Genomic DNA, 115343 nt, shown 5'->3' on the forward strand with positions numbered 1-115343 from the left:
CATCAAGCTCCTCCGTCATCCCATCGGCCGTAGTGCTTCTCATTGCTAAAAGGTTATGGTTGGCATCCCATAGAGTGACCGGAACATCCGACACCGGCCTGCCTTCCATATCCAAGACCTTGACCCTGACCTGGGCAGGCAGCGAGACAGGGAGTGAAATGGAGCTGATTCTCCCAGGCAGGATGCGAACTCCGTTTAGATTACCCATCTCATAGCGGTAATCCGGCGTAAATAGTGTAATTTCGTACTCATCGTTTGGCCACAAGCCCATAATGGTTTCGAGTTTGGTATTCTCAAGAATAATGGATTGCTCCCCACTCTCCGGATTATAGATTCTCAAAACCGAGCCTTTAAGCTCCTCCCAAGTCGATCCGTTAAAGTCTATTCCAAGCCCCCCTCCTACAGGGACAGGTAAATCTTCAGCCGCAACCACCTCCACTTCACCCTCACCCGAAAGTGTTAGCTTTAAAGCCGTCAACTCGGTAGCATTTTGCGCAAGAGTAAAGTTGCCCGTATAAAAGCCCGGGATAGCCGCAGATTCCGTTAGAATCAGGGAGGATGAATCGGACGTTTGGCTATCCCCAGTCCATTTCTTAAAGGACCATTCCACCTTAGCCTCTCGGTGTGCCGCCCCCTGGACATAAATGGTGATTTGGCTGCCTTGTACAAGGGGGCCGTAGTTATTCCCCCGCTCACCCAGCCACATGATGTCCGCAGGAGATCCTGTCGGTGGCGGATTTTCCCCATCATCGCTCTTCCAGGTATAAGTGGGGCCATTCATACTTCTGTGGTAACGGCTGTCTATAGCCTCGACTTTGAACAAATAGTCCGTATCGGGTTCCCTCTTTTGATCCGTCAGCGTATAGGTTGTAGCTTGGGTTGCAGGTATGTAAGCAACTGGATTCCCGTTCTTGTAAAGAGTATATCCCGTAACGCCATCCTGATCCGTTGCTTGCGGCCAACTTAATGTGATCTTCTCCGATCCTATATTGGATGCCGTTAACATACTCCCTGCCGGCCAGACCGGGGCTGTTCCGTTCGTCGCAACAAAATAATCAAAGAACTTGAACTCGGTACCACCAATTTTTTCCAAGTAGTTGGAGAAGAAAGTTACCGTATTGCCTGTATCTCCAACTGTAGGTTTTTTACTTGGAGACAACAATCTTGTGGAAGTACTTGAAACTGCAATTTTTGATGACGTTAGGCCTTGGTTATTCGTCACGTAGATGTCGGTTTCATCCCGAGTGTCATTCGTTTTAACCTCGTATGCAACATAAGCACCGTTCCTGCTTATGAAAGGATTACCACTATCTCCCGTATGCTCCAATCCGTCCGCACGATAGGAGACTCTTTTAAAAGTATTCTCCTTGTTGTCGTAGACATAAATATCGTCCTTGTTGTTGTTATCCCCGGGTACGAGATCATTTCTATCCGTGGTAAAAGCTATATATCGTCCATCTCCGCTCATCGAAGGGAAGTTTCCTTCTGTGATTCTTTTAACCCTTTGCCCTCCAGTTGCATTGCGATCATACAAATACAAGCTATCCGTACCGATGTAATCCTCAAGATCTGTCAGCTTGGCTTTGGAGACAAAGGCTATTTTAGTTCCATCAGCGCTGATCGTGGGAGCCCAGCTGTCATTATTCCAGGTTTGTTCCTTGGGGATACTGATTCGTTGCAGCTTATTGCCTGTCCCTAATCGATCGAATAGATACACATCACGTTCCTTGTTAGTATCATCTGGGACAAGCCCATCGGCTTCAGTATCAAAAACGATATAACGAGCATCCGCGCTAATAGAAACATAATCTCCTTCCTCAAGCCTGAACTCATTCGTTCCGCTAATCCCGTTAACCGTCTCCAAAGAATTAGATATTCTATCATACAAATATACTTTGCTTTTGGCACTTATTACGTTATCCGCATAGCTAAAGGCGAAGTAACGAGCATCTGGAGTCATGTCAAAATGGATGACCGATCCACTATTATCCGGGGTTCGAACACGAAGGTATTCTCCTGTATGGCGGTCCTGGATATACAACAGTTTCCGTCCTGCAGCTTGTTCATCGTCCAGCGGAAGCGTCATAAAGGCCATATACCTTTCATCCGAGCTGAGCTTACTGACCGGAGTGTCGTAGGGAGCAAGCATTATCGTACTAAAACCATTGTTCAATTTGGTTAGCAAGTTCCATGACAAGGGCGTACCTGCGAGCGAGGCTTTGACAGGAATCTCTTTCCCATCGGTACCGTATACTGCCCCGTATACTGCCTTTGATATAGAAGCTGGTGGACTGACAGCATTTTTATCAACTGCCCCCATCTCAGATGGCACCACGTTAGCCGCTAACAGGAATACAGCTAAGCTTGCTGCCAGCTTACTCTTCATTTTTTTAATAAGTCCGGTTTCCATATGAATTAACCCTCCGTCGATTGATACAAATTGTATCATCATAACTTTAATAAATTGCCGGCACCTGTTCTTGGTTCTTTAATAATTAGGCCGCTAAGGAATATTAGTAAATTGTTGCATTGATAATGTTATCAATTCCATACTGTTTAAACTAGCTACTTCAGACATGCAGACGGTAATGACAAGTAATAACTTTGATTATGACATTTAATAATATTGTGATGTTTCGCGGCTTGGAGATGGTTTGTACAATAATTCAAAAAAAATAAAAAAGCTTGATTTCTCAAGCTTTTCTGATATTCCCTCATACAGCATCTTCATGATTAAAGACCCAACAAATTTCCTTTTTCTAAACGCAGGATCTGCTTTTCGCCAGCGTCGGCTAATGTCCGGAACTGATCGATCGTTTCACGCATCTTTGGTAGAGCTTCTTGCTTATACATGCTTATCGAATCGAAAGCCGACAATACATCCGTAAATGCTTGCTTCAAAGTATCCACCGATACGCTCGATTGCATGGCCTGTTTTTGAATGGCGACCCCTTGCTCCTTCAACATCCTTGATGTACCTGCGATAATATCGTTCGTCGTTTGGTTCAAAAGGTCGATCTTTTTCAGAACGATTCCTTGGTTGTAGAGTGCGCTTGCCACAGTTACAGCGATTCTCAGCGCAGAAATAGTGACCGTATTCGCCCTGTCTACTCCACGAATAAGCTCTTTATTGTTGCGAATGATAACCTCGAATGCCATAATGCCCTGTTGATTCACAGCCAACATTTGTTGCATATCCATCAAACGCTGACGCAAAGGAAATAACACTTCTTCCGTGATAAAGCGGATTTTGTCAGGGTCCTCATTACGCAATTTTGCTGCTTCTATTTGCGCTTCAATGGACTCATCCATTAACATCCCCAACTGAATTTCTTTTCTAAGCTTTTTAGTCAATTCCCTGACTTCCTGTTGTTCGATTTCAAGCGTAGTATTATCATTTTTGAGGGTCGACTTCCCCTTTTCCAAAGAAACGACAATATCCGCAATCACAACATCCGCTTTTTCATATCTAAGAAAGTACGCACGCAATGGGTTGAACAATTTCCCCAGAATGCCTCTCTTTGCAAAGTCCACCACGCTAGGGTCCAAATCTTTCAGCTGAGTATGCAATTCAGCAAGACCCTTGGCTACTGGTCCCCCCTCGTCACCTAATTTCGAAAGGTTTCCTACTGTAACCTGGAGCATTGTATTTTTTTTCGAGGACACTCTCATTGTATTTAAGCCGTAGGTATCGATGGATTTCAATATTTCTTTCTTCTTATCAAGTGAATCAAGATCCAATTCCATAATGATGGCAACATTCGCATCCGCTGCCTCTTTCAGCTTCGCTATCTCCTCAGGTACAGGCTTCACCTCTTGCTCTATCGCTTCCTTAATGACTTCCTGACTTACCACTTCCATTGAAAATGACATGTAAATCCTCCTTTGACTTCATTACATTTGGACATTAAACAAATTACCCAACTTGTAGACCACATCATCTGTATCAGCATTAATACTTGCCGCCTCATTGATGCTTGAAATACTTTGAAGTGCCTTGATGTTCGCGTTATAGCCGACCGTGTAAATAGGAATCTTGAACGTCTCGATCAACCCTTTAATGTCATTTAATGAATGGCCCGCATTTGTTTCACCGTCACTCAGGACGAAGATGATAGGTTTAACACCGGGATTGACAGCCGCTTCATCTTGAAGCATCTTCAACGCTACAATAATCGCATCAAAGGTAGCCGTTCCACCGCCAGCCTGGAGACTATTCACAGCTCCAACAAACATGGATTGCTGAGATGTATCGTATTTCCCTATAGGGAGCTTTATGGTCACCCCACTTGAATAAGAGACAAGACCGATGCTATTGCTTTTGCCTAAATATTTTTGGCCTTTTATCAAAGACTCCTTCAATCGATTAATAGGCGCACCTGCCATACTGCCCGAAACATCGGTTACAAAAACCGCCGCAATGGGCTTGCTGCCGTCTTTCTTCTCTTTCCACACCTTTTGCGCGGAAGACAGAAGGCTTCCATCGACTGCCGCGAGCTCGGATTTGTAATCTTCAAGACCGTTAAAGCCTTTTTGCTGTGCTGTCTTCTGATATTTATCCTGCGTCACGAATTCCGAAAACTTCGCAAGAATTTCCGTTTTATTTTGTGGAAGATCGCCCAATGCATATAAAGGACTGTCATGCCTTACACCGAAGGGGGTAAAAACAAAGCCCGTTTTCAAGTCGGCCGTATTGACATAGGTTTGGTACTCCAGAACAAAACCGTCAAGAGCTCCGGATTTAGCCGCGTCACGCATTTGTATGGTTGTAGATGCAATAAACGGTACATTGGATTGAAATTTTTCAAAACCCTGAACTGCCTTGTCACTCAATATATTCGAGCTATCGAACGTGCCTAGCGCTGTCACAAGAAAATTCAGCCCTGTAGAACTGGCAAATGGATCGGTATAACCCATGGCAAATTCGTTATTGGCAATAGCATCCGTGATGGTTTTCACGTTCACCGAACCATATTTCCCCACTATAGCATCATATTTCGGCTTTGCTATAACAATTCCAGGGACGTTACCGGCAAGACGTTTGGAAACGAGCTGCGTCTTTACGCCGCTTGCCTTGACCATTTCTCCCCACAATTCATTTGAAGGGGTAAAGGCGTCTGGAACATATTTAGCGAATTTAATGTAATCAGCTGCAGTTCCGGAGGCAATATTACGAATTTTAACGGAAGCGGGTTTTCCATTTACGATGATATTGGCTTTGTTAAATTCAGTAGCTGTCTCAGCTAACCAACCGTCAACACCGGTCCCCGATTTCTCTGTAGAGGAGAAAATTTCCACGAAGTTTTCCGTCGTATTGTTCACGGTTACAGGAAACTTGGAGATATCAGGCAAGGAGGCGGCAACATCAATTGGATTAAGGTCTATTTGCCCCTTTACCGGTGTTTCAGTAGCAACGGAGATATCGGAGTAAAACTTTTTCAGTTGTTTCGCTGCATCTTCGGAAGTAATCTGTGTTTTGGATTTTCCGAAATTTGAAGTTAAACTTACCCCTGCATAAACCATGACGAATACGAATATCACAATGATACCTGAAAGCAGGAAAAACTTACTTTTTTTTGGCATTCCTAGCACCTCTTACTGTTTGTAATATTTGGTTTGCTTAATTAAGGAGTCGATCTCCTGAATGCAAGGCATTCCTTCAATGTCTCCAGGCTCCAAGCTATCCAAGCGGGATATTTCCAATATTAACTTGTCTAGCTTTAACAAGATTTCTTCGTTCGTCGCAAGGGAATATTGGATGAAAGCCATAAACTCGTTGTAAACCATAGTTCTCTCTTGAAGAATCTTCGGTGATAATTGGGTTGGCTTTTGACTGATGACGCTTTCGTACTCTGATTCATCAAAAACAAGGAGCCTGTTCAGAATGCTTTTTAAATTGAGATAAAATAGCTTTTCTACCTCTTGGGTCACGGAAATAAACTTTATGTAGCTTAGTTCAGTGGACTCAAATCGCTGATTCAGGATCTCTAGTAAGGTTTCTTTCTTTTTTTCAATTCGTTCCAGCTGCTTTAAAGCAAGAGCAATGTCCTTCTCCAACACTTTTACTTTCCTGTACTGAGACAAAGCCTCCGTATAATCCTCTTGTGTTTTGATCTGTTTCAGGGGCAGCGCGACAGGGGGTCTAAATAACCATACGTAGCTTCCATAGAGCAAAGAAAGCACACTTACGAATAATACAGTTACTCCAATTGCAGTATGGAGAGGGCTTCCGCCTAGCTCTACTCCAAGAAATCCAGGTGAGAGGACTATGATATTAATAACGATCACACTGATAATTAGTCCCAGTAGTTTTATGTACTTAATGATTACACCCCCTATGTATACTACGTAACTAACAACTTCCAGTGCTTCTCGAATGGTTAAGACCCGTGACCCAGTCCCTTCTTGATTTCACTTCCTTTTCTATTTTACCAAAAAAAGTTAGTGAGTTGTTGTTTTTATTGTCGAGTTGGGACAGAAAAAGGAAATTTAACCAAAATGAGTGCGTCATCAATACAGTATTCATAGTTATGAATACCCTGGCCATATTCCGGAGATCTCTCCCCATCACATGCTTCGCGTATTAACGGAAGCGCTACTTCTTCCCATAATGAATGAATCATGCATTAGTGGAAGTATTCGTTCCCCTATGGCATGGAAAGCACGACAAACAGAGAAATAACGGAAGACCTCGCTCCGTTCTCTCTCTGTTTGTCGCATAGTGTTCATCATTCGGCTCAGATAGCGGAATCCCGACTTCCGCTATTGTCTTACATTGAAGCCTGCAGATTAAATAACGGAATTTTCAGTTCCGCCTCGTCTTCTTATACTTTTCAGCGATTTTCATCATGTTTTTTTCTCCTAAACATTATTAGGCCAACGATAAGTACAACGGGAATCCCTAAAAATAATATGATGTTATTCCAATGAATAAACAATTATTGTACCTCCTTAAAGTTATTCAACTAAGATCAGAGGATCAATCAAAACAATGAATGAAATTATTTCAACTTCTTATTTAACATAACTTCATCATCTACTATATAGTTGCTTCGTACATATGTATTAATTGCAGCCTCGTTATCACTGCCTGTTAATACCTTGATTGTTTTGACACCACGCAAAGAAAGCTGCTCTTCAAGAAAGGAAAGCAAGGATGTAGCAACGCCCTTCCTTCGTGCAGCTTCCTCAACATACATTTCAGTTATTTCACCATAAGCATCCTTGTAGCAAAAAGATTTGAAGCTTTGAGCACAGGCAAAACCAATTACTTCGTCCGATAGGGTAGCCACGGCAACCAACTCATTGCAACTTTTCAAGCTCTCAACTATCTCCGTCACAGGACGTTTGTCTCCCCCATTAAACTTAAAATTTAAGCTGGAGAGCACATCCGCATCGTTTATAGTTGCCAATCTTACATGAATAATCATTAATTTCACCCATTTCTGAAAATAAGACGCTCCATTTCAATTTTATACTTCGCCTAACTTGGGAAGTTATCCTCTATTTATCCGTAAACCTGCCATTAAAATTAATTCTATGTACCTCGCCACCACAACATCCTTTACTGTACTGGAACCTAGAAGTACTCTTTTTGGGAGTGAAAAATGGTCTAGCAAAAAATCGGAATATTGGTACTTTTATATTGCCAATATTCTTTGTATCCTAAATTACTAGTTACATGTATAAGGATAACAAAAAGGAGACAACGCCCATGAAAGTTGAACCCGTAATTTTGCAAGGAGAAAGGGTAATTCTTGTTCCAATGGAATCTGCCCATACTAACCCGCTTTATGAAGCGCTGAAGGATCCGGAAATATGGACGTATTCCCCTCCCGGTATGCGAAGTATAGACGATATGAAAAATTATGTGGATACTGCTTTAGAGGAACGAGCTAGAGGGGATGCCCTGCCTTTTGTCATTCGCGACCTGGAAACTGATCGTCTGGTAGGGACGACTAGATTTGCTGACATTTCCGCCCAGCATCGACATCTGGAAATCGGTTGGACAGCACTTGCCCGAGAAGTTTGGAGAACACGAGTGAATACCGAGTGCAAATATTTACTGCTGCAGCACTGTTTTGAGACATTGGGTACGGTCCGAGTGCAGCTTAAAGCCGATTCACGCAATACCCGCTCATTAAGAGCAATTGAGCGTATTGGCGCTATTTCGGAAGGAATACACCGAAGTCATCGAATTTTGAATGATGGCTACATCAGAGACACAGTCTACTATAGCTTTATAGTATCAGACTGGCCCGAAGCGAAAATGAGGCTAGAAAAGATGCTGGTAGATTAGACTACCAGCGGCAACGAATTCTCCTAGAGACCCTCTAATATTGAGGGTCACCTTTGATTTCAATTCGATTTCCCTCAGGATCAATAATAACTCCTATAGTCCCCCATTTGAAACTTTTTACCTCAACATTTACTCCACGTGCTTCGATCTCTGAAACGGCTAAGTCAAAATTATTAACGTTGAATCGGACTACAATCGGATTTTGTGATCTTGTTTTTTCTTTATCAGAAGCCACACCCTTGTCTTCAAGCATGAGATAACTGCCGCCGAAATCCAATATGGCTAAGTCCTCACCACGTTGACGGATTTTCATACCAAGTTGAACAGAATAAAAGCTTAATGCGGTTTCGTAATCCTCACAGAACAGAATAATACCCGTTTCTCTAATGTCCATTAGATATCACCTCAATTGGTTTGTTTACTCATCATAATGGATTTGCTTAAGGAAAACGTCAGTACAATGCAGTATCAGCATCTACGACTTAAGTCTCACAATGACCTTTTTTAAAAGACCGCAACTATTATTCAATTGCCTTGTTCAAGCTTCTTTGAAGCCGCTTCTCTAGATTCGTACGCAATTCAGGCCATTCTTCGGCGAGAATGGAGTAATAGGCTGTATCCCGGATAGATCCATCACTAGCAGGAACATGTGCCCTGCGGACACCTTCAAAAGTTGCCCCAAGACGTTGTATGGCAGACCGAGAACGTGCGTTGCGAGCATCAGTCTTTAGCGTAACTCTAATCGTATGCAGGATTCGAACGCATGGGTAAGCATCAGGAGCTTTAATTGGATTTAATATACCATACAGTCAAGATCAGTCGAAGTATTTTAAAGCATCCACTCCAAATTATAAATGAGTCAATCCGAGTAATAGTGAGACTTATCCGGTTCCTAGAAAAAAATCACAAAAAATTGTATTGACACCTTCAACTCTTAGTGGTAGCATTCTAAATCTGTCACTTCAAAATAGAAATGGAGGTATATGTTAGTGATAACAGTAAATGGAATCAAAAAATCGTACCTGGTAGCCAAGCGCCCATCGGGTCTAAGGCATGTTATGAAATCGTTATTCCACCGAGAATACACAGTTGTGGAAGCGCTTCAAGACATTTCATTTTCCATCGCTCCCGGTGAAATTGTCGGTTACATCGGACCTAACGGCGCCGGTAAATCGACCACCATTAAGATCATGAGCGGCATTCTCGTCCCTGATCAGGGCACTTGCACGATCATGGGCTACACCCCTTGGCTTGATCGCGTCCCTTATGTAAAGAACATCGGAGTCGTGTTTGGACAGCGTACTCAGCTATGGTGGGATGTGCCGGTCATGGATTCATTCGAGCTGCTGCGGGATATCTATAACATTCCACATAAGGAATACAAAGATAATCTCACCCTGCTTATTGAAACTTTAGATCTGAACAGCATCATCCATACGCCGGTTCGGCAGCTGAGCCTCGGCCAACGGATGCGCTGCGAAATCGCGGCCTCTCTCCTTCATAGTCCCAGCATACTGTTTCTGGATGAACCTACTATTGGCCTCGATGCCGTTTCCAAGATCGCTGTTCGCCATTTTATTAAGACGATCAATAAGGAAAAGCACGTCACAGTCATCCTCACCACCCACGATATGAACGATATCGAAGCGCTCGCCGACCGGATTTTGTTAATCGGAAAAGGAAACCTGCTTTATGATGGTAGTGTTCAGGGCTTGCGCAGCCGATTTGGAACACGAAGGACGATAACGGCTGACTATCGCGAGAATAGCATACCTATAAATATTCCAGGAGCATCCTTGCTGTCCTGGACACCCGACCGGGCGATTCTAAGTGTAGATACAGATCAGGTCATGATGTCGGAGGCGCTCACTAAGCTGTCCTCGCAGGTCGAGCTGCTGGATGTCACTATCGATACACAGCCGATAGAAGATATCATTGTTCAAATGTATAAGGAGTACCAGCTATGATGAAAGCGTACATATCCGTTTTCAAGCTGCGTATCAGCAACGGGCTGCAATACCGTGCCGCAGCATTAGCAGGCATCGGCACTCAATTTTTCTTTGGCTTCATGTTTATAATGATCTTTGAAGCGTTCTACGCTCATGCTATTCAAGAGCCGCCTATGACGCTTTCACAAGTCATAACCTATACGTGGCTCAAGCAAGCATTCCTTGTTTTTATCGTCTTGTGGCTTAGGGATAATGAGTTGTTCCAGCTTATAACCAGCGGCAATATAGCCTATGAATTGTGCAGACCCAATGACATCTACGGTTTCTGGTATGCCAAGCTTCTTGCCCAGCGATTATCAAGCGCCCTGCTTCGCTGTTTTCCGATCCTGATCGTTGTGTTTTTCCTGCCAGCCCCCTACGGACTTCAATTACCTCCTGATTTCATCTCGTTCCTGCTTTTTCTCGCTGTGCTTATCGTCGGATTATTAATGATCATAGCCATCTCGATGCTGATTTACATCTCTGTATTTGTAACGATGTCTCCTTCCGGCTCATTATTGCTGTTTAGTGTGTTCGGGGAATTTCTCGCCGGACTCATTATTCCCGTTCCTCTTATGCCAGGATGGATGCAGCAAATCGTATATTTGCTCCCGTTTCATTGGACTGCTGATTTTCCATTTCGCGTGTTTACAGGCAATCTTTCCAAATCCGAAGCTGTGACTGGGCTGGGCATTCAGATCGTATGGTTGGCCGCACTAATTACCTTCGGTAAATTCGCTATGAGCAAAGCGCTTAAACGTGTTGTTGTACAGGGAGGGTAATCCGAATGAAACTTTATTTTCAGTACATGCTGCTCCTGTTCAAATCGCAATTGCAGTATCGAGCTTCATTCCTGCTGCTAACACTCGGGCAGTGCCTGACACCTTTTACAGTGTTTGCCGGTCTGTACTTTATGTTTGAAAGATTCGGACAGATCGAAGGATGGACGTTCTATGAGGTGGCTTTATGCTTCGCAGTAACGCATATGGCTTTTTCAATTACGGAATGCTTTGCGCGGGGGTTCGACGTTTTCTCCAGTCTTGTCATAAGCGGTGACTTTGATCGACTGCTCGTTCGGCCCAGGAGCACCGTCGTTCAGGTATTCGGTTCCCGCTTCGAATTTGCTAGAGTAGGACGTTTGTTTCTGAGTTTCATTGTTTTAATCTGGGCTACCTTCAATATCCAGATCGATTGGACGCTGCTTAAACTTATAGCACTTCTATTGATGATTGCGGGGGGAGTCGCTATATTTACCGGTATTTTCATTCTAGCTGCCTCTATCTGCTTCTGGACGGTACAGGGGCTGGAAATAGCTAACATATTCACCGACGGCGGACGCGAGATGACGCAATATCCATTGAACATTTACCACAAATGGGTAAGCCGTTTTTTCACCTTTGTCATTCCATTCGGTTGCGTAAACTACTTACCGCTGTTATACATTCTCGGCCGTGATGGTGAAAGACATGCGCTGTATGCTTTTATCCCGTTGGCTGGAGTTATCTTCCTTGTGCCCTGCCTGTATGTGTGGAAAATCGGGGTGGCTCATTACCGCTCGACAGGCTCTTGATGGATGAAGACTCCCAGCTTAATAATCGGCTATTCTCTGTAATATAAGTAAGCGTCAAATGTCCTTGGCGAGCGACTTTGACGCTTATATTTCTCCATCATTTTAATTGGTTAAACTATGTCCTTTGAGTTTGGAACACAAATACAGGCCCATTCCACCTACTATTTTGTATCATTTCCTCTTGGAATGTACCGTCACTCTTGTATTCTTTAATCACATTCCTCCAGAACTCATAAGCATTTTTATTAGACAAAGTTTGCCTGATCTCCCAAGTACCATGAAACTGTTCAAATAACAAAAGGGCAACTTCTTTGCCCACTCCCTTCCGTCTGTATTTCCGCATAATAAAGAAGTCGGATATTACGTTTGTCACCTCTGCCGAACTGAGTTTCATGTATTCTGTAGGAACATCGAGACTCACCAAAGCAAATCCCGCAATCTCCCCATCCACTTTGACTATAAAGGGGCGCCGATATTCATCTGTCCATTGATGGTCAAAGTATTTGTATAAGTAGAATCCATGATTGTTTAAAGCATGTCCATCAAATTCACTGCTGTCATAACGGTACAACTGAATAAGATTATACAGAATGGTTTTATCTTCATATGGAAGTAAAGATAATTCTATTTTCATGTATGAGCACTCCCTCCTATAATTAGCGATAGTTTACCATATCCGATGTAGTAGAGTACGTTTATAACTAAAAAATACAAAAACATCGTATCTTTTTCGATGCGATGTTTTTGTTTATGAAAATATTCCTTCACTACGTACTATTTTCTGACCTTTAACATCCGGACGATAGCCGAGGCAGCTTCAGCGCGGGTGGATAGCACCTGAGGAGCAAATTTCTTGTCAGTAATTCCCCCCACAATGATGATCCCGGTCTCCTCGGCTGTGGATACCGCGATTTTCGCCCAATCCGGAATATCCGCTTCGTCGGCATAGTTGGTCTTACTCGCTTTGCCAGCAGGGAGACCGGAGGAACGGATGACCATAGCAATCATTTCAGCGTGAGTAATGTTCGCATTCGGCCGAAATGTGCCATCCTCATAACCGCTTATTATTCGGAGCTGTACAGCCTGTGCCACCGGTTGGACGGCCCAAACTCCGATTTCGTCCTTATCCTCGAAAGCAAGCGTAGTACCCTCCACCACCGGTTTCAATCCTCTTATGAGCATGGCCGTAAACTCGGCGCGTGTTACACTCGCATTCGGCCTGAAGGTGCCGTCCGCGTAACCGTTAACGAATCCGAGATCCACTGCTTTCGCGATCTCCACGCTCGCCCAATGTCCCGAGATATCGGAAAAGTTTGACGTAACGCTAGTATCCCGAGCTGGAAGCTTGCTACCTGGAATTCCACTTACGGTTACGGTACAATCTGCGATGAATCCCCCATCCTCCGCCTTCACGGTTATTTTTGCCGTACCCGCTGCGATCCCTGTAACTTTTCCCGTACTATCCACCGCAGCCACTGCACTATCGCTGCTGCTCCATTTCACCTGTTTGTTCGTTGCTTTCTCAGGGACAATCGATGCCGTCAATGCTTCGCTGTCTCCCGCTTGCAGGTTCAATGTTTTCTTATTCAAGCTGACGCTGCTTGCGGCGACAGTGCCAAGCGCGTACAATATTTTCCTTCCTGCCACATAGACCGTACCATCGCTTCCGGCAGCAGGGATTTTATCTCCAATTCCATCGGCGACATATCCCCATTTTACTTTCCCAATTGTGTCAATCGCATAGAGTACATTGTTATCTGATGCCGCATAGATCATATTTTCATCTGCTGTCACCGGAGTTTTAATTAGCTTAACATTATTGCCAATGTCCAAAAACCATTTCCTTGTACCAATCGGATTCTCGGCAACCAGTTTCTTATCAAACGCGATATAATAAGTCCCGTCAGCTCCGGCACCCGGCGCGGATAAGGATCGAAAATCATTCGTCGTCCATTTATTCGTGCCATCCGGATTAATAGCATAAAATGCAGCTCCCTTATTGATTGTATAGGATCCGGCATAAATGCTACCCTCACTTCCAATCAGAGGAGAAGCAACTATCGGCTGCGTACTAAATGTCCATTTCTTGACTCCATTCGGTTTGATCGCATAAAGGTTGCCGCCGGTTGCTCCGACATAAATCGTTCCATCCGATCCAACGGCGGGAGAAAATACGGTGGCGCCTTCTGTAATATAATCCCATTTGGGCTTCCCGTCCGGATTAATGGCATACAGTCTTCGGTTGTCGGATCCTCCTGCGAAGATCGTACCATCTCCCCCAATGGCCGGTGAAGAAAACACTTCAAGGGCCTTGATACTATTCCCACCCCTTATGAACTCCCATTTCACTTTTCTCCCGATCGGATCAATGGCATACAATTTATGAGTACTGGTAGAATTATCCATAACATTTACGTAGATCGTACCATCTGAGCCAATAACCGGTGTGCCATAGGGTGCAGCCCCCAATAAAGTCTCCCACTTTTTCGTTCCGTCCGGGTTAATCGCATACAGCTTTTTATTGTCCGCACCCACATAGATCGTTCCATCTGAAACAATCACAGGGGAAGTGGATATGTTAGCCTCAATGTTATTGAACTCCCAACGTACTACTGCTGTCGGATATCCCTTAGGATCAAGTTTTGGATCGAGCCCTTCAATCGCTGCGGCAGAGCTGGGGAGCAGTCCTGAAACCGACACAACAGCCGATAAGGCAAATACCCCTATTTTCCATCTAAGGTTTAAAATGCGGATCAACTCCTTTTCCAGCTCATTCGATTTCACAGCAATGCCCTACATGACGCCGTCAATAGCTGTTTTCACGTTTTAAGTCTTTGATCAATAACAAGCTTCTCCTTATTTGGTTTTTGTCTCATTCAAGCTATCCTTAGCGGTTGGATCCCCATTATCAAAAAAAGAAGTGTCCAAAAGCCTCGCATAAATATACGGGTTTAAATTAGGGCTTTGTACATGAATTTTGACTTTTTCAAGACCTTCTACATTATAAATCAGCCGCTTTACATTGTCCTCCGGACTAACGGTTTGCTTATCGAGGACAGTGAGGGCTGCGTTTCCTGCAGAATCACTCGCGTTATAGAGCGCAAAGTCCACCTCATGTTCTCCGGGACTTATGACGGCAGCATCCAGGACAAGGCGCTTATATTTTCGGTCAATTGTAAAAATAACATCTCCGTACTGGTCAATCTTTAAAACTTCCTGAAACTTTTTATTTTTCACCAACGTTTCTTTCGGGTCTTTGGACAGAATGGCATAGATGTTGTCAATCTCCATCGGCATGGCAAAGATCGGCGTTTTTTCTCCCGGCTTGCCTCCAATGTAAATTTTTTGGCTCGCAGCATCATAATCAATTTGTATTTTTAACGCTTCAGCCAAGGCACGGACAGGCAAATAATTGCTTCCTTCATAATGAATCGCCGTTAGCGGGTTCCCGGATTCGTCTTTGGGCTGCCATAAATCTCCTTTTAGCACAAATGACACACCGCGGTTAAAAAATGCGTTGATCGGCTCCAAATTGACCGCCGCATAAGCAGATCCAAAAGAGCTGGAAATAACAGCGGTAATAAATACTAGAATCATAACCATTTTCTTATTCAATTACTTTCACCCTTTCGTCTTATATTCAGATTCATTCTAAAGCAGGGAGCGCTTCAAAAGCGCTTCAAAATGGGGAATTTATGTTCACTTCTTAGCTTTCAGCAGATTCATTATGGCGGTTATCGACTCGCCGCGGGTAGCAGTAACATAGAAAAGAGACCAGCATAAAGCGTTTTCCTTTTAAACATGGCAAAACCCCTTTCAATAATTGAGCCGCGGGGCAAGAGAATCCCCCTTCAAATACATATTAAAGAAGGGAACGCTTCTAAATCGTTTCAAATCAGCAGCATCATCTAACCATCTATTCCATTTGCATAAGAACGGAACCAAGATAAACAGTTATAGTTAGCTACTTGTCTTATAGCTTTATCCTCTGCGCGATACATATTGTATCAATCAAGACGTGACCCTACCGTTTCTCCCACAGAAGCAGTAGTGTATGATCACCGGAATTATCGAGAAAGTAGATCCTCATTCAAATAATGATCAATTTCGTCCAAAACTTTACGGGAAATATTTTTGGATTGAGCGACCTCGGCTGCAAGCTGCGGCATCTGACGTGCAGTGACAGCTCGGCACAACCCGTTAAGCTCGTGGCAATGGTCAAAATATTGTTGTTTGCCCGACTTTCGGTAAAGCTCTTCATTCAACAAGTGCGCAGCGGTCTGATGTTCAAGCGATTCAGGATTCAGCTTCCACATTGCGTAGCGAATAGATGCCTGTTCTTTTAGACCGGAATTTTGCTCGAATATTCGCTCCAGTCTGTTTGTTGCTTCGTCGAGACTTATCCAGCCTAAACCTGTCTTCAATTGCCACAGCAGCACAAGGAGGCTGATCCGCATATCTTTTCGCCTAAGCATATTTGCGATATGCAGAGCTTCTTCCGCTGCCTCCACAGCACTTTCATATTGATTCTGGCGCTGCCTCAGCAAGCTCATGAAATAGAGAGTTTCGCATTTGAAATACGGGGTGTGCAGTTGTTTGAACAGCCGTATCGAGCATCCGAGCAAAAGATCGGCCTCCTCCAGCCGATGCTGAGCCAAAAGGTTGCGACCTTCAAAACTGAGCATGATGGCCACGACTCGCCAATCCTTGATCGCAACGGCTTCTTCAAGACAAAAGACGATACATGGTGACGCCTGCGCATGTTGTCCGAGATACCAATAGTACTTCCCTAACATTCCAAAAGCATTAGCGAAGCCCATACGGTCTCCTATCGAATTGCTGATTTCCATCTTATCCACTATGAGGTCAAAAGCCCGATCCATTTCATCCATATCCATATACACCAAGGCCAAGATGCCCATGGCTTGCTGGATGGAATACTTATCCCGGTTCTTAGTTGCTAGCCGGATCTGTTTCTTGATCCAAATAATCGCTTGGTCGTATTTGCATTGGTCATAAAACAGATGTCCTATTATTCCAAAGAATCGGCAATCCTCGTGGGATTGATTTTCGACATGAGACAACCCCATTCTTTTCCTCAGATAAAAGAATACCTTGTCATAATTACCCCTATAGTAATGAAGAATGCCTAGCGTCACATAAACGGAAATCAGTCCGGAATGATCCTCCAACAGCTCAAAGCTGCGCATCGCTCGTTCCATATGAACTCTCGCTTCTTCATATTTACCTTGCAACCGCAAACAATTCCCGAGCGCTACGTCGCATACGGATCGTTCTCTGAGCGATGCGGAATTTCCTGACCGCTCAAGCCATTGTTTGTATGTCTTTTCCGCTTCGATCCAATCCCCCATCATGATACAAGCTTCGCCTAATTTCATCAGAATGGGTAAAATTTGTTCCGATGGCAGCAGCTTGCAAAGCTTTCGGTAATATTGGATTCTCGTTTCATTGGCATAGATCTTCTCCTCAGCGGATGCAGCCATTTCATAATAAGGAACCGCCTCACTACCCATTCCTGCGAGTTCGTAATGAAAGGCGATTTCCGCGGCAAGAGGCTCAGGCAGTCTGTGATGAAAAACAATCAGGCCATTGGCAATCTGCTGATGATAATAGCGGAGTATACTGTCGTTCTTCAATGTGTACGCGACTCCCCTTAGGAGTTCATGCGTAAAATCGTACTGACCGTCCCCCAATTCATGCATAACTTTCAGCTTCACCAACTGCACCATAATTTCAAGTACAGTTTTCTCTTTCGACTCTAAAACAAGTGCCATAAATTCCGGAAACACCGGCCTTCCGACAGCCGCTACAGCTGAAATAAGCTGTATGCATTCCTCTGAAAGCCTGTTTAAGCGGTTTTCTATAGCGGATTTCACCAAAGGCGAAAGCCGCAATTCACTCTTGTTGCTGCTTGTTTGCCATTCCCTCATCGTCTCGACAATGAATAGCGGATTTCCGCCCGTTTCCGTGTATAAACTGGATGAGTTAAGGTCCGCTAACGAATTGCCCACAATAGCGGCCATCAGTCGTTTCGTATCCTCCTCGCTGAAAGGGGCAAGCTCGATTTCCGTTAGGTTCCGTTCAAGCCGAAGTCCTGTGAAAAAACGCCCTATTGCATCGTCTGCCAACTCATCTGTTCTCATCGTCGCGATCACGAAGAGTTTGGCTTTCGAGCCGCCGCGAAGGAGATAGGAAATAAGCTGGAGCGTTTCCTTGTCGCTCCATTGAATATCATCAAGGATGAGCAGCAGCGGTTGTTGATCAAGCAGCATCCGTTCTATCGCTTCATACCACTTATTCAGCTGCCAATTTTCCTGAATCGGGTTCGGCATCGGCAAGTCCGGATAGCGTTCATACAATTCCGGCAGCAATCGAGCTAGCTCCGACAGCCATACCGGGCTCATCTGTGGCAACGGAATGCTTCTGAGCCAATTTGTTACCGGAGTGTAGGATAGCGACCTTACCGTTGGATAGCATCCGGCAAAAGCCGTTTGTATCCCTTGGCTTTCTAGCCAACCCTTAAATTCCATCGCCATTCTGGTTTTTCCAATTCCCGACTCTCCTTTCAGCACAAGCAAGGAGGTTCTGCCCGCCTTAGCCTGCTGCCAAACACTCAGCATACTTCCCCATTCATCGATTCTGCCGATAAACGGAGTTTGTCTGTATGCGATAGTCGAATTATCGCCTCCGCTCTGCGCGAGTCTTTGAAACAACTGCTGAGTCTCCCCCGCAGGAGCAATGCCAAGCTCGGCTTCAAAAACGCAGCACAATTGCTCATAAATTTGCACAACACCGGCCATATCTTTGTTCAAGGCTTTTAGCCGCATCAACGTACGATAAGTTTCCTCCCTTAATTTATTTTGGGCCAGCAGTTTATTCGCGAAAATTAAGGCCGAGGAGTATTCCCGCTGACTTTCCATCATAGAAATGAGTTTGTCGAGCACGTCTAAATACGTTTGCGCCAACAATTCCCGCTTTGCATTAAGCCATTCCTCATAAAATCCGGGGAGTAGCTCGCCTCGGTACAGTTCTTCCGCTTGACGCAGCTCATAGAGAGTTTTTCCTTGAGCCGCCTGTTCAAACTCGTGCACATCCGAATAGCAGGGCAGTTCATTATTCCAATGCATGTAAGACGAAGTAATTTGGAGATGGCGGTTTATTTGTGGGAAGCATTTTCGAAGATCATGAATGAGTTTACGCAGATTGGAAAGAGCTTGTTTCTCGGTGGAATCCGGCCAAAAGTCAAAGGCAATCTGTCTCCTGCTTTGGGGTATGTCAAAAGCCAGAATCAAGTACGCCAACAGCAGCCCGACCTTTTTGCCGGGAATTGTTGGTATGGTCTCGTCATCGAAGGTGATTTTCAAACTGCCTAATAATTGAAAACGGCAACCTGTCAAAATGACAACCCCCAATCCTGCATGTTCTACTTTCTTTTATCTAAACCATATCTCAGACAGTCAGTCAATAGTCGACTAGTACTAATGTTATGGAATTAGGTATGGTTGATGGACTATCAAGGCTGGAAGCTCCGTTGCTACCTTCCGTCAACTACGATTTCCCGGTATAGGAGACACATTAACTAAAAAGCACTCCTATATTGGCTGGTCATGAAATACAACATTTCATGACCAGCCGCTAGGAGTGCCTTTGTTGTTAAATGAATGGATCGTAATTTAGGGATCGCACTTACTTGTTATTGTCCATCCATTGGAAATGGAAGCTTCCTTCTTTATCAAGACGTTGGAACGTATGAGCCCCGAAATAATCCCTTTGTGCTTGCAGTAAATTAGCTGGCAGCCTCTCCGATCGATAGCTGTCATAATAAGCTAAAGCAGAAGCAAAAGCAGGAACCGGAATTCCTCTGGTTACGGCAATCGTTATGACTTTTCTCCAAGCATCCTGATAGTTTTCAACGATACCGTTGAAGTATTCGTCCAAGAACAGGTTGCTTAAAGCGGGGTTTCGGTCATAGGCATCCTTAATATTTTGCAGGAATCTTGCACGGATAATACATCCACCGCGGAATATCATCGCAATGCTGCCATAGTTCAGATCCCAGTTGTATGCGTCAGAAGCAGCTCTCATTTGTGCAAAGCCCTGAGCATAGGAAGCTATTTTACTAGTATACAAAGCTTTGCGAACTGCTTCGATAAATTCATTAGGGTCCCCTTCATAACCGGATACCGCAGGACCACTCAACAGCTTGCTAGCGGCTACGCGTTCTTCTTTCATTGCGGAGATAAACCGCGCGAACACGGATTCAGTTATGATGGACAATGGAACGCCCAGATCCAATGCACTTTGGCTAGTCCATTTACCTGTTCCTTTTTGCCCTGCCGAATCAAGAATTACATCCACCATCGGTTTGCCTGTATCGGGATCTGCCTTCTTGAAAATATCGGCTGTAATTTCGATCAAGTAGCTATCCAGCTCGCCATTGTTCCATTCTGTGAAAATGTCATGCAGTTGGCTTGTACTCAAGTTCAGTACATCCTTGAGTAGATGATAGGCTTCGCCAATAAGCTGCATATCGCCGTATTCGATGCCGTTGTGTACCATTTTGACATAATGGCCTGCGCCATCTGCTCCAATATAAGTCGAGCAAGGATCGCCATTCACTTTGGCAGAAATGGCTGTCAGGATCGGCTCAACCAGCTCATACGCATCTTTTTGCCCACCAGGCATAATTGCTGGGCCTTTCAATGCGCCTTCTTCTCCTCCAGAAACGCCTGCGCCGATGAAGCGGAAGCCTTGAGCCTGAAGATCCTTGTTTCTGCGCTGTGTATCAGGGAAATATGCGTTTCCGCCGTCGATCAGAATATCTCCTTGATCCAGGTATGGCACCAGCTGATTAATAGTATCGTCAGTAGGTTGGCCCGCTTTGACCATAATGAGGATTTTACGCGGTTTCTCCAGCGACTGGACGAATTCTTCTACGTTGTAGGTGCCAACGAAATCTTTTCCTTGCGCTTCTGCCAATAGTTCATTTGTTTTCTCGGCTGAACGGTTATACACCGCAACCGAGAAACCCTTGCTTTCGATATTCAAGGCGAGGTTTTTACCCATGACGGCCAAACCGACCACGCCAATTTGTTGTTTTTTCACAAGTAGCTACCTCCCTGTCATTACTGTCCGGCTGTAGATAAGCGTTTTAAGAGCTCAGCTTTTTGCTCCTCAAAACCAGGCTTGCCAAGCAGTGCAAACATATTGATTTTGTACGCCTCTACGCCAGGTTGATCGAACGGGTTAACCCCAAGCAGCAAGCCGCTGATGCCGCAGGCTTTCTCGAAGAAATAAACCATTTCGCCGTACGTATACTCATTGAGCTCATCCAATTCAACAATCAGATTAGGTACGCCGCCATCGACATGTGCAAGCCGCGTGCCCTCTGCTGCCTTCTTGTTCACTTCATCCATTGTCATTCCTGCAACAAAATTCAATCCGTCCAGATTACCGGAGTCCTCTTGGATAGTAAATTCGACTTTCGCTTTCTTCACCGAAAGCACTGTCTCGATGAGATCGCGTCGACCTTCTTGAACATATTGGCCCATGGAATGCAAATCGGTCGTGAAATCGACGGATGCCGGATATAGCCCTTTTTGGTCCTTCCCTTCGCTTTCACCAAACAGCTGCTTCCACCATTCGGAAACAAAATGCAGAGAGGGCTCAAAGTTAGCAAGCAGCTCAATTGTTTTACCTTTACGGTAAAGAGCGTTACGAACAGCCGCATACTGATAGCTCTCATTTGAAGCTAGATCGGGATTATTGTATTTCTTAGCAGCAGCCGCTGCTCCTTCCATCATTTGATCGATGTTGAGTCCGGCAGTTGCAATCGGCAGAAGCCCTACCGCTGTAAGCACGGAATAACGTCCGCCTACATCATCGGGAATGACGAAGGTTTCATAGCCTTCTTCATCGGCAAGTTTTTTGAGTGCGCCTTTCGATTGGTCGGTTGTCGCGAAGATGCGTTTGCGTGCTTCCTCTTTACCATATTTCTTTTCCATATAATCACGCAAAATACGGAATGCAATGGCCGGTTCCGTCGTCGTGCCCGACTTGGAAATAACATTTAGGGAAATATCTTTGCCCTCAAGCAGCTCCAATAAATGAGTGATATACGTTGAGCTGATATTTTGACCGGCAAAATACACCTCCGTATTGCCCTTCATTTGGTTATGGAAAGTATGGGATAGCGCTTCAATCGCCGATCTTGCTCCCAAATAGGAACCACCGATACCAATTACGATGAGAGCTTGAGAATTGCTGCGAATGCGTTGCGCGGCGTCTTTAATTCTCGCAAATTCTTCTTTATCATAATCAAGCGGCAGATTAACCCAGCCCAAATAATCGGATCCAGGGCCCTGCTTCTCATGCAGCATATTGTGAGCTACCTTCACGAACTCACTGAAATTATCCACCTCGTGCTGCTGGATAAACGATAGCGCATTGAAGTAATCGAATGAAATTGTCATTTGAATTGTTCTCCTTTAAACCCTTTTATAATAAAGTGCAGCTTAAAGTTGCGTTGTTTTTTTCCAATCGGCAGCAAATTTCTCCATGCCTTGATCCGTTAGAGGATGTTTGGACATTTGTTCGATGACTGAGAAAGGAATTGTTGCGATATGGGCACCAGCCATGGCTACGCGTGTTACGTGGTCCGGATGACGGACAGATGCCGCGATGATTTGTGCATCCAGGTTATGTGTACGGAACAATTCAGCGATTTTCGAGACGAGTAGAACGCCATCTTCCGAAATATCATCCAAACGGCCCAGGAACGGGGATACATAAGTTGCGCCAGCGCGAGCTGCCAAGAGTGCTTGGTTCACAGTGAAGATCAATGTTACGTTTGTCTTAACACCTTTCTTCGTCAGGTAACGGCATGCCTCCAAGCCTGCCAACGTCATCGGGAGCTTAATGGTAATGTTTTTGTCATTGTTGTTGATTTTGATCAGTTCATTCGCTTGTGCGATCATGTCCTCAGCTGTTTCTGCATCAGGTGTTACTTCGGCCGAAACGGATTCAACCTCAGGTACTTCGCGCAAAATCTCAGCGATGCGATCTTCGAATTTCACGCCTTCTTTGGCAATCAAAGATGGGTTTGTCGTAACACCGGACAAAAGACCTGTTTTATAAGCTTTTTTGATATCTACCAGATTAGCCGTGTCGATAAAAAATTTCATAGTTATTACCTCCGTTTTTTATGGGTATAATTTAACATTCAAACTATAGTTTAACTGTTTTTTTTGTTTTCTTCCACTTCCTACAGTAATTCTTTCGTCAAACGAACTACATTATCCACGGAGAAGCCAAAGTATTCCAACACCTCAGGACCTGATCCCGAAGCTCCGAATGTATCGATTGACAATACACTGCCGCTTGCTCCTGTGTATCGTTCCCAACCAAGCGAAATGCCAGCTTCGATAGCTAAACGCTTTGTCACAGAATCAGGAAGCACCGATTGCTTATAAGCTTCAGATTGACGGTTGAACAGCTCTCGGCTTGGCATGGCAACTACGCGTACAGAAATATTATCCTTCTCAAGCTCAGCCTTCGCGTTCACGGCCAAGGAAACTTCAGAACCGGTGGCAATCAGGATGACATCCGGCTGATTATTCGTTTCCGTCAGCACATATGCTCCTTTGGTTACTCCGTCTATATTGCCTTTGGTCGCCTCATAGATAGGCAGGTTCTGTCTGCTCAGCACCAGGGCTACCGGACCTTCATTTTGCTGCAAGGCGTAGGCCCATGCACTTGCCGTTTCATTGGCATCGGTTGGACGTATCACCGTAAGCCCTGGAATGGTACGCAAAGCTGCCAGGTGCTCAACGGGCTCATGTGTGGGTCCATCCTCTCCGACAGCCACTGAATCATGGGTAAATACGTAAATAACAGGCAGTTTCTGCAGAGCAGCCAGTCGAATCGACGGGCGCAAATAGTCGCTAAACACGAAGAACGTGCTTACGAATGGTTTCACGCCGCCGTGCAGCGCCATACCGTTGCCAGCTGCACCCATTGCATGCTCGCGAACGCCGAAGTAGATATTACGTCCCGAATAAGATTCAATGGCAAATACTTGCTCACCGCTAATATCGGTCATAGTGGAATGGGACAAGTCCGCGCTGCCACCGAAAATCGAAGGAACCGATTTAACGAAATGATTGATCGCTTGACCGCTTGCTACACGTGTTGAAATCGACTTGGAAGAATCAAAGGTAAGAATGTCTGCTGCATCGATTACGACAGCACCACCAATGACTTGTTCAAGCTCCGTGCCAAGTGCAGGATGCTGTACTTTATAGGAGCTGATCAATTGATTCCACGCTGCTTCTTTGGCCTCGCCATTTTGTTTGAGCTGCGCAAAATGGGCTTTCACTTCTGCCGGAACCGTGAATTCTTCCTCATACTTCCAACCGTAAGCTTCCTTGGTAGCTTTCCCTTCTTCTTTGCCGAGCGGAGCACCATGCGCTTTATTTGTTCCCGCTACTTTGCTTCCGTATCCGATAATCGTCCTGATTTCGATAATCGTCGGCTGGGAATCATTTTGCTTGGCTGCTTCAATAGCTTTAGCAATTTGCTCGATGTCATTGCCGTCTTCAACTCTCAAATACTGCCAATTTGCGGATTCTGCTCTTTTTTGCATGTTCTCCCCAAAGGAAAGATTGAGATCGCCGTCCAGGGAAATGTCGTTGGAATCGTACAATACAACCAATTTGCCCAGTTTCATATGTCCTGCCATGGACATGGCCTCGTAAGAGATCCCTTCCATCAAGCAGCCATCTCCGACAAGCGCATAGGTGAAGTGGTCGACAACCGGGAACCCGCTTTGGTTAAATTTCGAAGCCAGGTGCGCTTCTGCCATCGCCATTCCTACAGCCATCGCAATACCTTGTCCTAGAGGACCGGTTGTTGCATCTACGCCATCTGTGTGGCCAAATTCAGGATGTCCCGGTGTCTTACTGTTCAGCTTGCGGAACTGCTTCACATCTTCTATAGAAACATTGTAGCCAGACAAATGCAGAAGGCTGTAAAGCAAAGCAGAGCCGTGACCCGCGGATAATACAAAGCGATCCCGATTGAACCATTTTGCATGGGCCGGATTGTGATTGAGATGCTTGCTCCAAAGTGTATACGCCATAGGCGCAGCTCCCATTGGCAACCCCGGATGTCCAGAATTGGCAGCGTTAATGGCATCAATAGATAACGTACGAATTGTATCGATAGCCAGTTGATCAATCGTTTGTGTGATAGGCATATTGTCCTCCTTTTATGGACTCGATTTCTTGTACCGATTTGTCATCGAACCACCAATGATAACCGTCTTGTGCCAACAGCTCATCGGACTCGACAGGTCCGTAAGTACCAGCTGTGTAGAGATGGAGCGGCACCAGGTTCTCTTCGTATGCATCTAAGATAGGTTGAACCCATTGCCATGATAATTCAACTTCATCCCAATGCGCGAAAAACGTAGAATCTCCGTGCAAAGCGTCGCAAATCAAGTTCTCATAAGCCTCGGGCACATTGTCCCTACTCTCATGAAAGTCGATATGAATCGGCTTGAACTCGCCTTTGTTCAGTGGATCTATTGTATTTAATTGGAGCAAAATGCCTTCGTTAGGACTGATTTCAAATATGAGAAGGTTAGGCATTTTAGTATCTGCTGCTGTCCCTGACTGCTTTAACGGTTCTTTGAACTCGATCACGATTCGTGTCGATTTGTCCTTCATTCTTTTGCCGGTACGGATGTAAAAAGGAACGCCCCGCCAAAAATAATCATCGATTTGCAGCTTTGCTGCGATAAAGGTGTCATTTCTTGAGGTTGCCGCAATGTTGGGTTCAGATATATAACCGACCACCGGTTTCCCCTGGATCGTTCCTTCTCCGTACTGCCCGCGGATAACGTTGGAGCTGACATCCTCTTTTTGCAGCAGTTTCAGGGAATCCATCACCAGTTTCTTTTTGAAGCGGACATTCTCTGAAGTACTGTTGTTCGGGAGGTGGATCGTCAGCATCATGAGCAATTGCAGCATATGGTTTTGGAACATGTCTCTCACAGCACCAACATGATCGTAATAGCCGGCACGTTCTTCAACACCTACGGTTTCGTTGGCCGTTATTTGAACGTTAGCAATGTATCGGTTTCCCCATAATGCTTGAAGGACCGGATTGCTCTGCTGTAGAACATCAAGCTTCTGTACCATCGGCTTGCCGAGATAATGATCGATTCGAAAAATCTCATTTTCTGTAAAAGCTTTGCTCAGATTTTTATTCAAATCCCGAGCGGACTGCAAATCATGACCGAAAGGCTTCTCGATCACAAGACGCTTCCAGCCTTTCGCAGAACCAAGCCCGCTTTCATGGATGTTGGCTGTGATGGTTTCAAAAAATTCAGGTCCTACGGACAAATAAAACATGCGATTCGGCTCCATGCGAAGCTCTTCTTCCTGTTGTTCAATCAGCTGCAGCAGCTTCTGGTAATCTTCTTTACGGTTTACGTCAAGAACGTTATAACGGAATTTACGTAAGAAGTTTTCCATTAATACAGGATCGTTCGCTTCACGCCTGGAAAACGTGAGGAGAGATTGCTCGACATTTGCTTGAAAAGCTTTATCAGATAGCTCTCTTCTTCCAAGGCCGATTACGGAGAAGGACAGTGGTAATTTCTGATCGATGAACAAATTATACAGAGCAGGGTAAATTTTTCTTTTGGCTAAATCCCCTGTAGCTCCAAACAAGACAAACGTGGTAGCCTCCATTTTCTTCTCCTTCCAGCAGTGCTTCTTGGTTAGCTCTGGTTTCTATTTCTCTTATCCACTATAATACGAATATCACCTATACAGGTAATTAATATATTTTAAGGGAGATATAGACCACGTCTATGATCAATTACGAACTATACAAGGTTTTTTACTGGGCTGCGAAGACGGGAAGCCTGTCTAAGGCTGCCAAATCATTGTTCCTCACCCAGCCTAGCGTCACCCACGCTATCAAGCAGCTGGAAGAGAGCTTCGGCATCACCTTGTTTTACCGGAATTCCAAAGGCGTTGCCTTAACGCCAGAGGGCATCATCCTGTATTCTTATATTGAGAAGTCTCAGATCCTCATTTCCTTGGCCGAAGAAAAAATGGCCGCGCTTAAAAATCTGGACAGCGGCGAGCTAAGGATCGGCGGCAGTGATTCTTTATTTAAGCATTATTTACTTCCTTACCTGGAAACCTATCATGAGAAGTATCCCGGTATCAAATTGCATCTAAATCATGGGACCACGCCAGAAACCATCTCATTTTTGAAAGAAGGCAAAATCGATTTGGGGGTCGTTCGTATGCCTATCGTCGATTCTCAGCTTGAAGTGATGAAGGGAATACAGCTGCAGGATTGCTTTGTAGCGGGGGCTCGTTATGACGAGCTTAAGGATAGGGTGCTCTCACTGGAGCTGCTGCTTCAGTACCCAATCATCCTATTCTCGCGGAATAGCCGGGTACGAATGGCCATCACGGAATTATTTCAAAGCTATGGATATCAAATCAAACCTGAAATTGAGGTGGGAAGCGTCGATCTTCTCATCGAGTTTGCGCGGAAAGGTCTCGGAATCTCTTACATAACGAAAGAATTCATTTCCAAGGAACTGGAAGAAGGCTCCCTCTTTGAGATTCAATTAGATATCCAGATGCCACCTTCCCAAGTGGGCTTCATGATTATGCGCAACATGCCGCTTTCCAATGCGGCAAGCAAGTTTATTGAACTTGTGAAATAGTTACATGAATCAAGCAGCTTACAGGCTGATCGATACTGCCCTAATTAGAAACAAGGATGAACTTGAAATGTGAATCGGTGAAAATGAATCTTGTTAGCTTCAATTGGACCATATAAAATCCTGCGAAAATACAGTTATTATCTGCTGAAATTTGCGGGTGGGAGGAATAAACTGCAAAAATACAGCAATTTTCATATAATGCGGTCTAGTATTAGCTAAGAATGGAAAAAAGATGCACATTTGCATGAATTCAAGAAGAATTCTACGATAAACTCGCTAAAAGGATGTATAATTGCAGGCTTGAGGTAGGCAACAGCTTCGAATCGAATAATATCTTGTGCTTGCTGCCATTGTCGTTCTTAGAGTCATATCTAGAGCCGGGCTAAACACCGAGTCGAAATTGAATGACTTTGTCAAGCGCTGATTTCGGTTTTTACTCAGTTTTAGTTACCTGTTTTCACCATTCGCAACTTCGGTATTTTACTTTTGCTTTGATATCCTGCCATATAAGCTTGTTGGATGGCTTCGGCAAGTCCGTTTGTGTAATTCGCGATTGTTACTTTGCCATTCAACAGAGCTGGCTTTTTGTAATTTTCTGAGAAATACAGAGTATCATCCTTATTGTTCGCCAGATAATATTGACGCTCCGACTCTACTTGACGGCTCTTAACTTTTGTATTCAAAATCAATTTGGATCTTCCCAGCCTGGTACCTTCATGAATCCCAATTCCCCAAACTTCTTGACTGCTGTTATCCAGGAGCTCATATCCCACAACAACTTCACCTTTTACACTATCTGATAAAATCAATAATTTAAGAAAAGTACAGTCCGTTAGCGGTTTATATGTCCCCTTGTCCTGCTTGGTTACTATTTTACCCGTTCCATTTACTTTTTTTCTAACAGTAACCTCTTTTTTCTTTTTCTTAACAGAATCATTTTTATTGTTTTTTAATATAGGTTTTGGCTTGGTCAGCTTCTCCAAAAGCTCTTGTTTCACTTGCAGCTTCATCTTTTGCATGTCCTCAGACATTTTTTTAGTTAATTTCTGCTCTAGCTTCTCCTGGAGTTCCTGTGTACTTTCAGTATTGTCTTTCAATTGTTTAGGAGTCGCAGCCTTTCGACGGGTTACTTTTTTGGTGCTGCGTTTGGGTTTAGTAAGCAAATGAATCGTCTCTCTGATTTCCTGCAATATGGACTTTTTCTTCTTACTCTGCCGTGCCATATCCTCCCTCCTTCAGTGAATGGATGTGGGACTCTGTCCCCTAACCCGGGAACAAACTATTGTTATTACTATACCATTTTTTAACTCCATTCAAGAAAAAATATAAGGATAATGATCCTCTCACAAATTAAAAAAAAGCCGCAAGCTATGCGGCTTTTAATATTTACAAATTTTGGACTCCCGTTAACTCCATGCTGTCGCTGATCAGCCGCTTATTTCACCTGCTTGGCCTTCCAAGCGTCCAACTGCTTCTGCACTTCGGCCATCACTTTAGGCTGGCCCGCCTTCTTGTATTTGTCGATAAATTCGTTATATTTTTGCGCAGGGTCGACGGTGCCCGTACTTAATGACGGCAAATATTCATCCTCCACCGCTTTCATATTGGCTATTTCGGTCTTGACCGGATCAAGATTAAACACGAAGCCTGTCAGGACGGAAGGAACAGCCGATTCGTTAAGCTTTTGCGTTTCTTCCCATGTTCCCGAAGGCTGCCCTTCTTGCAAATACGAGTTAAAGACATTGCCGAACACCCAAGACTGATTCGGGGCGTAGCCGCCGTTCGCAATACTTTTTACGTGATCCGCATCCACTTTGCTGTAATGCTTGCCTTCGATCCCGTAGCTGATCAAGTTAAACAGCTCTTTATCCGAGTTCAACAGCTCCAGGAACATCATAGCACGGTCTGGATTTTTCGAGTTGCGGCTGATCCCCATCGCGGAGGACAGGTTAATTGCAGGCAGCGTGACGCCCGAAGTATACAAAGCAATGACATCGTTACCACCCATCGTCACCCTTTCCTCACCTTCCCGTCCCGGCTTAAGCACGTTATGGAAGATCGCTGCGACTTTGCCCGTGATTTGCAGCTCGGTAATCGACTTCAGGGTCGCTGCGTCCTGGTTGATATAACCCTTTTTAAACCAGTCGTGCAGCTTTGGCAGCAGGTCCTTATATTCTGGCGTTTCGTAGGTCGGTACCAGCTTCAGCGATTTGTCTCCTCTGTATATCGATACTCCTGACGTAACGCCTTCCAAAATTGGGTTCAGCATCCCGCCCGTTGCACCAAGCCGACTGATACCGTAAGGGATAACATCCTTTTCGCCCGCCTTAAGCTTGGCAAAAAACGACTCCATATCGAAAGGATTTTTAATATCCGCAGGATTCAAACCGTATTTATCCGCATACCGCTTTTGCACCAAAAAGCCCGAACGCTCCGTGACCGTCTGATAGCTGAGAACGGCATACGTTTTTCCATCGATTTTGGAGAAGTTCCATACCGATTCCGGACGGCTTTTCTTCAGCTTCGGAGCATATTTGTCAATCAATTCATCCAGCTGGAGAAAGGCACCTTTAGCTACATTCTGGTCCATTTTAAAGTTCCAGTGCGATGTCCAGATGATGTCCATCGGTTCATTGGCTGCAACCATCGTATTCATCTTTTGCTCGTAGCTGCCTATATCGATCGGCCCCATCTTGACCGTCGCGTTCAGCTTCGCTTTAGTAATTTTGTTAACTTCTTCTTCGATTGTCTTTTGATCCTGTTGCATTTTGTTCATGGGGTAATACCAGATCAGCTCTACCGGTTTCAAATTTGAATTGCCGGTTTCCCCCGCTTTTCCCGGCTGATCTCCTGGCTTGGCCGTCCCGCCTCCCCCGCCGCCGCTACATGCGCTCAACATTGCAACGCAGAGCAGGCTAGCCATTGTAACCCGCAATTGCTTCCCTTTTGATAGCGCTCTCATCTTTATCGAAACCTCCGCCCTCATTATAGAATCAACCCTTTAAAGAGCCTACCGTCAATCCCCTGACAAAATATTTTTGGAAAAAAGGGAAAATAAACAGCATCGGCCCTGCTCCTAATATGGCCATCGCCATGCGTGCTGACAAATTCGGGAACTGCGACATATCGATAGTCATAGTGGACATAAATTCGGTATTCGACCGCAAAAATTCGATTGAGTTCATGACTCTGTATAACAACAATTGCAAAGGCACCAGCTTCTCCGCATCGATAAATAGGAGCCCCAACCACCAATCATTCCAGTAAGTGAATGAAATAAACAGCCCAACTGTCGCCAAAGCCGGCGTGGACAGCGGCAAAATGAGTGTAAAAAATATCCGAAACTCACTCGCTCCGTCCATTTTGGCTGATTCGATAATTTCCAGTGGAATTTTTTCGAGAAAGCCTTTCATCACCATCACTAGAAACGGGCTGATCAAATAAGGCAGAATAAGCGCACCGAGCGTGTCTTTAAGATGCAAATATTGCGTTATCAAAATGTAGAACGGTACGAGTCCTCCGTTAAACAGCATCGTGAAAAATACGAAAAGCGTTGTTATCCGTCTATAGCGGTAATCGGGCCGCGAGATCGTATAGGCCAGCATAGAAGTCAGCAGCAGTCCGCAAGCGGTGCCAAGAACAGTAACGAGAATCGTGACCCCGTAAGCATTAAGCAGAATGCCCGGCGCTTCGAATAAAGTCTTGTAGGCAGCTAAGCTGAATTGGCTTGGTATAAACCGGTAGCCTTCGGTGCTGAGGGTCAGCTCATTAGTAAACGATACCGAGATGATAAGGATTAGCGGAAGCAGCATAACCAGGGTAAGCGCGGCAAAATAAACATGAATCAGCCACTGCAACGGCGAAATTTTGAAAAGCACGTCAGCGTTGCCCCCTTCCTACCACAAGGCATTTTCGTGGTTGATTTTTTTAATGATAGCGTTGGTACAAAGCACCAGTATGAATCCGATCACCGATTGATAAAGACCAACCGCCGTTGACATGCCGAGGTCTCCCACAACTTTCAATGAACGGAACACGTACGTATCGATGACATCTGTGGAGGAGTAAATCATGCCCGAGTTGTTAGGAATAAAGTAAAACAGTCCGAAATCAGCGCGGAATATTTTGCCGATATCAAGTATAAATAAAATCAAGATAAGTGGTGTAAGCAGAGGAATTGTAATTCGGGTAATCATCTGCCATCGTCCTGCGCCGTCAATTTTTGCGGCCTCATAATAGCTGGAGTCAAGTCCGATAATGCCGGCGTAATAGATAAGCGTGGCAAAACCAATGTTTTTCCATAAATGCACGAGGTTTAAAATGACCGGCCAATACTGTGCCTCCTGATACCATTTGACCGGATCCACGCCGAACTGTATCAACCATTGGTTAATAAATCCTTTCTCATGATCGAGAAAAGCGAGCGCGATGTACCCGACAACTACCCACGAGAGAAAATGGGGCAAAAACAAAGCTGTCTGGTAAACTTTCATAAACCGTTTCGTTACCTCGTTCAAAGCGATAGCAAGCGCCAGGGCGATGATAGTTGTCAGCAAAATAAAGCCCACATTGTACAAAATGGTATTTCTCGTAATCCGGAAAGCATCCTCCGAGGTGAAAAAAAACTCGAAGTTTTTAAAGCCAATCCAGTTGCTTCCAAGAATACCTTTGTCATAGCGAAAATCTTTAAATGCCAAAATCAAACCTATCAACGGCAAATATGAAAAAATAAGCTTGAACAAAACTCCCGGAAGCGATAGAGCCAGTAGCTCCCGGTTTTTTTTGAATGCCCCGCGCTTACCCGGCGCTTTGCCCGTATAATGTGCCGCAGCCGCAGCGCTTGACTGACTGGTGGATAGAGCCGTGTTCTCCGGGTTCAACCGATTCACCTCTTTCCCATAAATTGGATTGTATCAAGCCTGGAGTACTTCCCCGCTTCTTCAACATAATACAGCCGAACGTCTGGGGGCTACTGTCAGTTGTATAGATTCATGCAGTAGCCGATACCATTTTTAAACTTTACTGCCTGATGGATACTTGATTGCGCGTCGCGGTGCCGATATGTGAACTTTCAGTTGAAATCCAGCAGCTGTTTGACCCGGTATTCCTTAGGCGTGACGCCGAACTTCTTCTTAAACTGCCGGAAATACGAGCTTTGATTGCTGAAACCAACCCGATCCATAATGTCGGTGATGTTGTATTGCTCTTTGCCTAACATCTCCAGCGTAATGTTCAACCGAACCCCGTTGATATAGTCCGCCACTGACATGCCAACGCAGTTTCTAAACATGCGCCCCAAGTAAACCGGCGACATCTTGACCATCGAGGCAATCTGCTGGAGGTTTAAATTTTTGTCGGCATAATGTTCTTCAATAATTTCCTTGATGGCATCGATCAAAATCGTATGTTTATTTTCGTCTCCCTGCTTCATCTGATCAAGTAGCCGCTCTATAAGCGAATCGAAAGCTTCTCTGATCTCGTCCAGCTGTTCCATTTCCATGATCGTTCTGTTAAATTCCTGCAAATCCAGGTCAATAGGGATAAGCCGATGCTGATTCATTTCACGCATCGTGTTTGAGATAATCAAGGAAAGCCGCAGCATATTGAACAGCACATGATCCGCATGCAGCCTGGAGACACAACCGAAAATCCGGTCCAGTACTGCGGCGATTTGCTGCCGGTTGCCTGCCTTGAGCTCTTCGATAAATTTCTCCTCGACCTTCTCCGGCAGGTGAAGCTCCCGGTTATTCATATTGCGCTTCACCCGATCCGTCGTAATAATCTGCCTTGTTCCACAAACCATCCGGTACCGGACAAGGCTTAATGCTGAGCCATAGTGCCGTGTAATGTCCTCATAGCTGAGGATAGGATCACTTATTGTTGCGGTGTAGGAAATCCGATAAAACGCGAGAATCGTATCCTGAATTTCCTGCAGTCGAATGGCTGCCGTCTTCAGTATGGAATCCCAGTCAGAGCTGTCGACCGAGATTAGCACTGCCAAATGGTCGCCGCGCATATCCACTGTCTCGTTACAGAATGATTTGTCCATAATTTCTTTAGTAATATTTCTTATAGCAAACTTGTAAAGCCTGAGGTCGGCCAGCTTGGCCTTATGAGACAGTGCCGAATAATGTTCAATGTGAAGAACAGCCAGCAGGTACGGGCCGTCTGACTTTAATTGAAGATGGTTCTGATCGATGTATTCCTTCATTTCCGATGATGTAATCGAGGTGCTGTCCATAATAAGCTTACGCACGTAATAATGCTTCACTAATGACATTTTGGCTTGTGAGTCGCGCTCAATCCCCCGCATTTTCTCCAGAACCTGCGTATAGACCGAAGACATGTACAGCAGTTCGTCCTTTTCACTGAACGAAACTTTGTCGTCACGTCTTGTATTTTTGCGGAATTGCTCCATCATCGTTTCGATTGGACGGTACAGCTTATGCGAAATGAACAGCGAAAGGAGCGCTGTAAGCGGAAGAAATAATAGGGTTACGATAATCGAGGTATTGCGCATACGATCCAGCTTGCCGACTATATGCTCATAAGGCTGAACGATGACCAGCTTCCATTGATAGGTGTCGAAATTCAGATGGGTGACGATTGTTTTTTTACCATTAAACGTACCGATGAAGGTGGAGGACATATTGCTAGACAAACGGTTTGCGGCCCCTTTTTCATCTAAAACCGCTGACAGTGCATTGCTGTAGCTCTTCGGTTCACGGTTAGGAGTAAGGATGTTTCCATTGTTATCCATAATAAAAATATGGTTCCCCGGCTCATTGCCAATCCCGTTTACTGTCTTCATATTATCGAACAGCCATTCCGTTTTTACATTGAATATAAGTGCATTCTCGATTCCACCTTGACCGGAATTTTGAACAGTCTTCTCGTCGTAAATAAAAAAAGAAAAAGCATTGATTTCATCAGGATCGTCTGCTCCCCGGCTCATGCGCATAGGAATTAGTTTCAGCTTGGGGACTACTGTTGTCGAACCGATATAATCTTTTAGTAACAGGACATCGGGATCGGTACTTGCTGCCAAACCGGATGCCGTAGAATAATAACAGCCGCATATGCCATTATAGATGACGATCGATTTCAGGAAGGTTGTAGAATCAACAATCTTTTCCAGCCTGCGTAGTTTGTTCACCAGCTCGAACGTCTCGATTTCCTTATGGGTCATTAAAGGCAGGATCTGGTTATCGGAGAAGGTCGACGTTGCCAAATTTTTAACCAGTTCGTTCATATACTGAATGTTGAAATTCATTTGAGTCAGTACTTTTTTGTTGGCTTCTTCCTGCATGTCAAGTACGACGGATTCCGAATTATAGTAAAACGCAGACGAAAAAAAAGCCATGAACATAATCATCAATAAGGTGATGGAAAGCAGCATTCGTTGAAAATATTTTCGCGACTTGTACATTTGAAAAAATTTCATTTGCCCACCCCACATTCAAAGCATCCTTTGATGCTTGAAAGGGCTGCCTCAAGCAGTTTAACTTACCGCTTATGACAACCCCCAACTTTTAATCGATGTTCAAGCATATTGCATGTCTGACATTCATGAATCAGCTTTTCAAAAGATCTTATTCGCCCTTCTTTGTTAAGGCTGCAGCGGATACATAAACGAAGCGTTCAAATCTGGCCAGTACATGGAACTTTTGCTCCGGATAACGCTCATATAAGTAATCAACGAAATAGCCGGGCTTCTCACTGTTTCCGGCAAACATATCGTAATGCAGCGGAATCACAGTCTCCATTTCGGCTGCAACCGCCAGCTCAGCGGCCTCCCGATAGTTCATATTGCCAATCAGGCCTCTTGCCCACCGAAAAGCATCACGACCGTTAATCGGCAGCATACCAATATCAATGTGCTCGGCTTTGAGGCTCTCAATCAAACCGGGATAAATTACGGTATCCCCAGCATGATACAGGGTGACACCGTTAAGTTCCAATAAGTATCCAACAAACCGGTGATCTCGTACCGGGTCATAGTCCAACTCCTCATGGGCGGCTGGCACCGGCTTGATCCTAACGCCTTCGCCCTCCCACCATTGCCCGGTTGCCGCATCCAACAGCCGTTCAGGTCGTACTCCCAACTCCAGCATTTGTCCACGGCAAAAGCCTGGAGCTACAAACATCGTGTCGCTGCCGGTTTTTGCCAGCACGGAGAGGGTTGAAGGATCCAGATGGTCGCTATGCTCATGTGTAATTAAACAATAAGCTGCGTTAGTTACGTCCTCTGGTCGAAATGGCGCTTGGAAAACCCTGGACTTCTGCGCTGCCAAATAAGGGTCAATATAAATGATGGTATGCCCACCCTTGATGACGACGCTCTCCTGGCCGAGAAACCAAATGGCTAGCATGCCGTAAGGCACATAGGTTTCGTCCATTTCACGGATCATTGCCGCACCGGTGCGTCTTTCATCGGTTTGGTTGGTCATGTATCTAACTCCTCCTTCCAAATGTAACAGCTCTTCACTTATTCGACGATTGATATATAGACTCCTTCCAACAAAAACGGATATAACCAATTAATTCCAGCAAACGATAGTTTCACCAGTCAATATTTCAGATTGAGGCCCACAAAGGAACAATATGATTTTTGACATGTCCTCCGGTTGTGCAATCTGCTGTAGCCTAGACCGTCCTTCTTGGCTCGCAACGGTTCTCGTCGCCAAAAAGCGGGCTGTATAGGTTGGAGCTGGAGAAATACAGTTGACATTGACGTCAAATGGCCTGAGCTGTTCAGCCAGACAGCGCGTATAATGGGTAATTCCAGATTTCGCCGCTGCGTAAATAATTCCTCCGCGAACAGGCATATGAGCGGCAGTCGACCCGACATTGACGATTTTGCCGGAGCGGCGTTCACGCATGTGCAGCCCTGCAAATTTGCACGCGAACATGGTGGACAGCAAGTTGCGATCCACCACAGCTCGAATATCTTCAACGGAAATGTCCAGTGCATCGTTAGGCTCCGGGCGTGGCGTATGAAGTCCGATATCCCCGCCGGCATTATTGATCAATATATCGATCGATCCAAGAGTATCGATTGATTGGCGGATTAGCGCTTCCACCTGATCGGGATCGCCCATATCGGCTGCAATAAATTTGGTTTGGATGCCGTACGTGGAAGCGATGTCTTCCGCTACAGCACTACCCGATGCCGCTTCGTTGAATCGCGCCGCTGCTTCTTCATTTATATCATGAATAATTACATTGGCCCCCGCACTAGCCAGCACATGAGCGTATTGTCTTCCGAGCCCCCGGCTGGAACCGGTTACAATTGCATTTTTACCTTTTAGATCCATCGCTGTCATATTCATCACCTCATCGGATTATTGGTATAACTTGCGAATGTGCTTGTGTATACGGCTTTATCAGATTGAATAGATAAGCGAGCCCAGCATCCAATTCCCTGATCTCGTAATCGGCGATTTCCTCCGGTGAAGCGCCTTTCTCGAAGGGTGTTCTCCAATCTCCCTTATTCCTGGCAGTGTCTTCGATAAAGCGGAGCAGGCGGGTCAACTGGCGGGCGGAACGCTCTGGATATTCCGTCCAGAAGTCCTCCTCCAGAACCCTTACATGTCTGGCCTCCAATGCGCCGTGTTCGACCGACATAGTGATCTGTGGGTTAACAACGTTAAAGATGCGCAGCAATTCTGGAAAATTAATTACTCCCTGCCCAAGCGGCTTGCGAACCAGCCGATATCCTTCCTCCGACCAATAAACGGCATATTCTTTCAAATGTACGTTTTTTACATAAGGAGCAATTCGGCGGAAGAAGTCGACCGGCTCTTCAGCCGTAGCCAAGGGGTTGCCCGTATCGAGGGTGATTCCGAAGCGGTCTGAGCCGATCGTTTCGCAAAGCCAGATCAGCTCTTCCGATGCCAAATCCTGATGGTTTTCCACGCTAAGAGACGGACCCGACGGGTCGACCGAATCCATCACTTCTTGGAATGAGCTCAATATGGTTTGAAGAAACGGCTGCCAAGTCCCTGCCATATGTCGGCGGTCTCCGCCGAGCTTGGCTCCGCCAACAACTGTTCTCACCGTCAGTGCCCCAATACGCTTCGCAAGCTTCATGGCTTCAATCAAGCTCGTCGGATCGTAGCCTCCCGCTCCTATGTTGATGAACATTCCTTTCTGCTGAGCATAATCGGCGATTTCATCGGCATCACTGCTTTGTACCATCCCAAACGGTATCTCAGCTCCCTGAAGCCCATACGACTCAGCCGTATGCAAAAGCTCCAACGCTGTAATTCGCTCCCGGTTCGCATTCTTATGAAGACCCATGGCATAAACAGTTCCGTTAACCGTAAGACCGAATCTCATCACAACCGCCTCCTCCTGATTCATTATCTTCGGTTGTTCAGCTAGCCATCATAACCCGAGTCCACCGTTGATGTGAAGCTCAGTACCTGTTATTTGACTCGCTTCGTCAGATAGCAGGAAGACCGTTCCATGAGCTATATCCTCCGGTGTCTGCATACGGCCGCTTGGAATGTATGACTCAGCCCTTTTTCGCAATTCATCGGGACTTAAACCTCTGCTTTGATGCAGTTCGATCTCCCCCTCAGAGGCAACCCAGCCTACTGTGATCCAATTCGAACGGATACGGTCTCTTCCATAATGACCGGCGATATGACGGTTTAAGGTCAGCATTGCTCCCTTCGAGCATGAATAAGCAGCAAGCTCCTTCCCGCCCTTGTAGCCGTTCGTGGAACCCATTTGAACAATTGAGCCTCCACCTGTCTTCATCATGGACTGAATCGCATACATCGAGCAGAAAAAAGCGCCTTTAATATTGACTGCAAAAATGGAGTCGAACATCTCCTCCGGCGTATCGGTCATAGTTCCACGCGGAAATATGCCGGCATTGTTGACAAGACCGTCAACCCTTCCAAATCGAGCCTCCGTTTCATCAATCAGCTGTTTGCAAACCGGCTCCCTGCTGATATCTCCCTTTATAAATAAAGCTTCCGCTCCAAATTTCTCCCGGATATCATGAACAACTCGCTCCCCGTCCTGCTCATTTCTTCCGTTAATGACGACGCGCGCCCCTTCGCTAGCCGCCATCAGCGCTACGCCTGCTCCGATTCCCTTCGTTCCTCCTGTCACGATTACAACCTTTCCCGCTAACCGGTTAGCCATCGATTTTATGCCCCTTTCCTGATTAAATAGTGTGAGTTCAAAAAGTCGACATTTCAGCACCGAGAAGTTTGCCTGAACCTGAAGAAGGAGGAGCGGAGTTTAGGCAAACCTAAATGAGCACCGGACTTCGAAGGTGAATGCAAGATTCGATGTCGAGTAATCTTCCTATGCTGCTTCGTGATCAAATGGTGACTTTTTGAACAACCTCTTACAAACGGTACGTATTGAAAATCGAATCCAAACCTGACTTGGCAACCTCAAGGGCACTCTTCTCACCGTAACTCTCGATAAACAATTCCAGTGACAAATATCCGTTGTAGCCGATATCGTGCAAAGAGGCTGCAAACTGCCGCGATGGGGCGCTGCCGTCGCCTGGAAATACGCGGTCCCGATCAGCGATTGCCTCTCTTGCCGGCTCCGCAGGGTAATCATTCACGTGCACAATACCGATTCTATCCCCGTTCAAATAGGTAAGCCCGTTAATGCTACTTCTTCCGGTATACATATGAAACGGATCGATCAACAGCCTGGCATCGGGAACATTACTTTCCATAGCCACATACACAGCTTCACTAAGTGTAGAAAGCTTCTTCGCCCTCCCCCAAAATTCCAAGTAGGGCTCGACGCCAATCCGCTTCGCCATATCAGATAGCTCCGCATAATGGGCAGCCATCCGCTCCAATGAAACAGGCCCCACGTTTCCAAACGGCGGCGCTGCAACAGCTTGGCAGCCCAGCTCGGCCAGCATGATCATCTCCCGTTCTGCCTGCTTCAGACCTTGCGCTCTTATAGCATCATCCGTATCGGCCCATTTAAAAAAAGCAATTGCATTAACAACCGGGATACCCGTGTCCGCAATATACCGTTTCAGTTCCTGAATCATGCCTCCACTGGACAAATAGGCTTCAACGTCCCGGATCCAAATTTCAATGCCTTCATAGCCGGCCTCGGCGGCAATCCGAACTTGCTCCCTGATATCCAGCTTGAAAGGGATTAAGGTGGAGGCATTTAATGCTGTTTTAAATGGAAACATCGGCCTAGTCCTTTCTATCTTTGAAATTCATGATTTTATAGCTCAACCTGTATCGTCTTTTGTTCACGGCTGCTTTGCAGAGCCAGCTCTATCAGTCGAATGGCCGTTCGTGCTTGTTCCGGCTTTACTTCGAGCTCAGCATGTCCCCTGATATGATCCGCGACATTTTGGAAATATGATGCATAAGCGCCGTTAAGTGTCTCAATTCGGCCTTCTATATGAAGGCCTCCTATGGATGTATTCAGCTTGCCCCAAAGCTCCGCAGCCTCCATCCCCCAGCCGGGAGACGCTGGCGTCAACCCACGCTTCAACGCCTCCTCCTGCGGATCGATACCGTATTTGACGAAAGAACCTTTCGTTCCGTGCAAAATGTAGCGTGGACCTGGCTCCCGAACAAGCTGAGAAGAATTCAGATTCACCTTCAGTCCGCTTTCGTAGCCAAGTGTCACGTCGAAATAATCATCTGCTAAGGAGCCTTCCCGCTGAATCCGAATGTCAGCACGTATTGTCTGCGGGATCCCAAATAAGCAAAGCGCTTGATCAAGAAAATGTACGCCGAGATCGTAAAATACACCTGCACCGAGTGCATCGCTGTTACGCCATCTGCCTGTCGCAGCAATCGGATTGTAGCGGTCCCAGTGAAACTCACATTCAGTCAAGCTGCCAATCAACTCCTGTTTGAGCAGCTCCCGGATGGTCAAGAAATCACCGTCCCAGCGGCGGTTATGGAAAACGCTTAATACTTTGCCTTGTTCCTTCGCCAGATCGATCAGTTCGTCGGCTTCCGCAGAATTCGTTGTAAACGGCTTTTCTACAATAACGTGCTTTCCCGCTAAAAGAGCGTCCTTCACAAACCGATAATGATCGGTGCTTGGCGTCGTGACGACGACCAAGTCAATAGTGTCATCCTCATATAATTGCTGTACGTCGGGAACTACATTGACCCAAGGGTACCTCTCTTTAGAGGCCTCTGTTCGTCGTTCAACCACTACGGACAGCTTTAAATCGGGAACGCAGATAATGACTGGAGCATGGAAGGTCCGGCCGGCGAAGCCGTATCCGATCAACCCGACTCGAATACGCTCGTTCATTCTACAAACCCCATTTTTTTCAAATTACTGAAGCTTATAGCCAGACTTTCAAAAGCTGACCGACGGGAGCCGTCCTGCTCGACCACCAGCCATTGCGTGCCGATTTCTTCCGCAGCTTTTACAATGTCCGTAAAGTCAAGAATACCTTCTCCGATTTCCGCAAAAAACTGTTCCTCACCTGGCTCCATATCCTTGATGTGGAGGAGCGGGCATCGATTCGGCAGCCTGCGCAAGTATTCTGCCGGATCTTCCCCGCCTCTTTTCACCCAGTATGTATCCAGTTCCATCTTAACCAGCTCGGGATCGGTTTCGCGAAGTAATATATCGTATGCATATTCACCATCATATCTTGTAAATTCCCAGTTATGGTTGTGATACAAAAATTGGATGCCCCGCTGCCGGCAATTTTCGCCGATTCGATTAAAAATCGCCGCCGACTCGATAACCGCTTGCTTGGAATCAAACCTCGAGGAATGCGCGATCCAGCCCCCGCCCACTTCCTGCAAATAATCGATTAAAGCGTCAAGACCGTCGGTCAGCACATCGATTCTTGCGTGTGCACTGATAACCTGAAGCCCCAGTCTTTCCAGATGTGCTTTCTGTTGGCCGATCGTCATGCCTTCCGGGGGAGGACCCGATTCAATGCCGCGATAACCGATCTCCGCCACCTTTTCCAACGAACCCAAGTAATCCTGCTTCATTTCTTCCCGTATCGTATACGGCTGTACCGCAACCGGAAATTTCATGATCGCGCACATCCTTTCATTATTATGGTTTATTAAATTCAGCTATCTTGGTCTATGCATCCAGAAGATTGTATTTCAAACCGAGCGGCAGTGGTGCCGGGCGATCGCAAGAAGCCTTCACGGCAACATGCCTTCCTGTTTCCGCGGATTCATGGATGCCGATCATCACGTCGAGCACATGCCGTGCCAAAGTGCCGCTAGCGCGGTGGGCCCGTCCCGAGCGGATAGCATAAGCCATATCGGCAACACCGATTCCTCTGCTGTTTTCAGTGAATCCATGCGAGTATGGAAATTCCTTGACTTCGCCGTTCTGCTGCTTAATCATAAGCGGACCGCTGAAATTATTCGGGTCGGGGACATAAAGAATGCCTTCCGTTCCGTAAATCTCCATACGCGGCGTGTATTTGAAACCTTCCTTCGCTGCTTGAAGTCCGGCAATAACTCCATTGTCAAATTGCAGTGAGGCAGCTATGTTCGTCGGTGCTTCTACAGGCACTGTTATGCCATAGTGCGGGGATAACGGATTGTCGACTGTAATTTGCTGCTTCAATTGAGCTGCAAACCCGCTGACACTGCCGATAGGACCGAGCAAAAATACCATGGCCGTAAGATAGTACGGTCCCATATCGAACAAGGGGTCACCGCCCAATCGAAGGAAGTTTTGAAAGTTCGGATGCAGGCCGCCAGATCCTCCCCCCATAAAAATCGATCCATTTGCGGCATACGGAGTACCTATCCAACCATCATCAATCAGCTTCCTGCATGTCTGTAAACCTCCACCGAGAAAAGTATCCGGTGCACACCCGACACGAAGACCCTTGGCTTCGGCAAGGGCAAGCACTTGATCCGCTTCTTCCCGATTCAAGGCAAACGGCTTCTCTGTATATACATGCTTGCCGGCTTCAAGCGCTTTCATATTGATCAGCGCATGAACCTTGGGAGCAGTCAAGTTCATAACGATTTCAATTTCGGGATCGGCCAGCAGCTCCTCTACCGAGCAAGCTCTCGGGACCCCAAATTCGTCAGCCTGTTGTCGGGCTAGCTCAGGGACCAAATCCGCACACGCGGTTACCTCCAAAATGTCAAACGTTTGTGTGCAGTTTTTCAAATAAATGCCACTGATCTGGCCGCAGCCGATCAAGCCAATCTTCACTTTTTTCATTCCCATGATCGCTTCCTTTCTGACATTAGTCCTTTTGAATGAATGCATTGTTATGAAAAGAACATTTGCTGCAGTCAGATGACTGCCGACTCCTCCAGCATAATACGGCCATCATCCCCATGACTACTGCCAGTTGTATAGTTTGACGCAATTGCAAGTATCATTTTTAAACATTACTGTCTGTTCTCATAGTTCATCCTCATTCCAGCATCCTTTTAACTTATCTCCAGTTAATTTGGCGAAGCTCAAGTAAACCAGGCAGTTTGATACAAACGATAACCTTTCGGTGGAAAGGCATGCACTGGAGCCGTCCTCATGTAACGTCGCTGGCGTTGTTTTTACTGTAATTTCAGACTACAAAAAGATCTGCAGCATTGAGAAGCAGATCTCACTATAATATCTATTCGATCGATCCATAGATGACGGCACGTAATCTCGGGTGAATATATGGCTCAAGACTTGGCAGCATCTGCTGCATATAAACAACGGATAGCTGCTCCTGCGGATCGATCAATACCCACGATCCTGCGAGGCCTGCCCAGCCAAATTCGCCTGGCGATCCGTTGATACCACCATCTGCGGGGTTCATCATGACACGAACTCCCAACCCATAGCCATAGCCTTTCTGCTGCGGCCAATTGTAATCATTTAGCTGCTGTGGCCCCAAATGATTAGTGGCCATCAATTGCACCGTCTTCCGGCTTAGAATCCGGACGCCATCCAGATCGCCGCCTTTCGCAAGCGCCTGCGCAAATCGACTGTAATCACTGATCGTTGACAAGAGGCCCGATCCGCCGCTCTCATGGTTACATCCCGGCTGATAAGGGGCGTCCATAGAAACATTAGGGATCAGTACACCGTCCTCTGAACGGTTATACATCTTACAAAGCCTATCACGTTTATCCTCGGATATACGGAATGAGGTATCATTCATACCCAACGGTTCAAATATCTGCTTCTTCAAAAAGTCTCCGAATGATTCACCAGATAGCACCTCAATTAAAGCGGCAAGTACATCATGACTCGTACCATACTTCCAGTGTGTACCTGGATCGAATGCAAGTGGAATGGTAGCAAGAGCTTTAGATAGAGCTCGAATATCCTTCGTAAAAGCATCCTCCATCATGATTCGGGTCAATCGCTCGGTTTCTAAATTGTCCCCACCGTATGTAAGCCCTGAAGTCATGGTGAACAAATCTTTGATCCGAATGGAAGCTGATGCGGGAGATGTAGATCTTACACCGAAATCGTTAAATCGGTAAACCTGCGGATTTTTAAACTCAGGCAAATACTCCTCGAGGGGATCATTTAGAAGAAACAGTCCCTTTTCATACAGCATTAGCGCTGCAGCGCATGTAACCACTTTAGTCATAGAATAAATTCGATAAATGGTGTCAGGTTCGAGCTTTGTTTTCTTTTCCAAATCTGCATACCCAAAGCTTTCCTGATACATTAATTGTCCATTTCTGACAACAATGCAAGCACATCCAGCAGGTCCTTTTTCCACCCATCCCTTAAGCAGCGGAGTTAAGCGTTCTTGTAAGAGTTTCAATAGTCTATCCATCTCCTTTCATCATCTAATATCTGAGTCCTTCGCTCGTTGTGTGCAGTTCCCTTCTTGCTGGCGAGCATAATTACTTCCATATTATACCACATCCCCTCCACGTTCTTCACGCAAAGATTGTCCTGTTTTATTGCTTATTCTGACGTATATTCCACCATCTCCACACTCTTTATCTCGACTTTGGAGATATTAGCCAAATCAAAGAATCCATTAGCTTTAACTCGAAACGATTTTAGCTCGTCTTTTCCAATGTCTATTGCAAAAGCATGTACGGTTGGCACTGAGGTCTCATTGTCTAAGGTTATATCGATAGTAAAACCTATAATATTTCTGTTATATAATGCCTCGTTCAGCTGAACCTGCCCGGTTATGTATGTTTCTCTTGGAGTTTGATTAGCGGATGTTAGGGCAACACTTATGTTCTTATCCTCGTCTGAGTAGGGAAATTCCTTATCTCTATTTTCTTTATAATCAATCGTAATCTGGTTTGGTTTATAATCGGGACTTGCAATGATTCCAACTGTTGCTCCCATGCTTTCTGTAACAAATCGGAGAGGTACATACACTTGACCGTTATAATTAAAAACTTGATATTCACTTGGTACGCTCTTCGTTTTTCCATTGAAAATGAATTCTGAAGGAAACAATGTAACGTTGAATTCGTTGGCGGCCACTGCTACCGAAGATAGGGAGATAACAATGCCGCTTACAAATGCAATAATGAGCTTTTTCATTAATCAAACACCTCGTTCAACTTGAGTCTTTTTATTAATATTTTATGTACTCACAAAAGCAAAGTGATAATCGTCTGTGCTTTCCACTCTTCCCCTCTTCCTAATTATTTCATTATGAAGTTTGTCGTAATAAGCGGCTGATTGGACCATACCTTCACAATCTCAAACTCAGCATCACCTGCCTTATATAAAAAAGAATCCTTGTTGGGCAAGAAGCATTAGCTGCTCCTCCACCTTATCAGGATTCTTCTTTATTGGATACATGTTTTAAAGTGCTAAATTAATTATAGTTTGATGTTCTTCGCTACGCTACGGATCCGTCGGAAAATTGGCTGTTATACAACTCGGCATAAAAACCACCGCGCGCCAATAGCTCTTCATGGTTACCTTGCTCAATGACGCTGCCGTTATTCATAACTAGAATCAGATCAGCATCGCGGATAGTGGATAAACGGTGGGCTATAACGAAGTTCGTTCGACCCTGCATAAGCTGACGCATCGCCTTCTGAATATAAATTTCCGTCCGGGTATCAACGCTGCTGGTCGCCTCGTCTAGAATAAGAATTGTCGGATCAGCCAAAATAGCTCTCGCAATCGTTAGCAGCTGCTTTTGGCCTTGTGAGATATTGGATGCTTCCTCATTCAACACGGTATCATACCCGTCGGGTAACGTTCGGATGAAATGATCGGCTTGCGCCGCTTGTGCCGCTTCGATAATTTCCGCGTCAGTCGCATCCATCCGTCCGTAGCCGATATTGTCACGAATCGTACCGTTAAATAGCCACGTATCCTGCAGCACCATGCCGAACAGACGACGCAGTTGTCCCCGCTTCATTCCAGTAATATTCGTGCCGTCTATCGTGATCGCACCCTCATTTATTTCGTAGAAGCGCATCAATAAATTGACTAGCGTCGTTTTCCCCGCACCTGTCGGACCAACTATAGCTATCGTTTGTCCTTGTTTCACGTCGATGTTCATATTTTGAATCAAAACCGCGTCTTCCTTATAGCCGAAGCTGACGTTCTCGAAGCGAACATTGCCCTGCTGCCCACTCATAGCAATTCCTTCCACAGCTTCCGGTATCTCCTCCTGCTCGTCTAGAATCTCAAATACGCGCTCCGAAGAAGCCAGCGTAGATTGAATAATATTGGCGATGTTCGCAGTCTGGACAATCGGCATTGAAAACTGGCGCGCATATTGAATGAACGCTTGAATATCGCCAATTTCTATCATTCTTTTTGTCATCAACACACCGCCAACGACACAGATGAACACATAGCCGATGTTGTTGATTACCGTCATAAGCGGCATCATTATACCGCTGACAAACTGCGCTCGCCATCCTGACTCGTATAGTCGGTCATTAATGGAGTCGAACTTATGAACAGACTTCTTTTCAAACCCGAATGCTTTGACGATTTTATGCCCGGTATACATCTCTTCCACATGACCGTTCAGCTCGCCGAGCGCCTTCTGCTGGCCCATAAAATAAGTCTGCGACCGAGAAGCAATCGCTCTGATAACAAGAAAGCTCAATGGGAGTGTCAGGACGAGAATTAAGGTCAACAGCGGGCTGATAGTCAACATCATCACAATAATCCCAATAAGGGTAATTACGGATGTAATCACTTGAGTCAAGCTTTGCTGTAGTGTACCGCTGATGTTATCCATATCATTTACGGCACGACTCAATATTTCTCCATGGGTTTGTGAATCAAAATATTTGAGCGGAAGACGGGACAGCTTCCCATTAACTTCTTTCCGCAGATTGTACACCGTTTTTTGAGCGACGCCTGCCATCAAGTATTGTTGGATGTAGGCGAACAATGAGCTGAATATATATAATCCGATCAAAGTTAGTACAATATTCAGGATGTAAGGAAAATCAATCGCCGCTCCCGCAACACCATTATGCTTTGCCATCAAGCCTTCAAACAGCTTAGTTGTAATCTTCCCCATGATCTTCGGACTAACGATACTGAAGATGGTGCTCAGTACTGCCGTAAACAATACGGCCAGCAGCTGCACTCTGAACGGCTTCAAATAACCTAGAAGCCGCCGGAATGTTCGTTTGGCATCCTTGGCCTTCTGTCCAGGCATACCCATCGGCATTCCGAAGCCGCCACCCATTGGGCCCCGCCCGGGTCCGCCCATGGGACCTCTGCCCGAGCCTCCCCTATTTCCTTGAGATTTGTTGGACTCACTCATGCAATTTCCCCCTCTGCCAGCTGTGAGGATACGATTTCTCGGTATACATTGGATGTCTCCATAAGTTGACGATGTGTACCGATTCCAGCAACTTCTCCTTCATCCAATACGATAATACGATCCGCATCCATGATCGTGCTGACCCTCTGTGCAACTATGATAACCGAGGAATCCGTTGTTTCCTGCTTAAGCGCTGCCCGCAGATTGGCATCGGTCTTGTAATCCAAAGCCGAAAAGCTGTCGTCGAACACGTAGATTTCCGGTCTTCTAACGAGTGCCCTTGCGATAGATAACCGCTGTCTCTGACCACCCGATAAGTTAGCACCTCCCTGTGAGATGATCGCTTCATACCCTTCTTGTTTCTCGGCTATGAATGAAGTTGCTTGTGCTATTTCAGCTGCATGGCGGATTTCTTCGTCGGACGCGTCCTCCTTCCCGTACCCGATGTTATCCCGCACCGTACCTGTAAAAAGCACGGCTTTCTGTTGGACGAATCCGATTTTGGAACGCAAGCTCTCTTGAGTTATGTCACGCACATCAATTCCGTCCACCTTTAGGCTGCCGCTGTCAATATCATAAAACCTTGCAATAAGACTGAGCAGCGTAGACTTCCCTGAACCGGTGCCGCCGATAATCGCCGTTATTTCACCAGGCTTCACCTCGAAGGAAATGTTGGATACGGCCGGCTTCTCGGCACCCGGGTAGCTGAACGTCACGTTATCGAATACAACGTGACCGCCTCTTTTGGCTGCAACCTTTGCTGCGGGACGATCCAGAATTTCAGGTACAGTGTCCAGTACCTGATTAATCCTTACTGCCGAGGCGGAAGCTCGCGGCACCATAACAAACATCATAGACACCATGATGAGCGAGAACATGATCTGCATGGCGTATTGCAGAAAAGCCATAAGATCGCCGACTTGCATGTGTCCAGTGCTAATCCGTCCTCCACCGAACCAAATAATTGCAATGGACGTGAAGTTCATGATCAGCATCATCATGGGCATCATTGCAGCCATAATTTTGTTCGCTCTCACGGCCGTGTCAGTCAAATCGAGATTCGCTTCATCAAAACGCTTCTTTTCATGCTCTATACGGTTAAATGCCCGAATGACGCGAACCCCCGTCAAGTTCTCACGCAAGACCAGGTTTAATTTGTCGATCTTAGTTTGCATTGATTTAAACAACGGAATAGCTTTCCTAGCGATCAAATAAATAGTTAGAGCCAATACGGGCATGACACAAACGATGACCAACGCCAGCGCAGGGTCCTTGGAAAAAGCCATGATTATCCCGCCGATACACATCATCGGCGCTGATACCATCATGCGCATCATCATTAAAAGAACCTGCTGTACTTGCGTAATGTCATTGGTTGTGCGGGTAATGAGCGATGCCGTACCGAGCTTGTCGAATTCCTGCAGTGAGAAGCTCTCGACATGCGCGAATGTTTTGCCGCGCATGATTCTGCCGAATCCGGCAGATATTTTAGAAGAATGATAACTGGCAAATATAGAAAATAACCCACTTGCAGCAGTCACCAGCAGCATTAGCCCGCCGATGCGCCATATATAGCCGTTATCTCCTGTAACGATTCCTTTATCAACGATGTCTGCCATCAAGGTTGGCAAATACAGCTCGGACAGTGATTGTAAAAAGATGAGCACCAGCACCAATCCGATCGTCCACCGATATGGCTGCAAGTTCTTAAATAATTTTATCAAGATCCTTCACCTCCATTTGAATGGTTGGGTAATGGCGGAGCAATAAGAGACATACAACAAGCAACACCATCCTCCATATCTTGTTGGAGTGCTTGCGCAATATCTTTTTGATCCATACCCTGTTCCTGAAGCTCCTGGTGAGATTGCCGTAAATGCATCAAACCATGCGACATCGCTCCCCAAAATTGTGCCGTCAGCATCGGTGGCGACATTTGTCTGAGCTCGCCGTTCTCCATACCTATTTTCACCATGCTGCCGATCACGTTCATATTATCGAGATGCCAGCTCCAGTGTTTCAACTCTTCCGGTGTGAACAATTCGCGCAAGTCATGGCGCATCCGTATGAAAAATAAAACACTATCCGACTGTATCAACATGGTTTTGTACATGGAACGGACGAAATTCTCCAGCATCTTGCTTATAGAGCCACTTCCGGAAAAATGCGATTGTACATGCTTTCTCGATTGATCGAACATAAAATTACACAGTTCCTTAAATAACGTCTGCTTATCTTTGAAATAATAATAAACTAGTCCTCTTGCAACTCCTGCTCGTTCTGCCACATCACCGATTTCAGCAGCGGTGTACCCTTTTTCCACATACACCTTTAAGGCGCCCTTTATAATCGATTCTTGACGCTGTTTACGGATCTCTTCGTTCTGTTCCTTATTGCGCGGCAACCGTTCATCACCCATCTTTCATTGACTTTCATGTCAACCAAAATATATCGCAGTGACAAAACGTTTGTCAAGTATTGCTCACCTACCCAGTTAATTTTAACTTGCGCGTTTACCGTGACTTTTAATCTATCTTTGAAAAATAAGTTTTAGGAGTATTCAATTCTAATAAACAAAAAAACAGTCGTGACATTGAAAAAAGACCACCGAAGTGGTCTCGTGTAATGGGAATCCAATTTATAACACTACGCATGTGCTAATATAGGTGCACAAAATGTTGAATTTTTATCTAACATAAAGTTAGCTTTAATAAAAAGCGTATCTGCATTTTCATTTATCGGGGTATATTCTGCTTTCTCAGTGAGTTGATCTGGTGTGAAATGAAATTGTATAATTTCTGTTTTCTCATTAGCAATACGAGAAAGTAAACGATCTAAATTAACATCCCCTTGACTCACTACATCATATAGGTTCAGAGTATGACCTTCATGCTGAAAGACGATAATAGCTTCGTCCTCTTGCGAGTAAAATATGGATTCTGAAAATACGTTTAAAGCATAAAACATGAAGAGTCCCTGGTTATTGCTAACACCAAATTGTTGTGATACAGGTCTTCGCGATAAAACCAATCGTTTGATAAATTCCAAGTCTTCTAATATAGAACAATTCAGCTTGCGTAATGTGGTATGAGCTTCAGGGCTGGGATGAAATTTAAGTTTAAATTGTGACTCGCGAAAGGATTCAAATCCAAACTTTGGATAAAAATCAATGACAGAGCTATTGGCGAATAAGAAAAATATATCGCAGTCTTGCTCATAAATATTTAGAACCTGCCTCATCAATACGCCTGAAAGCCCTTTCCCTCTAAAATCAGGATGAGTCATAACCGTTCCAATTTGAATCGCCTTCTTCTTTAACCCATTTATCACCAAGTCCATTTTACTAACAGAAACATTGGCAATAACTTCATTATCCTTCATGAATGAATAGCAGATATAACGATCATCCCAAAATCCATTCAGATACCAAGCTTCAAAATCTATATGAAAAACTAATGTCGCAAGTTGGTTAAAACTTTTTCTGTAGGCTTTATTATCTTTATAATCGTAAACCAGGTCTATTCCAACCTCTATATTTTCATTAGAAATCACAATAATCCTCCCTATTATCTGTATGTCCTCAACTTTACCATAAAATCTTAACTTCGCATGGTTTGGATATTTTCTGTCATGTTTTTTCTGTCTGTTTGATTCCAATGAGGCAACCTTTCACAATTTGGCACGTCTAAAAAGTAAAGGTAAATATGAAGGCAAGGATGTGTTCTTTATGATTTGGAAAAAAGGTCTTATCTGCTTTTCCCTGGTTTGTCTGTTGTTCACTTGCTTACCTATGATAGCAGCTGAGGCCGCAGCAAGCTCTCAAAAGAATGTGACATTGCCCTCTTTTTCCATTCAAATCAACGGGCAGCTTGTCGATAATACGCATATGAGGTACCCTTTTTTCGTATATAAAGACATCACTTACATGCCTCTAACCTGGGAGCTGACTCAATCTTTGGGCTTGAACCTCGTTGCCAATGAAGGAGGGTTAACCATTCTTAAGGGAGGAGGTCAGCGGAGCGGCGGTTGGATCGGCTGGAAGAAGGAACGTTTCCCGCTGGACCTGTCCGGCTCGAATAATTCCAAGCGAAGCTACATAGCAACGATGCCAAGCTTCGGACTGGCGATCAACGACAGCTACATTGATAACGGGAATGAGCCGTATCCTTTTCTCGTATGGAACGATGTTACTTACATGCCACTCACATGGAAATATGCGCATGACTTTTTGGAGCTAGCACTGCTGTGGAAGAAGGAGCAAGTTCTTGATATTATCGGTGGTCAGCAGCAGGTTCTTGAACGAATCTATTATGATGATGCAGAGTACTTGTATATATACCCCACGATCATTACTGAGAAAGGGCAGGGCAGCTTGAAGGTGAAAAAATCGCTGGACGAACCGCCTGTATGGATGACTGTTGAAGAAACGGATACGCTGAGTAAGCGTCTGCAGCAGGAGCAAAGCCGGCTTGCGGGTGAAACAGTGACCTTAACACAAAAGAACGACGGTCTCTACTATGGAAACATGAACCTACTACCGCAGGAGGAGATTTCGGTCGACTCCAACGCTCCCGGCAATCCCCACATCAGCCAGCTATGGGGAGTTTTATTCCCATTAGGCTCGGAGCGCGCGTTCTTGTCCGTAACCAAGGTAACTGCCTTTAACTACGGCAATACTATTAGCACTTCTTATTCGTTTCTCATAGAAAACGGACGAGCGAAGAATGTAACCGAATTTCCTCAACGACCGGACCGGATCATCCCGAATTCGGATGGAAGCTACTGGCTGGCTTCGAACGGCACGAGTATGATGCGCGGCAGAATTATTCCCGGCAGCCGCAAGCTGGCGCTCGTGACTCTTCAAGGAGAAACCCGATTAGTCAATGCTACGTTGGGCGATTATGATATCCTTGTGCCTGGAACCACTAATCCAGGGTTTACAAATGTATTGGACCCTGATGGGAAGCTCTTGATTTACATCCATCAGATCAGTTATGATCCCATGTCCCCGCCAAAAAGGGGCTACTACTTAATCGATATGAGCTTCCAAATGAAAAAGGTAGATGCGTTGGACCCGCTCGCTGCAGAGACATCATTCCTGCCAACCTCTTTTTCCGAATGGCCGGTATATAGGGGGATCGACGGAAAGCTATATCTGATTCGTAAGAACAATGATCTCGCCAACTATACGGACAACACATCCATCATGTGGTACGACGACCAACTGCTTGTCAGCCAATAAATAACTCTTCCCGGAAAAATACAAATCACAGCATGAAGCCTTCATAGGCTTCCATGCTGTGATTTTTTGCTTTTATATTTTGGAGTTGCTGCGAATACCACGCGAATCTTTCCAATCACAACCGACGAATAAATTATATGCTTCTATTTAACGAACATAATCTCCGGCACCGTTGCTACGGTTTGTATAATATATCCAGATCCCCGGGTTTACTCGGATTGCCTGTAACTCCCCCGTTGCCTCCATCACCTCCGCTCGCACCACCACCACCTCCTCCTTCTCCTCCTCCTAAAATCGTTCCATTTCCGGAATATCCATCCGATCCATTGCCTCCGTATGCAGTAAGAGTCCCATCAATCTGCGTAATGTCAGCTCTAGTCAAAATATAAAAAGGAACTTGCCACATCGTACTACTGTGGCAAGTTCCTTTTCAGTTTTTACAAATAACAACCCACTAATGGACGGTTCCTAAAAATGACACAAATAACTCTTTTCTTTTGTGATATTCATAAGAATCAGTAGGTAGTAAGCCACACGCAAACTCTATTTCAACTTTTCTACCGAATAGAACTTTCTGGGATGTTTTAAACCCACAATCTTTGCAGTTGAAACCACATCCATCCTGCGTATTCTTCCATTCCCTTTCAAAAACATACAAAGCTCTGGATTTGGCGAAACTTTCAGTTACCCAAGGTGAAAACGGTGAGAAAATCAAAACCAAAGAAAAAATAATAATTAATATACCTAATGATCTTTTCAAATATTCACCCCCAGATGAGGCTGTCCCTGAATCCTCTCTATTGGACAAGATCAAGTAAACGAGCCTTTAACTTATCTGCGTTCGATGAATGTCGATAACTTCGTTTACGTCAAACTTATTCCCGTCCAGGTCGTAGAATATGAAGTTAATGCCGCAGCTGCCGCGATCCTTAAGTTGTTCAACCTTTACGCTATTTGATTGCAAATGGTCATAGAGTACCTCTATTTGCCTTACTTCAAAGGTGAACCTGAACATTTCATAACCCGCTTTGTTGGTGAATTGGTTATCGAAGTGCCCATCCGTTTCTACCAAATGCAGCCACTGACCATCTGAAAGCTTCAATATCACTTGAGCTTCCGCAGCATTAAACGGTACCGCATACTCCAATCCAAAATTTCGTTGCCACCATTGTGCCGAGTTAATCGGGTTTCTAACCGGTACATAAATCGAGCAAACAGCACTCAAAGTATTGCCCTGAAATTCACGCGAAATATCTGTCATCTAGATCATCCCTTCAACTGTTTTTATCTCTCACAATCGAATAAACGGATTTGCAGAACAAAACTTGTGTGCGAAAAGCAATGCTCGGCACTACAAAATCAATAGCAAAACCTCTATCCATATAGCTGTATTGATATAAGATAGATATTCAAATCATCTTTATTAATTCTATGATGATTTCTCATTTTCCTTTTTTAAACAATTTTTCATTAAAACTCGATCTTTGAATAGCTTCAGCCCCGACCAAACGGGATATTTGACGTATTTCTCGTTAAATGCAGCTCTCCCTTTTCATAAAAATTAGTAGGGTCAGTATCGTTATCCTTCTGCATGACTGTTCATCATTTCACTCAGAGTTTCTACTGCGTTTTGTGAAAAAAATATTTCCATGCTTGATTTTGTAACTGCTGCCATTTCTCCAGCATATTCAAACATTTTTACTTCATATTCTTTGATGGCTTCGTCAAGGTCAGAGTTGTTCATCATCGAAAGTCCAAGTTCCGCAGCGTCCAACATAGCAAGGTTAGCGCCTGCACCGGCAAATGGCGACATCAAATGAGCGGCATCCCCAATAAGCGTAACCCCGTGCTTGCTTTCCCACTTATGTTGTACAGGCAGCATGTAAATCCTTCTAGGATAGATCTCTCCAGTAGCATTTAATATATATTTCTCCTTTTATATTTACAAATTCTTCTCCCGATTTATCGGTTACTTTCAGCGCTTGCCCTTCTAAACGAGATATCGCGAAAAATTCATCCAATAAGCCCGCAACTTGAAGGGCTTTCTGGCCCGAGACCTTATCCAAATCAAGAGTACCTCCTTGTTCACGATATGTCGGGGAGGTTTCGCGCTCATAAATTACAGGATCAAACCCAGCTTGCTGCAGGATTCTTGCCAGCGTTAATCCGCCCGGTCCTGCTCCAATAATGGCAATCTGTTTTTCTTTGAGGTTCATAGCAGTCACTCCTGTAGTATTATTTATACAATTGAATCAATCTTAATCGTATCCAACAATCGATGAAATCAATCCTAATCGCCTTATGTAAACACTATATAAACGGAGCCATTTGCAATCCTAAACGAATCCTATAGATATTCTTTCCTTATGAAACCAACCTTCATTCCCTCTTTTGTCAGGAGACTAGAGCATACTACTATAGTGAAAACTTCTTAAATTCGGCAGAAAAGCAATAAATGAAACAGCAGCAGTCTTGGACGGGGGAAATAAGTCCAAAACTGCTGCTGTTTTTATCGCTATCGCCCCTATATTTTGCTGGGGTTTTTCTATATTAAGTAGAATTAAATCCCTCTATTAATTTCGATCAAATTTCCGGCAGGGTCTCTAAAGTAAGCTACACGGTGCCCCCACTCAGGCGTGTCATGTGGTTCCTTAACAAATACAACATCTCTAGTCTTCAATTGATTGTAAGTTGCGTCAACGTCATCCACTCTAAAAATGATAGCAACCTGATCATTGGCACTGAATTCATTCGGCTTACGCAGGGCTTCAATAGGTTCGCGTACTATCGGAGGCTCTAATGCTATATTGATGTCTCCCGTTTGAAACTCAGCATAAGGAGTCTCTTCATTTCCATGGAGAACTTTAAGTCCCAGGATGTCTCTGTAAAACAAAAAACATTCCCGAACATTGGGCACAATTAATCGCACATGAGAAATTCTCAAGTTAATCCCTCCGCTTAACCTATTATTTGTGAATCCAAGCTTGTTCCAGCTCACTCTTCTGACGAAGGTGATGGTGGAAATGCATGCCGACAAGCTCGAACCACTCCCGAGCGTTCAGCCAGCCAAAGCCATCATGCTTAGCTTTGTAGTTTGGGTTTATGGTATCTACTTTCCCTTCCCATTCTCTCATTTTAAGCAATACTTGATCGAGTCCACGTAGTAGATCTTCTTTACTTTCCGAGTTGCTAGGTGCATTTTGGGGGCCGTCCGGCAGCTTAATTTTTATTGGAGGAAATCCGCCGATTTTGAACAAATGTTTGCCCGCTTCCGTCAACCCGAGCTTTTGCTCTTCAACCGACGCCGCACAAATATCCACTTGGTCAATGTAGTCAAGAGCAGCGAGGATCAAATGGTTGTACATTTGGCCAAGTGACCAAACGCCATTCTCGGTTATATGCCTTAGTTGCTCCATAGAATAACTTGGCAAACAACTTTTGTAAGCTTCAATCAATCTCTGATCACTCATCGAAACACTCCTTTAACGGTAAATCTCCAACGTGGATCAATGACTTTCCTTTTATTCTATCACTTAGCTCAATCTATGAGTTCTTATCGATTGCTATTTATCGAACCTCCAATAGATTTTTTCGGTTCGTTCTTCAGGAAATAATCCGTATCTTAGTTTTTTTCTTTAAATAACAATGCCTTTATAGCAAAGCGAGGTAAAATCAATTGTCTTCTCCATCTGGAAGGTTGATTTATTAATCGAAACAACCATTCCATATTTAATTTTTGCCAATTGGCCGGCGCTCTTTTTACTTTTCCAGCAATGATATCAAGACTTCCGCCAACTCCGATAGCAACTCTGGCATTGAGTTTATTTTTATATTTATAAATCAAGCGTTCCGCTGCTGGAGCTCCAAGGGCAACTACCAATACATCCGGGCTCAAAGCCTGGATTTCTTCTATTATCTGTGCCTCTTCCACCTTGTTAAAGAAACCGTGATGCCTACCCAGTACCGATACGTTCGGGTAAGACCTGGTGATAACTTCTGAAGCTTTTATACTAGTAGGTTCATCTGCGCCCAGAAGATAAAAAGACCATTTGTTTTGATTTGCAGTCTCAAGCATTTTTATAAGAAGGTCGCAACCGGTTACACGCTCGGGAAGTGGATTTCCTTTTAAGCGGTATACCATGACGATTCCGATTCCATCAGCGGTAAGGAGACCTGCCTCGTCAATAATCGAACGTAGCTGTTGGTCATGTTGGCAAGACATCGTAATTTCCGGGTTGAGTGTAACGACATGGAACAGTTCAGATTTTCTCTCAGTTACTACTTTGCTAATGACTTCAATTGTATCCGTCATAGTTATTTTTGGAACCGGTATCCCCATGATTTTCGAGCAGTTCTCCATTTGAGTACATCCACCTTTAATTAATTTATCCACATTTTAACATAAAGGTTAGTATTAGACTATTATGCTCGCTGTCCTTCGTTTTTGGCTAATTCTCATCATTATGATTATCGGAATCACTGAATAGCTCCTGCAAGACCGACTTTCTGTTTTCAAGAAAACGTCTCGTTATGATGTAATGCAACGTGTCCTCATACCGTATTTCCCCTACTGGATGAACATCGAAGTTTATTATCTGTGCATCTGGAAATCCGAGAAGTATCGGAGAATGTGTGGCAATGATGAACTGAGCTTCATTTTCTAAATCCTTAATTACCCGCAATAAGGCCAACTGCCTTGCAGGGGATAACGCCGCTTCGGGTTCATCGAGCAAGTAAATCGCCTTTTTCCCAAAACGATGATTAAAAAGAGAAAGAAATGCTTCACCATGTGATTGCTCATGTAAAGAACGACCACCGTAATACTTCAGACTTTCGGGCATAGTATCCAAATGTGATGCAAAGTGATAAAACGTCTCAGCTCTTAAGAAAAAGCCATTTGTGATTTTGGGCATCCATGAAAGACGAATGTGTTCACCTAAAATTGAATGAGAAGCATCCACATCGTAATTGTTGTTCCTGCCTCCTCCGGCCGTATTAAACCCACTTTGAAAGGCAATTGCCTCTAGGAGAGTTGATTTCCCCGAACCATTCTCCCCAACAAGAAAGGTGACATTCGTTCGAAAAGAAATCGATGTTAAAGTTTTCACAGCAGGTATGGTAAATGGATATAATTTCGTATCCGTATGTTCATTTCTCAGAATCTCAAGGCTTCGCAAGTACATTAATTTTCAACTCCGATTTCATCAACGTAAATACCTATTGTTATTTTAACATAGCCTTTGCCCGTTAATGGAGACAATGGGGTTATTTCTTTGGTTGCATTTCAGCCTGTTTTCGCATGTTTGATGATCAACAAAGACCTTTAACGGTCATTATTGAACGTGTATTTCTATTCGTGTATAGTATTAAGCAATAATAAGTAGGAGGCGTATTTATGAAGTGCACAATGATGACTAGGGCCCAAATTCGGGAAAATAGCGCATATTAAGCCCTGTAAACTGCGTGATTTCCCTTAAATATGGAGGGTTATCATTTTAATGGAGAAAGATTTTAATGAATTAAATAGTGCTCAAACAGCCGATGAAGAAGTTAAAGAATCGATTATTACACATGGTAATTTAAAGAGTGCATTTGCATGGCTTAGTTTTCTTGCTTTTTTCAGCGTACTGAACGAAACGGTCTTTAATGTATCATTACCGGATATCGCCAATCAGTTTAAGATCCCACCTTCGACGGCTAATTGGGTTAATACAGGTTTCATCATTTTTTTCGCAATCGGGACGCTTATATTTAGTAAAATATCCGATACGTATGGTGTTAAAAGGTTGCTTGTGACTGGCCTGTTGATCTACAGCGGAGGATCGTTCTTCGGCTTTCTTGCACAATTCTCTTTCCCATCAGTAATAGTCGCTCGGATTATTCAGGGGATCGGAGCATCGGCAGTTCCCGGACTTATTATGGTCATCGTGGCAAAATACATCGGATCAAAAGATCGAGGTAAAGCATTCGGTTTGATCGGGTCGATGGTCGCTCTAGGCGAGGGCATTGGTCCAGTAATTGGAGGGATAATTGCAGATTATATCCATTGGTCCTTCCTATTCTTACTTCCCATGATGACACTTGTGTCTATCCCGTTCTTTCTTAAAGTATTGCCTAATGAGATTACGCCTAAAGGGAAATTGGATGTTGTAGGGGTAAAATCGCAATTGTCAACTGGAATAATGACATTCACCTTGCCGTCCTTATTTTTGAACCGAAAGTTTATGGCCGGTGTCCTGGCGGGATGCGTATTATTAGGCACTGTAGCTGGTTTTGTCTCAATGATACCTTACTTGATGCGAGATGTTCATCAACTAACTGCAAGCATGATTGGAGGCGGGATTATATTTCCCGGCACCATCAGCGTCGTTCTCTTCGGTATTGTTGGCGGCACCTTGGTCGATAAAAGAGGAATAAATCTTGTATGGTATCTTGGAATAATTCTAATCGTCACGAGTTTTTTAGTTATAGCGTTATTTTTAGATACAACACCTTGGTTGATGTCTGCTGCACTAATTCTGACTTTTGGCGGTCTTTCATTTGTTAAAACGGTGATATCAACCACAGTTGCAGAGGCTCTGGAATCCAATGAAGCTGGGGCCGGAATGGGAATGCTCAACTTCGCTTGTTTTATGGCAGAAGGAGTAGGTATAGCAATGGTTGGAGGTTTGCTCTCCCAACGCTTGCTGGACTTCCCATTACTTCCAACAGTAACCCTTTCCACGGCATTTCTATTTAGTAATATGATACTGCTTCTTATCGTCTTCATCATAATTGGTGGAGTCATATACACTATGGCATACAGAAGAAGTTAGCGCTGGTTTATCCTTGTTATTGGTAATATGCGAAAAAAACAGCCGTGGTACATGTACCGCGGTTGTTTTTTTCGCATATTTTTGTTGAAATGTTGGCTGGTTCCCCACGCTTCGAGTCATCAGATATCAGCCTGTGAGGGTCAAATGGCTGTCATAAAACTGCCACTTTTGTTATTGAAATCAGTAACTTTTGCAGCTTCTTGAACAAATGATGGCGTCCTTGAAACAACTATGTGACAGAATTCACATAAATTTGTGACATCCTTCAAACTCGATTGTTTTATTGGTTATGCGCAACTATGCTGAAAGTATCGATCCCAGGAAAGGAGCTCATCAATGAAATTCAAATGGACTTTACTGGCAGTACTTTTTACCATCGTCACAAGTTTAACTGGTTGCGGGAAATTAGCGGTGTTGGATCCTAAAGGACCGCAAGCTCAAAGACAAGCTGATGACATTATGCTATCTATCGGGCTAATGTCGGCTATTGTCATTATTGTGTTCATAATTTTAGTATTTATGTTAGTTAAATACCGTGCGTCCAAACAAGCCGATGATTATGAACCTCCTCATATTGAAGGAAGCAAGGTTGTAGAATCGATTGTTGTAGGAATTCCCATTCTCATCATCATTTTCCTTTCGGTGGTCTCTGTTCGGAGTAATTATATCGTTGAGGCGACACCTCAAGGGTATGAAGGTCAGAAACCATTAGTTGTCTACGCCTCATCATCTAATTGGAAGTGGCATTTTAGTTATCCCGAAGAAAATATAGAAACCGTAAACTACTTGTATATTCCAACTAATCGCCCTCTTGAATTTAAGCTGTATTCTTACGGGCCGATCACCAGCTTCTGGATTCCACAGCTAGGTGGGCAAAAGTATGCGATGGCTGACATGGTTAACACACTGCATTTGGCAGCCGACGTTCCAGGTGAATACATGGGCCGTAATGCAAACTTCAGTGGTAAAGGCTTCGCTGAAAATACATTTAATGTAAAAGCCATACCTGAAGCCAAGTTTAAGGAATGGATTGATGAGGTTAAGCAAACTGCCAAACCTCTTACAAAAGCAAAATTCGATGAGCTGTTGAAGCCAGCCCATCTTGGGCAGTTAACGTTCACAGGGACTCATTTAGACTTTTTGCCGCCGCCAGAACACGGACATCATGGATCAGCTGGTATAGAGACTGATACTAATACGGCTACTGATACTATCACTAATACTGATAAGGGTTCAGAACATGCACATGAAGGGAGACATTAAAGCATGGACTTCTTTGAACGATTTGCTGTGCCTCATCCAAGTCCAGCTATTTATGCATCAATGGTCGCCATTGCACTTACAACCATTGCGATCATCGCTGGCTTAACTTATTTCAAAAAATGGGGTTATCTTTGGAGAGAATGGCTAACAACTGTTGACCATAAACGAATTGGTATCATGTATTTGATATCTGCTCTTATTATGCTTTTTCGTGGCGGTGTAGATGCATTAATGATGCGTGCACAAACGGCCGTACCGGATAATGCATTGTTAGATGCCCAACACTATAACGAAGTTTTCTCGACGCATGGGATTGTTATGATTATCTTTATGGCTATGCCTTTCATCTATGCCTTAATGAATTTCGTTGTTCCCCTGCAAATTGGAGCACGTGACGTAGCGTTTCCACGCTTGAATGCACTAAGCTTCTGGCTATTCTTCATGGGGGCCATGTTGCTTAACATTTCATTCGTCATAGGCGGTTCCCCTGATTCAGGCTGGACAGCTTACTTCCCGCTATCAGGCAATGAGTTCAGTGAATCTGTAGGAACAAACTATTATGCGCTTGCTCTTCAAATATCCGGTATTGGTACTTTAATATCAGGTATCAACTTCATTGTGACTATTCTTAAAATGAGAGCGCCTGGTTTGAAATTAATGAAAATGCCAATGTTCACATGGTCTGCCTTAACCGCAAACGTAATCGTTGTATTTGCTTTCCCTGTATTAACTGTTGCGCTAATTATGATGACCATGGATCGATTATTCGGAACACACTTCTTTTCAACGACAAATGGCGGTATGGATATGCTATGGGCGAACCTGTTCTGGGTTTGGGGTCATCCTGAGGTTTATATCTTAATTTTACCTGCATTCGGTGTTTATAGTGAGATTATCTCTACCTTTGCACGCCGTAACCTATATGGTTATAAGTCAATGGTAGCATCAATGGTGATCATCTCTTTCCTGTCCTTCTTAGTATGGACACATCATTTCTTTACAATGGGTCAAGGAGCACTTACGAATAGTATCTTCTCCATCACAACCATGGCCATTGCTGTTCCAACCGGAATTAAAATATTTAACTGGTTGTTTACACTTTGGAAAGGGAAAATCGTATTTACCGTACCCATGCTTTATGCGATAGGCTTCATTCCAATTTTCACAATTGGTGGAGTTACCGGGGTCATGCTCGCTATGTCAGCGGCTGATTATCAGTACCATAATACGATGTTTCTCGTAGCTCATTTCCATTACACTATTATCCCTGGAGTTGTATTCGCCATGATAGCAGGACTCACCTATTGGTGGCCCAAAATGTTCGGCTTCATGCTTAATGAACGAATCGGCAAATGGGCATTCTGGTTTATTGCAATCAGCTTTAATGTCACCTTCTTCCCTATGTTCTTTACGGGGTTAGACGGTCAAGCTCGTCGTATGTACACCTATTCCGAATCAACTGGATTTGGGCCGCTCAATATGCTTTCATTTGTCGGAGCGATTGGTCTGGCCATAGGCTTTGGATTAATAGTATACAACATCTACTACAGCATTCGTTACGCTTCAAGAGATATTGGTTCAGATCCATGGGATGCGCGGTCTCTTGAATGGGCTACTCATAGTCCTGTTCCATCTTATAACTTTGCAATTACTCCCAAAACTCAATCCATTGAAGCATTTTGGGATTTCAAGAAAAAAGGTCACGATTTATTTCCAGGCGAATATACCAAAATTCATATGCCTAATAACACCGGCGCTCCATTTATCATGAGCTGCATCTTCTTCGTATGGGGATTTTCATTTGTATTCGGTATTTGGATTGCTGTCATTCTCTCTACGGTTGCTATTTTTGCATGTCTGACTTATCGATCGTTTCAGAAGGATCACGGCCATTATATTTCCGTAAAAGAAATTGAAGAAACAGAAAACAAACTGCGAGGTGCTAGTCTATGAAAATCGATCACTCGCTGCCGCTTGAATACAGCACAGAACAAAATCAAATCAATATTTTAGGATTCTGGATTTTTCTCGGAGCCGAGATTATGTTGTTTGGCACGCTTTTCTCTTCCTATTTCACATTAGCTGATCGTACAGCACTCGGTCCTACAGGGAAAGAGATGTTCGAAATCACACCCGTACTTATAGAAACCATTCTGCTATTAACAAGTAGTTTTATCATTGGTCTTGGCATTCATGCAATGCGGCTTGGCAATAAGAAGGCCATGATGATATTTTTCGGGATCACCCTCCTTCTTGGAGCAGGTTTCTTGGGTGTAGAAATATATGAATTCACTCACTATGTTCACATTGGAGCAGGGCTTCAAACTAGTGCATTTACAGCCATCCTGTTAACCACATTGGGAACACACGGAGCACACGTTACATTTGGTCTTTTCTGGGGATTATTTATTATTTTACAAGTAAAGAGAGACGGTCTGACGCCTGAAACAGCTAATAAGTCCTTCATCTTCTCTCTTTACTGGCATTTCCTGGACGTAGTCTGGATATTCATATTCAGCTTTGTCTACTTGAAAGGAATGATGTAGCATGAAAGAGTTATTCCCGCGCAAACAAGTCATGGGTTTTGTATTCTCGATGATCCTTACTGCAGCTGCTCTTTCCGTTTACTTCCTGGACATGTCATTTGCCTTCGGCATGACTGTGCTTCTTGTAACAGCATTTATACAAGCGGGCCTTCAACTTGTGGTATTTATGCATGCCGGTGAAACGGGGGATAAAGGGGCCATCTACACAAACATCTATTATGCGTTAGCCATTGCATTAGTTACCGTCTTTGGTACATTACTATGTATGGTCTGGGGTTTTGTCTGATTCTCAGGGGCTGTCTCACAAGGATAAACCCTATTGTCCTATAAAATAGGTAAAAGAACCTTCAAGTTAACTTGAGGGTTCTTTTTCGAGCTATTCAAATTATTAACCTCTCCCGGTCTTCGCTAGCATCTCTTCCGTTGCTACAAAGAACACGCCCATTATGAAAATAAGAACAGCTCCCGCAATTGTGCCCATACCAATCGGAATCATACTGCTATAATTATTATCGAAAATACCTAATATCAAGATAATAAATCCTATTGCAATTAGCGAAATACCTACAACCTTCACCGCATTCAGTATTGGCGTATTATTTTTCAAGTCAGCTCACTCCTTATACGCTATATTATTCACTTTGTTCACAGAAACGTCAATCTTTTTTATTAAAATGTTCACAAAAAATCCGATTAAATTTCTCACTCGGATCATTCGCCAATTCAAGAGAACACTTAATAACCGACTAATTGTACAAATTACGCAGAAAAGCTGCCGATCCATTTGCAATCGACAGCCTTGCTGAAAGTTTTTTGAGAGTCAGCACTTCTCATTTCCCATACTTATCTGCTTGTATTTTGCTATATTGCTTATTCGCTTTGAATGCAAATATTAAATATAGAACAATCATAATAGGAATAAGTAACCAGAGAAACCCTCTGAATAAGGCAAATGGCGTTTCAAAGAGAAAGGCTTTCCAAAAGGCCGCTCCAGTTTCTTCCCACAACCCGGGTGTATAATACAATAATTTGGGATTCAGAAAAGCTGCCTTATCAATAGAGTCGGTGGAGATTAGTACTACAAAAATTGGGATGAAGGTAGTAGCCAAGGTGCTCCACATTTCAGATATTCTTTTATATCTTCCGGCTTTGGAATCAGCATCTGAAAAAATATCATCGTCTCCATTTTCGTGTATCTTCCTAAAATATTGATAACCCGAACTTTTGCTCCCCGTGATATGTTTCCAACCACAGTCTTCAAAAAGGGCACAGTAATCTTCAAAATCCTCCTGCTTTTTAAATGTTCGGTAATCCATTTTTATAACTGCATTGTCGGGTTTGCCGGGTTGAAATTCATAACCAGTCGTTTTTTTTGTGAATCTGTAGCCTTGCTGGGCCATCTCATTCAGCCATTGCTCTTCTTTCTCAAAATTAATAAAGAACTTATATTTTTTCACTACTATTCCCCCATTTCTTATCTGAAGGTATCTTTCGTAACTTCAATCATATGTTTCATTCTTTCAAAGTCGAGACGCAAAATCTCCAGTCCTTTTTCAGTAATGGCATAAACCTTACGCCTGCTATCCTCACTTTTGACAGGCTGTATAAATTTTAGCTTCACCAAATTCTCAACAGCTCCATACAGCGTCCCAGCAGCCATTCTTACCTGACCGCCGCTTAGCTCCTCAACCTTTTGCATAATCAAATATCCATGTGCCGGTTCCATCAAGGCCAATAGAATATAATAAACGGTTTCCGTAAGCGGCAAATTTTTATCTCTGCTCATGTTTCCCCTCCTTGTATCAACGGCACATATATCGTCAGACTATATATAGTCATACTGTATAGTTACACTATACACAATGAGACTGTATATAGCAACAGTAAAAAAGCCGTTTAGCAAATTTTTCTGCTACACGGCCCAGCCTGCGAATGCAATCATCAATCTCCGCAATATGTAATTAAAAAATTCCAGCCTATTAGGGATCGTTTATTTCAGATACAAGGTGTCCTCTGTGCTAGATCATTTTACGTCTATTTCGCGCAGTTCTGCCGCTAAGAGGTTTATAGTAAAAACTCTTTCTTCACCATCTTGTTTGTCGAATAGGAGTTGCTCCATAAATTCCCAGATATCTTCCAGCTTGCGCCTGCCCTTATAAAACTGCAAGACATCAAGATTCATTACAAAATCCTTATGAAGATTCTGGTAGATGCTTAAAAATTCATCAAAGTACGGCTTGTCAACCAAGAACATCATATCCGCTTCAACGGGGGCCAATTTCAACCCTTCCCAGTCAATTAACATCAGATGTTGTTCGGATTGCATCAGATTCCAATTGTGGAGATCTGTGTGGCACAGAGCCATTCTTACATTATCGGTCTTCAACCGCACAGACAATTGTTCAACGGTATCAATAAGACCCCTAATTTGTTCAATGTGAGGGTTCATCACTTCTCTTAAATCAACAGGAATAAGGTTATTCTCTTCATCCAACGAGTTTCTAAGCTCCGGCAAAAACGGAACATGAAAATTTTCTTTGATCGCATCCGTTTGAATAGGTATTTCTTCTCCATAGGTATGAAGCTCTGTCACTATTTCCGATAGATGGTAAATTTGCTCCTTGTTCAAATCTTTATCACCAATTGTTTCTCCATCTATATATTCATAAAGCAAATAAACTCCAGCAGCATCCTCACATTTATAGTCACCTTTTTTTGTTAAAATGGGTACTGGAATTTTACCTTTCAAGCTGCTATTATGCATGAGCCACACCAGAATAGGAACATATTGATCTATATGTGCCGTCCATTTGGCGGTGGATGCTCTGCTCTTTTCATAAAATTTCAAAAAGTAGGCAGCCTTGTTGTCATAAACTTTATATGCAAGTGCCGCCCAACCACCCTTCTGCGGTAAAACGTTTATGATATCTAGATCATAGTGATCTTTCAAGATGTTCCTGATCTTGATCATTAAGGTCCTCCTATGTAACTAGGCCATTGCACCAAATTTGAGATATACAATCTGGCTTCCGACATAAGCAACAGCCACTCCATTAATATTGCTCTTTCGCAGCAACCAGTTGCAAATAGTACCTTCTTCAGTCGAAAAGATTACCCCTCCGACACATCCGCCCCTAATTCACCTGCAACCTCAATTATCTTGGGAATGACTGCTTCATTGGTACCGGATACGTAGATATCACCCTGATAATGACGGAATGGGATCTTTGTATCGCCGTAGCTCCACATGAAGAAGTCTCCTTCTATGGACATGCTGGTAGAGCCTGTCACCGTAAACACTGACTTATAAGTAAAATCAGGTTTGGATGCAAAATATTGTTTGCACTCTTCCAAAGAAATGGTTAGGTTTGAACTGTCATTTTCCTGAAATGATCTTGTAATTCGATAGCGCTGACTCATTGAAATGCCTCCTAGTGTAAAATGGATATAAGAAAATATATCACAACTTAGTGCAAAAGAGATATATCAGAGATATCCAAACTCGTCATAACAAGCTGACACCCACTGATATATCAATTGGGACACGAATATATTGTAAGGGTGGTTTTTAGTAAAATATGCCGAATCTGCACAGCATAAGTGCTAGTACGGGGGACATCTATTCTCGGGGTGAATATTCGAATGCTTTGAGCTGCGAATAAGGGAAAACCTCTTCCCTAACCCGTCAACTAACCTCGGAGGCTATTAGGAGGAAAATAGTTTGAAGCTTTCTGGCAAATCGTTTGTGTTTTTTAGTGCATTTCTTTCTTGCGCATTCTTTTCTACGGTCAGTGCTCATGCCTCAACCCCGAATGAAGGAGTCAAAATTCAAGTCAATGATGCGCTCCTCAATTTTCCCGAAGTACAACCTGTCGTGGATACCAATTCTCAGCTCCAAGTACCGTTTCGTCCTCTGATGGAAGCGCTCGGTTACCAGATCAGCTGGTCAAAGGAAGGTAGAGAGGTTAAAGTCTCTATGAAAAAAGGTGACCAAACCTTAACCTTGAAAACTGGAGATACGTTCGTACAAGTCAACGGAAAACAAGTCGAAGTGAAATCCATGATCGGTATGGACAAAGGAAGCGTATATTTACCTCTCCGGTTCGTATCCGAAACTCTCGGAAACAAAGTTCAATGGGATGACGAGAATCAGCTCGCCATCGTGGATGCGGATGGGAAATACCATGCCCCAGCGTGGTATAAAACAAAGAAGCAGGATACTATCCTCCAATTCGCCAAAGAGTATCTTGGCGTACCTTATAAGTGGGGTGGCAGTACACCTAACGGATTCGATTGTTCAGGGTTTGTACGGTATGTATTTACTCATAATCGGGGAATTGATTTACCTCGAACATCTACTGAAATGTACGATAATGTGGGAACCGCAGTAGCTTATCCTACTCAGGGGGATTTGGTCTTTTTTTCCAAAAGCGGCGTATCTCACGTAGGAATCTATATGGGTAACGGGCAATTCATCTCAGCTACGTCATCACACGGGGTTCAAATCGATTCATTATTCAGCCCTTATTGGGGCTCCAGATACATAGGTGCTAAAAACATATAAATTGATTTAGTCTGCCTGAATCACTTCTCCGAATGCCTCGGGCAGACTAGAATATTTTATTCAATCACATACGTATTTACATGCTGCTCTCTCATATATACGTTCTTTTCAAATAAAGCGGCATCTTGGATTCTTTGAATAGTAAAATTAGACATTGGTTTGGGCAAATCATGCAAATCAAAATAGGCATATTCATCAATTTCTATACCGTCAGGCGTAGGGATTCCGCTGAATGAATTCGCTCGAAAAATAAAAACATAGGCATTTCGATGAGATAAAAAGTAAAGTCCACTTAGTGACATATCTGTAACTTCTATCTGAATTTCCTCTCTGCATTCCCTAACCGCAGCTTCCCATGAAGACTCTCCGTTCTCCACAACACCGCCCGGCAATGCCCACTTTTTTTTGCCGTAAACTTGATGAACGAGTAAAATCCTCCCTGACTTATCAAAAATTGTGCACCCGGCGGCATCAGCTGTTCTCTCCATGCTCCCAACCTCCTATTCTTGATCTCATCTTAACCATCCTGATAAATAATATATTCCTTTATATTTCCAGTTACCAATGATAAATGACTAATAATTAACTAATCGTCAAGCAAGTATGGCAGCAGATGCAGATTTCTTTGGCAGCTGATTTATTTCTGAATGAGGATTAAGATAATTTTGTTTGATAGTTATTCCCCCCCCCTGCAAACTAAAAGGGACCCATTAATAGGTCCCTTTCTTTAAACATATATCCGTAATTTAGTTACTCCAAAGCTTCTATATCAGGTACCGCAATAGGTTCGGTAAGGACGACTTGACAGCGCGGGCAAAGTAGAGTACTCAGCTTGTTCGGGGGAGTGCGCATAAGGGCTCGAAAGAGCAGCGAGAAGCCGTTCCATTACGCTGTAATCTCCTTGTTTCACCGCTGCTTCCAGCGCTTCCTCTACCCGATGATTACGTGGGATTAGCGCTGGATTGCTGTCCCGCATTAACTGATGCGAGGAGGATTTGGGTTCCTGCTGCCTTCCCAGTCTCGCCTGCCACAGCTCATACCACTGAGTAAATCCAGAGGTGCCAAACAGAATCGTATCTTCCGGCTTCTCAAAAGTTAATGCGCGGAATGTATTCGTGAAGTCCGCATGATTTTTATGCATCATACTAAGTAGGTCTTCGATAAGCGATTCATCCTGCAGCTCTTCGTTAAATATTCCCAGTTTTGCCCTCATTCCCGCGAGCCAATTACGCCGGAATAAATCAGAAAAACCTGAAATTGCAGCCTCGGCCAATTTGATTGCCTGAATCTCATCGTCATGCAGCAGCGGCAATAGAGTTTCAGCAAATCTCGCCAGATTCCACGCAGCAATATGCGGCTGATTGGCATAGGCATAACGGCCTTGAGCGTCAATGGAACTGAACACCGTTGCCGGATCATAACCATCCATGAAGGCGCACGGACCATAATCAATCGTTTCCCCGCTAAGTGCCATGTTGTCGGTGTTCATCACCCCATGAATAAAACCGACGAGCTGCCATTTGGCAATCAGCTCAGCTTGACGCTTGATCACTTCCTGAAGCAGTAATAGATAGCGATTCTCATCGGTGTTAACTTCCGGAAAATGTCTTCGCAAGGTGTAATCCGCCATGGCCCGGAGCTCCTCATCAGTGCCCCATTTTGCAACGTATTGAAAGGTGCCCACGCGCAAATGACTGGCAGCTACACGGGTCAGAATTGCGCCAGGCTGCTCGGTTTCGCGGTATATTGACTCACCGGTTGTCACCACCGCAAGACTGCGGGTCGTAGCAATACCAAGCGCATGCATGGCTTCGCTAATTATGTATTCACGCAGCATCGGTCCTAACGCCGCTCGACCATCTCCTCCGCGGGAATATGGCGTTCTACCTGAACCCTTAAGCTGAATATCAACCCGTTCACCCAAGGGAGTGATCTGTTCGCCTAGGAGCAGTGCCCGGCCATCCCCTAACATAGTGAAATGTCCGAATTGATGCCCTGCATAAGCTTGAGCAAGGGGCAAGGCCCCTTCGGGAATCCGGTTGCCAGCAAGCACTTCTACGCCCTCCCTGCTTTGCAGCGCATCGGCGTTCAACCCCAGTGATGCCGCCAAAGGACCATTTAGAATGATCAACTCTGGCGAGCTTACAGGAGGTGGGGTTAGAGGGGTAAAAACTGATTTCGGCAAACGAGCATAACTGTTGTCGAAGTTCCATCCAGTTTCGATGAATGCTTTTTTCTCTGTCATTGTATCACCTGTTTTCTTTTAGCTTGTTTTTAGTTCTCTACTATTTTATTATCACAAAACAACCCTTTATATTGTTTACTCAGCGAACTTATTATACCCTTTCCACTTCTAGATGACCAAGTCAAGGGAAATTTTCGAATTAGAGATACAGTGGGGAAAGTTGTATATCCATTTTATCGGCAATCAGGGTGTAAAACTCTGGAAACCTCGGATCTGCAGGACTGGGTATTTCTTCAAAAGACCTAATAACTAATCCTATCTCACCAATTGCGCTTATAATATCACCGATTGTCCAGCTTCGAACTAAAACCTTACCCAATTCAGAGCGTTCTTCCTCAGGAAGCAGCTTGGCAAAAGCTACTTCACCTTCCTTAATGCTATCATCAAAGTAATCACCTGTTGGGTGTTTCAGGTTGTTGGTGTTCATCCATGCGCGAGCAAACGGATGAAAGTCAGTCAATATAAACCGGCCCTTTAACCCTAACCTGCGATTAACCATGGAGAATATGGAATTCAGGTCTGTAAAATAATGTAGGACACCAAATTCCATCAACACAATATCAAATTCTCCTAGTTTCTCTTCATCAGGAATATTCAAGACGTCAGAACATACATACTTGAGATCCACACCCGCGGCAGCTGCGACTTGCATCGCATACAACTTATTTTCTTCAGATATGTCCACTACGGTAACATCAGCTCCCAGTAATGACAAAGAGATCGCCTTTCGGCCATGCGAGCCAAGGAGGTTAATAATTCGCTTTCCTGTAGGATCACCAATGTACTTTAACCAATAACGCAAATTTTTGCTGTGATTCAGCTTCAATTCTACGGCTAGCTCATTTGGTGTTCCATACGTTTGAACCCAAGCTTGATACGCTTTGTTTTCCCAAGCAGCCTTGTTCGCATTTGCCAGTTCTCTTTGCACACTCATACCTCCCGGATTCATCTGTTAACGCTTGTTTATATTGATAATCGTTTCTCCATCAATCATTTCTCTTAATGATTGCAGTACTGGCTCATACAGCGAGAACTTCTTGCCATAGTCCAGATTAAAACCATAATCAAAATCTGCTGGATTACGACCTTGATTATGCTGTATGATGGTTTCCATTTTATCAATAGCTTTAACTAATCTTGCTTCCTTAGTTTGACATTCATTGTATTCCTGCCACAACTCGAGAAATTTATCACGCATGCTTTGAAGCAGCGGCGTTAATAACTGCTGCAATGCTTCCTCCTCACGTTTGAGCTTGTCCTTCTCATTCACCTCTATTGTTGCTGAAATATCTCCTCCATAAGCTTCCCCGAGGTCGTGTATTAGAGACATCCGTATCGCTTTGTTCATGTCGATGTCTGGGAAATATTCTTCCAGCGCAAATGCGAACAAAGCCAGCCGCCATGAATGCTCAGCAACGCTTTCCTGTCTTCCTTCTCGTGTCCAAGCGGTCCTCGTAACATCTTTTAAAAGCTCGAGCTCCTTAATGAAAGCAATAATATTACCGATGCTCTCTTTATTACCAGTCATAGTTTATACACCTCACAAGGAAGAATTATACTTTTTTCATCTATTGTTTATTAATTTGAAATTATTAATTATATTGGATATGGCATGCATACTGACAGGCTTGCTTACATAGTCATCCATGCCTTCGGATAAATATTTCTGGCTATCACCTTTTATCGCATGGGCAGTCACTGCCACGATATAAGGTCTTTTATTAGAAGCTACAGTTTCCTTAATGATCTTAGTGGCTTCTATTCCATCCATCCACGGCATTTGAATATCCATAAAAATAATATCGTAGGGATTTCGTTTGACAGTCTCAACCGCTTCTTTTCCATTTTGGACTATTGTTGCTGTGAAACCAAGCTTCTCAATCATTTTTTTCAATACAATTTGATTCACTTCATTATCTTCAGCTATCAAAATTTTTATGGAAGACCGGCTACTTTTTTCTTTAAAATGATCCTCCTGGATCGCCGTACCAAAGTACGATGATTCCGGATGCAGCTGTTTTTGAAAGCTGGCTGTGAATAGAAAGGATGAGCCTGTATGATCCAAAGCAGGTTCATGCCAAATTTCCCCATTCATTAGCTTTATAAGCTTTTTACAAATAGCTAATCCTAATCCGGTTCCTTCAGTCTTACGTGTCATAAAATGATCTACCTGATAAAAAGGTTCGAATAAATGGGCAACCTTTTCTTGTGGCACACCAATTCCTGTGTCTCTAACCCCAAATTTAAGGCGTACCGTATCCAGTCCTTGCGAGACATTCTCCACAGATACGGCAATAGCCCCATTAGGAGTAAATTTAATAGCATTGCTAAGTAAATTCATCAGAACTTGCCGCAGTTTGGTAGCATCCCCATAAACCATGTTGGGAACTTCAGGGCAGACCGATGTAGTAATTTCCAAATTCTTTTCAAGAGCTTTTGACATAATCATATATAGTGTTTCTGAAATAACAGTTCTTACATTAAAAGGTTCTTCTATTAATTCGGTTTTTCCTGACTCAATTTTGGAAAAATCCAGAATATCGTTGATGATTGTAAGGAGAGTATCGCCACTTTGTTTAATAACTTGAACGTATTCAATTTGCTCTTGATCCAAATTCGTTTCCAGGAGTACATCGGTCATTCCGATTACACCGTTCATAGGGGTACGAATCTCATGGCTCATCATCGCCAAAAAATCGCTCTTGGCCTTGTTCGTCTTTTCGGCGGCTTCTTTCTGAATAATTAGCTTCTTCTGTTCAGTCATGTCTTTCACAATGATATAAAAGCCCGTCACCTTACTTTGTATGATAATAGGAGCTAATGTAACGAGTACTTCAACTGTGTGCCCGTCTTTGTGCTGAATAAAATTGATTTCTTTTTCAATTTTTTCAATAAGCGCATGATCTGTCAAAGCAATAAGTAAACGGCTAACACTTCTATCACCAATTAATTTGGAAATGCTCCCTCCAATCAGATCTTCAATACGATATCCGGTCAGATGCTGCGCCATATTGTTTCCATTTATAATAATACCGTCCAAACCAAAGGAAATAATGGCATCATGGTTATATTTCTTTAAAGAAGTATACCGTTCAATACTTTCCTGCAGTTTTAGTTCTGCAATCTTATTCTTCGTTACGTCAATAATTTGGGCTATGAAATACAGAGGTTGTCCATCGTTTTCATCTCGGATTAGTGAAATATGTAAAGAAGTCCAGACAAAATGACCCTTTTTATGAAAGTACCGCTTTTCTAATTCAAAGAATGTAATATTTCCAGCCAATAATTGTTGTATCAACTGTTCGGTATTGCCTGCATCCTCTGGACAACTGATCTGATCTGCCGTCAGCTTCAGTAACTGTTCCTCTGGATACCCAAAAATATTGCACACCGCAGGATTAACCTTGATCCATTTTCGTTCCATCGATATTAAGGCTATACCAATCGGAGCATTTCTATATATATGTTCAAATAAGGATTGGGGATTATATTCATTTAAATCCTGCAATCATCATCCCTCCTACTCGTTATTCCATCCCATATTACTTCAATAGTTTAACATAAAAATCCAATCATGCGACTAACAACTGCCCATTTTTTGGATGGAAGCAAAAAAAGCATTTGATCTAGGATCAGATGCTTTACCCAATGGAACTGCGGATGAAAAATGCGTCGTCAGCAAACAAAACTAAAGGAACCCGACGCTTGTATCCTAAGCCGGGTTCCTTTTCAAAGAGCTATCGAATATTGGCTAATCCAAACACATCTGAAGTCGGCCACATGTAATGATCGTTGCTTAGAACCAGACTAGCTCTTGCGCGCATATCAGGATCACGAAGCAGAGCATCCCTCAAAGCTTCCGTCACCATCATTTCCTTCTCCCGTTCATTCGTATGTAAGAACAAACGAATTTTACGGTTCTCCTCGCTGTTCGTCTCCTTGATCAACTCCGTGAACGGAGCCGTCAGCTGCTCTGCCTTCTCCCCAAACCCAAGCGGCCGGTCAATCCGGTAGAGGGCTTGGTCGTTATTGATCTTATCTATGATCAGATCGGCTTCACCAGCATTATTGGAGGAAAGCTTCATCACGAGGATAGGATGCTGCACCTCGTCGATTGGCCGGATGTCTCTCAATTGAGCCGTATAAGTTTCAGGAAGCCAGCTCACCTGAAGCCCAAGCTTTTCTGCTGTGCTCCGTAGTGCCACATATACGACGCCATCATAGGTAAACGGTAAGTGCTCCGGGGCATACAACTTCCCATCTACCTTCACACGAACATCTGAATAGGTTACGCCTGCTTCGAAAGGCGCGGTTCCCTCCGGTATGCCGGAAGCACTCCCGGTAAATTCCGATTTGGTAGAATCGCCTTTGGCAAATATTCCTGCCCAGTCTGACTTGAGCATAATTTCATAACGCCCGGAATCGGAATTCCATATGGTCACGTAGCCGAGAACATCTCGGAAGAAGGTCATTGGTACATAAAGCGAATCTTTAAAAAAGACAGGAGCTGGTGTAACCGGGATCGTACGGCCATCCAACGTAAGTGTTATGTTATGTCCTGGATATAAGGTTTCAATATGTACTCCTGGTGTAGGCACTGGCACTTGATCCAAGTTCTTAAGCTGCTCGATGCGTTCCTTTGCTTCATCTCCTTCAAAGATGTTAAATACGTTTGCCGATGGATAATCGAGGCTATTGTTCGCATACACCAAATAATTATGTCCGAGTTCAAAAGTAGCCCCGCACTGGTCACTATCCAGAGGTGTAAGCAAAGTACGTACTCCGCCGCCCTTATAGATCGTATCGGTCACAAATGTACCCATACGATACAGCTTACCGTCCAAATAAACGTTGTCCACTTTTATCGGGGCGCCTGAAAATACATTGCTCGCAACAGAGTAATCATATTCTGGAGTGGTATACTCGCCTTTCGAGCAGGCATAAGCTTTCTGCGGGCTTGATGTTATTCCTGCCGGAACAAAAGTCAAAGTGAGTACAGCTGCCGCTAAACAGGTAAAAATCGTCTTTTTCATCCATGACACTCCTCAATTTGGGACGTAAAAATCCCGTTTTCGTTAAGTTCACCCGTTCAATAATAAGGTGCTATGATAATTATATTCGATGCTCTTAAATTCTTTCCGGGTGTCATTTATACAAAATAATTACAAAATCAAAAAAAATTCACAAATATGTAACTGGACGTTTACCGATGTTCTTCTTTCTATCGCATCACGACCTTTTACTATTAGCTTTATAATTACATTTACCCAAGCAACGGTTCGCCAAACAGCGGATCTCTTTTAGTTGATAACAATTAATTATAATGAATTGTTAAATTGTTGGCTTAATATTGGGATGCTACCATGTATATAAAACGAATGGAGTGATTGAGATGAAAACATATACAGTGGCTGTAAATATGAACAACAATCTTATTGAAGAAAACATAAAAAAAGTTAAAGGAAGCATAGCTTGGAGGTATGTATTTCGTGGATATATTAAAAAAGTTTATTGCTTACTACAAGCCTTATAAGAAGGTATTGTTTGCAGATTTGTTCTTTGCATCACTGGCTTCGGTGACCGTACTTGCTTATCCCATGCTGGTCAATCAAATTACCAATAATGCAATAAGTGATGAGGGAATCGCTATAGAGTTAGTTGTAAAAATGGTCTTGATTTTTGGGCTATTAATGGTGGTGGAGTATGCCAGCAATTTCTATACGGACTATTTTGGTCATGTGATGGGGGCAAAGATAGAGTCCGACATGCGCAACGATTTGTTTGAGCATATCCAGAAGCTTTCGTTTCAGTATCACGACAATACTAGAACAGGCCAATTGATGTCACGTATAACGACAGACTTATTCGACGTATCAGAGCTTGCGCATCATGGACCGGAAGATACGGTTATTTCTATGGTAAGAATAATGGGTTCATTCTTTATTTTGGTAAATATTAATTGGATGCTCACTTTAGTTATTTTTTTAATTTTGCCTTTAATGCTTATTTTTGCCTATCACTACAGCATAAAGATGAAAAACGCTCTTAAAAAGAATAAGGAACGTATCGCCGACATAAACTCGCAAATTGAAGACAGCCTGTCAGGGATTAGAGTCGTTCAATCGTTTGCCAACGAAGAAATCGAAATGGATAAGTTTAGAAGCAGTAACCATCGTTTTTTAGAAAGCAGGAAAAGCGGTTATCGGGTTGAGGCATTGTTTTTCAACGGCTTGACCGGCTTTATTTCTTTTATTAATATTTCGGTTGTTATAGTGGGTGCCATTCTTATAAGTTATAACCAGCTGCTTCTAACAGAGTTGATCACCTTTTTACTATACATAAACACTCTAATTGACCCGGTGAAAAGGTTGGTGAACTTTACTAACAATCTTCAGAATGGAGTGGCTGGGTTTGAACGTTTTATGGAAATTTTGGCGGTTAAGCCGGATATAATGGATGCAAAAAATGTCACTGTGTTAAGCGATGTAAAAGGTAAAGTGGAATTTGTAAATGTAGGCTTCCAGTACAGCAGCGAATCGAATTATGTGTTTAGCCATATCAACATTACGGTAAATCCAGGTGAATATGTAGCGCTTGTAGGTTCATCCGGAGTTGGAAAAACAACGCTTTGCAGTTTGATCCCGCGATTTTATGAAACCAGTGAAGGGTTGATTAAAATTGATGACACAAATATAAAAACCATAAAGCTAAAGTCATTACGTGACCATATTGGGATCGTACAACAAGATATCTATTTATTTTCAGGTACTGTAAAAGAAAATATATTATATGGGAAGCCTGGGGCTACGGATGAGGAAATAATAACCGCCGCCAGAAACGCAAATGCTCATGAATTTATAATGGGTCTGCCAGGCGGCTACAATGCTTATATCGGGCAACGAGGTGTCAAGCTTTCAGGCGGGCAGAAACAACGAATAAGTATCGCGCGTGTATTTTTGAAAAATCCTGCCATACTTATATTGGATGAAGCCACTTCCGCCCTGGATAATGAGAGTGAAAGTTTGGTTCAGCAAAGCCTTGAGAAGTTGGCAAAGAATCGCACTACCTTTGTAATTGCACATAGGTTGTCCACCATCAGAAATGCGCAAAGGATTATTGTGCTTTCGGATCAGGGGATTGCAGAAGAAGGAACACATGCAAATCTTATAAAAATAGATGGGGTATATGCCAAGTTATATAACATGCAGTTTAATCCAGTAACACTATAAGAATGGCAGCAGTGTCCCTGTTCATTGCAATATTAAGGGCACAAAAAAGAGACAATCTGCTTGGTCAGATGTCTCTTATTAATTTGAGCTAATATGTTCGCTAATGTCCATCAATGCGCGGACACGCGGTTATTCTCCAGTTCCCCTTCCGGTGGCACAGCGGCCTTGAGGAAAAACGAGACGATCCAAGCGAGGGCTACCAGAACGAACGCCAGCAGGAACGCGCTTTTCATTCCAACCATCATGCCAAGAATTTGGAGTCCGGACTCATCCTTCGTACCTGAGGCAGCTTCCATAAAACGTTTCGAGCTGTTTGTCATAATAGTTACAAGCAGCGCCGTCCCTACTGCACCCGCTACCTGCTGCAGCGTGCTTATAATTGCTGTGCCATGCGGGTATAACGGAGGTGGAAGCTCATTCAAAGCATTGGTCATAACCGGCATCATTAACATGGATATGCCCAGCATTAACACCGTATTTAGAACAACAATCATACTGTATGAAGTTGCCAAGTTGATAAAAGCAAATTGCCACAACGAATTGGCCATAAGCGCTAGCCCGATTATTGCGAGCCATTTGGCCCCAAATTTATCGAATAACCTGCCTGTTATCGGCGACATAATTCCCATGACAATCCCTCCCGGCAGCATGACAAGACCTGCCTTCAGCGGACTGTAATTTAGCGCGTTCTGGAGGAATATCGGCAGAAGCATCATTGCCGAAAACATCGCCATCATGACAATCATCATAATCAGCGTCGACATTCTGAAAACATTGTATTTAAATGCTCGTAGGTCCAGCAAAGGTTGTGACATCCTTAGTTGGCGCCATGTAAACAGCCCTATGGAAGCTACACCGACCACAATGGGAATCAGGACCCTGTTGCTAGACCAGCCCCCATGCCCATCTCCTGCGCTGCTAAAGCCATACACGATTCCACCGAATCCGATAGTTGAAAGAAGCAAAGACAACAGGTCTATCTTCGGACTAGTCGTTTCCGTTACATTTTTGAGCTTCGCTAATGCAAATAAAATGACAAACAACGCGACAGGCAGAACGCTGTAGAAGAGAACACGCCAGCTATAATGCTCCACAATAATCCCTGACAAAGTAGGTCCAATCGCAGGAGCGAATGTGATGACGATCCCGATCGTGCCCATGGCCGAGCCCCGCTTATCAATAGCTACAATGGAGAATACAACATTGGTAAGCAGCGGGAATAGAAGTCCGGTTCCAGCCGCCTGAAGCATCCTTCCTGTTAAAAGTACTACAAACCCGGGAGCGACGGCCGCTATCAAGGTTCCGGCAGTAAACAACCCCATGGCTGCAAGGAACAAGCTTCTGGTTGTGAACCGTTGGATTAGAAATGCCGTGACCGGTATGAGTACACCTATAACAAGCAGGTAGCCGGTAGTCAGCCATTGCGCGGTGCTTGGTAAAATTCCAATATCATCCATAATTTTGGACAAAGCCACGTTCAGCAGCGTTTCATTCAAAATGGCTACAAATACGCCAAGAATCATAACCATGACAACTAAAAAATGATCCCTGCTCCCAAATGTCCCTCCGTTTGCTTTTAATTTAGTATGGTTTTCCACAACTTTTCTCCTCTCGTATGTCTTAGAAGCATAGTGTATCATAAACTAGTTTTTTGGATTTCTTATGGATTGCTCATTTCATTGCCGTGTATTCTGCCCATTGGGGTTGGCTCCGATGACAACTGTGGCGTCCAGCTCATCGGAACTGGCAACCTGAGGAATCAGCCCGCTGCGCTCAAAGATATCGAGGGTCTGCGGCACCTGCCGCTCGCTAGTTTCGACTAGCAGATAGCCGCCGGGTGCCAACCATAGCGGTGCAGCAGCCACTACCCTCCGCAGAACATCAAGCCCGTCTGCACCACCATCGAGCGCCATCCTCGCCTCATGTAATCGGGCTTCCGGTGGAAGCAGCCCGATCGCATCGGTAGGAACGTAGGGTACGTTTGCAAGCAGCACATCGACGCGGCCTCTCAGTGCAGCGGGCAGCGGCTCGTATAGGTCACCTTCATACACGTGACCTCCTGCGGCAGCGATGTTGCGATGGGCGCACTGCACAGCCGCAGGATCGATATCGGCAGCATGCAATTCGATGTGCTCCACAGCAGCGGCCAATGCGGCACCCAGCGCACCAGAGCCGCAGCATAAGTCCACTACGACGGCTCCGCGGCGCGCGAGGGCTGCGGCCTCGCGGACAAGGAACTCGGTGCGGCGTCGGGGCACGAATACCCCCGGGTCCACAGCAATACGCAGACCGCAGAACTCAGCCCATCCGATGATATGTTCGAGGGGCAAACCAGTGACTCGTTGGTCCACCATAGCGGAGAGTTCAGCCGGCGTTCCTGCCGCAGAAATAAGCAGCCGAGTCTCATCTTCAGCGAAAATACAACCGGCGGCCTGAAGTCTGGTAACGATGAATGTAAACATGGCATCTCCATGAAGGTTGCCACAAGTTAGTTTACTTGAGTTCAAATATTCCCCTCATTTCCAAATGAATTATCTGTTCAGCAGCTTCAAAGTAACTAGTTGATATAAATCATTTTAGCCCTGCAGTTGATTAGTGGACAGGTATAAATTGACTATAAGGAACTATTCTGCCCGTTCAAGTTGCCTTAAATAAGAGCAGCCCCTTCCCAGGTCAAAAAGCATGAATTTATAAAAATTAAGATAAATCGTTGCTCGCTTATTAGGCAGTCCATACAAACATCTCTCGCTGAAACTCAAAAAAAGTATTCGATCCAAAGATCAAATACTTTGCCTAGGCGTGCATGTTGCCAAACGGAATGCTTTGACTGCCCATGCAACATAATTTGGCCTGTTTGATGAGGCGGCTGTCCTTCGCGAACTGCCGCCTCATCAAACAGGCCGTAGATATAAAGTAACCGGATTAAACTAATATCAAAGCTTTAATTGGTTATAGCCTGCGTTAACGCTTGTATGTACGCTTCTCCCAGCTTGGATAACGAAACATTTTTATGGGAAATCCAACCGACGTTGATTGTTTCCTCACAGTCTAAAGGTACGGGAATAATTTCATTTCCATTCAGATCGGCACTAAGGACTCCAGTCGATATGGTGTATCCGTTCAATCCGATCAGCAAATTGAAAAGCGTCGCTCTGTCATTAACACGAATACTTTTCTTATGTGTCATCGTACTAAGGATTTCTTCGGAAAAATGAAAGGAATTATACTCTCCTTGGTCAAAGGACAGATACGGATAGTTCTGAAGCTGGTCAATGGTAACGATGGATTGCTTGGCCAGCGGGTTGTTAATACTGATAAAAATATGCGGCTTGGCCGTCAATAAGCTGTTGAATTGCAAATTTGCGCTTTTAAGCAATTTGTTGATGACCTTCCCGTTAAACTCATTCAGATATAAAATCCCGATCTCGCTGCGCATACCTTTGACATCTTCGATAATTTCATACGTTTTGGTCTCGCGCAATGATAATTCATACTCTTCCTGGCCATATTCGCGAACCAAAGTCACAAATGCATTGACCGCAAAAGCATAATGCTGAGTGGAAACTGAAAAATGCTGCGGGGAAGGTTTAGCATTGAGGTACCGGCTTTCCAATAATTCCGCCTGCTCGACTACCTGCCGCGCGTAGCTTAAGAATTCGACACCCTCCTTAGAAAGCGATATTCCTTTATTGGATCTTTCAAATATCGCAAGCTGCATTTCTTCTTCCAGATCTCTAATCGCGTTTGATAGGCTAGGTTGAGAAATAAACAGTTTCTTGGCAGCTTCATTAATGGATCCACAATTTGCGACTTCTATAACGTACTTTAATTGTTGTAATGTCAATTGAATCCTCCCAATAACTTAGAATAGTTAATTGTTTAACCTCCTAGAGATGACTTATTTACACGGCTTATCTGCCGCTTGCTGTTAATATATCGCCTTTTACTTTCGACATGTCCGGTAAAAATCCTTCCATATCATTGGTCATTGGTCATTGGTCATTGGCCCCAGTCAGCCCTAGTCCCGTCAATTGCTGGATTAAAACGAAAGAACCGTGCAGCGCACGGCTCTAAGACGTATTTTTGTTTTGTCCCCCGACATCTGTGGATCCACATTAACATCATTCTTCAAATGGAGTTCTTATCTTATCATAAAAGACTATATTTTCTTCCCTGCTTCATCCAGCTCAACCAAATAAAGATGTCCTTTCTCTCTCTCATTATGCGCATCTGATGAAAATAGTACATAACGATCGTCGTGGCTGAATATAGGATGGGGATGTACATCCTGAACAGTAAAGCTGCTATGATGATGGCAAATCCGTTCATAGGTTAATTGACCGCTTAGCCAATCGGTCCGGCATAAGTGAATGGACTGTGCATCGATAATTCCGTCAGTGAGCAGCAAATCAAGATCATTCCCTACGGTGAAATGCCCATATGCCGTCATATGCTGCGGAAATTCAATTTCTGAATAGGTTCCATCACTTAAGTTAGCCGTACCTACAAAGCTGGCCGCATGCTCAGTTGATTCGTTTCTTTTCATTGAAGGGTCGTTTGGAATACCCCTGGTCCCATGATAGAGGATGGTGGAGCCATCTTTGGACCACATTTCATGACATACCCATAAAGAATTCGATTGATTCGACTGATCGCGTACTTTCTCGATTCTCCCGTTACGGTACAGCCATATCCGTTGATCCACCATCCCTCCTTCATGATTAAATAAGATGGTACGGTGATCTTCGGGATGAAATTGCACATGGGTAATCCAGCCTTGGTGAGAGAAATACGGTTCTGCTACACCTGTTTGCATGTCAATGACAAGAACCTTAGACTCAAGCCGACGATCGGCGACTCTATCACGAATCAATGTGAATGGATTGCCGGAGCCCACTTCAAACGCTTCGCTTGAAAGATAAGGAATACATGCGTAACGTCCACAAGCGGACAAATGAGTAAACCCTGTCATCACATGAGCCGGCAACGCGTACACCATTTCCGACTCCAGTGTCTCCACGTCAATAAGAATCACTTTATGATCCTGAATGTACAAGAGGCGATTGGTAGCCGCGCTGTAGCTTGGACTTGCTTTGGCCAGACCTTGGTACGCTTTCCCGTCATAATAGACATAGCTTTTCATAATCCCGTTCCTATTGTCTGACAGCTGCACCGTCTCTCCATCTTCTAAGCTAAGCTTGTATAGATTTGGGTTTCCTTGCACCATATCGCTGATGAAAAGAACTTGTCGGTTGTTTGCCGTAAAGCTGCTGCTTGTAAAATACAAATGGTGATGGTTGCCAGGTAAGGAAGTGAGGCGCGTCACAAGACGACCTGTTTCATTCTCCTCCGCCTTGCTCATCGTATGCTTAGTAATATTGCCTTTCATCATCATTGTGCTACCTTCTTCCCATTTGTATAAAATCGCGGAAGCCATTGGCGGTTAGCTGAAAGAAGCTCATCAGCCAACTGAACCAGCTCGCTGAAATCAGCGGAAGCACTAAGGGGATCCAGACTTAGCGCCTGTACGAAAAGATCTCGGCTTCCCTCCAGAGCAGCCCGGACGGTGAGTTCATGGATATCCGCATGAAGCCTGACCATACTGGCTATTGCGCCAGGAAGAGGGCCTGCTTGTCTTGGCGACACTCCAAGCTTTGACACATCGGCTAATGTTTCCACCACAATTTCGTTAGGAAGATTGGGAATTTGGCCTTGATTAGGCATATTCACAATAGCGGTTGTGCTGGAATCGGTCACTATAGCCCGAATTATTTCGGTTAGTTCCTCGCCCGACCTGTGCCACGCAATGGCATCATCTTCATGGGTCATCCTTAAAATATGATTGAGCTTGTTGATTTTACTTAGACGCCTGCTGTCCACTGTAGTTTTAATGACTCCGTATTTCATCCCGTAGCCGTTACGGATATTGCAGAGAGCCGGATGAAATTCAACAAGATGACGATCTCCTGCAAGCGGTAAATACCCGAATTGCCTGCATAAAGCAAATTTGGCCGCACCATTGTTATGATACATGCCAGTCGACTGTGATCCACTTCGTTTCTCATCATCCGGTAATTGCTCATGCGTCCGGCAATATTCGCGAATCATGGGCAGCATATCCTTGCCTCGGTAATTCGCCTTTGTAAGCCATATGAAGTGATTGACGCCGGCAACTGAATAATCGAAGCCCTGTTCTGGAAGCCAGTGATACAAATAATCCAGTACATTCATCCCCACAGGTTTGTTCAGACCAAGCATCGGCCCCAAATATTCCGGCAGACAATGAAATTCATGGCACAGTCCGATCACACGGGTTTGCTTTGCCGCCATATTCATTGCTCGCGTAACTACACTCATCGGGTTGGTTACATTCAATAGCCAGGCTCCCGGACAATAGATCTCCATCTCTTTGACCAAATCGAAAGCTTCCGGGGCAGTGCGCAGGGATGCAGAAATACCGCTAGGACCGACAGTCATCGACACCGGGAGCCGAATCCCATATTTGATCGGAAGCTCGAGGTCGTTCCAGAATGCGTCCATAGCACCCGGACTGAATGTTGTCAGAACGAAATTCGCTCCCTTCAATGCCTCAGTTCTATTCTCAAATACTGTGATACGGTAGTCCTTTCTCTTCAATTCGTTGAAACGTTGCAGCATAGCAGCGACTGCTGAAACATGTTCGTGGTTGGGATCAACCAATCTAATTTCTCCGCCTTCAATCTCATCCATTAAGTAAATGTCTTTCATCAACCCCGGCATCCAATTCACACTGCCTCCACCAATAACCGTCATAATCATACGGTGAATAGCCATCCCTCACACCCCTATTAACTTTTTCATGATCAGCATAGCATAGCCTGGGGATGCCCACTTCGCTCATTATGTGATTCTATTCAAAACTAACCTATCTTGCTATAATGATTTTAGAAAAACAAAGGAGGCGGTACATCTATGAACTCCCAGCCACCTTATACCCCAACCGGGATGCTGCTCTCAAACTTTAGAAGTCATAAAGAAGAACAACTCCGAATGTTGGAGCATTACCATGACTCCTTTGAGCTAGCCTATTTCGTAAATGCGGATATCCAGCTTTTTATTAAAGATACAAAATACCAAGTTACCAATGGAGATTATCTTTTTATTAATGAATACGAAGTCCATCGCATCTTCTATAATCCTAGGCATCACTACACCAGATACGTTATTAATTTCAAAAAAAGCTTCATCTCATCATTGCTTAAAGAAGCAGGACTTGTAGACACTTTAGAGTGGATTGTCTCTTATCCACGCCGTAAACTAGAGTTGTCTTCCAAGCAGCGGTTGGAAATAGAAGAGCGATTTCGCCGAATAAATACCTTATACTCTCAGCTGCAGCAAAAAGAGGACCCACTTGGCTCCTCAGAATTAAAGCTCAATTTGTTACTTCTATTAATTAAATATCGTGAGTTTGCAACGGCTAATCAATCGAAATATGCCCCTAAAAAGGATGTTGTTAAAGAATTGATCTCTTATATCGACCGTTGTTACTCAGATCCAATTAAGCTTGAGGATTTAGAGCGGATAAGCGGTATGAGTCGTTATCATATCAGCCGATTGTTTAAGAACGCTACTCATTTCACCATTGTAGAATATATACAACAAAGACGAGTGATCGAGGCTCAAATCAAGCTGAAACAAACTGACAGGCAGGTTCTGGACATCGGTCTGGAATGCGGGTTTCAGAACGCCCAGCATTTTCATCGCGTATTTAGGACAGTAACCGGGCAGTCGCCGCTGCAGTTCCGCAAGCTAGTGGTTCATGATTTCAGCCCTTAACAATAACAAACCGCCAAGAAATATTCTTGACGGTTTGTTTGGGTTGACCGTGGTATAAGCCCTTGAGTGAGGAATAACAATTTAAGCTCTTTTCAGTGAATGAGATCAGACTTTTGCAATAGTTTCTGAATAATTACGGCAACTTCTGATCTTGTAATGAATGCATCCGATGCTAATTGCGTACTGCTTCTGCCGGAAACAAGTCTCGCCTGCAAGCAATCAGCGACACTGCTTCTCGCCCATTCTGCAATATTATTTGCATCTGCAAATAGAGTCAGTTGCTTTCCGTCTTCCTGAGATGGAAGCTTCGCCTTCAGGCCAGTGAGCGTCATCGCTTTGGCAACGATTGACATAGCTTGTTCCCGAGTAATCTTATCCATAGGTCGGAAGGTTCCATCTTCAAATCCGTTTATTAGTTTGTAGCCATATGCCGTTTGTATTGCACCGCTAAACCAATCGGAGCTATTCATGTCCGAAAATGATGCAGTTCCGTTATCCAGCTTCAATCCTAATCCACGAACGATAATCGCCGCAAACTCCGCACGAGTAATATCTTTGTCTGGATTGAACATGCCGTTACCGACGCCACTGATGACCATTCTCGATCCCATGTCGTTGATGGTATCCTTCGCCCAATGTTGAGCTGCATCGGTGAACACAAGCGGATGCCATACAATGGCATAGGTACTGTTGGTCATGCTGTTCATAATGGCGTAGTATTTGCCATCAATGACGGTAATCTTTGTTGGTACATGACGCACAGTTCCTTCAGGATCTATAATGACCCCAGTCGTGATTTTATTCGGGTCAACTCCATCCGGAACGACAATAGTTCGTTCCACATAGGCATTGAACTTAGTTACGTCAAGCTTGTTATCGCCATACGTTGCTCTTACCGAAAAATTGAGCGGCGGGGCAATGATGACGAATTCTCCTATTGCTGCTGAATTCTCAGCAAGCTTCGCTGTCTCTGTTGACGGCGTTGCGATTTCAATTTCAACCTTGATATCTTTAAGGGTCGCAGTTTTTGCAAGCTGATCCAGTATAGTGTTGATGTTGATCTGCTGAGCAGGAAGGGTGTAAGAGGCATTGTCCGTCTTAATTTCAATGACCGCCTGCTTCTGCTCCATGCTTCTGACCATCTGACCGTTCAATTCAAAAACAACGATATCCGAAATCGTCTTGGCGCGAATCGCAACGACAGCATGTTGACCTATTTCCGTGAGCTTATCATCCAGCTTTTCCTGGTCCAACACTGTGGTTGTTATCGTTTGGTTGTTTATCGTAGTTGTTGTCGTTACGCCTATATCTTCTACTATTCCATCTATGAGCACATCCATTTTCTCATTGGGTATGTCCGCCGTAGATGGAGTTGTCGGCTGTATCGGAGCTGAGCTGGTTCCATTTCTAGACGATGACCTTGGCGTTACGACACTAGAGAACCTGGATGCTTCACTACTACCCATACTATTGATCGCGTTTACCGTAATGGTGTATGGCGTCCCATTCGATAGATTCGTTATTATAATTGGGCTTGCCATTCCTGTTACAGTAACATTGCCTGGTGAAGCTGTGACCTCGTAGCGTAATATTTTGCTGCCGCCATTATCTACAGGTGCTGTGAAAGTAACGGTTACTTGACCATTTCCTGCAATAGCTATTATATCCGTGGGTGCTCCCGGAACCGTTTGGGGGATTGCGCTAACTTCGTTGGAAGAGGCACTGTCTCCTCCCGGATTTACTGCTTTAACTACGAAATAATAAGTTGTTCCATTCTTCAAGCCTGTCACATCATAGCTGTAAACTGAACCGCTAACATTGGCTACTTCTGCTCCATAAGTGCTGGAAGTTACACTTTGGTAAACTTTATACCCTGTTGATCCTACTACTGGATTCCACTTTAGACTTATTTGTGCATTTCCAGCAACAGCAGGCTCCAAGAGGGGAACTCCAGGTATAGCAATAGTCGTATCTCTTACGGTAATCGCAAGAGTTTGGGACGTCCCCGCGCTGAAGTTGAACGTCAAACTTGTCGTTCCTACCGGTTTGTTGGCAAGGTAACTCTTCTTGATCGTTACCATGTTGCCCGACATCGTATAGTCCATTCCTGACATCAGTTTAGTTGTATCATTGACAATACTGCTCAGATTGTTGCCGTTTAGCATCAGTGTGGTAGTGACATCTGTCTGGGCAGTGGTCATTTTATCAAAGCTTCCCGTTCTAGGACTGATTGTACTATTAAGTGGTTCTGGTTCTACGATCGTATAGCTTTCTCTCATTAATGGGCTATCTGCCATACCTGCTTTGAACGCTATTGCTCTAATCGTCATCGCACTCATCACACTAATCGACTTGCTATAGGCCATACTACCGATCGTTGGGATACTGCCATCTGTCGTAAAGTAGATGCTCGCTCCTGCGGTATACGTGCTCAATGTTACTGAGGTGCCGGATGTTACCTCTCCACTTGTCGGATTCGCTGTCGGAACTGCCACTTGCGCCATTATAGCAAAGTACGCAGTAACATAGACGTTCGCGGTAACATTGGAGTCCGTTCGCGTGGCTGTTGCTACATCATCGCTCCATTTTACGAAGTTATACCCAGCATCCGGCACTGCCTTGACTTCTGTGCCGTCTGCACCGCTGATTACGGTTTGCGAAGTGTTGCCTATGATCTTTCCATTTGCTCCTGCTGCGTAACTGACAGTGTAGCTAATTTGCGTATAGTACGCTGTGTACGTAATTTCTGCCGTTACCGTGGTTGAGCCTACTTGCGCGCTGGTCAACTTGGTTGTGCCTCCGTCGCTGCTCCAGCCAGCGAACGTGTAGCCAATATTCGGCGTTACAGGAGGTACCGCTGCAGGACTGTTTCCATACGCTACTGTTTCACTTGTAGCGCTGATCGTTCCATTTGCTCCTGCCGCATAACTGACAGTGTAGCTGTTTTGTGTATAGTACGCTGTGTACGTGATATCTGCCGTCACAGTTGTTGCGGCTACTTGCGTACTGGTCAGCTTCGTGATGCCTCCATCGCTGCTCCAGCCAGCGAACGTGTAGCCAATACTTGGCGTTACTGTCGGTACCGCTGCTGGACTGTTTCCATGAGCTACTGTTTCACTTGCAGCGCTGATCGTTCCGTTTGCTCCTGCCGCGTAACTGACAGTGTAGCTATTTTGCGTATAGTACGCTGTGTACGTAATATCTGCCGTCACCGTGGTTAGGGTTACTTGCGCGCTGGTCAACTTCGTGGTGCCTCCGTCGCTGCTCCAGCCAGCGAACATGTAGCCAGTAGTTGGCGTTACTGTCGGTACCGCTGCTGGACTGTTTCCGTACGCTACTGTTTCACTTGTAGCGCTGATCGTTCCATTTGTTCCTGCCGCGTAACTGACAGTGTAGCTATTTTGCGTATAATACGCTGTGTACGTAATATCTGCCGTCACCGTGCTCGCTGCTATTTGCATATTGGTTAGCTTGGTTGTGCCTCCATCGCTGCTCCAGCCAACGAACGTGTATCCAGTGCTTGGCGTTACCGTCGGTACCGCTGCAGGACTGTTTCCATGAGCTACTGTTTCACTTGTAGCGCTGATCGTTCCTTTTGCTCCTGCTGCGTAACTGACAGTGTAGCTATTTTGCGTATAGTACGCTGTGTACGTGATATCTGCCGTCACCGTGGTTAGGGCTACTTGTGCGCTGGTCAACTTCGTGGTGCCTCCATCGCTACTCCAGCCAGCGAACGTGTAACCCGTAGCCGGCGTTACCGTTGGTACCGCTATAGGACTGTTTCCATACGCTACTGTTTCACTTGTAGCGCTGATCGTTCCATTTGCTCCTGCCGCATAACTGACAGTGTAGCTATTTTGCGTATAGTACGCTGTGTACGTGATATCTGCCGTCACTGTGGTTGAGCCTACTTGCGCGCTGGTCAGCTTGGTTGTGCCTCCATCGCTGCTCCAGCCAGCGAACGTGTAGCCCGTAGTTGGCGTTACTGTCGGTACCGCTGCAGGACTGTTTCCATACGCTACTGTTTCACTTGTAGCGCTGATCGTTCCATTTGCTCCTGCTACGTAACTGACTGTGTAGCTATTTTGCGTATAGTACGCTGTGTATGTGATATCTGCCGTCACTGTGGTTGCGGCTACTTGCGCGCTGGTCAGCTTGGTTGTGCCTCCATCGCTGCTCCAGCCAGCGAACGTGTAGCCCGTAGTTGGCGTTACCGTTGGTACAGCTGCAGGACTGTTTCCATACGCTACTGTTTCACTTGCAGCGCTGATCGTTCCTTTTGCTCCTGCCGCGTAACTGACAGTGTAGCTATTTTGCGTATAGTACGCTGTGTACGTAATATCTGCCGTCACCGTGGTTAGGGCTACTTGAGCGCTGGTCAGCTTCGTGCTGCCTCCATCGCTGCTCCAGCCAGCAAACGTGTAACCCGTAGTTGGCGTTACCGTCGGTACCGCTGCAGGACTGTTTCCATACACTACAGTCTCACTTGTAGCGCTGATTGTTCCGTTCGCTCCTGCTGCGTAACTGACTGTGTAACTATTTTGCGTATAATACGCTGTGTATGCGATATCTGCCGTCACCGTGGTTAGAGCTACTTGCGTGCTGGTCAACTTGGTCGTTCCCCCGTCGCTGCTCCAGCCAGCGAACGTGTAGCCCGTAGTTGGCGTTACCGTCGGTACCGCTGCAGGACTGTTTCCATGAGCTACTGTTTCACTTGCAGCGCTGATCGTTCCATTTGCTCCTGCCGCGTAACTGACAGTGTAGCTATTTTGCGTATAGTACGCTGTGTATGCGATATCTGCCGTCACCGTGGTTAGGGCTACTTGCGCGCTGGTCAGCTTGGTCGTTCCACCGTCGCTGCTCCAGCCAGCGAACATGTAGCCAATATTCGGCGTTACCATCGGTACTGCTGCCGGACTGTTTCCATACGCTACCGTCTCGCTTGTAGCGCTGATCGTTCCGTTCATGCCTGCTGCATACGACACAGTATAGCTATTTGCTTTCCAATTTGCATATAACTTTACATTGGCCACTCCAACGGTGAAGCTTGTGTTGGCTGCGTAGCTAGTTCCTTTTCCATCTGCTTGTGTGTTCCAACCGATAAATGTGTGACCCTCTTTAATTAAATTGCCACTGTTTTCCTTTATGGTGATCGATGTACCCTGCTCGTAGGTATTACTGTCAACAGGCACGCTCCCTCCAGTACTACCGTTGTCAATATAGGAAATAGAATAAACCGAATTGGTCGTTATCTGCTTAATCCCATAAGCACTTTTATATCCTGCCTGGTCTTTGACAATGATGTTAAAATAGTATTTGGTACCGGGCTTTAAACTTGTAATATCCAGCTTCTCGATATCTTGAGTATAAGCTCCTATCGGTTTTCCATACCTTTCCATCTGAGCTACAGTCTGAATGTTGTTGCTTTCGGACTGATAAACCAAATATTGAAGAGCACTCTGATCACTCATATTATCCGTCGCTTTTACCCAAGTCAAAGTCGTGCTTGTTGAAGTTGTAGAGGAGGCAGAGATCATTCCGTTGTTTATGGATGGCGCTGTTGCGTCCATAACTGCACTGCTTTTCACGGGCAATGATCGACTGATGGCTGTATTGTCACCCAACTCTCCATCAGCGTTATACCCCCATGACCAAACCATTCCATCACTTCTCATAGCAAAACTATGAAAACCTCCCCCAGCAATTGCCGTCATTTTGCTCAAATCAGGCACTAGCACGGGTATATTACGTTGTGTTGTCGTGCCGTCTCCCAATTGGCCGTAACTGTTGTACCCCCAAGCATAAACCTGTCCGTCTGCATCCAATGCGAGACTATGATAGTTTCCTCCGGCAATCGTCGTTGCGTTTGTTAAACCAGATACTAGTACGGGAGCCGTTCGATTCGTTGTCGTCCCATCTCCTAATGCACCGTATCTGTTCTCACCCCATGCCCAAATCCTTCCATTAGCATCCAATGCAAGACTATGATTACCTCCTGCAGCAATCGCTGTTATGTGACTGAGACCAGGCACTTGTTCAGGCAAGATCCGTTGATTTGTCGTTCCATTCCCTAACTGACCCGCACCATTCCATCCCCAAGACCAAACCGTACCGTCCTCTTTAAGCGCAAGACTGAAATATCCACCCGCGGCTATTGCCTTTACGTTACTCAACGTGTTTACCTGGACCGGCGTGTTTCGCTGAATGGTCGTTCCGTCACCAAGATCACCATTATCATTTCTTCCCCAAGCCCATACATTACCATTACCGTCCAGAGCAAGAGTGTGATAAGAGGTGCCTCCAGAGATCGCCTTAATGTTACTTAAAGCAGATACCTGCACAGGACTGAGTCGATCTGTTGTAGTCCCATCTCCCAGTTGACCGTTTCCATTAGCGCCCCATCCCATTACAGTTCCATCCTTTAAGGTCGCGAAGCTGCTTCGAACCCCTCCGGTAATCGACTTAACACTACTTAGACCGGTTGCTTTTCTCGGAACGGCTCTACTGACTGACTCTCCGTTACCCAATTGACCATTATTTCCTCGTCCCCATGACCAGACCGTTCCATCACTAACCAGCCCTACGCTATGGTAATACCCTGCAGCTATTTGAGGAACGACCGCATCATCTGCATGCGCCACGTTCTCGAACAACATAGGAAAACCGCCTATGATGAACATTAGACAAAGACAGAATCTCACTAAGTGCTTCACTATTCTCCCCTCCAGTTTGTAACATTACCGCTCCAATCCTCTTATGATTTCGAGCCTAGTGACCATGTTAACAAAAATAAATAGTTTACAATATTAACTAAAGTTAATTTTTTGATATTTTTTAACGTTTGTAGAAAGTAAAATTATTCTGGGAAAAAGCTTTCTCAAGAACGGTGTGAGCGAGTTATTTTGCGAAAAAAAAGAGCTGCAATTAAGCAGCTCCTGAACTAATGTACTCTGTTCTATAAACTTTAGTTAAATGTATGCCCTGCATTCTCCAACACCGATTTTGCTTTTTCTATGAAATGAACTTTAACTAACAAGTAATCCGTGTTGAAAGTAGAAATAGCAAAAATACTTATGTTATTCTCCGCTAATGGATTTGCTAGTGATGCTAATATTCCTGTTAATCCGAAATCCAACACGCCGTCTACTTTTATGCATTTCCAATCATTTTCAACATCGTTTAGAACGTGGTGTGGAATATTGGAAGTAGGGCATACAATAGATAGCTCTTCATTTGTACATGTGATAGAAATAAATTCACCGCCGCTTGCCCATGATGGTACCGTTTCTGTGGGAGCTAATTTCACAACAGCAAACAGAGTGTCCATTATAGTTAAATTCATGTTGCCCCCCCTTATAACTCATATTGGAATTATTCTTGAAGCGTTACATGGTTTCATCTCAATAAATGTCTCATTTTATCAGGGTTTCTGACAAAGTATACATTTTGAATTGCATTTCTCTCGACATGTAACATCACAACTGTATCAATCAACTCACCTGAGCGGATTATAAGCCCAGCTTGACCATTTATATATGTCATTTCAACTTGCCAGCCTCCTTCATAATGAGGAACTTTACGAATTACACCGAGCAGGAACCGAGCAACCAGATCACTGGATTTAATAGGGTGAACGGCAGCGGATGTTTTGCCTCCTCCATCTGAAACCAACACGACATCTTTGGCGAGAATAGATACTATCGTATCCACGTTGCCTCGTTCGAGTGCCGACAGGAACCTACGAACCCATTCTTCACTCCCAGCTTCGGGAAGGATCGGCTCTTCCATGCCAATCCCCATCTTTCCTCTCGCTCGACTGAGCAGTTTGCGGCAATTAGTCTCGCTTTTTCCAACCAGTTCGGCTATAACGGTATATTCAAAGCTGAGCGCTTCACGAAGCACGAACACAGCTCGTTCTGCAATCGATAGCCTTTCCAGCAGCACAAGCATGGCATAAGACAATAGTTCGCTACGAACAATCGAATCGATTGATTCATCCTCAGGAGTAAGAATGGGCTCTGGAAGCCATTGTCCGAAATATTGTTCCCTTCGCTTACGCGCTGATTTCAGTAAATCCAGACAGCGATTTGTCACCATCTTGCACAGATAGGCTTTCGGTTCAACCAGACGCTCGGGATTAACGTCATACATCTTCAGAAATACGTCCTGTACAGCATCCTCCGCATCGGAGACCGAACCTGTCAATTGGTAGGCAAGCGTAAACAGCAGTCCCTTATACTGTTCATATAACTCTTGCATCTAACCACCCCTATTCTTATCCATGGATCCATTATTCATGTGTTATTTTAACAGACTTGCCAAGTCCCATGTAACCTTTCTCATTCGCCAACCCAGCTTCCCTGTAAAAATAACATCTATTCCCCATTTGCGCGTCCACGCTATTCCCTGCTCCGGACCTAAGCCAAAGCAGAAAAAATCTATAAAACCCTTATGCACGGGTGCAGGACGCCCTGTAAGATCCGCTGCTAAAATCTTGGCAAGCCTTGCCGCTTGAGCAGTCGCCTCCTTACACGTCTTCCCGTCCGCTCTTCCACTAGGGTCTACGATTCGCGCGCAGTCGCCGATACTGTATACATCCTGAGCATCCTGAACCCGATAGCTTTCATCTACAATCACATAGCCATCCGAATTGACCGGCATCCCTATACTCCTCAGCATTGGATTAGGTAATAACCCTAGTGTCCAGATACATAGGCCGACGGACATCGTTTTGCCATAAGATAAGGTTAGCGCTCCCTCTCTTTCCTCTAAAACTTTACAATCATGGATAACAGTTACTCCGCAAGCTTCTATTGCACGCTCCAGTTTAACACCTACTTTGGCCGGGCCTTCCGGAAAAAGTCTCTTATTCATATTAAATAAATATATCTTCACATCACTCGGGATAAGTCCTAACTGCTGCGCATCTTTTCGAACAAAATGAGCCAGCTCGGCAGAAGTTTCGATGCCGCTTATACCTGCTCCCGCAATGGCAATGGTCATTAGTCTCTGGCGTTCTTGTGTATTTATTTCATTAACAGCTTTCTTTAAATTCGTGCGCCACGTCTCTCTGATCTTCTGTGCCTCCTCCAAGCTTGCCAATGCCACTCCACCCTGTTGAGTATCGGGCTTCCGTATGATGCTGCCTAACGTCATAACCAGAACATTATAGTTTATAAAGTTTTCATTTCCTTCTGAATCCTTATAATACAGCCTTCTAGCTTCTCTTTCGATCTTCGTTACAGTAGCCTGAATGAGCTCGATTCCTTCCGGAAACAACCTTGCCAGTGGGATGATAATATCATCGTTCCCAGCTGCAGGCTTAAAAAGCAATACTTTACGCAAATGATAGGAGTTCTTATCAATTAATACAATTCGAATTAGAAACTGGTGTGCCTCACTGCTAAATGTTTTTCGAATCGCCTTAACTGCATTAATGCCCGCATATCCTCCGCCAACGACTATACATGTCAATTCTTTCATTACAACCACTCCTTTATCTCGTTTGCACATAAAACGAGGTAAGGGGTCGATTTGTGACAACAACGATTTAGCAGATGATTGCCGATTATTTAAGCCTATTTTGCCTCTAATAAGCTGTGCTGCTTGTTACTTGAATTAGAAAAGCAGCCGCGGCTACATGCTCTTTGAAAATAATTCAGCTATAGTATTCAGTTAGCTCTACCCGTTACAATTATCATATCTGCGTTCAATAAGGGTTTTACTGTTTCCCGATAATATTCTTCTGCTTTCCAGTACCTTCTTTTAAATTTCTGTATATCTCTTTGAGTGCTGACCCCTTCACGAAGAAAACGTTCATCTTTAGAGCAGTCCAGATAAACCATGTAATCAAAAAACTCTCGCCACTCTTCTCGTTGAAGAAAAACACCCTCAACTACAATAAAACATTCCTTAGGAATCAACACGGTTTTTATATTCTGCTCATCGGACTCACTGCTGTAGAAAGGAAGTTCTACCTCATCATGAAAGCGCACTTTATCGAATAAGTTGTCCCTTAAGTAGTTAATATCCCATTGGAGATTGTAGTACTCGTACCATTCCTCCTGACCCGTACCGTATCTTTTTTTCCGCTCAACAATGTGATCGTCAATGTGAAAAATAACGACATCCATCTGCTGTTGTTGTAACTTTTCCTTTAATTTTGCTGTAAATGTTGTTTTTCCAGAGCGGCTTAAACCATCTATTCCTAACAGGAATCGGTTATTAACGTGCAATCTTGTGACAGTATTCACGAGCTTGCCCACTTCATTGTTTTCTTCTGCAAGAAAAGAGCTCATAATTATCCGTCTCCTTATATTTAAGTGAATTCCGTTTATTTGTCGAAATGTTGCAAAAGTGGGCTTCCTCTGTTGAGGATCAAGAAGGTGATTTATCAAAATCCGTCCCTTCCTTTCTGCAAGCCCCCCCATATATCTCTCCTCTCTATTTCTTTAAGCGATCATTGATATCCTTCCATAACCAAAGTGCAATAATAATCAGGAAAAATGCCAAATAAAAGCGGCTCCTCTTCTAGGAACCGCCCTTAATGTTACTGGTTGCATCTGCCACGCCACGCGGACTTATTTTAAGCTATCCAATAAAGTCTTGATTTGTGGGCTCAGATTCAGTGTATTCAAGATGATCGTCAACGCTTCTGCTCTGGTAGATTGGGCATCTGGATTAAAATTATTCCCTTCCTTGCCTGCAACAATCCCCGCTTGGGCTGCTTCTTGGATTTGGCTGAAGGCAAAAGAATTTCCAGTGTCGGAAAATGCTCCTTTTGATTCATTCTTTTGCACGGCGCTCATATTCACGATCCTGCTAATAATGGCGACCATTTCAGCTCGGGAGACGGTTTGATCCGGACGGAACTCTTGCCCATAACCGTTCAATATCCCGGCATTCGCAAGCTTTTCAATGGTACCTTTGGCCCAGTGGTTACTGATATCATTCATTGCAACCGATTGTTTGAGGTCGTTGTTGATACCGAATACTCTGTCGATAATCACTGCAAATTCAGCGCGTGTGATTGCGCCATCCGGTCTGAATTTTCCATCGTTATAGCCCTCAATAATGTTCAATTTAATGAAGCTTTCTATCGTTTTATTGGCCCAATGCTGTTGGATGTCAGAGAATGGCATTTTAACTTCGGATTTATTGGCATTTTCAATCCTTGTTGAAATGCGGTTAACCACACTGCTGTCCGTTTTTACAGCATCGCTTTTAAACACATCCGTGATTGCGGGCTGAGTTGAAGGTACCGTCGGTGTGACCTTGTCCTCAGGCTGTTTCGTATCAGTAGCAGGCACCGCTGGAGCAGAAGCTCCGGTACTGCTGCTGCTGTGACTGGCCGGTCTAGGTACGGTGACCGCTACCACTTTGGACTGGCCTGAGTAGGAAACGGTAATATCGGCCGCGCCGAAACCTACTGCCGTTATTATACCGGCTGCGCTTACGATAGCCACACTCCCATTGGAGGTACTGTATGAAGCCGTTGCGGTGACATCAGCTGTTGTATTATTGCTGTATGCCGCTGAGACGACAAGCTGTTTCACTCCATTTATGGTGATGTTGGCGTTGGCAGCATCAACGGAAAGAGAAGTTACTGTCACTTGAACAGGTAGTGGAGATACATTTACTGCAATAGTTCTAGTATCTTGGGTTCCGTTAGCTTTGTTAATTATTACCGTTACATTTCCCGTTACAGCTGCACTTGTATGAGTGATGGCTCCGTTGTTGGCTACGTTTGCGTTGGAAGATACCAAAGTCAAAGTTACTCCCGTATCGCTCATCCCACTTAACCCGTTCAAGTAGGTCAACAGATTTGTAGACGTTCCTTCTGTAACCGTAAGGCTTGATGGCAGCAAAGCTTTGGCTGCTGCTATCGATGCATTGGCAAGCTCAGCTGGCGTTAGCGTGTGCGCCGATACGGTAACGGCAATCGTTTTAGTGTCTTGAGTTCCGTTGGCTTTGTTAATCAGTATTGTGACATTTCCGCTTACTGCAGAGCCTGTAAAAGTAATGGCTCCGTTATTTGCTACGTTAGCATTAGAGGACGTCAAGCTCAAAGTTACTCCCGTTGCGCTCATCCCACTTAACCCGTTCAAGTAGGTCAACAGATTCGTATACGTTCCTTCTGTAACCGTGAGGCTTGATGGCAGCAAAGCTTTAGCTGAAGCTATCGATGCATTGGCAAGCTCAGCTGGCGTTAGCGTGTGCGCCGGTACAGTAACGGCAATCGTTTTAGTAGCTTGAGTACCGTTGGCTTTGTTAATCAGTACTGTGACATTTCCGGTTACTGCAGCGCTTGTATAAGTGATGGTTCCGTCATTGGCTACGTTTGCGTTGGAGGACGTCAAGCTCAACGTTACCCCCGTTGCGCTCATCCCGCTTAACCCATTTAAGTAGGTCAACAGATTCGTATACGTTCCTTCTGTAACCGTGAGGCTTGATGGCAGCAAAGCTTTAGCTGAAGCTATCGATGCATTGGCAAGCTCAGCTGGCGTTGGCGTGTGTGCCGATACGGTAACGGCAATCGTTTTTGTATCTTGAGTTCCGTTGGTTTTGTTAATCAGTACTGTGACATTTCCGCTTACTGCAGAACTTGTATAAGTGATGGCTCCGTTATTGGCTACGTTTGCGTTGGAGGACGTCAAGCTCAACGTTACCCCCGTTGCACTCATCCCGCTTAACCCATTTAAGTAGGTCAAAAGATTCGTATACGTTCCTTCTGTAACCGTGAGGCTTGTTGGCAGCAAAGCTTTGGCTGAAGCAATCGATGCATTGGCAAGCTCAGCTGGCGTTGGCGTGTGCGCCGGTACGGTAACGGCAATGTTTTTAGTAGCTTGAGTTCCGTTGGCTTTGTTAATCAGTACTGTGACATTTCCGGTTACTGCAGAGCTTGTATAAGTGATGGCTCCGTTATTGGCTACGTTTGCGTTGGAGGACGTCAAGCTCAACGTTACCCCCGTTGCGCTCATCCCGCTTAACCCGTTTAAGTAGGTCAAAAGATTCGTATAAGTTCCTTCTATAACCGTAAGACTTGATGGCAGCAAAGCTTTGGCTGCTGCTATCGATGCATTGGCAAGCTCAGCTGGCGTTGGCGTGTGCGCCGGTACCGTAACGGCAATGGTTTTAGTGTCTTGAGTTTCGCCTGCTTTGGTGATGATTACCGATACATTTCCGGTTACTGCAGAGCTTGTATAAGTAATGGCTCCGTTATTGGCTACGTTTGCGTTGGAGGACGTCAAGCTCAACGTTACCCCCGTTGCACTCATCCCGCTTAGTCCATTCAAGTAGGTCAAAAGATTCGTAATTGTGCCTTCTGTAACCGTGAGGCTTGACGGCAGTAAATTTTTAGCAACTGGGATTGCACTTTCGCTAGCAAAAGTATGTTTAACGATCACACCCGATAAAGAGGAGACATAGTGTGTTCCATCTGGAAGAAAGATCACACCGTACGCCGCCGGATTGCTGATCGATTCTAATAATTGTAATTTGGTAGGATCAGTAGCCGATTTCACGGCAAGGTCCGCATTATTGATTTTGTAAGCTTTACTCCATTCATCAACAAAATAAAGGTCACCGTTCGTGTTAAATGCTATACCATTAATCGGTTTTGACGCGCCGGTAATAACTGCTGTTGGAACTGTCTGCCCTAGATCCAGCCTGTAGATGCCATTCGATGTATAATCAGTCATAAACAGATTGTCATTCGAGTCGAAGGTTATCCCATTCATATAGTTAAAGTTTCCTAAATAATAGGATTGACTTAGAGTGTTTACCTGACTCGCACTCAACGGCAGACTCGTTAGCGAGGCCGCCGGAATCTTAAAAACGTTTTTGTTGCTGTCCTTTGTATAGAATAAGTCTCCGTGGCTGTTGATGGCCACAGACATCGGAGTGCTGTAGGTACTCATGACCAAAACATCGCTCACCTGTCCGGTAGTTGTTGAAATACGTGAGATTTTGTCAACGTTCCGTTGGGCTACATAGATATAACCGTTATAATAGGCCATAGATCTGGGGTCGCTAATGGTGATCGAATCAGCCGGGCTTGCAGCCCCGACCGAGGAGAGCGGGATCATACTGAGAATCATAGTTAAGATCATTACGATAATTAGAGCTTTTTTACCTTGCATACTAGTGAAAAGCCTCCTTGTTAGTGGATTAAAATACGAAGATGAATAGTGCAGGTATCTCTAAATGACAAAAGTTAAATGTATTGCCTCCTTTGTGAATAAAGTACTAATTTTCGACAAAAATCATAATAAATAGACACTTCTTTTTATCACACCGGCTCTCAACAAATTCTAAACATCAGTAGTTACCGCTATTTCAACCCTATAATTTCCAGAAAAAAACGAGCCTCTAGAATCACTTCTATGGCTCGTCCTCACATATATGCTGTTCACCTGATCATCTCTATTTGCTGTAAAGACGGTTGCGCCAACAGTAAGACGCCTCAAATATAGCAAAAATACCGACTACCACAGCAACCAGTATTATCGCCCATATACCGAAAACTGTTATTGTAACAACGGAACCGTTAGCCCCAAGCAAAAGTATGCTGTCGACCACCCAAAGTATGTCCACAATGGAAAAAATGAGTACACCCCTGTAAGGAACAACATTCCTGGTAGCCGCCCATACTAGAAAGGAAACGACAATGAGCAGGAAAATCCCCGTCCCTATCAAGGCTGACCGGTTGTCCAGTCCTGTCCAATCTGTAACATACTTCGGAAATAAAAGCAGTAGAAGTCCGCAAGCCCCTGATGAAACGGCATTCGTCAATAGAACCTTTCGGATCAGAAAATCCCCTGTCACCGACTTTGCCCCATTTTGTTGCAGTGTCATGATAAGCACCTCTCTTAGCAGAATTGATTTCACACGTTCAATATAAGCAAGAAAAGACTGCCAACACCATACAATTGGGTGCCAAATGATGCCAATTTGCGGATTTATTACGGATCAACTAGAAGTATATCTTTGCTCATATTCACTTGCTCAATCATATGCCCAATGTTTCCTTCACCTGCATACAAAGACATATCAAAAAAGTCTTTATTCAACTCAGACCAATACAATTCATTTTCATCCCCTGAGATCATTACATCGCCCTTTAATTTCCCAAAGTAAACTTCAACATAGCAATGCTGCAAATAGTATTTAAAATCCATTAAGTGATTCAATCTAACATCCTCTTTTAAAATGCCGGTTTCTTCCAATAATTCTCTGTAAGCAGCTTCAATTCCCGTCTCTCCAACCTCGATTTTTCCACCAACCAGATTGCTTAATCCTATGTAGGGATTTTTTAACCGTGTGCACATTAGCAGTCGATCCATGTCTTTGTTGTATATCATAAGAACGTTATATCCTTGCATTGCATAACCTCCTTTTATCGTCCATATAACCTCTACTTCGATATTTTACCATTAAACATACAATATATAGCTAATGAACATACGTGTTACTTACTATTATACAACCGTTTTCCCTACCGATTTCCCCATCTTCAACCGTGTGCTTGCAAACAAGCTAAAGATAATTAAACCAAGATTAAGTACCATAGCGCCGGAAATTCCAACTTCCATCAATAATCCGGTTGCTTGACTGACAGCTATGATCGCACCCCCAATACCAATAACGATACCGGGTGTAAAGGAATCTGCGAACTGAAGGTTTGCTGAAACCTCACCTGATTCTCCTTCTTTGGCATTTGCAAAAGCTACAGCACCGCTAGTAGGATGAGCCAATCCGATCCCAATTCCTGTTATCATTTGACCGATGATCGACAAAGCAATATTGATTGCAGGCACCCAAACGACAATTCCAATACCAATAATCATGAGGGAAACCCCCATTCTAATTCGTTTATTCCTACCTCGCCCTTGATCCGCAGCGTCCCAGTGAGATTGCATATAGGACACAACGCACCAACTAAGTGCCGCACTTGCCACGATTAATCCAGCCAAATCCGCCGTTAGTCCTTTTGTTTCTGTCAATGCAAGCACTAAAAAGTTTTGAGTACTCACATAAGCAGCGAAAAATAATCCTCTCGAAGCAATTAACGAAGGCAAGCCCAAGCGAAATTTCAACGTACCTGCTGGAAGCAATTTACGGAGCGGCTGAACCATGAGAGCCAAGCCAACGAGTACTAATACAATTCCTATTGTTTTCGGAAGCATACCAAGACCGCTCAAGAAAATTCCGGTACCGATAGCAAGCAGTATGGATAGCCATGTCGCTCCTGCTCCACTCTTCTTTTCTACGTTAGGAAATTTTAATTTACGGAAGACGGGTAAGCTCAGAAAAGCTGCAAGTACTAAAAATGGCAGCACTCCCCAGAATACGAACCTCCACGAAAATTGTTGTGCAATCACACCGGCAACATAAGGACCGATCATAGAGGGTAGAACATAAGCTGTTCCAAAAGCACCTAATATTTTAGGGCGAAGCTCATCCGGGTAACTTAAGGAAATGGCGGTATATACACAAGTCATCATCGCTCCCGCTCCAAACCCCTGCAATGCCCGTGAAGCTATTAAAACCATCATATCGTTAGCGACTGCTGCAGCGATCAATCCAATTACAAATAAAATAATGGCTACAGTAAATGGCAATGCCGGCCCTTTCCTATCGATAAGTCGTCCTACTACCAAGGTTCCAATAATTTGAGCAAGCAAATAAGCGCTGAAAATCCATCCATAAAGCGTGATTCCTTTTAAATCGTTAGCTATAGCTGGAGCGACCGTTGTTACAGCCAATCCTTCAAACCCGACTGCCATTACAGCCAAAATGATTCCAATAGACAAAGCAAGGTATCTCGGCCCAAAAATACTTTGAGTTGATGACATAATGATTAACCTCCAAATATTGTGTCAGATCTTATGTATACATCGCATCCGGATACTTTGTAAACATTTTACTTTACAAAGTATAATATTCCACTTTTACTTAGTCAACATTTTTATTTATAATGTTATTTTAATTCCAGCTAACAAAAAAGAGCCTTCCGCATAAGGAAGACTCCCATTTTCTCATGATTAACTCTATTGTACAGCTACATTTAAGTAATATCCTTTACTGTTCGAGCCGGGTTTAAAATCAATATAATAATCACCTGTTACCTCAGGTTTATATATAAGGGGGCTGTCTTCAGACTTCGCAAACTCTTGACGGTCTTGATTCATTATTACAATATCGGTTACATATATTTTTTTATTCCGTTCAGTGTCATTAATTGAATAAGTATCGTAGTTGGCGGATGATGGAGCATCGTTAGGCGCAGCATCCTCCGACCAAAACCGATAGCTTTTACCTGCCTCAAGCCTCACTTTGTATAGAACAGTACGTTCACTTCCGAATTTCACGGCCGGTCTCAACGTTCTCCCAATATTAGCACCATTGATGTTTAATTCCATTGCTGCATTTATGGATTTTCCATCGAGAAAGGTTACTTTTGCCATGCTCCCAGGAACTCCAATTAAGCGCAATACTTGTTTGTCATTGAAAAGACGGGTCTCGTTCACTTGTAAAAATAGTTTGTCCGAACAATCGATCTATACCTTGAAGACTTAGATCATAAGTAGTAACGTTTTCAACCTTAAAATCATAATTTTTGTCACGCGGAAAAGTTAGATTTAGCCACGTAACACCTGTATGTGTAATAGCTACTTCTCGTATTCCGCTGCCAATAGAAATAGCAGTTTCTTTAGTTACACCCTTCTCCTGAACCTTTAATTTATACGTAACAGGTTGATCAGCAGACCTCACCTTTAATAAGTACGTTTCGGTTTGAGTGGGTTTCAATGCTATGAAATTGATTCCTTGCCTATCTTCCAATAGATCTCCTTTCTGATTTAAAATAGTCATTTTTTCTAAGTTCCCATTATTTAATGCCGCTTCAATCATGTAGTCAGATCCGTTAGTCATAGGAAAAGCAAAGTAAACTTCTTGATTAGCTGGAAGCTGGAGAGAAGCGCCTATTTGATCCATAATATTATAATCGATGGCCTTAGAGGCAGAAGCACCATTCACAGCTTTGAATTCTGCCTGCTTACTCGGATCAGCCTTAATTTCCAAATAATAAAAACCGGTTTGTTTAGGTTCAAATATAAAACTGGAAGAAGTCTGATTAGAAGTATGGGCAGACACATATTTTCCTTGAGCATCTCTTATTTCTATTCGTTCTATTCCAGTAGTTTGAAATATTAGTGAGTGCAGTGTCTCGCAATCCAATCGATACCACGTAATTGTATTTGTCACCCGGGCCGTCTCGCTTGTCTCGTAATATTTGGCCTGCTCCAAACTTATACCGCTGCCAGAAGGAGGAAGTTCCTTCCTTTTAGGCTGATCCAGCTGGAAGTTTTGTTTATCTTTAGCTGCATGCTGATTATGAGCTTCAGCTAGCTTTAATGAAAGGGCAATCAATGCGGCTGCATCACCACGTGTCATGATTTCCTTAGAGTGATAAGGCTCTTTACTTAGCCCTTCTGTCCTTAGACCATTTTGTAGAACCATCGAAACGGCTTCCTTGGCCCAGGAATCTGTATCCTCAACAGAACCTTGAAATTTGGCGATTGAATGATTGGTGACACCAGAGTCTTGAAGCCAACGCCACACGATCAAAGCGGCAGCTTGACGGGTAATAGGTTCAGTTGGAGCAAATAGGTCAGCACTAACACCATCCATTAGTTTTTCATTGTACACTGTAGCGATGTAAGGTTTGGACCACTCATTATGGATATCCGTAAATGGTAACTTATACGCATTATCTTTAATCTTCAATTGAAAAGCTGTTGATAATATTTTGGCGAATTGTTCTCTAGTTAACGACCCTTCGGGGGTAAATAATTGAGCTCCTGTCCCATCCAAAATCTGTTTCTCTACAAGTTCATAAATATAGGGTGCGTTGGGTAAGCTTTCGGGGACATCTGTAAATAATTTTGTAGAAGGCACTGAAGCTATAGCGGCGTTTGGAATAAGCATACCGATTAAGCAAAAAACGATTAATTTAACTGGGGTTTGCAATCTACCACTCCTAAAATCCTTTTCGTTTATTATTACATAAGTGGTCGATTTTGGAAATCAGGTTTCTTACAATAAAAAGTTCTAGTCTTATGAAAGCAACTTCATCTCATGTAATTTGTCGAAAATGATTTGGCTAACCGGAGATACACGATTTCGATCATGATAAGTTAACCAGAGCAATTCCTCTATTTCAGAAGCTGGACTCAATTCCCCTTCAAAATCCGCAGTATAACAAGCCATTTTCACCAGAACACCTTCTGATTTATCATGGGCTTGAGCTTCGAATGTTCCAAAATGCGAGATGGTCTCAGGCTTAATTCGTACTGATAATTCCTCCCCTACCTCTCGAACAAGGGTGTCGGCATCAGTTTCGCCAGGATCTCTTTTTCCTCCAGGTATGTAGCATATATGTTTCCCTCTGGAACGAGCGCTTAATATTTGGCCATCAACAATATAAATCCATGCAATCTTGTCAATGATTGGCGTCATTAATGTTTCCTCATTTCATTTTTCTGAAAATTATAGCACTATTTCCTCGAACTTAAAAATTACACCTATTGTTTCGACCAGAAAAATCCATTTCATGCCATTCCCCTTTGCAGGGATGCCCCACAGTGAAATGCATCTTCTTCGAACGGATATCCCAGATCATGGCGCTTAGGGTCTCATGTGGCTCAGGAGAATTGGAGCGACCTTTCGATACGCCATGCGCGCAAATACTGCCTGTGCTCTCACCGCTTCCAGCATGCAGGGCAGTCATTTGCTTCAAGCGGTTAATTACCTCAACGGCATCGAGATTCATTTCTTCTCGCTTGATGTTCGACAATATTTGCTCGGCTAACCGCTGTCGTATCCCGCGATCTTCCCGGATTTCCTCCGGCAGTTGATTCTGCTCGGACTGAAACAAGGTGAACGCCTGATTGCTCCGAACGATGAAATGCTGCTTTGTTGCATTTTGCAGACCGTATAATCCTTGACAGTGCTCAAAGACGAGCAGTTCACCTGTTCTGTCTACAATAACATGGTTTCCGCCTAATGGAGCCATCCCTTCGGAAAATCGCTCTACAAACAACGCAGCCGCCTCAGCCGCTGCGGAGCATCCAGCCAGCACTTCCGCTTGTACAATCCCTCTTACATCACCGCTCCAATAAGAATTTTTACTTGATTGTTTCTGTTCGGAGGCTACATCGGGCATGTGCTCTTTATAACCGAAGTAGGAGCTGATCACCATCAGCCCCTTTTCATTCATACCTGCATTAATCCCTTGCTGCTGGGTCAAACCGTACCCTAATGCATCATAACGTCCAGGGTTATTCACTTGCCCATGCCAAAAGCCGGTCAAAGGCGAGTCTGACGTTTTAAACCCGAATATCCGCTTGCCCCCGCTGCGATCCTTGATAACTACCGCACCTGTTGTACACATAGGTCGAACACCTCTAATCAGTTATTACTAACATTTTTCGAAACGGAATATTCCACAGCCTATACTGCTGTTCCTATTAACAAAGGAACAACCTTCCCCATTTCTCGGCCAGTGGTCCCGGATTGATCCCCAATTTGTGCAGCGAATGCCAAAGCGTGGCAGAAACTGAATCGATCACCGGGATGTTGTATTTAAACTCGATATCTTTGACGAAGGATGCCGCATTAAAGTTGGTACATACAACCGTCACAACCTCTACGGCAGTTTCACTTGCTGTCATTTCCAACATTTCAGCGATCGCTTGTGCAGGTACATCAGCAAAATCCTTATTGACGCTAATTCCACATCCATGATCCACAGGGCATTTGTACCCCATCGCGAGGTAATTTTGCCGTATTTTTGCGTTGACATCCTGCGTGTATGGCGTAACAAGTCCAATAGAGCTTACACCCAGTGCCTGAAAAGCCTCGGTAATCGCGAACACGGATGTAGTCGCCGGAATTCCTAAAGCCTCTTCGATGCTCTCGCACAGTTTTCGGTCCTTCTCTAAACCTAACCAACTGGCGGAAGTTCCATTCCAGACGATTAAATCAACTCCAGCATCTGCGAGTAAAGAAGCCGCATTCAACATGGATTCATCTTGAAATTGGCTGTCGGACTTTTCAGTTAGTGTTATTTCGCGAACCGTAAACCGTGAAAAATGAGCGCTTACCCCAGGCATATCTGCTAATATTTTATAGGTAACCGGCTCCAGCACTGTATTCGAAGACGGAGTCAACATTCCAATTTTGGGCATAGCTTATTCTCCCAACATCCTTATTCAAGATGCTTCCTTCGGATCATAGATAACAAAATCAACCAAAATACCGCATCCCGGCACCCACAATCCACGATTAATCTCCACAACCGAAACTGCGGGTCTATGATTGCCTCCAAACATCTCTCCCCATGCTTCCATAGCACCCGCGTACAAATTTAAGTCGCTAAAATAGAGATTAGCCTTGACCGTTTGGCCGATTGCAACACCGGCAGCATCACATATGCGGCGGGCTTTCATCAGGATGTATTCCATTTGTTTTTTACCTGACAAGCCAAAATAAGGCAGCCCAGGCAGCAAAGAGGCTTCTATTGCAAGACCGTTCTCCGCTGTAGCCATCAGTCCACTAATATAAATCAAATCTTCAGCACGCATAGCTGCTGACTCATGGCTTTTCGGTATCCATCCTCCACGTATAGCTTTACGAAGATGTTTGGCTTCCGGAATGAGCAGATCCAATGAAATCTCCACCCGACAGCCTTTCGCTCCCAGCTCCACATTCGGTACGATCGTGCGTGACGGGGCCTCGTAAGGATCGGGGAACCATGTCTTCCATATATCCTCGAAGCCGGTGAAATCATTGGGATCAGCCAGATACACATGAGCTTTAACCGCCATATCCAGGCTTGTTCCTGCTGCATAAGCGATGCGCTCCAGCTTGGTCAACACATACTCCGTCTGCTTGCGAATCGGCAGATCACCCCAGAATAAACCGTTCGTCCTTGCTTCCAATGCTAAGGAATGGATATTTTCTTCATTCTCCGCTTTACCCCAGTTGCCCTTCCAATCAGTAGCCAGATCACCGGACAAAAATACCCAGTTGCCCAATCTCACTCCTTCAGCAAATCCTGGGCCCGGCTTCGGCACATCAGGCGCCGATATCAGCTCAGGGAGCTGTCCATTAATTGCAACAATTGCCGTAAAATCCGCTTCTACAAGCGTGCCTTCAACGAGTAATTCGCTGATACCGATCCCCGTACTTGGCGGACTCAATGTTTCAAAATAGCGATTTTTACGTTCAACATAACGTTTGTTGTTGACTGTTAGATCGCCTGTTTGGTAGCCCGGCTTTTTCATATCGGTCACATACCACTGATTCACCCTCACAACTTGTTCCGACCGTGCACCAGCAGCTTCGATAATTTGTTCTGCCCGTCTGTACAGGTAATCCGCTTGCCTTGCTATCGGATCCGTATAATAGGGAAACGAAGGATGAACCTTTGCTTCTTCTGCAAGCCCCGATGTTAAATCCGATGCAGATTGAGCGGATACAAACAACCATTTACCCGCTCGCACTGCAGGACTGTAAGGAATATTAGGACGCGGCATTCCCTCCGGCCATATTTCTTCAATTGTCGATTTCATATTTTCTTGTCTCCTTCCACAAAACGAAGCAGCTCATCAACAAAAAGCTTGGGATCTTCCTTGAAAATTTCATGACCGATTCCCGGAATTCGTTTCGTAAGAACCACAGGATTCATTCGTCTCAATTCGTCAAGCTCTTCATCTGTAATGAGTGGCGAGAGACCCGCTGCCAGAAGCAGCGTCCGGCTTCGGATCAGGCGATAGTAGCTATGAAACGGTTCATAAATTATAGAATTATAGGACTGTTCGATCGACTGCAGCGAGCATAGCTTCAACTCTTCCGCTTTTACTCCGGTATCCAATCTAGTATTTGCATAAAATGTGGCGAATTCCTCCATGTTCCCTTTCTCTAACGCCACCTTCGGCCCTGTAAAACGGCTTAACGGCATAGGAAATTCCCGTCTGCCAGGACCACTGATTGGCGGATCTATCAGAATAAGAGTACCAACAAGCTCCGGGTACTGCGCGGCAAATGCGGCAGCAATTCGCCCGCTTAGCGAATGCCCTACTAATATGGGTGAACCTGAAAATCCGGAGAACAGGTTCCACACCGACAACAGATCAGCCATATAATCCTGAATCCAATAACCCGATTCCGGTTTGAAGGACTCACCTCTGCCTCGCAAGTCCATCGACAACGCATAATAAGATGCAGGGAGAAGCTTCATGACCGGTACAAAAGATCGTGCATACTCAGTAATCCCATGCATGAATAAAACGGGTCTTCCTGCCTCATTTCCGCTACCTATCAGATGTATATCGCCCTCGCGTGTTTTCACCATTATATCAATGAAGCGGTTCGCATCATCCGAGCTGCTTTTCTGTAGTTCCGGCATGACCAAGCTCCTCCACACTCTCTCCCAATTCGTTCAAATACGATCGGTACCGTTTGGCTAACCATTTGTTTAGTTGTGGCAGCGTACGCTCTAATTCCGCATAACGCCCGCGGCTGGACAGCCGAGCATACATGCCTCTTTGAATCGAAGCATTGGCCGATAAATCCTGCTCGTTAATTTCCATGACACTGTCGTTAGCTAGCTGATAACGCTCTTCAAAGTCCGGCAGTGCCAATGTATCCGGAGGATAACATAATCCGGCACGAAACTCGATCTCACCCGCAGCTTGTGGCAAAATAATGTTCCAGAACATTTGATCCGGCAGCAGCCCTAGTGTCAACATCGGAGGGATCGCAGCAATAGTCATCCGTTTTCGCTGTTCCAGTGATAGTCCTTGTATAATTGGAAATATAGCATTCTGGTCTGATGAGAAGCCCGCACCTTCGTGCAGAAAACCGGTAGGATGCATAACCTGTCCATCATCTTCATCAAACTCGATAAATCCTGCAAGCTTACCCGGAGCAAAATCATGCGGTCCATTATGCAAATAGCTGGTATGATAAGGCTCCAATGAGCTTTCGATCATGATTTTCCAATTCCATTTACAGCTTTCTATATTAACCATCGGCATCGTCAGCATTTCATGGACTCGATAATTATTCATTTCTTCATCGAGTTTTTGTAAAGTTGGCGCCAAAGGTTCAGCATTCGGATCGAAATGGCAGAAAATAAAACCATTCCAAATTTCCGTTTTTAATCGCGGAAGACTGTGATCATGCCGCAAAATATCGAATGGCTCAATCCTGATCATTTCCGGCGCTTGAATCAGTGCTCCTTCATGATTATAGGTCCACCAATGAAGCGGACATCGAAAATGCTTGCAGTTTCCGCTACCTTCCGCCACAAGATGGCCCCGGTGCTGACAAACCGCGGAGAATACATAGACTTGGCCAGCTTCGTTTCGAGTAACAATTAGCGGATCATCGTGGATTGTAATTGTAAAATAATCACCTGCATTCGGAATTTGCTCCTGCCTACCCACACATAACCAATTACGATAGAAGATGGCTTCTTTTTCAAAATGGTAAAATTCATCGGAGGTGTAGCATTCGGCGGGAAGTGAGCGAGCTTCTTTCGTTTCAAGCAATGAGGGGGCTAGCTGTTTGAGGATATTAAGCACTTCATTTGTAGGTTTGGATGTCATAATAATCCCTCCGTATGTTTATTTGATGTTATACCGTTTCCCCTTGAAACCTGTACATTTCAGGTATGTAGGCTTCCCTGCGGGCAAGCAGCTGTTCAGCGGCCTGTTGGCCCTGCTCCCTTACTTCTTCCTCATCAACGGTAATCAGCTTACGGTTTTCCATTATCAGCTTGCCGTCAACTATTACGTTGCGGACATCGCTCCCCTGTGCGGAATAAACGAGATTGCTTACGATATTATTGTAGGCTTCGGTGAGAACCGGTGTCAGATGCAGCTTGCGGAAATCAATCGTAATCATATCCGCTTTTTTACCAACCTCAATTGAACCAATTTCCCTATCCAAACCTAGTGCCTTTGCACCTTCGATAGTTGCCATCCTCAAAACCTTCTCCGCTTTCATAACACGGGCGTCATAGGTACGAACCTTTTGCAGCAGAGGTACGAATTTCATTTCTTCCATCATATCGAGGTTATTGTTCTCTTTCACTCCATCCGTTCCAATTCCGACGGTTATCCCCCGTTCCTGCATTTCGATAATCGGAGCGATACCGGAGGCTAGCTTCAAATTGCTGACGGGGCAATGAGCCACAGATGTTTTCGTCTTAGATAGCAGGTCCAGCTCACTTTCCTGCATCCAGACACAGTGAGCAAGTACAGTCCGGGAACTAAGAATTCCCCTATCATAGAACAATTCCACTGGCCATCTTCCGTATTTCTCGTGTACTTTTTGGCTCATAGCCAAAGATTCTTCCCCGTGGGTGTGAATGCCTGTATCATATTTATCTGAAATTCTCGCAGCCTCACGGTAAGCGCCCTCGGTGCAGTAGGCAAGATGCTCCAGTCCGACCCATATATGAATGCGGTCGTTAACGCTGCCATGCCGGTCTTCGATAAGACGAATGTTATCATGGAGAGTTTCGAAATAATCATAGCCCTGACGATCCGCCACATAAGGTGCAAATACAGCACGAATGCCCGTTTCTTCAGCGGCATCCGCACACCGGTGCACGAACCGGTACATATCCAGCACGCAAGTAGTGCCTGATTTGATGCCTTCTGCGTAGCTGAGCCTTGCCGCAGCGTATGCCTCCTCCTTCTGCAGCGCCCGGTGCTTCGGATCGACATACCGGGTCAACCATTCGAATACGGGCAAATCCTCTGCTGTCCCCCTAATTAATCCCGAGTGCATATGGAGATTCACGAGACCCGGCATGATCACTTGACCCGATGCGTTAATATCAGGAACGCCGCGATATTTGTCCTGCAAAACCGCAGCAGGCCCTATATCGGCGATCCGTCCTTTTTCAATGAATATCGCACCGTTTACCAGCATTTCATCCTGTTGATTTAAGGTCAATACGATTCCGCCTGATATTAAATATCGGTCATCCATTTTATAACCTCGCTTTTCTACAGATATAAGCAGGTGCCCTTTCATATATGTAATAAATTATAACAACATATGTTCAGTATGATAAAATAATCGAGTCACTTCAAGTGTTTTATCGAATAATTGTTAATTTTCTGAATTCCACACTGTTTTTTCGTTATTTTTACAAAATATATGTTGTCATACATCCCATAGACCTAACACATTCAACTATAAATGATGATTCGAAATTTATTATGTTGCTGCTTAAACCGATTCACTCCTCACCACTTCTCGATTCATCGCCACGTACAAATACCTTAAGTTCATTTTGATTCTATCCCTTAACACAGCAAAGGCTGCCGTTTACTTTTCTTCCGGCAGCCTTCACTATATATAACCAATTAGTTTATTGAAGAGTATAAACTCGAGAAAAATTACAACGATACATGAAAAAATATACATCTGTAATTTAAAAGTGCTAACTTTATCCTCCCAATATTCACCTCTAAAAAATGAGATAAAATTGGGAGTGAACGAATATCTCACGGATTCATTAAAATCATCAGAGTCATAAAAAAATAATTTATACAGAAGTTTGTATACAGGGTAATTGATAATAAGCAAAATAATGACGATTAGAATTTCCCAATCCATCCCTACACCTCCAAATCTATATATAATAGGATACGATTGTTAAATCGTTAAAGTTGCAGCAGCTGCACATAAAATGGATCAATTATAATGAACTTAACTTGCTGACATTGAAGATAGTTCTTAATTTTACAAAGTTATGAATAAGGTAATACTATTATAATAATACCAATACGGGAGGATTGTTGTGGAGAAACACTTGGATTTGCTACTGAGTCAATACGGCTACATAGGTATATTTTTAGCATTGGCACTCGGTGTTGTCGGACTACCCATTCCAGACGAATTATTGCTAACCTTTATTGGTAATAAAGTGGCACAAGGGAAGCTGGTTTTACTATTTGCATTAGGAAGCGCATTTTTGGGTGGAATCACAGGAATTACATTAAGTTATTTCATTGGACAGAAACTCGGTCTTCCCCTATTAATAAAGTATGGGCGAAAAATACATATTACTGCTGAACGCATAGAAAAGACACAACACAAAATGAACAAGTACGGCAGCATGCTATTAGTGTTTGGATATTTCGTACCTGGTCTCCGGCATATTATAGCTATAACCGCTGGTACTTCCAATATGAATTATCGGAAATTTGCATTATTTTCATATACGGGAGCACTGCTGTGGTGTGCATTTTTTATATTCATCGGACGCGGATTCGGTGAGAAATGGCATATAATAAGAAACTATATATTCCTTTATCGCGTGTATCTTCCACCGCTCATATTTATTTCAATAGTTGTTATTTTGATATATTTTGTTTACTTCAAAAAGCCAAAACAGTAACTTTAATCGTTTATTACACGCAAAGGGGCATTTCCCAAGTGAGAAATCACTCGGGAATGCCCCTATTTGCTGGTGGCCGTCAGCTATTAGCTAGCGGCAATTGCGCGAATTTCTATCAATGTTGCCTCGTCTAACGTAACATCGATTGCAGGCAAAACACTCGTAATATGGCTAGGCTTACGCACCCCAACAATTGCACTGGTTAGCGCCGGATGCGCTAATACATAAGCAATGGCTAGCTGCGGCATTGTAATATTAAATCTCGCGGCTATTTCCTTAAGCTTCTCGACCCGGTCCACGTTCTTTCTTAGGCCTTCACCAGTATGCGCAGCGTTACGGGAACGCCAATCGCCTTCATCAAATTTGGTGTCATACGTATAGTTACCTGAAAGCAATCCTGAGGTTAAGGAGCTATACCCGACTACGCCGATGCCTTTCTCAAGGCAATATGGCAGCAATTCCTTCTCAATAGCAGGTCTTAGAATCGAATAAGGAGGCTGCAGGGAATCCACATGCCTAACAGTAAGCGATTGCTCAAGTAAAGGAATGTTATAGTTGCTTACCCCGACATAACGCACTTTTCCATCTTGCACCAGCTTGTCCATCGCACGCATCGTTTCTTCCGCAGGAGCATTCTGATCAGTATCCGGCCAATGCATTTGGTACAAATCGATATAATCTGTGCCCAGACGGCGCAATGATGCTTCAGCTTCACGGATAACGGAGTCGAAAGTTCCGTTCTTGGATACCTGCTTCTCATCATTCCAAACCAAGCCGCATTTTGTCGCCAGAACAACCTTGTCCCGATCACCCTTCAATGCTTTGCCGATAATTTCTTCTGAATGGCCCAGGCCATATACTGCTGCGGTATCGTAAAAAGTGATGCCAGCATCAAGTGCAGCTCGAACGCTGTCCAGTGACAACTGATCGTCTTGCTCGCCCCAAGCGCTAGCCCAGCCTCCCCCGCCGATCGCCCATGATCCGAAGCCGATAACGGATAGCTCAGGGCCGTTTTTTCCAAGTTTACGATATTTCATAAATATAACCACTCCTTTATTAATGAACATTTTAATTATAATCAATCTTAACGAGGTTGGTAAGAACTGTAATTCAGTTCACTTAGTTACCTTTAGGTAAATAGCTGCAAAAACGGCAATAGAGTTGGATCGCGCAATTGAAGCCGTGAAATTGTTTTAACTATGATTTGTCATCAATTGAAAAAAAAGATCAGATGTAGTTTAATGTCTGGTCTGCTTGTTCAGTTCTAAATGAAGTAAAGGAAATGGCCGTCCTGACCCATCTAGTTCGGATCGCCCTGTCTGAACAAAACCATATCGTTTGTAGAAAGCGTGAGCACCCTCGTTTTGCTCATTGACATCCACTTTAAGATTTGTTCCTTTTAGTTTTTCAATATGTTTTATTAAGCGACTGCCTATCCCCTGTCCGTGGTAATCTGGGTCAACGAATAACATCTCTATTTTAGTTCCATCAACTCCAACAAACCCTATCGGTTCATTATTTCCAATCAATTCCACCCAAATCTCGACTTCTTTTAATGCTCCATTTTGTACCATGTTGTGATAATATTGAATATCCTGTTCCGTCAAAAAAGTGTGGGTCTGACACACAGCCCGATACCATATATTTACCAGCCTGTCATGGTACATTTCTTCATAATTGACAATTTTGTTTTGCATAATTCATTCATCCTCCAAGCTTCATCCTGTTAGTCCGGGCGATATAAACTGTAGATATATTTAGTTTAATTACTCATTTTTTTGTATTTTTCCCTATTTAACGCTTCTTTCAATTCATAACACTGTTCCAAATCAACCTCATATATGTTCGCCAATGCAGAGACATAGTAAAGGATGTCGTATAGCTCTTCTTCAACCGTACCTTTTATGTTCCCGGTTTGATTTAATCTTACATCTTTCCTTAGTACATCTGCCAGTTCGCCGACTTCCTCAATAAGCTTAAGAAAATAATCATTTTTCTTCTCCGGCTGGTGATCGAAACTTCTTATATACTGCTGCAAGCCTCTTACCGTTAAATTCCCCGACATCTTGAACCCCTTCCTTTTGTAAAAGTAACTGACTATCCGTAATCCATTAGTTGAGAAAAATATCATTTGCTTTTAGATAGCCCAAAACAATATTCACTCTTTCCGTTAGCCGAGAAAACCATTTTCCCTAAGAGCTACTACAGATTCTGCTAATGACTCTCTGGTTTTAATTTCAATAACAACAGACAAATCATTCTTCTGGGCCAATGCTAATCTGTCAATTATGGGTACGATCCCTGTAAATAATGATTGATGGTCTGACTTTCCATTATAATCATGAAGGTGCATATGTCTAATACGTTTATTAAAATAAGTGAATGTCGATTCTTCAACGAAACCAGCCTTCGCATCGTGTCCAACATCCCAAGTAAGATAAAAGTTGGAAAAAACACTTAATTTATCAAGAGCTCTACGAATATAAGGAATATGAAAATTACCTGTATTCTCAATACATAATTCAACATCAAACGTTTGGGCTAGCTGATAAAGTTCCATATACGATTCATATAGCAATTTTAAAAACTGCGTTTCATACTGTTCATTTATCCATACCCTTGTTTGTGGAAGAGTGAAATAAATCCCATTATTCAAGTGCATATTCAATGTTGTAATCCCTGATAAATTTGCCCATTCCATCACTTGTTTACATCGTTCTAGATGCCCCATCCTTATTGAAGGATGATAGGAGGATAAATCCATTTCTTCTGGAAGATGGATTGTAAAATTTATTCCATATTGGTC

General features: G+C 44.1%; 97 protein-coding genes, 3 pseudogenes and 1 riboswitch (2 of these 101 cut by a window edge). Of the genes and pseudogenes, 16 read left to right on the top strand and 84 right to left on the bottom strand.

The genetic code is table 11. The annotated features are described in order from the left end of the window. The 6 genes from NV381_RS03700 to NV381_RS03720 all read right to left on the bottom strand — a co-directional run. A protein-coding gene (locus tag NV381_RS03700; RefSeq protein ID WP_258211921.1) for an S-layer homology domain-containing protein crosses the window boundary here: on the bottom strand, positions 1-2410 show its 5' end (the start). It extends 5585 nt beyond the left edge of the window; the window shows 2410 of its 7995 coding nt (coding positions 1-2410); it begins with the start codon at positions 2408-2410; the stop codon falls past the left edge of the window. A 323-nt stretch (positions 2411-2733) separates the two neighbouring features. Next, a complete protein-coding gene (locus NV381_RS03705; RefSeq protein WP_258211922.1) occupies positions 2734-3873 on the bottom strand; it encodes a toxic anion resistance protein in 1140 nt (379 codons plus the stop codon). A 21-nt stretch (positions 3874-3894) separates the two neighbouring features. Beyond that, positions 3895-5583, bottom strand: a complete 1689-nt coding sequence (locus NV381_RS03710; RefSeq protein ID WP_258211923.1) for a vWA domain-containing protein — start codon at positions 5581-5583, stop codon at positions 3895-3897. Positions 5584-5595: 12 nt separating this feature from the next. Beyond that, positions 5596-6288, bottom strand: coding sequence for a hypothetical protein (locus tag NV381_RS03715; RefSeq protein ID WP_258211924.1), 693 nt, complete (start codon positions 6286-6288; stop codon positions 5596-5598). A gap of 545 nt (positions 6289-6833) precedes the next feature. Further along, a complete protein-coding gene (locus NV381_RS38355; protein ID WP_419182239.1) occupies positions 6834-6938 on the bottom strand; it encodes an LPXTG cell wall anchor domain-containing protein in 105 nt (34 codons plus the stop codon). Positions 6939-7001: 63 nt separating this feature from the next. Continuing rightward, the gene (locus NV381_RS03720) at positions 7002-7430 is read right to left on the bottom strand and encodes a GNAT family N-acetyltransferase (protein WP_258211925.1); all 429 of its coding nucleotides are present in this window, start codon (positions 7428-7430) and stop codon (positions 7002-7004) included. Between the two features lie 284 nt (positions 7431-7714). Here NV381_RS03720 and NV381_RS03725 point away from each other — a divergent pair, with 284 nt between their 5' ends. Further along, positions 7715-8299, top strand: a complete 585-nt coding sequence (locus NV381_RS03725; protein WP_258211926.1) for a GNAT family N-acetyltransferase — start codon at positions 7715-7717, stop codon at positions 8297-8299. Between the two features lie 34 nt (positions 8300-8333). Here the strand turns inward: NV381_RS03725 and NV381_RS03730 are convergent, their stop codons facing one another. Together NV381_RS03730 and NV381_RS38175 are read right to left on the bottom strand one after the other, a co-directional pair. Continuing rightward, positions 8334-8693, bottom strand: coding sequence for a VOC family protein (locus NV381_RS03730; protein WP_258211927.1), 360 nt, complete (start codon positions 8691-8693; stop codon positions 8334-8336). Positions 8694-8820: 127 nt separating this feature from the next. Then, positions 8821-9089, bottom strand: a pseudogene (locus NV381_RS38175) (GNAT family N-acetyltransferase); the annotation flags it as partial. Positions 9090-9282: 193 nt separating this feature from the next. On the opposite strand from NV381_RS38175, the gene NV381_RS03735 reads away from it, so the two are divergent. From NV381_RS03735 to NV381_RS03745, 3 genes are read left to right on the top strand one after another with little or no spacing between them, the layout of a single operon-like run. Further along, positions 9283-10266, top strand: coding sequence for an ABC transporter ATP-binding protein (locus NV381_RS03735; RefSeq protein WP_258211928.1), 984 nt, complete (start codon positions 9283-9285; stop codon positions 10264-10266). Next, positions 10263-11069 carry an ABC transporter permease gene (locus NV381_RS03740; RefSeq protein WP_308861653.1) on the top strand — a complete coding sequence of 269 codons (807 nt, stop codon included), beginning with the start codon at positions 10263-10265 and terminating at the stop codon, positions 11067-11069. Before NV381_RS03735 ends, NV381_RS03740 begins: the two co-directional genes overlap by 4 nt. A gap of 5 nt (positions 11070-11074) precedes the next feature. Then, positions 11075-11857, top strand: coding sequence for an ABC transporter permease (locus NV381_RS03745; RefSeq protein ID WP_258211929.1), 783 nt, complete (start codon positions 11075-11077; stop codon positions 11855-11857). A 115-nt stretch (positions 11858-11972) separates the two neighbouring features. Here the strand turns inward: NV381_RS03745 and NV381_RS03750 are convergent, their stop codons facing one another. The 9 genes from NV381_RS03750 to zwf form a co-directional block, all read right to left on the bottom strand. After that, on the bottom strand, positions 11973-12491 hold the full coding sequence (locus NV381_RS03750) for a GNAT family N-acetyltransferase (protein ID WP_258211930.1): 519 nt from the start codon (positions 12489-12491) through the stop codon (positions 11973-11975). Positions 12492-12631: 140 nt separating this feature from the next. Next, positions 12632-14641 (bottom strand): PQQ-binding-like beta-propeller repeat protein, encoded by a 2010-nt coding sequence (locus NV381_RS03755; RefSeq protein ID WP_258211931.1) that lies wholly within the window; start codon positions 14639-14641, stop codon positions 12632-12634. A gap of 72 nt (positions 14642-14713) precedes the next feature. Further along, a complete protein-coding gene (locus NV381_RS03760) occupies positions 14714-15472 on the bottom strand; it encodes a copper amine oxidase N-terminal domain-containing protein (protein WP_258211932.1) in 759 nt (252 codons plus the stop codon). 452 nt (positions 15473-15924) lie between these two features. Next, the gene (locus NV381_RS03765; RefSeq protein ID WP_258211933.1) at positions 15925-19275 is read right to left on the bottom strand and encodes a tetratricopeptide repeat protein; all 3351 of its coding nucleotides are present in this window, start codon (positions 19273-19275) and stop codon (positions 15925-15927) included. 289 nt (positions 19276-19564) lie between these two features. Further along, complete coding sequence (gene gndA, locus NV381_RS03770; protein ID WP_258211934.1) at positions 19565-20983, bottom strand: NADP-dependent phosphogluconate dehydrogenase; 1419 nt, start codon at positions 20981-20983, stop codon at positions 19565-19567. 20 nt (positions 20984-21003) lie between these two features. Next, on the bottom strand, positions 21004-22350 hold the full coding sequence (locus NV381_RS03775; protein WP_258211935.1) for a glucose-6-phosphate isomerase: 1347 nt from the start codon (positions 22348-22350) through the stop codon (positions 21004-21006). Between the two features lie 42 nt (positions 22351-22392). Beyond that, positions 22393-23061, bottom strand: coding sequence for a fructose-6-phosphate aldolase (gene fsa / locus NV381_RS03780; RefSeq protein ID WP_258211936.1), 669 nt, complete (start codon positions 23059-23061; stop codon positions 22393-22395). 80 nt (positions 23062-23141) lie between these two features. Beyond that, a complete protein-coding gene (gene tkt / locus NV381_RS03785) occupies positions 23142-25127 on the bottom strand; it encodes a transketolase (protein WP_258212144.1) in 1986 nt (661 codons plus the stop codon). Continuing rightward, positions 25111-26634 carry a glucose-6-phosphate dehydrogenase gene (gene zwf / locus NV381_RS03790; RefSeq protein WP_258211937.1) on the bottom strand — a complete coding sequence of 508 codons (1524 nt, stop codon included), beginning with the start codon at positions 26632-26634 and terminating at the stop codon, positions 25111-25113. The genes tkt and zwf overlap by 17 nt, the downstream gene beginning before the upstream one ends. Before the next feature lie 122 nt (positions 26635-26756). On the opposite strand from zwf, the gene NV381_RS03795 reads away from it, so the two are divergent. Further along, entirely contained in the window at positions 26757-27632 is an 876-nt protein-coding gene (locus NV381_RS03795; protein ID WP_258211938.1) for a LysR family transcriptional regulator, read from the top strand. A gap of 443 nt (positions 27633-28075) precedes the next feature. Here NV381_RS03795 and NV381_RS03800 read toward each other — a convergent pair whose 3' ends face one another. The 19 genes from NV381_RS03800 to NV381_RS03890 all read right to left on the bottom strand — a co-directional run bounded on the left by NV381_RS03800 (position 28076) and on the right by NV381_RS03890 (position 50883). After that, positions 28076-28855: a hypothetical protein gene (locus NV381_RS03800; RefSeq protein WP_258211939.1), complete on the bottom strand. Its 780-nt coding sequence runs from the start codon at positions 28853-28855 to the stop codon at positions 28076-28078. A 212-nt stretch (positions 28856-29067) separates the two neighbouring features. Beyond that, the gene (locus tag NV381_RS03805) at positions 29068-30594 is read right to left on the bottom strand and encodes an ABC transporter substrate-binding protein (RefSeq protein WP_258211940.1); all 1527 of its coding nucleotides are present in this window, start codon (positions 30592-30594) and stop codon (positions 29068-29070) included. Positions 30595-30625: 31 nt separating this feature from the next. Beyond that, a complete protein-coding gene (locus NV381_RS03810) occupies positions 30626-31444 on the bottom strand; it encodes a carbohydrate ABC transporter permease (RefSeq protein ID WP_258212145.1) in 819 nt (272 codons plus the stop codon). Positions 31445-31528: 84 nt separating this feature from the next. Further along, the gene (locus tag NV381_RS03815) at positions 31529-32398 is read right to left on the bottom strand and encodes an ABC transporter permease subunit (RefSeq protein WP_258212146.1); all 870 of its coding nucleotides are present in this window, start codon (positions 32396-32398) and stop codon (positions 31529-31531) included. A gap of 305 nt (positions 32399-32703) precedes the next feature. Further along, a complete protein-coding gene (locus NV381_RS03820) occupies positions 32704-35076 on the bottom strand; it encodes an AraC family transcriptional regulator (RefSeq protein ID WP_258211941.1) in 2373 nt (790 codons plus the stop codon). A gap of 148 nt (positions 35077-35224) precedes the next feature. Then, positions 35225-36082, bottom strand: a complete 858-nt coding sequence (locus NV381_RS03825; RefSeq protein WP_258211942.1) for an MBL fold metallo-hydrolase — start codon at positions 36080-36082, stop codon at positions 35225-35227. 90 nt (positions 36083-36172) lie between these two features. Continuing rightward, positions 36173-36958 carry an SDR family NAD(P)-dependent oxidoreductase gene (locus NV381_RS03830; RefSeq protein ID WP_258211943.1) on the bottom strand — a complete coding sequence of 262 codons (786 nt, stop codon included), beginning with the start codon at positions 36956-36958 and terminating at the stop codon, positions 36173-36175. Between the two features lie 10 nt (positions 36959-36968). After that, complete coding sequence (locus NV381_RS03835; protein WP_258211944.1) at positions 36969-37973, bottom strand: sugar phosphate isomerase/epimerase family protein; 1005 nt, start codon at positions 37971-37973, stop codon at positions 36969-36971. A 48-nt stretch (positions 37974-38021) separates the two neighbouring features. After that, positions 38022-38792, bottom strand: coding sequence for an SDR family NAD(P)-dependent oxidoreductase (locus NV381_RS03840; RefSeq protein ID WP_258211945.1), 771 nt, complete (start codon positions 38790-38792; stop codon positions 38022-38024). Between the two features lie 208 nt (positions 38793-39000). Next, positions 39001-39825, bottom strand: a complete 825-nt coding sequence (locus tag NV381_RS03845; RefSeq protein WP_258211946.1) for a sugar phosphate isomerase/epimerase family protein — start codon at positions 39823-39825, stop codon at positions 39001-39003. Between the two features lie 35 nt (positions 39826-39860). Further along, on the bottom strand, positions 39861-40916 hold the full coding sequence (locus tag NV381_RS03850) for an oxidoreductase (protein ID WP_258211947.1): 1056 nt from the start codon (positions 40914-40916) through the stop codon (positions 39861-39863). After that, entirely contained in the window at positions 40913-41662 is a 750-nt protein-coding gene (locus NV381_RS03855; protein WP_258211948.1) for a sugar phosphate isomerase/epimerase family protein, read from the bottom strand. The genes NV381_RS03850 and NV381_RS03855 overlap by 4 nt, the downstream gene beginning before the upstream one ends. Positions 41663-41714: 52 nt before the next feature. Next, entirely contained in the window at positions 41715-42824 is a 1110-nt protein-coding gene (locus NV381_RS03860; RefSeq protein ID WP_258211949.1) for a Gfo/Idh/MocA family protein, read from the bottom strand. A 400-nt stretch (positions 42825-43224) separates the two neighbouring features. Then, positions 43225-44376: a serine hydrolase domain-containing protein gene (locus tag NV381_RS03865; protein WP_258211950.1), complete on the bottom strand. Its 1152-nt coding sequence runs from the start codon at positions 44374-44376 to the stop codon at positions 43225-43227. A gap of 146 nt (positions 44377-44522) precedes the next feature. Continuing rightward, positions 44523-45122, bottom strand: coding sequence for a copper amine oxidase N-terminal domain-containing protein (locus tag NV381_RS03870; RefSeq protein ID WP_258211951.1), 600 nt, complete (start codon positions 45120-45122; stop codon positions 44523-44525). Positions 45123-45426: 304 nt separating this feature from the next. Continuing rightward, complete coding sequence (locus NV381_RS03875) at positions 45427-47331, bottom strand: ABC transporter ATP-binding protein (protein ID WP_258211952.1); 1905 nt, start codon at positions 47329-47331, stop codon at positions 45427-45429. Continuing rightward, positions 47328-49055, bottom strand: a complete 1728-nt coding sequence (locus tag NV381_RS03880) for an ABC transporter ATP-binding protein (RefSeq protein WP_258211953.1) — start codon at positions 49053-49055, stop codon at positions 47328-47330. Before NV381_RS03880 ends, NV381_RS03875 begins: the two co-directional genes overlap by 4 nt. Continuing rightward, positions 49052-49735 carry a TetR/AcrR family transcriptional regulator gene (locus NV381_RS03885; RefSeq protein ID WP_258211954.1) on the bottom strand — a complete coding sequence of 228 codons (684 nt, stop codon included), beginning with the start codon at positions 49733-49735 and terminating at the stop codon, positions 49052-49054. Before NV381_RS03885 ends, NV381_RS03880 begins: the two co-directional genes overlap by 4 nt. A gap of 242 nt (positions 49736-49977) precedes the next feature. Next, positions 49978-50883 carry a GNAT family N-acetyltransferase gene (locus NV381_RS03890; RefSeq protein WP_258211955.1) on the bottom strand — a complete coding sequence of 302 codons (906 nt, stop codon included), beginning with the start codon at positions 50881-50883 and terminating at the stop codon, positions 49978-49980. Positions 50884-51058: 175 nt separating this feature from the next. Between NV381_RS03890 and NV381_RS03895 the strand changes: the two genes are divergently transcribed. Further along, the gene (locus NV381_RS03895) at positions 51059-52573 is read left to right on the top strand and encodes a hypothetical protein (RefSeq protein ID WP_258211956.1); all 1515 of its coding nucleotides are present in this window, start codon (positions 51059-51061) and stop codon (positions 52571-52573) included. A gap of 175 nt (positions 52574-52748) precedes the next feature. On the opposite strand, the gene NV381_RS03900 is transcribed toward NV381_RS03895, so the two are convergent. From NV381_RS03900 to NV381_RS03940, 9 genes are all read right to left on the bottom strand, one after another. After that, the gene (locus NV381_RS03900; protein ID WP_258211957.1) at positions 52749-52979 is read right to left on the bottom strand and encodes a hypothetical protein; all 231 of its coding nucleotides are present in this window, start codon (positions 52977-52979) and stop codon (positions 52749-52751) included. A gap of 48 nt (positions 52980-53027) precedes the next feature. Continuing rightward, positions 53028-53333 carry a hypothetical protein gene (locus NV381_RS03905; RefSeq protein ID WP_258211958.1) on the bottom strand — a complete coding sequence of 102 codons (306 nt, stop codon included), beginning with the start codon at positions 53331-53333 and terminating at the stop codon, positions 53028-53030. A 66-nt stretch (positions 53334-53399) separates the two neighbouring features. Next, positions 53400-53834 (bottom strand): VOC family protein, encoded by a 435-nt coding sequence (locus tag NV381_RS03910; RefSeq protein WP_258211959.1) that lies wholly within the window; start codon positions 53832-53834, stop codon positions 53400-53402. Positions 53835-54152: 318 nt separating this feature from the next. Then, complete coding sequence (locus tag NV381_RS03915; RefSeq protein ID WP_258211960.1) at positions 54153-54455, bottom strand: FAD-dependent oxidoreductase; 303 nt, start codon at positions 54453-54455, stop codon at positions 54153-54155. 10 nt (positions 54456-54465) lie between these two features. Further along, the gene (locus NV381_RS03920) at positions 54466-54789 is read right to left on the bottom strand and encodes an FAD-dependent oxidoreductase (protein WP_258211961.1); all 324 of its coding nucleotides are present in this window, start codon (positions 54787-54789) and stop codon (positions 54466-54468) included. Positions 54790-55133: 344 nt separating this feature from the next. Next, positions 55134-55517, bottom strand: coding sequence for a VOC family protein (locus NV381_RS03925; RefSeq protein ID WP_258211962.1), 384 nt, complete (start codon positions 55515-55517; stop codon positions 55134-55136). A gap of 22 nt (positions 55518-55539) precedes the next feature. Continuing rightward, positions 55540-56043, bottom strand: a complete 504-nt coding sequence (locus NV381_RS03930) for a DinB family protein (protein WP_258211963.1) — start codon at positions 56041-56043, stop codon at positions 55540-55542. A 152-nt stretch (positions 56044-56195) separates the two neighbouring features. Then, entirely contained in the window at positions 56196-56933 is a 738-nt protein-coding gene (locus tag NV381_RS03935) for a WecB/TagA/CpsF family glycosyltransferase (protein WP_258211964.1), read from the bottom strand. An 88-nt stretch (positions 56934-57021) separates the two neighbouring features. Beyond that, complete coding sequence (locus NV381_RS03940) at positions 57022-57756, bottom strand: AAA family ATPase (protein WP_258211965.1); 735 nt, start codon at positions 57754-57756, stop codon at positions 57022-57024. 315 nt (positions 57757-58071) lie between these two features. Here NV381_RS03940 and NV381_RS03945 point away from each other — a divergent pair, with 315 nt between their 5' ends. The 5 genes from NV381_RS03945 (at position 58072) to qoxD (ending at position 63483) form a co-directional block, all read left to right on the top strand. Continuing rightward, positions 58072-59388, top strand: coding sequence for an MFS transporter (locus tag NV381_RS03945; RefSeq protein ID WP_258211966.1), 1317 nt, complete (start codon positions 58072-58074; stop codon positions 59386-59388). Between the two features lie 336 nt (positions 59389-59724). After that, positions 59725-60651, top strand: coding sequence for a cytochrome aa3 quinol oxidase subunit II (qoxA, locus tag NV381_RS03950; RefSeq protein WP_258211967.1), 927 nt, complete (start codon positions 59725-59727; stop codon positions 60649-60651). Positions 60652-60654: 3 nt separating this feature from the next. Beyond that, on the top strand, positions 60655-62604 hold the full coding sequence (gene qoxB / locus NV381_RS03955; RefSeq protein WP_258211968.1) for a cytochrome aa3 quinol oxidase subunit I: 1950 nt from the start codon (positions 60655-60657) through the stop codon (positions 62602-62604). Continuing rightward, positions 62601-63197, top strand: coding sequence for a cytochrome aa3 quinol oxidase subunit III (gene qoxC, locus NV381_RS03960; protein WP_258211969.1), 597 nt, complete (start codon positions 62601-62603; stop codon positions 63195-63197). Before qoxB ends, qoxC begins: the two co-directional genes overlap by 4 nt. 1 nt (position 63198) lies before the next feature. Then, positions 63199-63483 (top strand): cytochrome aa3 quinol oxidase subunit IV, encoded by a 285-nt coding sequence (gene qoxD, locus NV381_RS03965; protein ID WP_258211970.1) that lies wholly within the window; start codon positions 63199-63201, stop codon positions 63481-63483. A 102-nt stretch (positions 63484-63585) separates the two neighbouring features. Here the strand turns inward: qoxD and NV381_RS03970 are convergent, their stop codons facing one another. From NV381_RS03970 to NV381_RS03990, 5 genes are all read right to left on the bottom strand, one after another. Then, positions 63586-63804 carry a hypothetical protein gene (locus NV381_RS03970; protein ID WP_258211971.1) on the bottom strand — a complete coding sequence of 73 codons (219 nt, stop codon included), beginning with the start codon at positions 63802-63804 and terminating at the stop codon, positions 63586-63588. Positions 63805-64027: 223 nt separating this feature from the next. Then, entirely contained in the window at positions 64028-64654 is a 627-nt protein-coding gene (locus tag NV381_RS03975) for a DUF2812 domain-containing protein (protein ID WP_258211972.1), read from the bottom strand. A gap of 17 nt (positions 64655-64671) precedes the next feature. After that, positions 64672-64983 carry a PadR family transcriptional regulator gene (locus tag NV381_RS03980; RefSeq protein ID WP_258211973.1) on the bottom strand — a complete coding sequence of 104 codons (312 nt, stop codon included), beginning with the start codon at positions 64981-64983 and terminating at the stop codon, positions 64672-64674. A gap of 237 nt (positions 64984-65220) precedes the next feature. After that, positions 65221-66168, bottom strand: coding sequence for an aminoglycoside phosphotransferase family protein (locus tag NV381_RS03985; protein ID WP_258211974.1), 948 nt, complete (start codon positions 66166-66168; stop codon positions 65221-65223). 140 nt (positions 66169-66308) lie between these two features. Continuing rightward, on the bottom strand, positions 66309-66617 hold the full coding sequence (locus NV381_RS03990) for a hypothetical protein (RefSeq protein ID WP_258211975.1): 309 nt from the start codon (positions 66615-66617) through the stop codon (positions 66309-66311). 149 nt (positions 66618-66766) lie between these two features. Next, a riboswitch (cyclic di-AMP (ydaO/yuaA leader) is annotated at positions 66767-66916 on the top strand. A 2-nt stretch (positions 66917-66918) separates the two neighbouring features. Between NV381_RS03990 and NV381_RS03995 the strand changes: the two genes are divergently transcribed. After that, positions 66919-67761 carry an NlpC/P60 family protein gene (locus NV381_RS03995; protein WP_258211976.1) on the top strand — a complete coding sequence of 281 codons (843 nt, stop codon included), beginning with the start codon at positions 66919-66921 and terminating at the stop codon, positions 67759-67761. A 56-nt stretch (positions 67762-67817) separates the two neighbouring features. On the opposite strand, the gene NV381_RS04000 is transcribed toward NV381_RS03995, so the two are convergent. The 6 genes from NV381_RS04000 to NV381_RS04025 all read right to left on the bottom strand — a co-directional run bounded on the left by NV381_RS04000 (position 67818) and on the right by NV381_RS04025 (position 75039). Further along, positions 67818-68249, bottom strand: coding sequence for an NUDIX hydrolase (locus tag NV381_RS04000; protein ID WP_258211977.1), 432 nt, complete (start codon positions 68247-68249; stop codon positions 67818-67820). A 281-nt stretch (positions 68250-68530) separates the two neighbouring features. Then, a complete protein-coding gene (locus tag NV381_RS04005) occupies positions 68531-70006 on the bottom strand; it encodes a protein adenylyltransferase SelO (protein ID WP_258211978.1) in 1476 nt (491 codons plus the stop codon). A gap of 139 nt (positions 70007-70145) precedes the next feature. Then, the gene (locus tag NV381_RS04010; RefSeq protein ID WP_258211979.1) at positions 70146-70934 is read right to left on the bottom strand and encodes a class I SAM-dependent methyltransferase; all 789 of its coding nucleotides are present in this window, start codon (positions 70932-70934) and stop codon (positions 70146-70148) included. A gap of 24 nt (positions 70935-70958) precedes the next feature. Beyond that, the gene (locus tag NV381_RS04015) at positions 70959-71534 is read right to left on the bottom strand and encodes an HD domain-containing protein (RefSeq protein ID WP_258211980.1); all 576 of its coding nucleotides are present in this window, start codon (positions 71532-71534) and stop codon (positions 70959-70961) included. A gap of 36 nt (positions 71535-71570) precedes the next feature. Beyond that, positions 71571-73514 carry a PAS domain S-box protein gene (locus NV381_RS04020; protein ID WP_258211981.1) on the bottom strand — a complete coding sequence of 648 codons (1944 nt, stop codon included), beginning with the start codon at positions 73512-73514 and terminating at the stop codon, positions 71571-71573. Positions 73515-73743: 229 nt separating this feature from the next. Continuing rightward, positions 73744-75039, bottom strand: a complete 1296-nt coding sequence (locus tag NV381_RS04025; protein ID WP_258211982.1) for a stalk domain-containing protein — start codon at positions 75037-75039, stop codon at positions 73744-73746. Positions 75040-75495: 456 nt separating this feature from the next. On the opposite strand from NV381_RS04025, the gene NV381_RS04030 reads away from it, so the two are divergent. Further along, the gene (locus NV381_RS04030) at positions 75496-77235 is read left to right on the top strand and encodes an ABC transporter ATP-binding protein (protein ID WP_419182240.1); all 1740 of its coding nucleotides are present in this window, start codon (positions 75496-75498) and stop codon (positions 77233-77235) included. 110 nt (positions 77236-77345) lie between these two features. Here the strand turns inward: NV381_RS04030 and NV381_RS04035 are convergent, their stop codons facing one another. The 5 genes from NV381_RS04035 to NV381_RS04055 all read right to left on the bottom strand — a co-directional run bounded on the left by NV381_RS04035 (position 77346) and on the right by NV381_RS04055 (position 84048). Continuing rightward, the gene (locus tag NV381_RS04035; RefSeq protein ID WP_258211984.1) at positions 77346-78833 is read right to left on the bottom strand and encodes an MDR family MFS transporter; all 1488 of its coding nucleotides are present in this window, start codon (positions 78831-78833) and stop codon (positions 77346-77348) included. 78 nt (positions 78834-78911) lie between these two features. After that, positions 78912-79697, bottom strand: a complete 786-nt coding sequence (locus NV381_RS04040; protein WP_258211985.1) for a putative protein N(5)-glutamine methyltransferase — start codon at positions 79695-79697, stop codon at positions 78912-78914. 479 nt (positions 79698-80176) lie between these two features. Then, complete coding sequence (locus tag NV381_RS04045) at positions 80177-81079, bottom strand: LysR family transcriptional regulator (RefSeq protein WP_258211986.1); 903 nt, start codon at positions 81077-81079, stop codon at positions 80177-80179. Positions 81080-81394: 315 nt separating this feature from the next. After that, complete coding sequence (locus NV381_RS04050; protein ID WP_258211987.1) at positions 81395-82630, bottom strand: oligogalacturonate lyase family protein; 1236 nt, start codon at positions 82628-82630, stop codon at positions 81395-81397. Then, complete coding sequence (locus NV381_RS04055) at positions 82627-84048, bottom strand: hypothetical protein (RefSeq protein ID WP_258211988.1); 1422 nt, start codon at positions 84046-84048, stop codon at positions 82627-82629. Before NV381_RS04055 ends, NV381_RS04050 begins: the two co-directional genes overlap by 4 nt. Before the next feature lie 138 nt (positions 84049-84186). On the opposite strand from NV381_RS04055, the gene NV381_RS04060 reads away from it, so the two are divergent. Beyond that, on the top strand, positions 84187-85050 hold the full coding sequence (locus tag NV381_RS04060) for a helix-turn-helix domain-containing protein (RefSeq protein WP_258211989.1): 864 nt from the start codon (positions 84187-84189) through the stop codon (positions 85048-85050). 92 nt (positions 85051-85142) lie between these two features. Here NV381_RS04060 and NV381_RS38360 read toward each other — a convergent pair whose 3' ends face one another. Then, complete coding sequence (locus NV381_RS38360; protein ID WP_419182242.1) at positions 85143-86192, bottom strand: S-layer homology domain-containing protein; 1050 nt, start codon at positions 86190-86192, stop codon at positions 85143-85145. 115 nt (positions 86193-86307) lie between these two features. Between NV381_RS38360 and NV381_RS38365 the strand changes: the two are divergent. Next, positions 86308-86382, top strand: a pseudogene (locus NV381_RS38365) (hypothetical protein); the annotation flags it as partial. A 113-nt stretch (positions 86383-86495) separates the two neighbouring features. On the opposite strand, the pseudogene NV381_RS04065 reads toward NV381_RS38365, so the two are convergent. The 18 genes and pseudogenes from NV381_RS04065 to NV381_RS04150 all read right to left on the bottom strand — a co-directional run. Further along, positions 86496-91730: pseudogene (locus tag NV381_RS04065) on the bottom strand (InlB B-repeat-containing protein); the annotation flags it as partial. A gap of 284 nt (positions 91731-92014) precedes the next feature. Then, entirely contained in the window at positions 92015-92392 is a 378-nt protein-coding gene (locus tag NV381_RS04070) for an ACT domain-containing protein (protein WP_258211991.1), read from the bottom strand. A gap of 53 nt (positions 92393-92445) precedes the next feature. Then, positions 92446-93309, bottom strand: a complete 864-nt coding sequence (gene sigJ, locus NV381_RS04075; RefSeq protein ID WP_258211992.1) for an RNA polymerase sigma factor SigJ — start codon at positions 93307-93309, stop codon at positions 92446-92448. Positions 93310-93351: 42 nt separating this feature from the next. Next, positions 93352-94533: an NAD(P)/FAD-dependent oxidoreductase gene (locus NV381_RS04080; RefSeq protein ID WP_258211993.1), complete on the bottom strand. Its 1182-nt coding sequence runs from the start codon at positions 94531-94533 to the stop codon at positions 93352-93354. Between the two features lie 188 nt (positions 94534-94721). Next, a complete protein-coding gene (locus tag NV381_RS04085; RefSeq protein WP_258211994.1) occupies positions 94722-95348 on the bottom strand; it encodes a kinase in 627 nt (208 codons plus the stop codon). 282 nt (positions 95349-95630) lie between these two features. Then, positions 95631-99191 carry an S-layer homology domain-containing protein gene (locus tag NV381_RS04090; RefSeq protein WP_258211995.1) on the bottom strand — a complete coding sequence of 1187 codons (3561 nt, stop codon included), beginning with the start codon at positions 99189-99191 and terminating at the stop codon, positions 95631-95633. 283 nt (positions 99192-99474) lie between these two features. After that, complete coding sequence (locus NV381_RS04095) at positions 99475-99906, bottom strand: hypothetical protein (protein WP_258211996.1); 432 nt, start codon at positions 99904-99906, stop codon at positions 99475-99477. Between the two features lie 107 nt (positions 99907-100013). After that, positions 100014-100433 carry an NUDIX hydrolase gene (locus NV381_RS04100; RefSeq protein WP_258211997.1) on the bottom strand — a complete coding sequence of 140 codons (420 nt, stop codon included), beginning with the start codon at positions 100431-100433 and terminating at the stop codon, positions 100014-100016. Between the two features lie 96 nt (positions 100434-100529). Continuing rightward, a complete protein-coding gene (locus tag NV381_RS04105; RefSeq protein WP_258211998.1) occupies positions 100530-101906 on the bottom strand; it encodes an MFS transporter in 1377 nt (458 codons plus the stop codon). 195 nt (positions 101907-102101) lie between these two features. Further along, complete coding sequence (locus NV381_RS04110; RefSeq protein WP_258211999.1) at positions 102102-102518, bottom strand: hypothetical protein; 417 nt, start codon at positions 102516-102518, stop codon at positions 102102-102104. Positions 102519-102555: 37 nt separating this feature from the next. Beyond that, positions 102556-104082 (bottom strand): S-layer homology domain-containing protein, encoded by a 1527-nt coding sequence (locus NV381_RS04115; RefSeq protein ID WP_258212000.1) that lies wholly within the window; start codon positions 104080-104082, stop codon positions 102556-102558. Positions 104083-104169: 87 nt separating this feature from the next. Continuing rightward, on the bottom strand, positions 104170-104571 hold the full coding sequence (locus tag NV381_RS04120) for an NUDIX hydrolase (protein ID WP_258212001.1): 402 nt from the start codon (positions 104569-104571) through the stop codon (positions 104170-104172). Between the two features lie 52 nt (positions 104572-104623). After that, positions 104624-105505 carry a hypothetical protein gene (locus NV381_RS04125; protein ID WP_258212002.1) on the bottom strand — a complete coding sequence of 294 codons (882 nt, stop codon included), beginning with the start codon at positions 105503-105505 and terminating at the stop codon, positions 104624-104626. Positions 105506-105581: 76 nt separating this feature from the next. Continuing rightward, entirely contained in the window at positions 105582-106301 is a 720-nt protein-coding gene (locus NV381_RS04130; protein WP_258212003.1) for an aspartate/glutamate racemase family protein, read from the bottom strand. Between the two features lie 24 nt (positions 106302-106325). Continuing rightward, on the bottom strand, positions 106326-107687 hold the full coding sequence (locus NV381_RS04135; RefSeq protein WP_258212004.1) for a RidA family protein: 1362 nt from the start codon (positions 107685-107687) through the stop codon (positions 106326-106328). Then, positions 107684-108523: an alpha/beta fold hydrolase gene (locus NV381_RS04140; protein ID WP_258212005.1), complete on the bottom strand. Its 840-nt coding sequence runs from the start codon at positions 108521-108523 to the stop codon at positions 107684-107686. The genes NV381_RS04135 and NV381_RS04140 overlap by 4 nt, the downstream gene beginning before the upstream one ends. Next, the gene (locus NV381_RS04145; RefSeq protein ID WP_258212006.1) at positions 108492-109727 is read right to left on the bottom strand and encodes an aromatic ring-hydroxylating oxygenase subunit alpha; all 1236 of its coding nucleotides are present in this window, start codon (positions 109725-109727) and stop codon (positions 108492-108494) included. The genes NV381_RS04140 and NV381_RS04145 overlap by 32 nt, the downstream gene beginning before the upstream one ends. A 28-nt stretch (positions 109728-109755) precedes the next feature. Then, positions 109756-111120 carry an amidohydrolase gene (locus NV381_RS04150; protein WP_258212007.1) on the bottom strand — a complete coding sequence of 455 codons (1365 nt, stop codon included), beginning with the start codon at positions 111118-111120 and terminating at the stop codon, positions 109756-109758. A gap of 817 nt (positions 111121-111937) precedes the next feature. Here NV381_RS04150 and NV381_RS04155 point away from each other — a divergent pair. Then, positions 111938-112537, top strand: a complete 600-nt coding sequence (locus tag NV381_RS04155) for a DedA family protein (protein WP_258212008.1) — start codon at positions 111938-111940, stop codon at positions 112535-112537. 86 nt (positions 112538-112623) lie between these two features. Here NV381_RS04155 and NV381_RS04160 read toward each other — a convergent pair whose 3' ends face one another. The 4 genes from NV381_RS04160 to NV381_RS04175 all read right to left on the bottom strand — a co-directional run. Continuing rightward, entirely contained in the window at positions 112624-113574 is a 951-nt protein-coding gene (locus NV381_RS04160) for an aldo/keto reductase (protein WP_258212009.1), read from the bottom strand. A 201-nt stretch (positions 113575-113775) separates the two neighbouring features. Continuing rightward, the gene (locus NV381_RS04165) at positions 113776-114234 is read right to left on the bottom strand and encodes an acetyltransferase (protein ID WP_258212010.1); all 459 of its coding nucleotides are present in this window, start codon (positions 114232-114234) and stop codon (positions 113776-113778) included. Between the two features lie 65 nt (positions 114235-114299). Then, a complete protein-coding gene (locus tag NV381_RS04170; protein WP_258212011.1) occupies positions 114300-114602 on the bottom strand; it encodes a MazG nucleotide pyrophosphohydrolase domain-containing protein in 303 nt (100 codons plus the stop codon). Between the two features lie 105 nt (positions 114603-114707). Beyond that, positions 114708-115343: the 3' portion of a sugar phosphate isomerase/epimerase family protein gene (locus NV381_RS04175; RefSeq protein ID WP_258212012.1), read on the bottom strand. It continues 156 nt past the right edge of the window; the window shows 636 of its 792 coding nt (coding positions 157-792); the start codon falls outside the window, past its right edge; the stop codon is at positions 114708-114710.

This window comes from Paenibacillus radicis (ex Xue et al. 2023), assembly GCF_024722015.1.
Classification (GTDB): domain Bacteria; phylum Bacillota; class Bacilli; order Paenibacillales; family NBRC-103111; genus Paenibacillus_S.

Bases quoted from the DNA above. Each gene is read 5' to 3' on its own strand.
- NV381_RS03705 (WP_258211922.1), bottom strand. From the start codon at position 3,873: ATGTCATTTTCAATGGAAGTGGTAAGTCAGGAAGTCATTAAGGAAGCG.
- NV381_RS03710 (WP_258211923.1), bottom strand. From the start codon at position 5,583: ATGCCAAAAAAAAGTAAGTTTTTCCTGCTTTCAGGTATCATTGTGATA.
- NV381_RS03720 (WP_258211925.1), bottom strand. From the start codon at position 7,430: ATGATTATTCATGTAAGATTGGCAACTATAAACGATGCGGATGTGCTC.
- NV381_RS03725 (WP_258211926.1), top strand. From the start codon at position 7,715: ATGAAAGTTGAACCCGTAATTTTGCAAGGAGAAAGGGTAATTCTTGTT.
- NV381_RS03730 (WP_258211927.1), bottom strand. From the start codon at position 8,693: ATGGACATTAGAGAAACGGGTATTATTCTGTTCTGTGAGGATTACGAA.
- NV381_RS03735 (WP_258211928.1), top strand. From the start codon at position 9,283: ATGTTAGTGATAACAGTAAATGGAATCAAAAAATCGTACCTGGTAGCC.
- NV381_RS03740 (WP_308861653.1), top strand. From the start codon at position 10,263: ATGATGAAAGCGTACATATCCGTTTTCAAGCTGCGTATCAGCAACGGG.
- NV381_RS03745 (WP_258211929.1), top strand. From the start codon at position 11,075: ATGAAACTTTATTTTCAGTACATGCTGCTCCTGTTCAAATCGCAATTG.
- NV381_RS03750 (WP_258211930.1), bottom strand. From the start codon at position 12,491: ATGAAAATAGAATTATCTTTACTTCCATATGAAGATAAAACCATTCTG.
- NV381_RS03775 (WP_258211935.1), bottom strand. From the start codon at position 22,350: ATGACAATTTCATTCGATTACTTCAATGCGCTATCGTTTATCCAGCAG.
- fsa (WP_258211936.1), bottom strand. From the start codon at position 23,061: ATGAAATTTTTTATCGACACGGCTAATCTGGTAGATATCAAAAAAGCT.
- zwf (WP_258211937.1), bottom strand. From the start codon at position 26,634: ATGGAGGCTACCACGTTTGTCTTGTTTGGAGCTACAGGGGATTTAGCC.
- NV381_RS03795 (WP_258211938.1), top strand. From the start codon at position 26,757: ATGATCAATTACGAACTATACAAGGTTTTTTACTGGGCTGCGAAGACG.
- NV381_RS03800 (WP_258211939.1), bottom strand. From the start codon at position 28,855: ATGGCACGGCAGAGTAAGAAGAAAAAGTCCATATTGCAGGAAATCAGA.
- NV381_RS03805 (WP_258211940.1), bottom strand. From the start codon at position 30,594: ATGAGAGCGCTATCAAAAGGGAAGCAATTGCGGGTTACAATGGCTAGC.
- NV381_RS03810 (WP_258212145.1), bottom strand. From the start codon at position 31,444: ATGCTGCTTCCGCTAATCCTTATCATCTCGGTATCGTTTACTAATGAG.
- NV381_RS03820 (WP_258211941.1), bottom strand. From the start codon at position 35,076: ATGAAATTTTTTCAAATGTACAAGTCGCGAAAATATTTTCAACGAATG.
- NV381_RS03825 (WP_258211942.1), bottom strand. From the start codon at position 36,082: ATGACCAACCAAACCGATGAAAGACGCACCGGTGCGGCAATGATCCGT.
- NV381_RS03830 (WP_258211943.1), bottom strand. From the start codon at position 36,958: ATGACAGCGATGGATCTAAAAGGTAAAAATGCAATTGTAACCGGTTCC.
- NV381_RS03835 (WP_258211944.1), bottom strand. From the start codon at position 37,973: ATGAGATTCGGTCTTACGGTTAACGGAACTGTTTATGCCATGGGTCTT.
- NV381_RS03840 (WP_258211945.1), bottom strand. From the start codon at position 38,792: ATGGCTAACCGGTTAGCGGGAAAGGTTGTAATCGTGACAGGAGGAACG.
- NV381_RS03845 (WP_258211946.1), bottom strand. From the start codon at position 39,825: ATGTTTCCATTTAAAACAGCATTAAATGCCTCCACCTTAATCCCTTTC.
- NV381_RS03850 (WP_258211947.1), bottom strand. From the start codon at position 40,916: ATGAACGAGCGTATTCGAGTCGGGTTGATCGGATACGGCTTCGCCGGC.
- NV381_RS03855 (WP_258211948.1), bottom strand. From the start codon at position 41,662: ATGAAATTTCCGGTTGCGGTACAGCCGTATACGATACGGGAAGAAATG.
- NV381_RS03860 (WP_258211949.1), bottom strand. From the start codon at position 42,824: ATGAAAAAAGTGAAGATTGGCTTGATCGGCTGCGGCCAGATCAGTGGC.
- NV381_RS03870 (WP_258211951.1), bottom strand. From the start codon at position 45,122: ATGAAAAAGCTCATTATTGCATTTGTAAGCGGCATTGTTATCTCCCTA.
- NV381_RS03875 (WP_258211952.1), bottom strand. From the start codon at position 47,331: ATGAGTGAGTCCAACAAATCTCAAGGAAATAGGGGAGGCTCGGGCAGA.
- NV381_RS03895 (WP_258211956.1), top strand. From the start codon at position 51,059: ATGATTTGGAAAAAAGGTCTTATCTGCTTTTCCCTGGTTTGTCTGTTG.
- NV381_RS03900 (WP_258211957.1), bottom strand. From the start codon at position 52,979: ATGTGGCAAGTTCCTTTTTATATTTTGACTAGAGCTGACATTACGCAG.
- NV381_RS03910 (WP_258211959.1), bottom strand. From the start codon at position 53,834: ATGACAGATATTTCGCGTGAATTTCAGGGCAATACTTTGAGTGCTGTT.
- NV381_RS03915 (WP_258211960.1), bottom strand. From the start codon at position 54,455: ATGCTGCCTGTACAACATAAGTGGGAAAGCAAGCACGGGGTTACGCTT.
- NV381_RS03920 (WP_258211961.1), bottom strand. From the start codon at position 54,789: ATGAACCTCAAAGAAAAACAGATTGCCATTATTGGAGCAGGACCGGGC.
- NV381_RS03930 (WP_258211963.1), bottom strand. From the start codon at position 56,043: ATGAGTGATCAGAGATTGATTGAAGCTTACAAAAGTTGTTTGCCAAGT.
- NV381_RS03935 (WP_258211964.1), bottom strand. From the start codon at position 56,933: ATGGAGAACTGCTCGAAAATCATGGGGATACCGGTTCCAAAAATAACT.
- NV381_RS03940 (WP_258211965.1), bottom strand. From the start codon at position 57,756: ATGTACTTGCGAAGCCTTGAGATTCTGAGAAATGAACATACGGATACG.
- NV381_RS03945 (WP_258211966.1), top strand. From the start codon at position 58,072: ATGGAGAAAGATTTTAATGAATTAAATAGTGCTCAAACAGCCGATGAA.
- qoxA (WP_258211967.1), top strand. From the start codon at position 59,725: ATGAAATTCAAATGGACTTTACTGGCAGTACTTTTTACCATCGTCACA.
- qoxB (WP_258211968.1), top strand. From the start codon at position 60,655: ATGGACTTCTTTGAACGATTTGCTGTGCCTCATCCAAGTCCAGCTATT.
- qoxC (WP_258211969.1), top strand. From the start codon at position 62,601: ATGAAAATCGATCACTCGCTGCCGCTTGAATACAGCACAGAACAAAAT.
- qoxD (WP_258211970.1), top strand. From the start codon at position 63,199: ATGAAAGAGTTATTCCCGCGCAAACAAGTCATGGGTTTTGTATTCTCG.
- NV381_RS03980 (WP_258211973.1), bottom strand. From the start codon at position 64,983: ATGAGCAGAGATAAAAATTTGCCGCTTACGGAAACCGTTTATTATATT.
- NV381_RS03985 (WP_258211974.1), bottom strand. From the start codon at position 66,168: ATGATCAAGATCAGGAACATCTTGAAAGATCACTATGATCTAGATATC.
- NV381_RS03990 (WP_258211975.1), bottom strand. From the start codon at position 66,617: ATGAGTCAGCGCTATCGAATTACAAGATCATTTCAGGAAAATGACAGT.
- NV381_RS04000 (WP_258211977.1), bottom strand. From the start codon at position 68,249: ATGGAGAGAACAGCTGATGCCGCCGGGTGCACAATTTTTGATAAGTCA.
- NV381_RS04005 (WP_258211978.1), bottom strand. From the start codon at position 70,006: ATGACAGAGAAAAAAGCATTCATCGAAACTGGATGGAACTTCGACAAC.
- NV381_RS04015 (WP_258211980.1), bottom strand. From the start codon at position 71,534: ATGACTGGTAATAAAGAGAGCATCGGTAATATTATTGCTTTCATTAAG.
- NV381_RS04025 (WP_258211982.1), bottom strand. From the start codon at position 75,039: ATGAAAAAGACGATTTTTACCTGTTTAGCGGCAGCTGTACTCACTTTG.
- NV381_RS04040 (WP_258211985.1), bottom strand. From the start codon at position 79,697: ATGTTTACATTCATCGTTACCAGACTTCAGGCCGCCGGTTGTATTTTC.
- NV381_RS04050 (WP_258211987.1), bottom strand. From the start codon at position 82,630: ATGATGATGAAAGGCAATATTACTAAGCATACGATGAGCAAGGCGGAG.
- NV381_RS04055 (WP_258211988.1), bottom strand. From the start codon at position 84,048: ATGGCTATTCACCGTATGATTATGACGGTTATTGGTGGAGGCAGTGTG.
- NV381_RS04060 (WP_258211989.1), top strand. From the start codon at position 84,187: ATGAACTCCCAGCCACCTTATACCCCAACCGGGATGCTGCTCTCAAAC.
- NV381_RS38360 (WP_419182242.1), bottom strand. From the start codon at position 86,192: ATGGTCAGAAGCATGGAGCAGAAGCAGGCGGTCATTGAAATTAAGACG.
- NV381_RS04070 (WP_258211991.1), bottom strand. From the start codon at position 92,392: ATGAATTTAACTATAATGGACACTCTGTTTGCTGTTGTGAAATTAGCT.
- sigJ (WP_258211992.1), bottom strand. From the start codon at position 93,309: ATGCAAGAGTTATATGAACAGTATAAGGGACTGCTGTTTACGCTTGCC.
- NV381_RS04080 (WP_258211993.1), bottom strand. From the start codon at position 94,533: ATGAAAGAATTGACATGTATAGTCGTTGGCGGAGGATATGCGGGCATT.
- NV381_RS04085 (WP_258211994.1), bottom strand. From the start codon at position 95,348: ATGAGCTCTTTTCTTGCAGAAGAAAACAATGAAGTGGGCAAGCTCGTG.
- NV381_RS04090 (WP_258211995.1), bottom strand. From the start codon at position 99,191: ATGCAAGGTAAAAAAGCTCTAATTATCGTAATGATCTTAACTATGATT.
- NV381_RS04095 (WP_258211996.1), bottom strand. From the start codon at position 99,906: ATGACACTGCAACAAAATGGGGCAAAGTCGGTGACAGGGGATTTTCTG.
- NV381_RS04100 (WP_258211997.1), bottom strand. From the start codon at position 100,433: ATGCAAGGATATAACGTTCTTATGATATACAACAAAGACATGGATCGA.
- NV381_RS04105 (WP_258211998.1), bottom strand. From the start codon at position 101,906: ATGTCATCAACTCAAAGTATTTTTGGGCCGAGATACCTTGCTTTGTCT.
- NV381_RS04110 (WP_258211999.1), bottom strand. From the start codon at position 102,518: ATGGCAAAAGTAACCTTTCTCGATGGAAAATCCATAAATGCAGCAATG.
- NV381_RS04120 (WP_258212001.1), bottom strand. From the start codon at position 104,571: ATGACGCCAATCATTGACAAGATTGCATGGATTTATATTGTTGATGGC.
- NV381_RS04125 (WP_258212002.1), bottom strand. From the start codon at position 105,505: ATGTGTACAACAGGTGCGGTAGTTATCAAGGATCGCAGCGGGGGCAAG.
- NV381_RS04130 (WP_258212003.1), bottom strand. From the start codon at position 106,301: ATGCCCAAAATTGGAATGTTGACTCCGTCTTCGAATACAGTGCTGGAG.
- NV381_RS04135 (WP_258212004.1), bottom strand. From the start codon at position 107,687: ATGAAATCGACAATTGAAGAAATATGGCCGGAGGGAATGCCGCGTCCT.
- NV381_RS04140 (WP_258212005.1), bottom strand. From the start codon at position 108,523: ATGCCGGAACTACAGAAAAGCAGCTCGGATGATGCGAACCGCTTCATT.
- NV381_RS04145 (WP_258212006.1), bottom strand. From the start codon at position 109,727: ATGACATCCAAACCTACAAATGAAGTGCTTAATATCCTCAAACAGCTA.
- NV381_RS04150 (WP_258212007.1), bottom strand. From the start codon at position 111,120: ATGGATGACCGATATTTAATATCAGGCGGAATCGTATTGACCTTAAAT.
- NV381_RS04160 (WP_258212009.1), bottom strand. From the start codon at position 113,574: ATGAAATATCGTAAACTTGGAAAAAACGGCCCTGAGCTATCCGTTATC.
- NV381_RS04165 (WP_258212010.1), bottom strand. From the start codon at position 114,234: ATGCAAAACAAAATTGTCAATTATGAAGAAATGTACCATGACAGGCTG.
- NV381_RS04170 (WP_258212011.1), bottom strand. From the start codon at position 114,602: ATGTCGGGGAATTTAACGGTAAGAGGCTTGCAGCAGTATATAAGAAGT.